Raw genomic sequence first — 113,424 nt, forward strand, 5'->3', positions numbered from 1 at the left:
GCCAGCAATGGTGGCTTTAGCCCGGGTGTTCACCTCTTCCCATTCCGAACAGAGTCGTTAAGCCCCGGTGCGCCTATGGTACTGCCTTCACCGGTGGGAGAGTCGGTCGCCGCCAACCTTATTTGAGTAACCCCCTGTGCCGCTTTTACCAGCCGCACAGGGGGTTTTGCTTTGTAATTAGTGCTAGACAGTTCAACGTCGCAGTTTTGCTACAGTGGCTTGATAAGTAGGTGCTAACTGGTTATAATTTTGTCTATAGGTTTGTAGTATCATTAGCTGTGCAAGTTTCACCGGCACGTTATAGTCGTAGTATTGATTGGCTGACGGTTCTACTTTATGTGGTGCTGGTTGGCATAGGCTGGGTTTGCATTTATGCATCGAGCTATTCGCCTGATGCACCGGCGAATCCACTGGGAAGCTTGAGTTTTGATAAGCTTATGGCTTTCAACTGGTTTAAGCAGCTTTTGTGGATTGCGACAGCGGTTGTACTGGTTGTTGTGTTGCTTGTGGTTGACTATAAGGCTTACGATACCTTGGCTTATGCTTTATATGGTGGGATGATTTTGTTGCTGGTAGTGACAATGTTTGTTGCCCGGCCAATTGCGGGCTCAAGGTCGTGGTTGGAAATCGGACCGGTACGCTTGCAACCGGCTGAATTTGCGAAGTTTACGACGGCATTAGCGGCCTCGCGGTTTATGGCGAGCATTAACCTGCGCTATCAGGACTGGCGGGACCAACTGGTGCTGGCAGGGATTACATTGTTGCCACCATTGTTGATTGTGGCTTCAAATGAGTCGGGACAGGCGTTGGTGTTTGGAGCATTACTGCTGGCATATTTCCGCGAGGGTATGTCGCCTCTGATACTGCTGTTGCTGGCAGCATCGGGAGTGATATTATTGCTGGCGCTATTGGTGCCGAAACTGTGGCTGGTAGCGGCTTTTACAGGAATATTACTGGCGGTATTGGGGCTGAACAGGCGGGTGTTGCGGCATCATTTGCCGTTGGCACTGGGGGTATGGCTGGCTGTTATTGGGATGGTGGTAGGGGTTGATTTTTTTTATAATAAAGTTCTGCAACCGCACCAGCGCCAACGCATTGAAGTACTGATAAATCCTTCGGCGGACCCCCTAGGCAAGGGCTGGAACGTAACGCAGAGTAAAATTGCGATTGGGTCGGGGGGATTGCTGGGTAAAGGTTTTTTGCAGGGTACTCAGACGAAGTTTGATTTCGTGCCGGAGCAGAGCACTGATTTTATTTTTTGTACGGTAGGAGAGGAGTTTGGGTGGATGGGTAGCCTGGTAGTAATTGGGCTGTACCTGACCCTATTGTGGCGTATTATTTATGTGGCGGAACGGCAGAAGTCAGTGTTCGGACGCACTTATGGTTATTGCGTGGCAAGTGTGCTGTTTTTTCACATTACGGTGAATATGGGAATGACTATCGGCCTGGCTCCGGTGGTGGGCATTCCGCTGCCGTTTTTTAGTTATGGGGGGTCGTCGTTGTGGTCATTCACCATTTTACTGTTTAGCCTGTTGGCATTAGATGCCTACCGCAAACAGGATTTGCTGCGCTGATGGAGAGGCCACGGGTGCCGGGGTGGGTGTGGGCAGTGCTGGTGGCAGGGCACCTACTAACCCTTTGCTGGGTACTGCGCACCGCTAATTGGAGCTTTCCTGATTCGGACCGGTACCTGCAAGCGGCGGAAAATATCCGGCTGCACGGCCAGCTATATGCGCGGCCCTGGATGGGAGTATTGCCCCAGGGGCAGGCTATGCAGGAGTTTACAATCCGGACGTTGGGCTATCCGGTGGTGGTGATGAGCCTGGCGTGGGCAAAAGGTGTGAGCGCATTGCTGGTGTTTCAGAGCCTGTTGAGCCTGCTCAATATCGGTTTGGTGTTGGCATGGTGGGCTCGCCGGGCGCGGCCAACAAATGGGCAGTGGCTGCTAGCCTTACTGGGTATTGTGACTTTCCCAGCGCAGTTCATCTATGCTCATGCGGTGATGAGCGAGATATTGTTACAGACAGCAGTTCTGTTGATGACCTGGGCGGCTTTGGCGTTTATTAAAACGCGGGAGTTGCGCTATTTTACCGCGGGTATTGGGGCTGTGGTGGCAGCTTTGTTGATAAAGCCGGTTTTTTACCCCTTAGCGGTAGTACCGGCGGTGTTAGGAGTGGTGCTGGCGTGGCAGCGGACTACAAAAGGCTTAGCACTGCTGGGCCTGGTGCCGGTAGTAGTGGTGGCGCTGTATATGGGTTGGAATAAGCAGCGGACTGGTTATCTGCATTTCTCAAGCATTGCCGAAATTAACCTCCTGCATTACAATGCCGCAGGCGTAGTACGCCAGATAGAGGGGCCAGCGGTGGAAGAGGAATGGGTGGCTAATGTTCTGCACGAGGCCGCAGCTCAGCCTGATTTCGCGGCCCGGCAGCAGCTTATTCAGCAGCGGGCGGGGGCGATACTTTGGGCGCATCCAATAGTGTATGCGCGGCAGCACGCGCAGGGTATGCTGACTTTGTTTCTGGACCCTGGCCGTTTTGACGTGAGCCACCTGGCGGGCCTGGCTGAGCCCAAGGGTGGCGGCTTACTGGCGCAGGCGCGCGCGGGTGGCCTCTGGCGGGCGGTGAGCCGCTTGCCACTGGGCCTGCTGGCCGTGCTGGGCATGGTGATGCTGGCTAATGGAATGCGCCTGGTGTTGGCGGTGCGGGGTTTCTGGCGGCTACGCAGTGAGGGCCGGGTGCTGCGCCAGGGCCGCTGGGTAGCGGTGGGCTTGCTGCTGTACGTGGCCGTGCTGACCGGGCCTTTGGGGGCGGCGCGGTTTCTGGTGCCGGTGTGGCCGCTGTTGCTGGCTTTGGCACTGGTGGGCCTGCGCTGGCCTGCCGGAGCGGTGTCAGGTACGGGCGAAGCGGCGCCAATGCGTGAAGACCAACGCCAGCGCTGAGCAGAATGCGGGGGCCGCGAGGTAGCCCATTCGCCCCAAATCGCCGGACAAGAGCATGTGGATGGCTACAACCACAAGTAAGCCACCCTCAGCCCAGCCTAGGGAGGCGTAGAAAGTGGCGGATTCGCTCGTGCGTTGGCGTTTCTCCAGCCAAAAAGCTACGGGAACGAGTAGTGTGAACAGGCCAAATATGCTGAGCAGCTCGCCTAAGCCTTTGGGTGAAACCGCTCGTTGCAGCGAATAGAGGATATTCGTGAAATGCTCGAGGGCATTGGAAACGGACTGCGTGGCTGGTGCTCCAAGGTGAGTGTCGATGGCATAATGAACCGCCACCAGGGCCCCGACACCGCCCGCCAGTGCCAGCAGCTGGCGGGGCCAGGCAAGCGTGCGGCGACCAAACCAGAGTAGCCAGGGCACCAGAAACAGAAACGATTCCTTCGATAATGGGCCCAACACAAGCGCTAGTAGTAAGGCCCAGCTACCGCGGGGGCCACGCCGAACGGCGTAGTAACCGAGACCAAAAACCAGTAAGTAGAGGCTATCGGTGAGGGGAAGCCCGGCCGCGTATTCTGCCCAGCGACTGGTCAGGACGGCCAGCATAGCCAAAATGGCGGCTTCCGGCGCAGCTCCAGCCTGGCGGGCGGCATTGTACCAACAGGCTCCGGCCGCCGCCAGCACCAGGCAGTTGACTAGGTAAAACGCGAACCGCAGCGGCCACTGCCCCGCCGGGCGCTGGGGCCACACGCGCCCGTAGAGCTGCGCCACCGGAGCCGCTACCACGGCGGCGGCGGCCGGCACCAGCACGCGGTAGCGGTGGGTGACCCGAATGCTGTCGAAGCGGCCGGCAGCCATGCTTAGGTAGCTGCGGGTATCAGGCGAGTGCGAAAAATCGAAATGCACGTACATCGGATAGGCCAGGTTGGCCAAAGCCGCCACAGCTAGCAGCCACGGCAGCAGCCAGCGCCGGGCCCGATGCTTCCGGTCGGGTAGAGACGCAGAGGGCGCGGGGCTAGGCAAACTTGCGCTCGATGAGTTTCAGGAGCTTATTGACATGCTCTTCCTTGCGGCTCCAATCGTAGCGTGGCGACAGCGCTTCGGTAACGTGGGCCCGCGCCTGCTCGGCCGTGGGGAGCGAGTCGAGGTGCTGAATGGCGGCGTGGTAATCCATGTTTTCGCCCCCAAACAGCTCATTGATAAAGCTAAAGCGCTGGTTGATGGAAATGGCCTCGCGTAGGGTTTCGACTTTGGTGCCCGCCCGCTCGGCCAGCGACACGGGGACGGTTGTCGCCCGTAGCGTGTCTGCCAGGGCGGGGGCAGCGGGTTGGCCAGCTTTCAGCTTCTCGTGGAGGGGCAGGCTGGCGGTTTCCAGGTCGGGCAGTGGGCGAGCCGGGGCCGGACTAGCGGGGGTAAATGGTGCAGGCGCGGACTCGGCGACGGTAGCAGCGGGCGTTGCAGTGGTCGCAACTGGCTCGGGAACAGCAGCAATAGGAACTGGCGGAGCTACGAAGGTGGGCGGTACCACCGGTTCCGGTTTGGGTTCGGGCGCAACGGCCGGGAGCGGCGGTTCGGGGGCGGGGGCGGGTGAAATGGCCGATACCGGGCCGTCCTCGAGCAAATCGGCGGTGGTGAGGGGCAACAAGGTGCTCAACTCTTCAACCAGACGCTGCAAAGGCTGGTGAGCCTTGTAGTTGGCCGCATGATAAAGCCCGAAACGGTGAGTGAGGAAGTCGCGGCTAAGCTCGGTGCCCACAGGCAGACTATCAACGAAGCCCTGAAAGAAGGCTTTATCGACATCGAGGTAGCGCAGATTGTCGCGCAGGCTCTCCAGGGTAGGCTTTTCCAGCTGGCCGAGGAGCAGGCGCTGGAAACTGCCGGCCGGGTCGGCCACAATGTTCAGCGTGTCGGCGGCGGCCTGGGCGAGCAGCGGCTCGTAGGCGGCGCGGCCCAGGCGAATGTGACGCGACAGCACGTTCATGAACTGCGTGAGGGCCGCCTGCACGGGCGCGGCCTCGAAGTCGAAATAAGGGCTGCGAAGCTTAGCCGTTTCGGCCTGCCACTGGCCCAGCAGCTGCCGGACTACCAACAGGTTGAGCTGGCGAATGGGCGTGAATTTGAGCACCGCCGGACCATCGAGGGTGGCGGTGGGCTGGGGGCCGAAGTGCTGGTCGCAGAGCCGGGCGGCCAAGCGGCGGCCGTATTGCGCGCACTTGGTGGGGCTATATTTGTCGTTCATAAAAAGGCCGGGTTTCGGTGGCCGAAGTTAGGCACAAATGGCCCTGTTGACGATTGAAAACTTGCCCGGCGCTACCATAGAAGTGCCCGCCGGCACCACGCTGCTGGCCGCGCTGCAAGCAGCCGGCCACGACTGGATGCACGCCTGCGGAGCCAAAGGCCGCTGCACCACCTGCCGCCTGGAAGTGGTGGCCGGGCTGGAAAACCTGACCCCACCCACCGAGGCCGAGCTGCGCTACCGCGCCGCCGGCCGGCTGCTGCCCCACGAGCGCCTCACCTGCCAGGCGCGGCTGCCCGCGGGGCCGGTGGTGGGCCGGGTGCCTGCCGCCACCCAACTGCCCCATCAGCAGTACGGCGAAACGCCCTAGCGCTACCCCGCTCATTTTATTGGGTCGGAGGCCTGGCGAGCCGACTTGCAGGTGGTCAGGCAATTTGCTGGTTTGCCCGGACCATGCGTGCGCCGCGCTTGGCGGTTCGTTCCTAACTTTAGATTTCCAAACCCATCCAAGCCCGCCAGTACCTTGTTTATTGAACCCCGCGTCGGCAACCGCCACAATGCCCCCCGCCGGGGCTGGATTGAAGTGGTGTGCGGCTCCATGTTTTCGGGCAAAACCGAAGAACTGATTCGTCGCCTCACCCGCGCCCGCATTGCGCGGCAGCGGGTCGAAATTTTCAAACCCGCCCTCGACACCCGTTACCACGCCGAGGACGTGGTGAGCCATAATGCGGCTCGCATTCGCTCGACGCCGGTAGCCGTGGCCTCCGAAATGCTACTGCTGGCCGCCGGTTCCGATGTAGTAGGTATTGATGAAGGCCAGTTTTTTGACAGCTCGCTGGTGGAAGTGTGCCAGCAGTTGGCCAATAACGGCGTTCGTGTCATCGTGGCCGGGCTGGATATGGATTACCTGGGCCGCCCCTTTGGCCCCATGCCCGCTTTGCTGGCCACGGCCGAGTTCGTGACCAAGGTGCATGCCGTGTGCGTGTGCTGCGGCGAAATTGCCTCGTACTCGTATCGCATGGTTGCCAACGAAAGCCAGGTAATGCTCGGCGAAACCGATTTGTATGAGGCGCGGTGTCGGCCCTGTTTCCTGGAGGGAATGCAAGCCAAAGCCCCGGCCCCGGAAGCGCATTCCACCGCCACGCACTAAACTGCCGGGCCAGGCGTTGGCAGAGGCGGCCCCGTGGCTTCTATCCCTTACTTCAGTCTTTGCAGCGCGTATGTCCTACCTTTTCCGTTGTTTGCTCGGGGTTGCCGGGCTGTTATTTATTGCCGGGACCGCGCGTGCGCAGGGTCCGGTTGGCTACGGCGACTGGCAGTTGCACTTGCCCACCAACCGCCCCCTGCGCCTGGCCGATGCCGGCGACCGGTTGTACGTAGCCACCGAAAACGCTTTTTATTTTCTGGATAAGAAGCAGAGCACGACGCAGGTGCTTTCGCGCCGTGATGGCCTGAATGATGTTAAAGTCGCGGCCCTGGCCCACGATTCGGTGAGCAAGCAAACGGTAGTGGTCTACGCCAATACCAACATTGATGTGCTGCGGCCCAACGGCAGCGTGCGCAACCTGAACGACGTGTTGCGCAAGTCGATTCAGGGTAAAAAGGAAGTGTATCGGGTATCCATCAGCGGTACTAAAGCCTATATTTCGACCAGCTTCGGCATTGTGGTGCTGAACCTGACGAAGCTGGAAATCAGCGATACGTACAGCAATATCGGCCCAGGGGGCACCGTAGCGGCAGTGTATGATGTGACCGTGGCCGGCAATACAATTGTGGCCGCTACGTCGGCCGGGCTGCTTCGGGCTTCGTTAACCGCCAATCTGCTCGACTACCGCAGCTGGGTTCTGGACCAGCAGCCGCTGCCCCCTGGCCCGGCTACGCCCAACGTGTACCGGGTGCTGGCTACGTTTGCCGGGCAGATTTATGCCGGCGTGGACAATCCGGGGCTGTCGCTCTACAAGTTCATCCCGGGCGCCGCGGGGGCCCTTGGCAGGTGGCAGCAGGTGCCGGATACGTATACGTTGCAGTTTCGTACGCTACGCGCCAATGTTGCCGGCCTCTACATCACCGACGATAATTATGGAGTGCGCCGCCTCGACCGGAATGGGGTGGTGACAACGATTGTGCCGCCCCGGCCGGGCACTTTCACGACCGATGCCGTGCGTTCCCGCGATGGCAGTCATTACGTGGCAAACTACGCAGTGGGGTTGCAGTGGGTGCGAGCCGGCCAGCCTACGGAAGTATTTGAGGCGAATGGGCCGGAAAGCAGCAATTCGTTTGGCCTGTTGGCCGATGCGCGGTCTAATAAGGTTAATGTATTTACCGGCGGCTATTCGGAGCGGTACCTGCCGTTTGGCCGGCGGGCTGGGTTTTATGAATACGAGGGCGGCCAATGGACCAACGTAACCAGCCTCAAATTGCCAGCTACCGATTTTCCGAACCCAATCAATGTGTCGCGGGGCACCCGCACGCCCGATGGCACGCTCTACGTGGGCAGTTTTGGAGGTGGCCTGCTGGAGTGGAAGGGCCCGGGGCAATTCCGGCAGTTCACCTCGACCGCGGCCAGTGCGCCGGGCAGCCCTATTCTGCCCTATGCCAGCGCGGGTAATGACCGGGTTTCCGATGTCACTTCCGATGCCGAGGGTAACGTTTATGTGGTGAACCCGCACGGTGCGCCCAATACTTCGGGGCTGTACGCTTTCACGCCCAGCGCCAATACCTGGCGTACTATTCCCTGGGTTCCTAATTTCGAGAATCTCGACCGCATTACCCTCGATGACCAGGGAATTGTGTGGGCAACAGTGGCCCGCAAACCCAATAATCCCAGCATTTCGACCCAAACCGAAGGCGGACTTTTTGCCATCGACCCCAAGCCCACGGCCACGGAGCGGCCCCGGTTTTTCAGTACCGCATCGGGCTTGCCGGATAATCAGCTTTACGAGGTGGTGAAAGACCGGCGCGGCGCTATCTGGGTGGCGACTATCAAAGGCGTGGCCGTATTTAATGACCCCAGCGGAGCGTTTGGGGCCAACGCGGCTTTCACCCTGCCCTACGTGCGGCGCGGCGAAGGCAAGGACTTCCCGGTGCTCTTCACGGAGGCCGTGCGCACCATGGCCGTCGATGGGGCCGACCGCAAGTGGTTCGGCACCGACAACGGCCTGTGGCTGTTCAGTCCCGATGCCGATGAGGCCCTGCTACACTTCACCAAGGAAAACAGCCCGCTACCATCCAACCGCATCGTGGACGTGAAGGTGAACGACAAAACCGGCGAAGTGTGGGTGGCCACCGATGCCGGCGTAGTGGCCTACCGCGGCTCGGCCACCATCACCGAAGGCGACCCGAAGTGCACGGCCGTATTTCCGAACCCCGTGCGCCCCGATTTTGCGGGTACGGTAGGCATCACCGGTTTGGCCAACAACGGATTGGTGAAAATTACCGACGTAGCCGGCCATCTGGTGTACGCGACCAAGGCCAATGGCGGGGCCGTAACCTGGGACCTGACCACCCCCGACGGCCAGCGTGTGCGCTCCGGCGTGTACCTCGTGCTCTCGTCGGATGCCGACGGTAAAAACGGCTGCATCAGCAAAATAGCCGTACTCAGCAAGTGATTGGGGAGGGGCTGCTGAGCTCAGTCAGGCACCTCAGCGCATTCAAAAACCAATACGTAACCTAATGCTGCTTAAGACCCGGGGCATCGTTCTCAGCTACCTCAAGTACCGCGAAACCAGCATTATTGCCCGCGTGTATACCGAACGGCTGGGCGTGCAGACTTATATCGTGAACGGGGTGCGTAAGGCCAAGCCGCCGGGGCGCATTGCCCTGTTTCAGCCCTTCACCTTGCTCGAACTGGTAGCCTACGTGGCCCGGGGCAGCGGCGGCCTCACCCGGCTGGCCGAGTTCCGCTGCGCCGAGCCCTTCCAGACGCTGCCCTACGATGTGGCGAAAAGCAGCGTCGTACTTTTTCTGTCGGATGTGGTGGGCCGGGCCGTGCGCGAGGAAGAGCAAAATGAGCCCCTGTTCGCCTTCCTGCACGATTCCATGCTGGCCTTTGACCAGCAGACGACGGGCAGCGAGCGTTTCGCCCTCACCTTTCTGCTGCGCCTCGCCACGTATCTGGGGTTCGGGATAAGCTCGGGCGCGGAGCTCACCGACCAGGTGATAATGGCCGGCCACGCGGCCACGGCGCGGGGCGCAACCAGTCCGGCCACGCTCCGACTGCGCGAGTTTGATGGCTACCTCGATGAGCTGCTACACGACCCCGCCACCAGTACCATTCCCAACGGACGGGTGCGGAATGAGCTGCTGCACGTCCTCATTCGCTACTACCAGCTGCACGTCGAGCAGATGGGCGAAATCCGCTCCCTGGACATTCTGTCGCAGGTTTTGGCGGAGTAGAGAATCGTAGAACAGGAACAGGAAAGCCCGTCAGGCCCAGCGTACTCGTCCTTACCCAAATATGGGGCCGTTGCTCCGGTCAGACCGCCCGAGGCGGTCTGACCAGTTGTCGGGAGGGCAAAATCGGTGGTTCTTCAACCGGTCAGACCGCCCAGGGCGGTCTGACCGGACTGTTCAACCTGCGCCTGGCGGCAGCCGGATAAATTTGGGTAAGGATAAGCATGCTCAGCCTGACGGGCTTTCCTGTTGTCAGGTCCGACGACGACTTACTTAAAGTCGACCAGCTCCACGTCGAAGCGGAGCACGGCGTTGGCCGGAATGTCGGCCCCGGCTCCGCGGGTGCCATAGCCCAGCACCGAGGGAATCAGCAGAATGGCTTTGCTGCCTTTGGGCAGCATGGCAATGCCCTGGTCCCAGCCGGCAATAACCTGGCCCACGCCCAGGGGAAAGGCAATAGGCTCGTTGCCGTGCTTCGCCGAAGAGTCAAACTCCTTGCCGGTAGTCATCACGGTGCCCTTGTACAATACGCGCACGGTCTGGCCCTTTTTGGGCGGCAGGCCCTTCCCAAGGCGGGTGATGACGTAGTAGGTGCCGCCCGCCGTTTTCTTAGCCACCAGCTTGTTCTTTTTCAGGTAAGCCTGAATGAGGGCCACGTCTTTGGTCGTTTGCGCAATAGCCGACCGTTGTGCCTGCTCCGAGTACTGGGCCTTCAGTTTTTCCTGGCGGGCAGTCATCTCAGCCATGCTGAGCAGCTCGCGCGCACTGGCCAGCACGACCAGGGTATTGCCGTTTTTGCGGATGAATGGCGGCACGGGCTGCCGAAACGTTTTGGCAAATACCGTATCGGCCGGGAAGCGGAACACGGCGCTGTCGCCGGGCAGCAACAGGCCCAGGGCTTCTTCCAGGCTGCCGCGCACGGGCTCGGCAGGTAGGGCCACGGGTTGCGGTGTGGGCTGCATCCGGCGCGAGTTCATCAGCACCGAATCGCGGCCCGTACGGAACTCCATGTACACCGTAAGAATCATGCCCGCGCGGCTGGCGTAGGGCGCATCGGTAGGCGCGAGGGCCCGGGATTGGTATTGCCCACCGGCGTCTTTGCGGAAAAGGCGGTACGCAGTGCCGCTGGCCAGGCGGGCAAACTCCGTACCCGGCGTTTGGGCTTGGGCAGACTGCCCCAGGGCCAGCAGCGCACTCATGGCGCTGATAAGAAAGATTCGCATCATGGAAAAATTGGTGGCTTAGCCTGCCCGGGCATCTGAAAAAAAAGGCTTGGAGCCATACGTAAACGCGTCAGCGCACGCTCACAACTTGCAGCTCGAATACCAGCTCGGTGTTGGGCGGAATCAGGTAGCGGGTATCGTCGTCGGGGTCGCGCACGCCGGTAGCTCCGTAGGCCAGCGCTGCGGGTATCCAGGCGCGGACCCGGGAGCCGGCCGGCAGCAACGGCAGCAGCTCGTCCCAGCCCGCAATTACCTCCTGGCGCCCCACCCGAAACCGTAATGGGCCACCCGAGGCGGCGGTGGCATCAAAAATATGCCCATCGGGCAGGAAGCCGGTGTAGCGCACCGCCACGCGGCTGCCCGGCCGGGCCTGGGCCCCCACGCCGCGCTCGTGAAACACGAAGCGCACCCCGCCCCGCGTCGTTTGCGTGGTGAGGTGCGCCGAATCGGGAAACGCAGTAGTTGTGGCGGGGGCGCTGGGCGTAGTAGGCACGGTGGGCTTGATGCCCGTCTGGGCGTGGGCTGCCGTCACGGCCAAACCCAATAGTAGCCCCAGCGGGCCAGCCTTCCGGCTTGTGCCAACAGCGCCTGCCATGGTCGACTGCTTAAAAAACCTCCAGTACTTCGACATCGAACATCAGAGCCGAATCGGGCGGAATACCCGTCGTTCCGGCCGAGCCATACATTAGTCGCGACGGAATGAGCAGCAGCTTGCGGTCGCCCTTCCGAAGCAGCTGCAAGCCTTCATCGAAACCCGGTTTGGTGCTGCCGTTGCCGGCCGTGAACACGGCACAGCCGCAGGCCGTGCGGTTGTCAGCCGAATTGTCGAAAATGCTGCCCTGCGGGAAGCTGGGATTGCCGAACGAAGCCGGGTAGCCCGATGAGCCGGGTTGTGCCCCATTGCTTAGGAAACGACCCACGTACTTCACGCGCACCTGTTTGCCAGCCGTTACCGGCGTCCCATTACCCGCAACGATAGTGGATACGTACACCCCGGAATTGGTGCGGGTAGCCGTAGCTATCAGGTTGTTACGGGTCAGATAGTTGCGAATTGTGTCCTCGTCGATACGAGCCATCTGTTCTTCGTGTTCGCGCAGCACCTTGGTCGAAGCCGTTTCGGTGTTGCAGCTCCACAGGGCCGGGGCGGCCAATAGCAGGCCAGCCAGCAGCACCAACAGGCGTGAGTGCAGCAAAATATTTTTCATGGCAAGGGAGGGACTAAAAAGATTCCGGCCAACGGGGCCTGGGCAGCTGCGCCGCGCCGCCCGTTGGCCGGAATCAGGAAATACGTTAAGGATTATTGAACGTCAACTAGTTCCACCTCAAAACGCAGGGGCGCATCGGCCGGAATGTCGGCTCCGGCACCGCGCGTGCCATAGGCCAGCGTGGAAGGAATCAGCAGAATGGCTTTGCTGCCCTTGTTGAGCAGCGCAATGCCCTCGTCCCAGCCCGGAATAACCTGGCCCTGGCCGATGGGGAATTCGATGGGCTTGCCCGCCTTGTCCGACGAGTCGAAGAGCTTGCCGCTGAGCAGCGTGCCATTGTAGTTCACACTCACCGTCTGGCCGGGCGTGGGCTTGGCACCAGTGCCGGGCTTCAGCACCTGGTAGTAGATGCCCGAAGGCGTTTTCTGCACCGTGAGGTTGTTTTTCTTCACGTAGTCCTGCAGCACGGCGTCGTCCTTTTTCAGCTGCGCCTGCACGGCCGGGGTGGCCATCATTTTGGCCTGAGCATCTTTCTGCTCCTGCATCTGCTTGGCGTACTCGGGCGAGGCCATGCGCTGCTTCATTTGAGCAGCCTGGGCGCGCTTTTGCAGCTCGGGCTGGAGGGCCTCGGCTTCGGCCTTGGTGATAAGTTTATCGGTGGTCGCCACGCGCAGCACCACCACGTTGCCGCCATTGCGCAGGAAATTCGGCACTTTCTGGCCCGAGCTGGCCTTGATGAGCGAATCGACCTGGAAGCGGAATACGCCGCTGTCGCCGGGCTGCAGCATGGACAGCGCCTCGTCGGGCATGCCTTTCTGCTTCAGCTCCTGCAGGGGCAGGGGCACGGGTAGGCCCACGTCGCGGCGGGTGTTCTGCAGCACCGAGTCTTTGCCGGTCAGGTATTGCATGTTGCCCAGCAGGAACTTGCCCACCCGGTCTTTGTAGGTTGGGTCGCCATCGGGGCCGATTTCGCGGCGCTCGTAGCTGTTGCCAACTTTCTTGAAAATCTTGTATTCGATGCCGGACTTGGTCTTGGCAAATTCACCACCGCCTTTGTTACAGGCCGTGAGGGAAGCGAAGCTCAGCACGCCGGCCGCCAGGGCCAGCTGCCGCGCAGAGCGGGAGGAAAAACGCATGAAATTAAAAGAAGTGAAGAATCAGGTACGGTTCAAAGTTACGCTACTGGCGGCGCTACAGCGACAGATACTCCCGTAAGTTGCTCCTTATACTCGGGCAGGATGCTGAGGAAGCGCTCCACGGTTGCATCGAGGGGCAGGTAGCTGATGCCGCCGGCGGCGTTGTGGTGCCCGCCGCCCTCGAAATGCCGCCGCGAAAAGTCGCTCACCGAGAAGCTGCCCACCGAGCGGAAGGAAATCTTAACGGCCACGCCCCGGTCGATAAACACGGCCGCGAACTTGATGCCCTCGATGCTAAGGGCATAGTTTACCAGGCCTTCGGTATCGCCGGTTTTGCTCTGGTACTGGCGCAGCTCGTCCTGCGTGATGGCGATATAGGCGGTATTGAACTCGCGGTTCACCATCAGCTTATCCTTCAGCACGAAGCCCAGGAAACGCAGGCGGATTTCGGAATGCGAGTCGTAGATGCGGCGATGCACCGACGATAAGTCGATATTGACCTTGAGCAGCTCGGCGATAATCAAATGCACGTTGCGCGAGGTGCTGGGGTGGCGAAACGAGCCCGTATCGGTCATTATGCCCGCGTAGAGGGCCTCGCCAATGCCTTTGGTGATGAGGTCCTGGTGGCCCAGGTCGCGGATGATTTCAAAAATCAGCTCGGCCGTAGCCGCCGCCGTGGGCACCGAAAACGTGATATCGGCAAAATCCTCGGGCTCCTGGTGGTGGTCGACGAGAACTTTGGTACCACCGGCCTGGCGGATGTACTCGCCCAGCTCGTTGATGCGGCCTAGGCAGCTGAAATCGAGGCAACAAATGACCTCGGCGCGGGCAATGAGGTCGCGCACCTGCCGGTCATTCTGGCGCTTGTCATACACCACTACTTCGTCGTTGCCCTCCATCCAGTTCAGGAACGCCGGGTAGTCGGAAGGCGTGACCACCGTTACGTGGTGGCCCTTTTGCTTGAGGTAGCCCGCCCAGGCCAGCGAGGAGCCCAGCGCGTCGGCGTCGGGCTTGTGGTGGGTCGTGATAACAATCTGCTTGGGCTGCGCCAGCAAGGCTTGCAGGGCGGAAATGGAACTAGACATCGACAACGAGAATGGCCCTACGACGGAACTGAGGGCCGGTGGCTTACGAATAATTGGGGCGGCAAAAGTCGGAAGAAATCCGTTCCCAACAATACACTGCCCCCGGAAGGTTCGCCCAAAGTCGGCGAACGACCCGCCCAACCAAGCTACTGCAACCCTTGGGCTTTATGGCTACTTTTGTGATTCAATAACTTTTTTAACCACCACTTCCCCGCCCAGTTTATGGCCACCAACCGCACATTCACGATGATTAAGCCCGATGCCGTTCAGGAAAACCACATTGGTGGTATCCTGGGCATGATTGAGGCCGGCGGCTTCCGCATCGTGGAACTCCAAAAAATCAACCTCACCGCTGAGCGCGCGGGCCAGTTTTATGCCGTGCACGCCGAGCGTCCTTTCTACAACGACCTGGTGAAATATATGTCGAGCGGTGCCATCGTGGCCGCCGTACTCGAGAAGGATAACGCCGTAGCCGACTTCCGTACCCTCATCGGAGCCACCAACCCGGCCAATGCCGAGGACGGCACCATCCGGAAGAAGTATGCCAAGAGCATCGAGGCGAACGCTGTGCACGGCTCCGACTCGGACGAGAACGCGCAAATCGAAGCTGACTTTTTCTTCGGCTCGAAGTAATACGAAGCGAAAAGCTGCAAAAAGCCCGCTCTGCAATGCGCAGAGCGGGCTTTTTCTTTGTGCCAAATACAGACTATTTTTATACTAATCTTGTATTGTCGAGCTTATTTAGGGTTGCTCGATGGAGAGCAGCGGTTCGGAGTGCAGGGTTTCCTCGGCTGGTTGGGTGGTGTGCTTGTGCTTGAAAATAAGGACGAACAGCACCGCAATGGCCAGCGAATAGCCGGCGAACGTGAGCCAGATGCTGGGCCAGTCTTTCACGCCGTTGGCATCAGTGAAGTAGTTCTGGATGATGATGCCGCTGAGCGAGCTGCCCAGCACGGCCCCAAAGCCGTTGGTCATCATCATAAATAAGCCCTGCGCGCTGGCCCGAATGCTGGGCTGGGTCTGGGTTTCGACAAACAGGGAGCCGGAAATATTGAAGAAATCGAAGGCCATGCCGTACACGATGCACGAGAGGATAATCATCCACAGGCCCGAGCCGGGGTTGCCGTAGGCGAACAGCCCGAAGCGCAGCACCCAGGCAATCATGCTGAACAGCATCACCTGCTTGATGCCGAAGCGCCGCAAAAAGAAGGGAATGGCCAGAATAAACAGCGTTTCGGAAATCTGCGAGATGGACATGATAATGGCCGGATACTTCACCGTGAGGGTGTCCTGGTAGGCCGGGGTCTTGTCGAAATCGTGCAGGAAGGTGTCGCCGTACGCGTTGGTGAGCTGCAGGGCCGCGCCCAGCAGCAAGGCGAAGATGAAAAAGGTGGCCATCTTGCGGTCGCGCAGCAGGGCAAACGACTTGAGACCCAGAATTTCAACAAGGCTCTGATTGGAAGAATTGGCAGACTGGGGCGGGCACTTGGGCAGCGTGAACGAGTAGAGCCCCAGCAGAATGGCCGCGCCGGCGGCAATGTAAAACTGGCTGGCCGATTTCTCGAAGCCCAGCAGGCTTACCGTCCACATGGCCACAATAAAGCCCACGGTGCCCCACACGCGGATGGGCGGGTAGTCCTTGACTACGTCGAGGCCTTCGGTTTTCAATATGGAAAACGACACGGCGATGGACAGCGACAGCGTGGGCATGTAGAAAATCATGTTCAGCAATATCACCCAGAAGAACGTGCCGGGGTCCGTGACCAAAGGAATGGTGCAAAGGGTGAGGCCGCCCAGAATGTGCAGGATGCCGTAGAGCTTTTCCGCGTTCACGTACTTATCGGCCACGATGCCCATGAGCGAGGGCATGAAGATGGAAGCAATGCCCATGGTCGAGAAAATGGCGCCAAACTGCGCGCCAGACCATTGCTTCGTTTGAAACCAATAAGCCCCAATCGTTATCAGCCACGAGCCCCAGATGAAAAACTGGAGGAAACTCAGGATAGTAAGGCGCAGCTTCGTATTCATGCGGGAACAGGGCAAGAGGCGTAAAAAAGACAAAAGCAATGTCGGCGCACTGGCCGAGACTGTCAAAGATAAATAAAAAAGCCCCTGCGAAGCGCCCGGCGGGGGGCAGGCTTCACAGGGGCTTAAGTACTAATCTAAGGCAGGTTTACGCCTCGTAGCTCGGCGAGAAGGTACCGGCGGGCTGGCCGTCGGCCGTGGGGTAGTCGGTGTAGCCGTCGGTGAAGCCGCCGGGGCCGGGGGCATAGTACGTGGCCTCGTCGGCATCGGCCAGGGGCTGGCCGGCTTTGAGGCGCTCCACGAGGTCGGGGTTGGCGATGTAAGCCGTACCGAAGGAGATGAAATCGGCGCGGCCGGCCAGGTCGGCTTCGGCGCGGGCCAGGTCGAGGTAGCCGCCGTTGTAGATAATGGGGCCAGTGTAGGCGGTTTCGAGGGCCGTGCGGGCTTCGGCGTGCAGGGAAGCCGTCCCGACGAGGTGGATGTACACCACGCCGGTTTTTTGCAGCTCCTGGGCCAGGTGAGCGTAGGTTTCGGCCACTTCGGGGTAGGCGGCCATGTCGTTGAAGGTGCTGCCCGGCGAGAGGCGGATGCCGGTGCGGTCGGCCCCGATTTCGGCGGCCACTGCGCGGGTGACGTCGAGTAAAAACCGGGTGCGGTTTTCCACGCTGCCGCCATATTCGTCGGTGCGCTGGTTGCTGTGGGGGTTGAGGAACTGCTCGGGCAGGTAGCCGTTAGCGGCGTGGATTTCAACGCCGTCGAAGCCGGCATCCATCGCCAGCCGGGCGCTGTGGGCAAATTCTTTCACTACCGCGGCCACTTCCTCCGTAGTGAGGGCGCGGGGGGCGGGGTGGTCCTGCATCTGCTGCTGGTCGGTCCACATCTGGCCGGCGGCAGCCACGGCCGACGGGCCCACGCCCTCGGCCCCGGCGGGCAGGTTGAGGGGATGAAAGATGCGCCCGGAATGCATCAGCTGAATGAAAATGTGGCCGCCGTGGTGATGCACGGTTTCGGTGATGCGCTGCCAGTTGGTGGTCTGCTCCTGGTTGAAGAGGCCGGGAATGCGGGCGTAGCCCAGGCCATCGGCCGAGGGGGAAGTGCCTTCGGTGATGATAAGGCCGGCCGTGGCGCGCTGGCGGTAGTACTCGGCCATCAGCTCGTTGGGCACGTTGCCCAGGGCGCGGCTGCGCGTCATGGGGGCCATTACGAGGTGGTTGGTCAGGGTGAGGGGGCCCAGGTGGGCGGGCTCGAAGGCTTTCTGTGACATAGGATGAGAAGGCTGCGGTGCGTGGGCCGCAACGACGGATTGATGAAACGCGATTTAAAAGCAGGTACGTACACGAATTGTTTCCGTTGCCTGTGTTGTCTTTGGGTGAGCTGGGTCGAAACATGCTTTCGGGAACGCAAAAAGCCCGCCCCACGAGGTGGAGCGGGCTTTTACGTTTCAATAATCACCGCCAAATAGCGGCCGTAAAAAAATTAGCTGGCGTAAGCGGCAGCAAAGCGCTTGTTCACTTCGTCCCAGTTGACGAGGTTGAAGAAAGCGGCGACGTAGTCGGGGCGGCGGTTCTGGTATTTCAGGTAGTAGGCGTGCTCCCATACGTCGAGGCCGAGCACGGGTATTCCCTTGCAGCCCGACTCGGGCATCAGCGGGTTGTCCTGGTTGGGCGTGGAGCAGATTTGCACCGAGCCATCTGGCTGCTTGCACAGCCAGGCCCAGCCCGAGCCAAAGCGCGTGGTAGCAGCTTTGGTGAAATCTTCCTTGAATTTGTCGTAGCTGCCGAAGTTCTTGGTGATGGCTTCGCCTACTTCGCCGGTGGGCTGCCCGCCGCCGGTCGGCGCGAGGATGGTCCAGAACAGGGAGTGGTTGTAGTGGCCACCGCCGTTGTTGCGCACGGCCACGGGAGCCTTGGCAATGTTGTGCATAATTTCCTCAATGGTCTGATTCTCCATCTCGGTGCCCGCGATGGCCGCGTTCAGATTGGTCACATAAGCCTGGTGGTGCTTGCTGTGGTGGATTTCCATGGTCTGCGCGTCAAACGTGGGTTCGAGGGCATCGTAGGCGTACGGAAGTTTTGGAAGTTCGAAAGCCATAATAAAAAAGGGGTTGGGTGGTGAAGAGTGTATAAAATACCCGGCCTTGGAACAACCAATAGCAGGCATGGTTGCGCCGGTGGGGCGTTGAATACCAAAAGTAGATTATTTCCGCTTCAAACTGAAAAAATCGCGCATGAGTGCCGCGCATTCCTCGGCCAGCACCCCGCCGCGCACCTGCGTGCGCGGGTGCAATAGCTGCCCATGCCGCCGAAAGCCCACTTTAAGCTCATCGGCCCCGAAAACGACAGCTTTGAGCTGAGCCCAGTAGCTGGCCCCGGCGCACATCACGCACGGCTCAATGGTCACATAAAGGGTGCAGTCGGCCAGGTATTTATTGCCGAGGTGGTTGGCGGCAGCAGTCAGGGCCAGCATTTCGGCGTGGGCCGTCACGTCGCGGAGCTGCTCGGTCTGATTATAGCCGCGGCCGATTATCTTTTTTTCGAACACCACCACGGCTCCGATGGGTATTTCATCGACCGCCAGCGCCTTGCGGGCTTCGGCCAGCGCCTGCTGCATGAAATAGTCGTCGGTCATGGCGCGGGCGCGGCTTATTTCAGCGCAATAGCCCCCATCACGGCCTGGGCCGTGGGCTGCCATTGGGCCTGCTCATCGGCGGGGGCCACGAAGGTGAAAACGTACATCTGGTCTTTCACAATGGCGTACTGCACCGTCTGGTAGCGCTTGATGGGCGCCAGCTGATTGCCAGTGCGCCGGGTGTCTGAGACGGTTGAAACAAACTCGAAATAAATAAAGTCGCGCCCATTCACGGTGCGGATGTCCTCCTTCAGAAAATCAACCTTGGTGTAAAGTCGCTGAATGCTGGACTTGTAAATCTTAAGCAGCACAGCATAATCCATGCTCTCGAAGGTGGTGGGCCGCACGGCCACGCTATAATCGATACGGCCGCTGGGGTCGGAATACACGGCCAGCGGCTTGCGCGGCGAAGGATATTTTACGGCGATGCCGTCATCGGGCATGGGGGCAAAGGTGGCGGGCACGCCCACCGAAAGGCCGGAGCCCAGCTTCACGGTGGTGAGCTTGGGCTTGGGGCCGAAAGCCGTGAGGGCCAGAAACAGCAGCAGCAGCGAGGTGATTTTCATAGTAAACAGGAATTGGAAACGATACAAAAGAACGTCATGCTGAGCTTGTCGAAGCATCTCTACTGCGTAAGTATATAGTTACTATTGCGGTAGAGATGCTTCGGCAAGCTCAGCATGACGTTCTTTATAGGGGCTTGTATCACCCAGGCTTACCGTCGCGCAGCGGGGTACTTGATGCGCACCTTTTTCCAGTAGACGTAGTTGCCGGTTTTGGCCTCTACCAGGTAGGTACCGGCCGGAATCCGGCCCAAATCCACCGGGGCGCCGGTGTTGTTCACCGGGTCCAACTCGGTCTGGTAGATGACTTTGTTCTTATAATCGGTCATCACCAGCGTGCCGGGCTTGGTGAACTGCTGCGTGAAGCTGAGCAGGATGCTGGTCGAGTTCGGCTTGGGGAAAACATCGATGCCCGAGAGCGTTTCGATGCGCTTAATCGGCCCATCGAGCGTGACTGCGCCGGCCGAGCCTTTGGCTTTTACCGTAGTTCCCGACTCGTCGGACTTGCTCTTGGTCTTGATTTTGGTTTGAGCCTGCGCGGTGCCGGCAACTAACAGGGCCGCCGCGAGTGCGAAAGAGGGGAGGAATTTCATGAGGTATTGAAGGGGATTGAGAAGACAAAGGAACGCAGTTGCCAGCGGCCTTTGCATACTCCGTACCAAAGTTTGGGTTTTGCCCCGGCGGCCTAGTGGCTACCTTCGCAGCAGATTCATTTAACATTTATCAATTAACATTTAACAGGTGCTCCCCAGGCAAACGGCTCGTGTTCGTGCGCCGGAAGCCACAATCCGTTAAGTGAAAGCTGCTAATTGTTAAATGTCAATTGTTAAATGTTAATTGAGAAGATGCTACGTACCCACACCTGCGGCGAACTTCGCCCCGAACACATCGGCCAAACCGTCACCCTTTGCGGCTGGGTGCAGCGCACCCGCGACAAGGGTGCCATCCTTTGGATTGACCTGCGCGACCGGTATGGCCTCACCCAAATCACCCTCGAAGAAGGCGTGGAAGCCGAAGCCGTGCGCGAAACCGCCCGCCACCTCGGCCGCGAGTTTGTGCTGAGTGTGACCGGCAAAGTAGCCGAGCGCTACTCCAAAAACGATAAAATCCCGACCGGCGGCATCGAAATTCGTCCCGAGAAAGTCGAGATTCTGAACCCCGCCAAGTTGCCGCCCTTCCTCATCGAAGACGACACCGACGGCGGCGACGACCTGCGGATGAAATACCGCTACCTCGACCTGCGCCGCACCCCGGTGCGCAACAACCTCATGCTGCGCCACAAAATGGCCCAGGCCGTGCGCCGCTACCTCGATGGCCAGGAGTTCATCGAAGTCGAAACGCCGGTCCTCATTAAGTCCACGCCCGAAGGCGCGCGCGATTTCGTGGTGCCCTCCCGCATGAACCCCGGCGAGTTCTACGCCCTGCCGCAGTCGCCCCAGACGTTTAAACAGTTGCTCATGGTGTCGGGCTTCGACCGCTACTTCCAGATTGTGAAGTGCTTCCGCGACGAGGACCTGCGGGCCGACCGCCAGCCCGAATTCACGCAGATTGACTGCGAAATGGCCTTCGTGACCCAGGAAGACATCCTCGACATGTTCGAAGGCCTGGTGCGCTACCTATTCAAGGAAATCAAAAACCTCGATTTCCCCACCGTGCCCCGCATGACCTACGCCGACGCCATGCGCGACTACGGCAATGACAAGCCTGACACGCGCTTCGCCATGAAGTTGACGGACCTCACCGCCACGGTAAAGGGCCAGGGCTTCCCGGTTTTCGACAGCGCCGAACTCATCCTCGGCATCAATGCCGCCACCTGCGCCCATTTCACCCGCAAACAGCTCGACGAGCTGACTGAGTGGGTGAAGCGGCCCCAAATTGGGGCCACCGGCCTCATCTACGCCCGCGTGGAGGCCGACGGCCAGGTGAAATCCTCGGTTGACAAGTTCTATTCCCAGGAGGAATTGCAGAAGTGGAGCGCCTCCCTCAACGCTAACCCCGGCGACTTGCTCTTGCTGCTGGCTGGCTCCGAAGCCAAAACCCGCAAAGCCATGAGCGAGCTGCGCCTCGAAGTGGGCCAGCGTCTCGGCCTGCGCAACAAAGAGGAGTTCTCGCCCCTGTGGGTGGTCGATTTCCCGCTGCTCGAATACAGCGAGGAGGAAAACCGCCACTTCGCCATGCACCACCCCTTCACCTCGCCCAAGCCGGAGGATTTGGCCCTGCTCGATAACCCGGCCACCATCGGCCAGACCCGCGCCAATGCCTACGACCTCGTGATAAACGGCGTGGAAGTGGGCGGTGGCTCCATCCGCATTCACGACCGCGCCGTGCAGGCCCGCATGTTCTCGCTGCTCGGTTTCACCCCCGAAGAAGCCCAAGCCCAGTTCGGCTTCCTGCTGGACGCCTTCGAGTACGGCGCGCCGCCCCACGGCGGCCTCGCCTTCGGCTTCGACCGCCTGTGCAGCCTCTTCGGCGGCTCTGATTCTATCCGCGACTTCATCGCCTTCCCGAAGAATAATTCGGGGCGCGACGTGATGATTGACTCGCCCTCGCCGATTTCGGATGTGCAGTTGAAGGAGCTAAGCATTAAGACGGCCGTGGTGGCGAAGTAGTGAGATGAAAAAGCCCAAATTGGGTAAGAAGCAAATTAACTTCGACCATGAAATCAGGTTTTCTCAAAGCGTAATTTTGTTTGACATTCTGATTGGATTGGTATTTCTGTTCGGTGGCGCTGCTTTCACTTATTGGCTCGAATGGTGGGGAGCCTTGTTTATTCCTCTGTTTGGTCTGTTTGTAATATGGCAAGCAATCAAGCGGGGATTTGACCAGGGGCCTCAGCTAAAAATCGGAAACAGTGGAATATGGACTGCTAAAACCGGCTTCTTACCTTGGGGAAGAGCTTTGCCAATTATTAAAACAGAAGTAGGCTACCGCTCTGTTTCAACTTATTTAGTCCTCACAAATAGGGTTTACCCAGAGAGGAAAACAGAAATAGCGAGTGTATCAATGCGTGAATTAGACATTGATGCACGCACATTACAGGTCTATCTGAATAAGTATTCACCGAACCAGATGTGATACTTACGAACCAAAAAAGCGGCGACTGATACTTCAGTCGCCGCTTTTTTGGTTTTTCAGGCATCCACCTCTCTAACTGTTCCATTCACCGAGTGATTCCGGGCATTGAGCGAAGGCCAAAATCCGACTGTGCCCCGGTCTAGTAGGTTTGTATCAGTTGACTACCTCACCACTCGCCTACATGTCTAAGCTGTCCATCTTCGCCGCCGTTTTCCTGTTCTGGGCTACGCTGAGCGCCTCCCTGATGCGTGTGCAGCTGGTTGCTTCGCCGGTGTACAAAATGCGGGTGCCGACCCACCGTTCCGCGCCCATTCGCTCTACGGTTGTCGCGCGGGTGGAAGGCGTTGCTATCGCTGGTTCCTATAATTAATCACCGCTTCACCATACGTGGGGTGAGGCTGTTTATTTGTGTGTGTTAGATAGATAAGTCGTTATCATTTAGGCTAAAGTGAGAGAGCCGTGCCCAGTAGGCGCGGCTCTTTTTTGCGTGGCGGAAAAACGAGGGGCGGCCCGTAGTTTTGTGGCTATGCACAAGAGCTACTCGCCATGTTCACCAAAAAAGAGTTAGCAGCGCTGGTACCCCGCACCATTTTTGAGCGGGGCCGGGCTTATTACGAGGACGATGAGGCAGTTGGAAGCATCCGGCAGCAGGGAGACGTATTCACGGCCAAGGTGCGGGGCACCGCCACGTACCGGGTCAGCCTGCAAATCCGCGCTACCGGTCCACCCGAAATACAGTGTAATTGCCCGTATGACTACGGTCCGGTGTGCAAGCACGGCATCGCGCTGGGCCTGGCGGTGCTCGGCCTGGTAGCTGATGCCGGAATAATAGCCCAGCCCGCTCCCCCGGAAAAACGCAGCAAAGCCGAAAAGTCGGCGCACATTCTGAAGGGGGCTTGGGCTCGCACCAGCGATAAGCAAAAGCTGGCTTTTCTGCGGCAGCTGCTCGCGCAAAAGCCCAAGCAGCTGCGCCGGTTTCTGGCGGCGTTCGAGTTCGATGAAAAGGCACTGGCCAAGCTGCCGGCGCAGCCCCACTATGTGGCCCGGCCTACTACCGCGCCCACTCAGCGGCCCGCGCCGCGCCGGCCGCTCAGCCTCGCCGAGCAGGCGCAGCAGCTGCTGGAGCAACAGCGCGGCCCCGAACTATTGCCCCTGGTGCTGGCCCTGAACTGGCTCCAAAACCCGCCCGCGCACGACTCGTACACGCTGCCCTACTTGCTGGGCGAAGCCGCCCGCTTCCAGCCCGAAGCCACCCTCGATGCCGTAATGGAGCGTTTTGAGGGGTTTTTGGAAGACAAGTCGCTGCGGAACTACTTGCTGTATAGCCGGTTGGTGGCCTGCCTCAAAGCGTTAGCTTTGCTGCCGGCCCTCACCCAACAGGTGCAATTGTTTGCCTCCGAGCTCATGCAGCAGTACCGGCCGCTCCGCACCTTGCAGACCAGCCTGGGCCGGGCCGGCTTCGTCATCATCGCCCCCGAAGAAGCCACCGGCCTGCCGCTCAAGCCCCTCAAGCGCCCTCCCGGTTCTGATGTCAAAGCCGGGCTGCCCAAGCGCCGACCCAAGCCCGAAACAGCCGCCCTACCACCCAAGCGGCGCGGCCGACCAAGAAAGGATGCCTGAATCCACAAAAAAGCGCCGCACCCATTGGGCGCGGCGCTTTGCTTTATTGGCAGAAGTGTTTAGAAATTCCGCTCGCCCGTCTCTCGCTTGCCCAGCATCACCGAGCCCACCATGGCGGCCAGCAGCAGCACCGAGGCCAACTCAAACGGCAGCGCGTATTCTCTGAAGAGCACCAAGCCCAGCTTGTCCACCATGCCAATCTGGGAGTCGAAGCTGGCCGGGTCGTAGCCAGCGGGGCTCACGTTGCGCATAGCAGCCACCAGTATCAGCAGCAGTGAGCCACCGGCGATAGCGGCCGCGAATTTGGCCAGGGCCGGTTTGTGCGGCTCGGTGTCCTCATTCAGGTTCAGGAACATAATCACGAACAGGAACAGCACCATAATGGCCCCGGCGTACACGATGATGTTCACCGCCGCCAGAAACTGCGCGTTGAGCAGCAGGTAGTGGCCCGAGAGCGTGAAGAACGTGAGAATGAGGAAGAGCACGCTATGCACCGGGTTTTTGGCCAGTACCACGCCCAATGCACTCAGCAGGGCCACAAAGGAAAGAAAAAGGAAGAGGGACATGAGCAGTAGCGCGGACTTTGTAGTCCGCGAGTGGGACGGTAATGAAAGAATTCTTGCCAAACGCGGACTACAGAGTCCGCGCTACTTATGCAATTTGAGTTCGCAGCTTATCAGCTTGCTCAGAGGTGAGCTGGATACCGCGCTTCGAGCGGTTGTCCGGCGTGACGGGCTCTACCAGCCGGTCTTTGCCATAAATGAATTCGTCACGCTCGAAGCGCGGCGGGGCCATTTTATCGGCTTGCAGGTACACGGCGGCTTTCGGGCAGGCTTCTTCGCACAGGCCGCAAAAGATGCAGCGCAACATGTTGATTTCGTAGCTGACGGCGTATTTCTCTTCGCGGTAGAGACCTTCTTCGCCCTTTTTGCGCTCACCGGCCACCATCGTAATGGCTTCGGCGGGGCAGGCCACGGCGCAGAGTCCGCAGGCTGTGCAGCGCTCGCGGCCGGCTTCGTCGCGCTTGAGCACGTGCAGGCCGCGAAACACGGGCGAGAAGGGACGCGTCTCCTCCGGGTAGCGGATGGTGATTTGCTTCTTGGTCGCAGCCCGGAAAAAGTGCTGCATCGTTATGCTCAAGCCCTGGAAAATAGCCGGCAGGTAGGCCCGCTCGGCTAGGGTCATGGGCTTCTTTTCGAGAACTTTGGCGCGTTTGCTTAAGGATTCCATAGTCGTTATTTAATTACGCCGAACGTAATCAGGCCGCCTGTCAACATAATGTTGAAGATGGCCAGGGGGATGAGGATGGTCCAGCCCAGGCGCATCAGCTGGTCGTAGCGGAAGCGCGGCAAGGTCCAGCGCACCCACATGAAGAAGAAGATAAAGCCAAAGATTTTGCCGAACAGGCCCACCAAACCGAGGATAGTGATGATGTTTTGCGCCGTCACCAGTTCCAGCCCCTGCGACGATACCAGCCAGTCGCGCAGCTCGTACTGAAAGGGGAAATTAAAACCACCGAAGTAAATGACGCTCATCACGGCCGAAGCCACGAACACGTTGATGTACTCCGCAAACAGGTACAGGCCCATTTTCATGGAGCTGTACTCGGTGTGGTAACCACCAATCAGCTCGGTCTCGCACTCGGGCAAGTCAAATGGCGTCCGGTTAGTTTCCGCAAAAGCGCACACAATGAAGATGATAAAGCCCAGCGGCTGCTTCATCACGTTCCAGTTGAAGATGTCCTGCCACACAAACGGTGCGTCCGAAGCCTGCTGAAACGTGATTTCGCGCAGCGAGAGCGTACCCGAAATCATCAGTACCGCAATCAGGGCCAGGCCCATAGCTAGCTCGTAGCTAATGTTTTGCGAAGCGGCGCGGATGGCCCCGAGCAGCGAAAACTTGTTGTTCGACGCCCAGCCGCCAATCATGATACCGTACACGCCCAGCGACACCATACCGAACACGTACAGCATCCCGACATTGATTTCAATGCCTTGCAGGTGAATGGCGGTTTCGCCAAACTGCAGCACGTTGCCGAACGGAATCACGGCCGACGACATCAGTGCCGTGGTCATGGCCAGGCAGGGCCCGAACACGAACAGCGCCCGGTTGGCCCCGGCCGGAAAGAATTCTTCCTTGGTGAAGAGTTTTACGGCATCGGCCAGCGGCTGAAGCAGGCCGAACGGACCGGCGCGGTCCGGCCCAACCCGGTCCTGCAAAAACGCGGCGATAACGCGCTCGGCGTAGGTGGAATAGGTGGCAATCAGCAGCGAAACGCCGAATACCACCAGAACGACGAGGCCTTGCCAGCCCAGAGCGGGGAGAGTCATGTTTTTTGAGCTTTTAACTTTTTGAACGTCATGCTGAGCTTGCCGAAGCATCTCTACCGCAACACTAATTAATTACTTGCGCGGTAGAGATGCTTCGGCAAGCTCAGCATGACGTGCTGTTATTATTGTTCTGCTTAATTATTCAAGCCACCCAATCGCAACGGCGGATTACGTTCCAGTTCTCGGGTGGTGCTTTCCGGTAAATCGGCCAGCACCTGCGGGTTTATCACCGGCAGCTCGTAGTGGTTTTGGGCAATAACCGAGGAACGGTTGATATGCGCCGGGCCTTCCAGCGTCCAATCTGAGGTTTCTTTTTTGTCGAAGCGGCAAGTGTTGCAAATCCACTCTTTCACTTCGCCGTACTCGTCCTTGCGGGCGGTTACGCGCAGCACGTCCTTGCCTTTGTACCAAAGGGTTACGTGGCCGTTGCACTTGTCGGTAGCGCAGTCGCGGTGGGCATTCACCGGCTTCGTGAACCACACGCGCTGCTTGAAGCGGAAAGTTTTGTCGGTCAGCGCGCCCACCGGGCACACGTCGATAACGTTGCCGCTGAAGTCGTTGTCGATGATATTCTCGATGTAAGTACCGATTTCCGAGGCATCGCCGCGGCCCAGCACACCGTGCACGCGCTCGGGCGTGAGCTGGTCGGCCACGTACACGCAGCGGTAGCACAGGATGCAGCGCGTCATGTGCAACTGAATGAGCGGGCCGATATCAATTTTCTCGAACGTGCGGCGCTCTTCCTCGTAGCGGGTGGTGCTCAGGCCGTGCTCAAAAGCGAAATCCTGCAGGTCGCACTCGCCGGCCTGGTCGCACACCGGGCAGTCGAGCGGGTGGTTGATGAGCAGCATTTCCACGATGCCCTTGCGCACGTCCATCACCTGCTGGTTGATGGTGTTTTCGACCACCATACCGTCCTGCACCGCCGTGATGCATGAGGCCACGAGCTTGGGCATGGGGCGCGGGTCTTTGGCCGAGCCAGCCGATACCTTCACTAGGCAGGCGCGGCACTTGCCGCCCGAGCCCTTCAGCGGCGTGTAGTAGCACATGGCGGGCGGCACGATGCCGCCGCCAATCTGGCGGGCCGCGTTCAGGATGGTCGTTCCGTCGGGAACTTCCACCTCAATGCCGTCGAAGGTTATTTTAGCCATTGGGATAATTAATCAAAATTACGTCTGTCATGCTGAGCAGAGAAGAACGTCATGCTGAGCGAAGCGCAGCGGAGTCGAAGCATCTCTATCTCAGTACTATTTCAGTCTACTCAACGAAGCAGTAGAGATGCTTCAACTGCGCTGCGCTGCGCTCAGCATGACGTTCTTTTTTATCGTTCTGGTTTACGCCAGTACGGCCGCGCCGCGATACACCGCGCCGGGGGCCGTAGCTTCTTTGGGATGCTTCACATGCCATTCAAATTCGTCGCGGAAGTGACGTACAGCGGCAGCCACTGGCCACGCCGCAGCTTCGCCCAGCGGGCAGATGGTGTTGCCTTCAATCTGCTTGGCCACGCTCACGACCAGGTCAATATCGTGCATCGAGCCGTGGCCGTGCTCCAGGCGGTGCAGCACTTTTTCGAGCCAGCCGGTGCCTTCGCGGCAGGGCGAGCACTGCCCGCACGACTCGTGGTGGTAAAAGCGGCTGTAGTTCCAGGTGTTCTTCACGATGCACGTCGTTTCGTCCATCGCAATGAAGCCGCCCGAACCCAGCATGGTGCCCGTGATGAAGCCGCCGTCGCTCAGCGACTCGTAGGTCATCAGGCGGGGCTCGCCGGCGGCGGTTTTCAGAATCAGCTCCTTGGGCAGAATTGGCACCGACGAGCCCCCGGCCACAACTGCTTTCAGGTCGCGCCCTTTCCAGATACCGCCGCAGTATTCATCGGAGTAGATGAATTCCTCCACCGGCAGGCCCAGCTCAATTTCGTAGATGCCGGGCTTGTTCAGGTGGCCGCAGGCGGAAATGAGCTTGGTGCCCGTGCTTTTGCCGATGCCGATTTTGGCGTATTCGTCGCCGCCCTCGTTCACGATAATCGGCACGGCCGCGATGGTTTCCACGTTGTTTACCACCGTGGGGCGGGCGTAGAGCCCCTGCACGGCGGGGAACGGCGGCTTGTTGCGCGGGTTGCCGCGCTTGCCTTCCAACGATTCCAGCAGCGCGGTTTCCTCACCGCAGATGTAGGCACCGGCGCCGGGGTGCACGTGCAAGTCGAGCGAGTAGCCCGAGCCGAGAATGTTCTCGCCCAGGAAACCCGCCGCGTAGGCCTCTGCAATAGCCTTTTCCAGAATGCGCAGCACGTACAAGAGCTCGCCGCGAATGTAGATGTAGCTGGTGCGCGCCCCCAGGGCGTAGCTGCCCGTAATCATGCCCTCGATGAGCAGGTGGGGCAGTTTCGACATCAGCTGCCGGTCCTTAAAGGTGCCTGGCTCTGATTCGTCGGCATTGCAGACTAGGTAGCGCGGCACGCCCTCCGGCTTGGCCAGAAAGCCCCACTTCATGCCAGCCGGGAAGCCCGCGCCGCCGCGCCCGCGCAGGCCCGACTTCTTGACTTCCTCCGTCACCTCGTCGGGCGTCATCGTTTTGAGCGCCTTCTCTACGGAGCGGTAGCCGCCGTGCTTGCGGTACACCTCGAAAGTATTGATGCCTTCGACGTTGATATGTTCGGTTAATAGCTTGCGTCCCATAGCGGTAACTGCTTATTTGTTAGGCTGATTGTCTTCCAGTCGCGTAATGCGGGCATCGTGCTGTTGCAACAGTTGACGCACGTACAGGCCTTCTTCTCTAAAGGCCGCAATCATCATTTCAGTATTACTGCGGCTTTCCTCAGTCAGGGCTTTAATAGAAGCCGAAAGCGAGGTGCCGAGTTGATTAATAGCGCCTTTGACCTCCCGCATTTCCCCCTCAAGTTTTCCCACACTTTGGTTAAGATGCACCGTGACCTTCTGCAATTGCTTGATGTCATCGCGCAATTCGTGCATCTCAATTAAAATTTCCGACACGACGAGCGGTAAGTCCTGATTCTGTTCGGCCATGATTTCAGTTAGTTGTGTTGAACTGAATTCGGCAGGCTGTTTTCTTCCCACGACAAAATAGGGCGGTGCACCAGGCTGCGCAGCTCGTTGAGCATGGCATCCACCGCTTCCGGTGTGTGCAGCTCCTCGTAATACTGCTCGCGCACCTGCACCACGGGGGCGAAGCCGCAGGCGGCCAGGCACTCCACTTCCTTCAGCGTGAACAGGCCATCGGGCGAGGTTTCGCCCACTTTGGCGCCGGTGATGCGCTCCAGGTGCTCGGTCAATTCGTCGGAGCCACGCAGCATGCAAGGGCCCGTGCGGCAGATTTCCAGCACATGCTTGCCCACCGGCTTGAGGTTGTACATGGTGTAGAACGAGGCCACTTCGTACACTTCAATTGGCTTGATATTCAGCGTTTCGGCCACCAGGTCCTGCACCTCTGGGCTCACCCAGCCGCCGAACTCGGCCTGCGCGATGTGCAGAATCGGCAACATCGCCGATTTGCTCCGGTCGGCCGGGTAGTGCGTGAGCAGGCGCTTGATTTCCGCCTGGCCAGCGGGCGAGAATTGCAGTTTCGTGGGCAAGGTCGTCGGCTCCATATCAATCGATTTCAACAAAAACTAGGCGTCCAGCTCGCCGGCGATGACGTTCATGGACGAGAGAATAACAATGGCGTCCGAGAGCGTCGTGCCCACGGCCATTTCCGGGTAGGCCTGGTAATAAATGAAGCACGGCCGGCGGAAGTGCAGGCGGTAGGGCGTGCGGCCCCCGTCCGAAACCAGGTAGAAACCCAGCTCGCCGTTGCCACCTTCCACCGCGTGGTACACCTCGCCGACGGGCGCGTCAATCTCGCCCATCACGATTTTGAAGTGGTAAATCAGCGCCTCCATGCTCTTGTACACGTCCGGCTTATCGGGCAGGTAGTAGTGCGGCGCATCAGCGTGGTAGGGGCCTTCGGGCAGATTATCAAGCGCCTGATTGATAATGCGCAGGCTCTGCCAGATTTCCTCGTTGCGCACGATGAACCGGTCGTAGGTATCGCCGTTGGTGCCCACCGGAATATCAAACTCGAAGTCCTCGTACGACGAGTACGGGTTCATGGCGCGCACGTCGTAGTCGACGCCCGCCGCCCGCAGGTTGGGGCCGGTGAAACCGTAGTTCAGCGCTTTTTCCGCCGAAATCGGGCCCACGTTCACCACGCGGTCCATGAAAATGCGGTTGCGGTTGAACATCGATTCGAACTCCTTCATCACCACCGGGAAGCTCTTCAGCCAGGAGCGGAGCTTGGCGATGGCGGCCGGCGAGAGGTCGCGCTCCATGCCGCCCACGCGGCCCATGTTGGTGGTAAGGCGGGCACCGCACACCTCCTCGTAGATTTCGTAGACTTTCTCCCGTTCCTGAAACAAGTACAGGAAGCCGGTGAACGCGCCCGTGTCCACACCCAGAATGGAGTTGCAGATAAGGTGGTCGGTAATGCGGGCCAGCTCCATCATAATCACCCGAATGTACTGCGCCCGCTTGGGCACGGTCACGCCGAGCAGCTTCTCCACCGTCATGTGCCAGCCCAGGTTGTTGATGGGCGACGAACAGTAGTTCATCCGGTCGGTCAGCGTCGTAATCTGGTAGAAGGGCCGGCGCTCGGCAATCTTCTCAAACGCGCGGTGGATGTAGCCGATGGTAGGCACGCCGGATACAATCCGCTCGCCGTCCATCTGCAGGATGTTCTGGAAAATGCCGTGCGTGGCCGGGTGCGTAGGGCCCAGGTTCAGCGTCGTCAGCTCCTGGCTGAAGTCGTTGAGCAGGGGCATGAGCTGGCCGTGGCGCTGGGCGGCGGCCTCTTCGGTGATTTTGTGGGTGCCTGCCAGGGCGTCGTTTACTGCCATATTCAGGATAGAGCTTAGAGATTTAGAACGTAGAGCTTAGAAAGGCGTAAGAAAAGGCTTTGCAGCTAGATAGAGTCTCAGTTCTAAGCGCTAGTTTCTAGGTTCTAAAAAGGTATTATCGGCCAAAAAACAAGTCGGTTTTGTCTTCGCGGGTACCGTCTTCGAGCGGATATTCTTTCCGCATTGGGTGGTAGTCCATGTCCTCCACGTTGAGGATGCGAACGAGATTGGGGTGGCCGGTGAAGATGACGCCGTAGAAGTCGAACGTCTCGCGCTCCAGCCAGTTGGCGGCGGAGTAGAGGTTCGAAATCGTTGGCACGGTGGGGTCGGCGAGGGGGAAGAAGATTTTTAGGCGCAGCCGGATATTCCGGGTCAGGCTGTGCAGGTGATAGATAACACCCAGCTCCCGGCCCTCGTTCTCCGGGTAGTTGATGCCACACAGCGTGGTCATAAAGTGAAACTTCAACTCCTGGTCCTGCTGCAGGCCGGCGATGATATCGTGGATGCGCTCCCGCGTGGTAGTCACCGTCAGCAGGCCGTAAGGCTCCTCCACATCGGTAAAGGTGGCCTCGCCAAACAGCTGGTGCAGTAAAGCCAGCACCTGCGCGTTCTGAGCCTTTATCGGGTCTTCGGCAACGGCAACTTCGGGGGCGGGGGCAGATTCCTGAGGAGTCATTATTTAGAACTGAGAGCTTAGAACTGAGAGCTTAGAAAGGGCAAGTCAGAAAGCATACTGTCGCTATCTAAGCTCTTGGTTCTAAATTCTCAGCTCTTAAAAAAAGCTACTTGATGTTGTAAGATTCGAGCAGGGCCTGATACTCCGGCGCGTTGCGGCGGCGCATTGATTCGTTGCGGGCCAGGTCCTGCACCCGCATCAGGCCGTCGATAACCTGCTCGGGGCGGGGCGGGCAGCCGGGCACGTACACGTCGACCGGGATGATGCGGTCGATGCCTTGCAGCACGGAATACGAGTCGAAAATGCCGCCCGAGCAGGCGCAGGCACCCATGGCCAGCACCCAGCGGGGCTCGGCCATCTGCTCGTACACCTGTTTCACGATGGGGGCCATTTTCTTGGCAATGGTGCCCATCACCATGAGCAGGTCGGCCTGGCGGGGCGAGAAGCTGGGCCGCTCGGAGCCGAAGCGCGAGATATCGTAGTGCGAGCCCATGGTGGCCATGAACTCGATGCCGCAGCAGGAGGTAGCGAAAGGCAAGGGCCAGAGCGAGTTGGCGCGGGCCATGCCCACCACTTTCTCCAGCGAAGTGGCGAAGAAGCCGGCGCCTTCGACGCCTTCGGGGGCTTCCACGGTTTTGATTTCCGGAACGCGGGTATCCATCATATAAAAGTCAGATTTGGAGGCCTATCGGCTCGGTAACCAACACCAGCCAAGCGGCAAAAGTTTGGCGGAATTACGCCTCGTTCCAGCGCAGAATGCCTTTTTTGATGATATAGGTGAAGCCCGCCAGCAGGAAGAACATAAACAGCAGCATGGCAATGAACCCGTCGTTGCCCAGGGCGCGGAAGTTCACCGCCCAGGGGTACATAAAGATGACTTCCACGTCGAACAGCACGAACACGATGGCCGTAAGGAAGTATTTTACCGAAATCGGCGTCCGGGCATTGCCCACCGATTCGATGCCGCACTCGAAGGAGGCGTCCTTTACCGTGCTGCTGCGCTTGGGGCCCACGAGGTGCGAAACAATCATGGCGAAGGCCACGAAAGCCAGCGCCAGGCCGAATTGAATGAGTATCGGGAGGTAATCGGAAGGCTGATAATTGGCAGCCGGCAGGGCTAGATACATAGCAGTCAGATATATAGAAGGCAGGCCTCACGGGCGCTGAAGGGCAAAGGTAGCGCCCACGGGGTTGGGGCGCAATGATGAGGTGAAACCAGGCCTGACGGGCGTATATTTGGAAAGCAATCGATAACCCATGGGACAAGCAGAACAACAGCCACGCCGGTATATAGTAGCGGAATATTTCGCCTTTGAGGAGCAAAGCGAAGTCAAGCACGAATTTTTCGATGGCGAAGTGTTTTCCATGGCTGGTGCCGACGTTTCGCACAACATGCTGGGTGGGAATTTCTATGTGAATTTCCGGCAGGCTTTGCGCGGTCGGCCGTGCAAGGTGGTGATGGAAGGTGTGCAATTGGCCGTGCAGGAAGGCCACCACTACACGTACCCCGACGTGATGATAACCTGCGACCCCGACGACCAGCAAGCCAAACGGATAATAAAGGCACCGGTGTTGCTCGTCGAAGTGCTATCGCCTTCGACCGCCGAATACGACCGGGGCCGGAAATTCAACCAGTACAAGCAGCTGCCTTCGCTTCAGCACTACTTGCTGGTGTCGCAGACTTCGTGGCTGGTGGAGTGGTACCGGCGCGAGCCCGGCAACATCTGGAGCTTCACGCCGCTGGTGGAAGCGGATGACACGTTGGTTATTCCAGACTTAAATATCAACCTGACGGTGGCCGAGATTTATGAAGGGACGGACATCGCGCCGCTGAAACTTGTGGCCGAAGAGCCTGCGGTTGCTTACGGAGGCCAGCGGTTCTGAATAGACTTGGTATGAGTCAACAAAAAACCCCGCACGGCTAACCGTGCGGGGTTTTTTGTTGACTCGATAAGACGCTTACAACCCTTTGTCGCGGTTCAAATCCTCGGCCGGCTCCGAGCCCAGGAAGGGGTAGCGGTAGTCGGTGACGGGTACGAAGGTTTCTTTGATGGCGCGGGGCGATACCCAACGGAGCAGGTTTAGCAGGGAGCCGGCTTTGTCGTTGGTGCCGGAGGCGCGGGCGCCGCCGAAGGGCTGCTGGCCCACCACCGCGCCGGTGGGCTTGTCGTTGATGTAAAAGTTACCGGCCGCGTGCACCAGCTTCTTCGAGGCCTGGTCGATGGCGTACCGGTCCTGCGAGAACACCGCGCCGGTGAGGGCGTAGGGCGAAGTGGTATCGACCAGCTCCAGGGCTTCCTCAAACTTGTCGGCATCGTAGACGTGCACCGTGAGCACGGGGCCGAACAGCTCCTCGCACATCGTCACGTATTTCGGGTCTTTGGTCACGATGACCGTGGGCTCGATGAAGTAGCCTTTCGACTTGTCGTAGCCCCCGCCGGCGATGATTTCGGCGTTCGGGTCGGCCTTCGCGCCGTCGATGTATTTGGCCAGCTTATCGAACGACTTCTCGTCGATTACGGCATTCACGAAGTTGGAGAAGTCTTCCACGTCGCCCATTTTGAAGGAGGCGAGGTCTTCCTTCACGTAGTCGAGGATTTCATCGGCGAGGTTGGAAGGCAGGTAGACCCGCGAGGCGGCCGAGCATTTCTGGCCCTGATACTCGAACGCGCCCCGGCTGATGCCGACGGCCACGGCTTTGGCGTGGGCTGTGCGGTGGGCGAGGATGAAGTCCTTGCCGCCGGTTTCGCCCACGATGCGCGGGTAGGACTTGTAGCTGGCAATGTTCTGGCCGATGGTTTTCCAGATGTTCTGGAACACGCCGGTGGAGCCGGTGAAGTGGATGCCGGCAAAGTCGCGGTGGGCGAAAATGACGTCGCCGGCCGTGGGGCCGTCCACGTACACGAGGTTAATCACGCCATCGGGCACGCCGGCTTCCTTGAACAGCTCCATCAGCACCTGGGCCGAATAGATTTGAGTGTTGGCGGGCTTCCACACCACCACGTTGCCCATCATGGCCGCCGAGCTGGGCAGGTTGCCAGCGATGGACGTGAAGTTGAACGGCGTGAGGGCGAACACGAAGCCCTCCAGCGGGCGGTGTTCCAGGCGGTTCCACATACCGGGCAGGCTCTCGGGCTGCTGCTGGTAAATCTGCTGCATGAAATGCACGTTGAACCGGAAGAAGTCAATCAGCTCGCAGGCGGCATCGATTTCGGCCTGGAAGGCATTCTTGCTCTGTCCCAGCATGGTGGCCGCGTTGATGCGGGCGCGGTAGGGGCCGGCCAGCAAATCGGCGGCTTTGAGGAAAATGGCGGCGCGGTGCTCCCAGGGCATCTCGGCCCAGGCCGGGCGGGCGGCCAGCGCGGCCTCAATGGCCTGAGCAACGTGGGTTTTGTCGCCGGCGTGGAAGTGGCCGATGGTGCGCTGGTGGTCGTGCGGCGGGCTGATGCGCTGGGTTTTGCCGGTGCGTACTTCCTGGCCGTTGATGTACATCGGAATGTCCAGCTCCAGATTACGCAGGCTCTTAAGCTGCTGCTGCAACTCGAGTTTCTCTTTGGAGCCGGGCGCGTAGCCTTTCACGGGCTCGTTGATGGGGACTGGGACGTTGAAAAAGCCGTTGGCCATAGTGGGTGGGTTTCTGGTTGCTAGTTTCTGGTTGGCAAAGGTAGTTGAGTAGCTTTCACGCAGTGTCGTGGGGTGTTAAGCCGCAGGGTTTTTCGTTAAACGGCACTGCGGAACCCTGCGGTTTTAACACCCCGCAACACTGCATGAAATTGCAAAAACAATATCATAACAACCCCAGCAGCTCCCGCACCTGCCGGGTGAGGTCGTCGCGGGAGCCATTATTATGCAGGGTGGCGGCGAAGTGCGGGTAGTCGTCCATGGCCGTTTCGCTGGGGTGGTTATCGTCGCGGGTGCCGTCGCCGCGCTGGTGCAGCGGGTCGCCTTCCACGCGCAACATGAGGCCGCCGCGGGCCCGGATGGGGTCGGCTTCGTTGGCGAAGCGCACGTCGGGCACCAGCACAAAGGCATCGGGCGGGAGCGCGGCGAAGAAGGCATCGACCCATACCAGGGGCTCCCACACGCGCAGGGCGCTGCCCACCTGCTGAAGCATTTCGCCCCGCGTGCGCTTGAAAGTGGGTACCAGACCGGCCTTGCCTTTTTGCGAATAGTAGGGAGCTACGTCTTCGCCCGTGAGGGCGGCGCAGACGGACTTAATAGAGTCGCCAAACGAGCGAATCTGCCAGATGCGCTGGGGCTGTAGCTGCTGAATGAGCCGGGCCACGGTGTCTTTGCCGCTGCCCCGGCGGCCGGATAGGCCAATGAGGTGTACCATGGTTTGGGAAGGGAAGTTAGAACGTCATGCTGAGCGCAGCCGAAGCATCTCGCGTGTAGTAGTGACTCAATCGATTGGATTACTATACCGAGCGTCATGCTTCGGCTGCGCTCAGCATGACGTTCTTTTATATAACCAAAGCTTATAAAATATCCTTTAACTCACTCAGGCAGCTGATTTCGTGCGTTATCGTGTTGAAGTGGCGGCGCTTGTCGGGGTTGAAATACACCTGGTCGATGCCGGCATTGTAGGCTCCCAGAACGTCGCATTCCAGGTTGTCGCCAATCATCAGGCTTTCGGCGGCGGTGGCGCCGGTGCGCTCCAGCGCGTGCCGGAACATGCGCGGGTCGGGCTTGAGGTGGCCGCTGTGGTCGGAGGTGATGATTTCCTCGAAGTAGTGCGTGAGGTTCGACGAGGCCAGCTTGATGCTTTGAATATCGTTGAAGCCGTTGGTTATCAGGTGCAGGCGATAACTCAGCTTCAGGTAGTCCAGCACCTCGTGGGTGTAGGGAAACACCGCCGATTTCTGCGGCAGCAGGTCCGTGAATTCGGCCGAGATAGTGGCTGGCACCTGGTCTTCCGGTACGCCCAGCTTGGCGAGCGTCCGCACAAAGCGCACTTCGCGCAATTGCTGCTGCGTGATTTTATTGCTCTGATACATGCGCCAGAGAGCGTGGTTGATGTCGCTGTAAATACTGATAAACTGCTCGACGGTGAAGGTGCCGAAGCGCGCGAAATCATGCCGCTCAAACAGCGTATGCAGCGTTTCGTTGGCGTTTTTCTCAAAGTCCCACAGCGTGTGGTCGAGGTCGAAGAAGAGGTGACGATATTTCATAATAGGGGTTAGTGATGAGTGGTTAATGGTTAATGATGAGTGGTTGATGATGAGTGGTTGATGATGGTTTACGCATGCCCAATCCATCATTTATCACTAACCACTAACCATTAATTAATGCTGCCGGCCAGGGCCATGCTGAGTACGCCGGCCAGCATAATGCCCTTGCACCAAGCGCTGAGGTGGCGAAAGTGCCGCCGCCGGTCGGCCCGGATGAGCAGGCGCGTCAGCTGGGCCAGGGGCAGCAGCACCAGCAGCGCCAGCCAAGTGCCCAGCGGCCAGTGTCCGCTCACGAAAACCCGGCCCGTGGCCCCCAGCGTGAGCAGGGCCAGGCAAGCCAGAAAAAAGCCCGCCACCCATTTGGTGCGCGCCACGCCCCAAATCAGCGGCAGCGTGCGGCAACCGTGCTGGGCATCGCCGCGCATGTCTTCCACATCCTTCACGATTTCGCGCACCATCGTGAGCAGCAAGGCGGCCAGCGCGTAGGGCCACACCACGCTGTGGCTGTCGTGGCGCTGCAGCTGCAGTTGCAGCTCCGGGAGCAGCACCAAGGCGGCCGTTAGGGTCGCAATGCTGAGGTTGCCGACCAAGGCAACCCGCTTGAAGCGAGCCGAGTAACCCCACAGCAGGGCGGCCGCGCCCAGCGTGACCAGGCCCAGCACCGGGTGCAGCCAGCCGGCCAGCAGCACACCCGCGCCGCTCAGCACCATGTGGGCCAGCATGGCCTTGCGCCGGTTCACCACGCGGCCAATCACCAGCCGGTCGGGTCGGTTGATGGCGTCGATTTTGACGTCGTAATAGTCGTTGATGATGTAGCCGGCCGCCGCTACCAGCAGCGCCGCCAGCACCAGCAGCCCAAAGCGCGGGGCCAGCAGCGACTGCCGCCACGGCAGTCCGGGCAGCAGCAGGCCGGCCCGCACCAGCGCCAGGCACAGCAGCATAATCAGCAGGTTGGGCCAGCGCACCAGCGTGGGCAGGGCCGTGCGCAGACGCTCGGCCGGGAGCGAGGCAGGGACGGGCGGCTTGGGTGGGGGCGGGGGCATCGGCGACACGGTTCGGGGGCAAAGGTCGGCGAAAGGGCCGGACCGGGCATGGCCGGCGACCAGGGCGGGCAACAAAAAAGCTTCTCCGGGTTCGGAGAAGCTTTCTGACGGGAAATCCCGCGAATGTCAGTGGTAGCGCCAGTAACTTAAATTTTGCGGATGTTGACGGCGTTGATGCCTTTGCGGCCTTCCTGGGTTTCGAATTCGACCTGGTCGTTTTGCTGCACTGTGGCACCGTTGAGGCCAGTTACGTGGACGAAAAAGTCTTCTTTCGTTTCGTCGTCGGTTACGAAGCCATAGCCCTTGGCTTCGTTGAAGAATTTAATGATGCCGGTTTTCATGCAAAAAAACAAAAGTGGAAAAGTGGGAAACGGCCCGGGTAAAGGCTGCCGCAATGCCTGAAATGGCATTCTACATGTCCACTTCAGGCCACCTTACGCGGAAAAGCAGCGTGGGGTTGGCTGCCGGCCCGGTAAGCTCGTCCATTATTGGTTATCGCGCCATTCGTACACCCATTTGGCCTGAATCTGCTCGAGGTGGCCCTCGGTGGCCTGCTCACGCGTACCGTCGAAGTTGTTCAGGCTCAATACCCAATCAATCAAATCGGTGAAGCGGATGCGGTAGATTTTGGCCTCGGTGAAGTCCTTGCCGAACTTCTCGTAGAGGGCCATGGCTACGTCCTCGTGGTCGGCCCAATGAATGGGGGGCTCAAAGTGGTTCATTGTTTTGAATTAAAAATTATGAGTTAAGAATTAAAAATTATGAAGTCGAAAAGCGCAAGCAGTTGTCGCACTCATTTTTAATTCTTAATTCATAATTTTTAATTCAAGTTTAGTGTCCCAAAAAGTGCTGGGGTGGTACGGTCACGACCAGCTGCATATCGGCCTCGACTACGCACTGGCAGGCCAGGCGGGAGTTGATGCGCGGGTTCTCGGCGCGGTCGATGAAGTCTTCTTCCTTGTCCGAAATCTCGGGTAGGTCATCGCCGCCCGCGTTGATGTAGACGTGGCAGGTGCTGCATCCGCATACCCCGCCGCAGTTGTGCTGCAGCTGAATGCCGTTGTTGAGGGCCACGTCGAGCACCGATTCGCCGGAAGCCGCCACGTGGGTCTGGGCCGGCTGGCCGTCGTTGAACTGGAAGGTGATGGTGGTGGCGGGAACAGACAAAACAAGGAGCGGATAAGTCGAAAAAAACACGGCGTTTGCTGCCGCAAAGGTACTCTCCCCGGTCCCGGCATCAAAGCTGCGCCTGGATGCTGGCCGTGAGCTGCGCGTAGAGCGCCTGCCACGCCGGGTGGGCCGCCAGGGCCGCTTCGTGCGCGGCCAGGGTGGGCAAGTCCTGCCGCACGGCGGGCCCGGTCTGCACGCTGAACGGGGCGTTAGCCAGGGCTTTGTCTACGGTTTCGCACACCAGCGGGGCCAGCAGCGCGGGCGGCAAACCCGCTTCCGTCAGCAGCGCATCAGCAATTCCTAACACGTGGTTGGTGAAATTGTTGGCAAATACGGCGGCCACATGCAGCTTCAGCCGCTGGGCCGAATCGAGGCGGAGGACGTGCTGGCTGAGGCTGCCGGCCAGGGCCAGCAGGGTAGCTTCGGCGGCCGCGTCGCGGGCTTCGATGCACAGCGGCACGGCGGGCCAATTGATTTCGCGGCCGGGACTGAAGGTTTGCAAGGGATAAAACACCCCGCCGCGCACCGTCGGCTGATTGTCAAATACCGAGAGCGGCAACGCGCCGGCCAAATGCGCTACTAGTGCCCCGTTGGGCCAGGTAGTGCCAGCCAGCAGCGGGGCCACGGCCGCATCGGGCACGGCCAGCAGGTACACATCGGCAGGAGGCAGCGGAGCGGCCAGATTTGCCAGCACCTGCGTGCCTGGCAGCCGTGCCGCCAAGGCCGTCGCCGCTGGCGCGGAGCGGTTCCAAACGAAAACGACCTGATGGCCCGCCGACACCAGCGCCGGGCCCAGCTGGCTGGCTACGCGGCCCGCCCCAAACAGGACAATGCGTAAGGAATGGGGTGAGGGGGAAGGCAACATCGCGCAGCTAAAGAGGTGGTTTTGGGAACCTGGTTCCCAAGGCTCGTTCCGGCCAGGTAATTTGTTGGGCAGCAAAAAGGCCAGTCCAGCGGTTGGAATGGCCTTTTTGGTCTTATGGGGAAACCCCGGTTAGCTTACCGGCTGGGGCCGGGCGGCCCGGCTGCCGGCCTCGGCCGAGGCTTCAGCTTCGGGAGTAGCCTCGGTGGCTAATACGCCTTTGCCGCCGCGCTGGCGCACGCTCAGGCCAAAGCCGATGGCCATGAGCAGGGTGCCGCTCCAGAGCAGGTTGATGAAGGGCTTTTCCATGGCCTTGAGGATGACGTAATCTTTCTGGCTGGTACTTACGGCGAAGGTGAACTTGCCCTTCACCGGGTCGATGGCATTGAGGCTCAGGCGCACGCCGAGGTCTTCCACTTCGTCGGGCACGCGGCCCACCAGGCGGTTGCGAACTACGAACACGGGGTGGGCGTGGTACTGGCGCTGCTCACCCGACACAATCATGTCGGCCTGCAGGGCGAGGTCGCCCTTTTGCATATTGAGGCCGGCGGTTTCGTGGGCCGGCTCAATGGCCCGAAACACGGCGAAATAGTCATTGAGGAAAATGGTGTCGCCTATGCTCAGGATGTGTTCCTTCGCCTCGCTCCAGGGCTTTTCCTTGCGCGGGTCGAGCACGGAGCTGATGTGCGAGTAGATGTCGTGGCCCCAGAATTTCTTCACGGCGGGCGAGGCCAGCAGGCCACCCATCTCCTCGTTCACCTGCGCCCGGGGGTAGAGCACGAACTGCTCGCCGGACTTCTGGTTTTTGTAGGCCACGCGGTAATAGGTGTTCTCGGGCAGGATTTCGAGGGTGTCACCCGTCTTGTAGTAGGTCTTGCCTTCGCTGGCGATGGGGGCCCGGGCCACGGCCTTGTACTCGTCATCGGTACGGAACAGGAACTGCTTATCGACGTAGCCGGGCACGCCGGGTACTTCCAGAAACTGGCCGGTGTAGGTGAGCTGATAGCCGTGCATGGGCGTGGTTTCGTTGCGCCACAGCAGCACGTTGTCGCGGTTCAGGTCCTCGGTGAATTCGCGCGAGTAGAGCAGGCCCGACACGTTGCGCGAAATGATATTGGAGTAGCCCGACGAAGCCAGAATGCCCAGCAGCATCAGGGCAATGCCCAGGTGGGCCACCGCGCCGCCCGAGAGCCGCACCCCGCGCCGCAGCAGCGTGAAGATGGTGCCGAAGTTGGCCAGCACGCCAAACAGGCCCGCCAGCGTGAGCGCCACGTAGGCCGGCGAAATGGTGAGGTTGTTGTAGCGCACCAGCAGCACCGTGAGGGCCGTGCCCAGCAGCGCCAGCAGCGTGGGGGCGCTCAGGGAGTTCACCAGTGTCGTTTTATCATTCCGCTGCCACCACATGATTTGGGCCACGCCCGAAAGCAGGGCCACGCCCACGCCCATCCAGAGCTGCAGCTTGGAGTAGTGGGCAATCTGGTCGGCGGGCAGCGCAATGTTAGTCTTGATGCCCAGCAGGCCCATGAAGGAGTTATAAACCGGAATACTGGTCGTGAACAGTACCTGGAACGCGCCCAGGCACAGCACCGTAGCGCCCACAAACACCCACAGCTCAGGGTTGTAGGCGGTCAGCTCTTTCTCCGAAATCGGAATTTCCTTCCAGCGCCACACCAGCAGCGCCACGGAAAGGACCATGAAGGCCGCCAGGTAGATAAACAGCTGGCCGGACAGCCCCAAATCGGTGAACGAGTGGACCGAGGCATTGCCCAGCACGCCGCTCCGGGTGAGGAACGTGGCGTAGAGAATGAGAATAAACGTGGCGATAACCAGCGCAAACGCGGTGCGCAGGCCGGTACGCCGCTTCTGCCACAGCACCATGCCGTGCAGCGAAGCTACCAGCACCAGCCAGGGGATGTACACGGCGTTTTCGACCGGGTCCCAGTTCCAGTAGCCGCCGAAGTTCAGCGTTTCGTAGGCCCAGTAGGCCCCCATTACCACGCCCACGCCCAGCACCCCGCCGCCGATAAGCGTCCAGGGCAAAGCGGGCTTCACCCAGGCCGTCAGCTCTTTTTTCCACAGCGCGGCAATGGCGAAGGCAAATGGGACGAGCGTGAGCGCGAAGCCCAGGAACAGCGTGGGGGGGTGAATCACCATCCAATAGTTCTGGAGCAGGGCGTTGAGGCCGGTGCCGTCTTTGGGTACGAAGTTGGGGTTCATCTTGAACACCGGCAGGTCGGTGAGGAAGTCGCGCAGCAGAATAAAGGGCGACGAGCCCACTTTCACTCCACCCAGCACCACGCCCAGAATCATGCTCACCAAAAACAGCTGCACGCCGCTGAAAATGGCCATCACGGGCGCTTCCCACTTGCGGTTGAAGCGCATGATGCAGAAGCCCAGCACGACGTGCCAGAAAATCCAGAGCAGAAACGAGCCTTCCTGACCTTCCCAGAAGCAGGAAATCATGTACTGCACCGGCAGGTGGTTCGAGCTGTGGCTCCAAGCGTAGTAGTACTCGTAGCGGTGCGCGTGGATGATGTTGAACAGGCAAACAATCACCGATAATACGGCCGCGCCGTGCACGAAAAACGCGCCGCGCGCAATGCGCAGCCAACTCGCATCCTCCTCGCCCAGGGCCCGGCCCCGTGAGGCCTGGAAATAGCTATACGCCGCCACCAGCGCCGCCGCAAAGGCGACGATGACGCTCAGATGGCCGATTTGTCCTACTAATAAGTTCATAAGCAACAAGTAAAATCAGGCGGGTACCGCCAGCGCGGGCACGCCGGGGCGCACCACTTCGTAACGGGCAAGAATGCGCGGATGAAACGACTCGGGCAGCAAAGCCCAGTCGTGCGTATCCACAAAAATCGGGAGGTTGCTGTCGGTCAGCGCTTCGCGAAAGCGGCTCAGCCGGCCGGCCGGCAGGGCTGCCAGGTCGGGCGTACGCAGCACCAGGTCGAGGTCGCTGCCTTCGTAGGCGTTGCCGTTCACGCGGCTGCCGTAGGCCCACACGGCTACCTCGGCGGGCAGGTGCCGAGCCATCAGGTCGTGGAGTAGGGTCAGGTCTTTGGGGCGCAGGTCGAGCATGGGTCAGGCTTGTTGGCGCAGCGTGGCGAGCACCGCTTTGGTGTCGCTGATGAAAGTGGGCAGGAAGCTGACGATTTTTTCGGCAAACTGCATTCCGTATTCGTGGGCTGAGGTATTGCGATTATCTTGGTGCAGCAGCCAGCGGTCCACTTCATCGAGGCTAAGCAGGCCGTACTGAGCGGCCAGCCGCAGAATATGTTTGAATGGCAACTCGTTCAACTCCCGGGTTGATGTCACGTATTCACGCAGTACTTTGCGCAGCAGCTTCACTACGATTTCCAGTATCAATTCAAACTCCTTCACACAGGCTGCCCGAAACAAGTCGTGGTCATCGTCGGTCGGGCTGGTAACAACCAGCCGGGAGTACGCGCGCTCCAGCGTAGCCAGGCAGCGTTCCAGAGCGGCGAAGTCGAGCGTATTCATGAAGCAGAATGCGGGAAAAACAATTGAGAAAGCATCGGGCCGACCAAAGCGAAGGGCAAATTTACGGCCGCGCCGCCGGAGCCGGCAGACTTAATAACAATCGGTCGGTGAAAAAGTCGCCGCGCGGGGGGTGACAAATAATTTCAACCGCTATTTTTTCCAGTCCGGCCGCCTGCCACTTGCGAACTGACAGCTCGCCCTGGCGGCGGTTGGCGGGTTGGTTGATGAGCTGCCGGGCCAGCAGCACCCGTCCACTGGCCGGGTCCGTAACGACCACGGACAGCCGGGCCTTGGCGGGATATTTCCGGAGCGGCAGCGCCACCACATCGCGGGCCACCACCGTGCCGGGCAGGGGCACCGTGGCGGCCGTGCCATAGGCGTACCACCACTGGCGCAGGCGGGTGGGCGCGGGGCCATTTTCGGCGCGGGTCGTTACTATCTGGTAGTCATAGATGCCGGGTCCGGGAAGGGTATCAGCCACCGTGTAGCTAGTTTCAGCGCGGCCGTAGGTGTCGCGGCGCACGGGCACGCGGCGCACTTCGGTGCTGCGGTACTGGTGAATCTCGCGCCGCATGACGCGGCAGGCGGGCGCGCTGGCCAGCGAATCGGGCAGCGTCCATTGCAGCTCTACCACGCGGCTGGCCGTGGGCAGCAGCCGGCTGGGGCTGGGCGGGAAGTAGCTGACGGGCATGCCCGCCGCCGTACGACTTACCTGAAGCGAGAACTGGCAAAAGTCCTTCAGGTAGCCGTCCACGTCCAGCAAGTAGGGCTGGCCGGCCCGCAGCGAATCCAGCGTCACAAACACGTCGTCCTGCGTGCCGAGCGAGGTGCAGCTCAGCACCCGGTAGGTAGCCGGCTGGCACGGCTGGCCCGTGAGCACCACCAGCTGCACGCCGCGCACATCGCGGCATTTCTGGCCCCCGATATTGATAAAGTAGCGGCCCGACGTGGCCGGCGTAAACTCAAACCACTGGTCGTTGTGGTACTCGATGCACTTGCCGGTCAGGCGCTCGTCCACGCAGGTGCGCTGCACGGTGCAGCCGGTGGTGCTGGAAGAAACGGTTTCCTCGGCCCGCAGTACGCGGCGGTTTTCGATGTTGTCGTTGGCCACCTGGGCACTGGCGCTGGAAATGATTCCTACGGCCAGCGCCAATAAAAACAGCACCCGGTTTCCGAAGCGAAGTATCGTTTCAGAAACCGGGTGCTGAGGTGCTTGAAGGCTTGCCAACTACTAGTTGGTCGAAGCTGTGGCTCCATCCAAATCCTTTTTCACGTACTTGCTGGGGCACTTCAGCAGGATGTTGTCGGCCATAAAAATCTGGCCCTTCATGCAGCCGGTAATAACGACTTGCTCGGAAGCGTCGAAATCCTGGGGCTTGGGGTTGCTGTAAATCACGCGCTGGGCCACGCGGTTGGTGTCTACCAGCGTGAAGGCAAAATAGTTGGGGTCCGTCAACGGGTCGTATTCCAAGCCCACGGGGCGCTTTTGCGCATCGCGCGGCAGCTTGCCTACTACGTGTACTTTGGTGGTGTTGCCCTCGGCGGCGCGCTGCCGGGCCTCGCCAAAACCCACGTACACGCTGGCATCGGCGGTGGTGCTGAAGACGATGGCGGCGGCCACGGCGATGATGGCCAGAACAAAAATGTGCGACTTCTTCATATCACGGATTTTTCGGATTTATGCGGACTTCACGGATTTTGTAGTTGGCGTGATTGCCACTAGCACTTTGTAACAGATTTGGGGGCGGGTTGGGTGCCCGGTTATTTTTTTATTTCCTGTTCGAGACGGCCCACCTTGCGGTCGAGCGAGATGAGGTAAGCCAGCAGGCCGGCAATGATGACGACTACCACGGCTACCACCACGTAGATTTTGCCGCTGGCCCGCAGGCTGTCGGCCATCTCGGGAGCGGCATCAGGAGCCTGGGCAAAGGCGAGGGAAGCTGCGAACAGCAGCGGCAGCAACAACAGGAAACGGCCCGGCAGGCGCGGGAAGAACTTAGTTTTCATCGTGTTTCAGTTTCAAAAGAACAAAGCGGCTGCTGACCTGCGTAACCCAGAAGGCAAACAGAATCCAGCCGATTACGGCGGGGTAAAACACCTGCCGCATGGTGTTGTCGAGGTCGTATTGGCTGAAGCCGGGGTTGCCGGTCTGGCCCGGGTGCAGCGATGGCCCACTCAGGCGCGGCAGCACAAACAGCAGCGGAATGACCGCCGCAAACGCGAAAATGTTATAGATAGCCGACACCCGCGCCCGCTGCTGCTCATCGCGGAACGAGCCGCGCAGCACCAGGTAAGCCCCGTAGATGAGCATGGCCACGGCCGCACCATTCAGGCGCGGGTCGGGCGTCCACCACGCGCCCCAGGTGAAGCGGGCCCACAGGCTGCCGGTGGCCAGGCCCAGCAGGCCCAGCACGATGCCGGTTTTGGCCGATTCGTGGGCCAGCACATCGAGCCGGGCCGAGGGCTCGCGCAGGTAGCGGATGGAATACCATACCGATACCAGCAGCACCATAATCATCGAAAACCACATCGGCACGTGAAAAAACAGGTTGCGGATGCTCTCGTTCACGATGGGCAGCGGCGGCACTGGTATCAACAGGCCCACCGCCGATGCGCCGATAAGCAGCAGCACCGTGATGCCCTTCCAGATTTGGCCGGCGCTGCGCTGCTCGATGAGCCGCTGGCCGCCCCACACGCCCGCCACCGTAAGGGCCAGGCCCGATACACTGCCAATAATTGCTGCTGTACTCATAATGAATTCGGTAAAAAGCGAATCAGCCGCGCCACAAAAAAGGGAACAACAGGTAGGAGGTGGCCCCCACAATCACGTTCAGGGCCAGCAGCGTGAGTATGGATTGCTGGCTCAGACCCCGGTCCAGGCCATCCAGCGCATTCTTGCTCACCTTGATGAGCAGCAGCAGCATGGGCACCATCAGCGGGAAGCCGAGAATGGCCATGAGCGTGGCCCCGTTGCCGCCGGCCTTGGCCGCAATGCCCGACACCAGCGTGAGCGTAGTGGCGAAGCCCACGGCCCCCAGCAGCAGGTTGGCCACAAACAGTGGCAGGTCCTGAATGGGGTTGCCGAGAAAAACCGTGTAGAGGAACAGGCCCAGCAGCGCCACCACCGTCAATAACAACGTATTGTAGAGCATCTTGGCCAGAATCACGGCCTGGGGCCGCACCAGCGTATAGTAGTAGAGGCGTTGGCCGGGGCTTTCCTGCATAAATCCTTTCGCTACGGCATTCAGGGCCGCGAAAAGCAGAATAATCCATAAGAGCGCGTTCCAGGCCGGGGGCGGGGGCGTGCCGCCGCGCAGGCTGAAGCTCAGAAAGCACACGAATACCGTGCTGCCCACGTAGAGCAGCAGCCCGCCCAGCGCCGCGCGCTGCCGCCATTCCAGGCGGAAGTCTTTGGCTAGCAGGGTGGAGATTTCGCGGAGCAGCAGCACGGGCGGGGGTGGCTTTCGGGCCGCAAAGATACGACCGGACTGCGCCGCGAGGGTACAAAAAAGAACGTCATGCTTCGGCTTCGTGCAGCATGACGTTCGGATAATACGCGGTTAAAAGTCGTAGCCCAGGGTGAAGTAGAATTTCGGACCGTTGGTTACATAGTCTTCCTGGCCCCAGGCCACGTCTACTTTGCCGTAGAAGCCCAGCAGCGTGGTGCGGGCCCCCACGCCGTAGCCGATGAGGAAGGGATTGCTGAAGTTGATAACCGTAGCCGAAAAGTAGTTGCCACTGCCGCCCTTAATCTCCGTATTGGCCGAATTGTCGGTGCTGAAGGGGTTGGTGCCCGAGTAGGCGGTGCCCGCATCGGCAAAGCCGGTTAGCTGCAGGTTGCGGAAGAAACCGGAATAAATGGGGCGACGAGCAAAATACTGCACAATAGGAATGCGCAATTCGCTGTTGAACAACACGTAGCGCGGACCGTTGCGCGCCCCGTAATCGAACCCGCGCAGGTTGGTTACAAACTCCTGATTGAATATTTGGTCGGCGGAGGTGTAGCCCGATAAGAAGCGGGAGCCCGCGTAGCCGGCATTCAGCCAATCGTCCATGCCGCCAATGCGGAAGGTTTGGCTGCGGGGGCCGAAAAACTGTCCGTAGCTGGCCCGGTTGGCCCAGATGATAGAACGGCTAACTTTCTGGTAGTGACGCAGGTCAACCACCAGTTTGCCGAAGCTGCCGTTCTTGTTGCCAAGGTTATTAGAGTTCGTAACACTGATTTTCATGCGCGTGCCAGTCACCATATTAACGCCGGTAGCCACGCTGTTGTCAAATACCAGCTCGCCATTGTAGCCAATATAGTTGTAGCTGCTGTCGCTTTCCGTGGCCACGTTGCCCAGCAGCGTGCGCGAGATGGTGACGAAGCGCGGGCCACCGCGCACACTCAGGTTGTGGGTGAGAGGATAGGCAATGGTGGGGGCTACCTCGTGGCGGCCAAACCGGTAGCTCTCAAAAAAGTAGGCTTGCTTCTGATAGGCAATGCCCCAGTCGTAGCGTTTGGTGAGGTTGGTGTACGACGCCCGGATATTGCTGGTACGCAGGTCGAACAATCCGAAAATACTGGCATCGATGCGCTGATTTTCCAGTACATCCGTCAGCGCCGCCCTGAATTGCAGGCCCAGGCCCAGCAGCGGGTCCATGTAGAGCGCCGACGACACATTATCGGCCATGAAGCGGGTGTCGTACCGGAACGGACCCGTCAGGGCCGGGCCGTCGATTTTGGCCTGCGCCGCCTGCGAAGCCGCCGTGGGCGTGAGGCGGCGGCGCTTGGATGCGGCGGCCTGCACCGGCTCATCTTCCTCAAACTGGTAGTCGCTGGTATTCACCGTTTCGCCGGCTTTGCGGCGGACCGGCGCCGTGGCCGAGTCGGCCGGGGGCGCTGTCTCGGGAGCCGCTGCCGGCGCGGGCACCGGCTTGGGTGCCACCGCCCGCGGGGCCGCCGACCGGTCTTCCAGCACCTGCTGGCGGGTGGTTTTGGTGAGGGCCAGGGTGGTAGACAGCGGGAAAGTAGGGTACGCGTACAGCAAATCGCGGGCCTGCGCCGGAGCCACAAACACCAGGGCCGACGTCAACGCGCTGTAGTCGAAGTCCTGGGTGTTGGGCAGCCAGTTGGTGAGCAGCGTGCGCTGCTTGTTTCTGATGGAGTACCGATACAGCGCCCGCACGCCGCTTTCCTCGCCCAGGTACAGGATTTCATCGTCGCTGATGGCTCGGGGCCGCGTTTCGTTCGAAATCGTGCTCACCAGCGTTTCCACGGGGGTGGCGCGGCCATCGAGGTGGTAGGTGAACAGGTCGTAGTTGTTCACCACGTTCTGAAACGTGGCCGGCCGGGCCTGTCCCGCCGAGTCGAGGTAGCGGTTCGAGCTGAATACGAGGCCCTGCCCGCCGGGCAGAAACACCGGCTGCACGTCGTCAAACAGGTCGTTGGTGAGCTGCTCGGGCTGGCGGGAGCCGGCGCGCAGCAGGTAAATGTCGTTCTGCCCATTGCGCACGGCGCTAAATGCCAGGGCCTTGCCATCGGGCGAGTAGCTCATGCTCAGCACCTGGTCGTAGGCCGCGAACAGCGACGTGGGCCGGCTGAGCTTGATGGCTTCGCGCACGCGCCGCACCAGGCCGCGGCCGTCGGCATCGCGCAGGCGCAGCGTCATTTCGCCGCGGCTCATCTCGGCCACGGCTACCTGGGTGTTGCCGCGCCAGGCCAGCACGGGCAGGCGGGCTTCAATCTGCTGGTCGGGCGTTTTGTGGCCGCCCCGGCTCAGAATGCGGCGGCGCGCGCCGTTGCGGTTCACCACCATCACGCGGTAGCGGCCGCCCTCGTTCTGGGCGTAGGCCACCAGCTGCCCGTTGGGGCTGATGACGGGCTGCGAAAACACGTCGGCGTGGCGGTTGCGGCCGCCCAGCCGGAACTTCTTGTCCGGCTCCACCAGCGAGGCCACGGGCTGGCCGTTCTGCTCGCGGTAATACGTCAGCCAATCTTTCAGAAACACTTTAAACGGCACGTTCAGCGACGAGCTGATGCCCACTTCCACGTCGCGGGTGATGCGCGTGAGGTTGAGAATGTTCTGAATAGTGGTGTAGCCGTAGCGCTCGGCCACGAAGTTCCAGATGCTCTGGCCGGCCAGCGTGGAGTTGCGCAGGAAGAACGGAGCCGTGCGGTTGCCGGTGGGGTACTGCTTGCTCATGTCGCGCATGAAGCCGTCCATGTCCACGCTCCAGCCCTCGGCCGCGTAGGCCGAGGCCCCGCCGATAAACCAGTCGGGTAGCTGGAGCAGGTAGCTGCTTTGCAGCACTTCCTTCAGCGAGCCGCCATACATCATGTCGTTGAGCAGCACTTCCGTTATCTGGGTGCTCAGCTCGCGCTTAAACTCGGTTTCCTGGCCGCTGAAGGCAATCTGCACCTTACTCATGCGGGCCAGCTGGGTTTCGCCCCCGTTTATCTGCTGCTGGGTGGCCGTTAGGCCAATGTTGCTCTGGCGCAGGTCGCCCACCGAGTTGTAAAACAGCAGGGTGGTTTTGGAATATGGGTAGTAGCCAATCAGGGCCGTGATGCGCTGCAGCTCCTTCTCGGCGTACTCGGCGGCCCGGCGGGCACTGGCCTCGCCCCCGGCGTAGTACATCACGTTGAAGTTCTGGGTGCTCAGCTGCTGCCAGTTGAAATCCTTGTACTGAATGCGCACCCGGCCGAAGGGTTCCTGGGCCGTCTGCGCCTGAGCCGGGCAACTCAGCAGCACCGGCAGTAGCAGCGCCAGGGCCCCCAGTGTGCGCTTCGCGAATAGTGGAATGGTCATAGCAGAAGGAACGCGCAAAAACAGAAATTAGTCCGTCGCGGGAGTGAAAATAATGGAGGCTTGTTTAGGGCCGACAGCTGCCGCTCGCAGCTCAATGATACTCAAGTTACACCGGCCGCAGCGCCGCGTAGCGCTGCAGGCTGACATCGGGCCAGATATCGGCCTGGCCCGCCAGCCAGTCGGCCAGCAGCACCGCCAGCCGGGGCGCCATCATCACGCCTTTGGAGCCGTAGCCGCCGCAAAAGCTTAACGCCGGCACCGTGGGGTGGGGCCCCAGCAGCGGCTTGCGGTCGCGCACGGCGGGCCGCACGCCGGCCCGCTGCTGCCTCACGGCAAACGGCAGGTCGGTGATAACCGCCAGCCGGGCGGCTAGTTCTTCGCGCCCGGCAGCCGTGGGGCCATCGGCAAAAGGCGGCCATTTATACGTAGCGCCCACCCGAAACTGCCCCGCGCCCAGCGGCACCACGTAGGCTCCCCGATTGAGAACCTGGCTGGCACTCAGGCCCGCGCATTCAACGTCCAACACCTCGCCCTGGTTGGGGGTGAGGGGCAGCCAGCTGAAATATGGGTTATTGACGGCGGCCGCGCCCTCGCAGCAGATGACGTGCCGGGCCCGCACCTGCGCCGCGTACGTCGCGCCGTCGGGGCTGGTAACGAGGCGGGTCCAGTCAAAAGTTTCGCGCCGCAGCCAGCCGTCGCGGGTGCCTTCGGCTTCCAGCGCGGCCAGCAGCTCGCGCACCGCTACGTGCCCGCCGTGCCGCAGCCACGCGCCCCCAAACGGCCCGTTCACGCCCGGCAACTGCGGGTTGGCGGTGGCCAGCTCGGCCAGGAAATCGCCCCAGGGGTGGTCGGCGCTGCGGGCCAGCACGGCATTCTGCTCTTCCAGCGAAGCAAACAGCTTCAGAATAAGCGCTTCGGTGAAGAACGGCTGCTGGTAGCGCTGCTCCAGCCCCCGGTAGAACGTGGCCGCGAAGGGCAGCAGCTCGGCCGCCCGCCACGTCAGGGCAAAGCGTTTGCCGGCCACGGGGTTCATCAGCCCCGCCGCCACATTAGAGGCCGAGTTGGCCTGGCCGGGGTCGTACACCAGCACACGGTGGCCGCGCTCGCGCAGCACGTAGGCCAAAGCAGCGCCCGCAATGCCGTGGCCCACCACGATAAAATCACAATCTGTCATGGCCGGCAAGGTAGGAACGCTGCGCTTAATGAGGAATTAAGAATGAAGAATTAAGAATGAAGAATTGGGGAGAATGAGAACATTCCTCCTCTTCTATTTCTCATTCTCAATTCCTCATTAAGCGCAGCGTCGTACCTTTCCGCATTGCTCAGATTCCCTGTTTTGCCATGACCGTCGCCGGATTTACTTTTAACGCTTTCTCCGAAAATACCTACCTGCTTATTGATGAGGCCACCCGGCAGTGCGCCATCGTGGACCCCGGCTGCTACGCGTCCGCCGAGCAGCAGGCCCTGCGCGAGCACATCAGTGCCAACAACTTGCAGGTGGCGCTGCTGCTCAATACCCACGCCCACATCGACCACGTGCTGGGCAACCAGTTTGTGCTGAACACCTGGCCCGGCACGCCGTTTCTGCTGCACCGCCTCGACCTGGCTACGCTGCGCGCCGTGCCCACTTACGCGGCCAGCTACGGCTTTCCGCAGTACCAGCCCGCCGAGCCAACCGGCGAGCTGGTGGCCGGCCAGCCCGTGCACATCGGCGAAACTGAGCTGGAAGTGCGCTTCACGCCGGGCCACGCGCCCGGCCACGTCGTGTTCTACCACGCGCCCACGGCCACCGTCATTGGCGGCGATGTGCTGTTTCAGCGCAGTATCGGCCGCACCGACCTGCCCGGTGGCGACCACGCCACCCTGCTGCACAGCATCGAAACGGAATTGATGACCCTGCCCGACGATACCGTCGTATATCCCGGCCACGGCCCCGCCACCACCATCGGGGAGGAGCGCCGCAGCAACCCGTTTCTAGCTTCAATTAACAATTAACATTTATCATTTAACAGCTGGTTGGTTGGCGCTATTTGCGCGGCTGGGCCGGCTTGGAATGCGTTGCGTGAGGTAGTTAAAATGTTAAATGTTAATTGATAACTGTTAAATGAAAAAACACCTGCCCAATGCCGTTACCTGCCTGAACCTGTTATGCGGCTGCCTGGCGCTGACCAATATTTTTGCGGGCCGTCTGGAGGTCGGGGCTTGGTTTGTGGCTGCCGCCGCCGCCGCCGATTTTGCCGATGGCCTGCTGGCGCGGGCGCTACGGGTTTCTTCCGCCATTGGTAAAGATTTGGACTCACTGGCTGATATGGTGTCGTTTGGCGTGGTGCCGGGCGCTATTTTCTTTCAGCTGCTGACGCGTGGTGTGAGCCCCGGCGGCCTGCCCGAGTGGGTTCCCTACATCGGGTTTCTGGTCAGCATCTTCTCGGCGCTGCGGCTTGCCAAATTCAACAACGACACCCGCCAGACAACCTCCTTCATCGGCCTGCCCACGCCGGCCTGCACGCTGGTGGTGGCCTCGCTGCCCCTCATTCTGGCCTACGACCAGTTCGGGATTGCCTCGATTATTCTGAGTCCCTGGCTGCTGCTGGGCCTCACGGTGCTGCTCTCGGGCCTGCTGGTGGCCGAACTGCCGCTTTTCGCCCTCAAGTTTAAGAACCTGCGCTGGGCCGATAACCGCCGCCGGTTTTTGTTCCTGCTGCTCGCGGCAGGATTATTGCTGGTCCTGAAAGCCGCGGCCGTACCGCTTGTGGTGTTGCTGTACGTGCTGCTATCGGTGCCCAAAACGGCGGCCCGCTGATTTATTTGGCATTCGGCCCACAATAATTAGTATGTCTGATTGTTAAGAAGCTGCTACCGGGTGAACCTGCTGCCTGGTAGTGCTGTTGCGGGCCAACAATAGGGCAGGAATCCGGGGTGTCAAAAACATAGAATCGTATGCGTCCTATTTTTCTCTTCATTGTATTTGCGGGGTTGATATTGGGTGGAAAGGCCCCGGCGCATGCCCAATCGGGCGGCTCGGCCACGGCCCACGGCGCGATAAAATGGGGTGGCTACGCGCAGGTGCCCACCCTGGGCGGGCGCAAGCAGAAGGTGCCCACTTTCAGCGAGGCGCATCAGGCCCTCGATGACCAGGTGGGCTGGTTCAGCCTGCGGCTGAACGGGACCGTGACCGGTGGCCAGCTCGCCAATATGGTGTACGAGCCCTTTCCGGCCGCCGATGCCAAGCTCTTCGACCTAAGCAAGCTGCCCGCCGGCCCCGAGCCCGAGCTCACCATCGGCACCGAGATGAAGCAGCCGGTGACCCACCTGAGCCTGCGCCCCGCACGCCGCAACCCGCAGACCGGCCAGCCCGAGCGCCTGGTTTCTTTCGACTATACCTACGCGGCAGACCCGAGCGGTACCGCCGCCCGCACCACGGCCACTACCCGCACCCACGCCCCCAACTCGGTGCTGAGAACCGGCGACTGGTACAAGATGGGCGTAGCCGAAAGCGGCATCTATAAGCTCGACAAAAATACCCTCAGCAAAATGGGTGTCAACACGGGGAGCGTCGACCCGCGCAACATCCACCTCTATGGCAATGCCATGGGCCTGCTGCCCCAGGCCAACGCCGCCCCGCGCCCCGACGACCTGGTCGAAAACAACGTGCTATTCGTGGGCAACACTGATAATGTGTTCAACGACGGCGAATATTTCCTGTTTTACTCGCCCGGTGCCCACACCTGGGAAGCCAATGCGGGCGCATTCCGCCACCGCAACAACATCTACACCGACACGGCTTTCTACTTTGTGACGGCCAATGGTACCCCCGGCCTGCGCGTGCCCACCGCTGCTGCCCCCACGCCCACGGCCGGTACGCCCACCATCACCACCTTCACCTATCGCGACTTTCACGAGCACGACCTGGCCAACCTGCTGCGTTCCGGCCGCTACTGGGTGGGCGAGGGCTTTGTGAATGGGGGGAAAAAGGATTTTGCCTTTAGCAACATCCCCGACCTGGTGCCCAACACTCAGGTGCGGGTAGTGGCTTCGCTGGTGGCCAACTCGGCCACGGCCAGCTCGTTCCAGCTCACGCTCAATTCCACGCCGTTTGGCAATCCGGCGCTGGATGCCCGGCCCAACTACGACTACGGAGCCATCGCCACGGTGAGCCTCACCACCCACCAGGGATTTCTGGCCAATCCTGGCACCGAGCTAAAAGTGGGCCTGACCTACAACAGCAGCGACCCCAACGCCGGTGGCTACCTCGACTACCTGGAAATCAACGCCCAGCGTCAGCTCAGGCTGAGCGGGGCGCAGCTCGAGTTCCGCTCCCTGTCCAATATCCTGCCCGGGGCCCTGAACCGGTACGAAGTGGCCAATGCCGCCGGAGCCACCGTGTGGGACGTGACCAATCCGCGCCGGCCCCTGGCCCGGCCGCTCAACGCGGGCAGCTTCGTGGCCCCCGCCGACACGCTGCGCGAGTACGTGGCCTTTCTGCCCGGCGCGGCCTTTGCCACGCCCCGCCTCTTTGGCCGGGTCGAAAACCAGAACCTGCACGCCCTCAACTTTACCGGGCCCGCGCTCGATTTGGTTATCGTGACGCACCCCACCTTCAAAGCCCAGGCCCTGCGGCTGGCCAACCACCGCACCAGCCACGACAACCTGCGCACGGCCGTGGTCACTACTTCGGAGATTTACAACGAGTTCGGTTCGGGTGGGCAGGACGTGACGGCCATCCGCGACTTTATGAAGCAGCTGTATGACCGGGCACCGGCCCGTAAAAGCATGCAGCTGCTGCTGTTTGGCGATGCGTCGTTCGACTACAAGTCGGACCCCTACAACAGCAAAGACCCCCAGAACCGGCCCGCGTGGTGGAAAGACCGGGTGCCGTTCAAAAACGACGCGGACTTCGACGCCTTCAACCAGAACTACGTGCCGACGTACCAGTCGCGCGAGTCGCTGGCTCCGTTCTACGGCGGGGCATTCGGCCAGGCCAGCTATTCTTCGGATGACTATTTTGGCCTCCTCGATGACGACGAGGGCGAATGGGATGAGCTGCGGCCGGGCACCGAGCTGCTCGACGTGGGCATTGGCCGCCTGCCCGTGCGCCAGCCCAAAGGCCAGCTAACCAACACCGAGCAGGCCAAGCGGATGGTTGATAAGCTCATCAGCTACGACTCGCCGGCGGCTTACGGTAAATGGCGCAACCGCATTACGCTGGTGTCGGACGATGGCAACGGCGACCTGTTCGTGGGCTTCGGCTCGGAGACGATATCGGCCCCCATGCAGGCTAGTTCGCCGGTCTACAACATCCACAAAGTGTACCTCGACCTGTACCCGCAGGTGGCCGTATCGGCCGGGCAGCGCTCGCCCGAGGCCAACCGCGCCATCGACCAGTCGGTGGAGCAGGGCTCGCTGATTGTGAACTACCTGGGCCATGGCGGCCCCAAGGGCTGGACCGATGAGCAGATTTTGACCAACGCCTCGGTGCTGGCCCTGCGCAACCCCAATAACCTCACGTTCTTCACCACCGGCACCTGCGACTTCAGCACTTACGATAATCCCGACTTTACTTCAGCCGGCGAGGAGTCGCTGACCGATAATCCCACCGGCGGCGCGGTGGGCCTCTTCACCACCACCCGCGTGGTAGATGCTGCCCTGAACGCCGGCCTGAACCAGGCATATTTCAACCGCGTGCTAAAGCCCGTCAACGGCCAGATGCCCAGCATCGGCACGGTGGTGCGGCTGAGCAAGAACGACTTTCCCGGTCCCGGCCGGTCGGGCATCATCAACAACCGCAACTACACCCTGCTGGCCGACCCCAGCATGACCCTGGCCTACCCGCGCCAGACGGTCGTGCTCGACAGCATCAACCGGCGCAACAGCCTGGGTACCTGGGTGCCAGCCGATACGCTCCAGGCCCTGGCCCGCATTCGCCTGCACGGCCGCCTGCTGAACGGCGGCAGCGCTAATACCGGTTTCACCGGCCGGGCGCAGGTCACGATTTACGACAAGCCCACCACCGTGATGACTCTCGGTGACGAAGCCGGCGGAGACCCCACCTCGGCCGACCGGCCGCGCCCGGTAGAAGTGCAGGAAAATGTGGTGTACAGCGGCCAGGCCGATGTGAAGAATGGCCAGTTCAGCCTCTCGTTCATCGTGCCCAAGGACATCAACTACAACCACGGGCTGGGCAAAATCAGTCTCTATGCCTTCGATGGTACAAACCGTGTTGATGCCAACGGCTACCAGATGAAACTGATTGGTGGTGCCGCCCGTGGCGTGCCGAAGGACACCATTCCGCCGGCCATCAACCTGTTTATGGACAACTTGTCGTTTGCTTTCGGCGGTCTCACCGCGCAGAATACCACGCTGCTGGCCAGGCTCAGCGATGAAAGCGGCATCAATACCACGGGGGCCGGCATTGGGCACGATATTACGGCCGTGCTCGATAATGACCCAGCCAAAGTGCTGGTGCTAAACGAAAAATACGTGGCCGAAGTAGGCGACCAGTCTGGCCAGGTCAACAACCTCTTTAAGGACCTGCCCACCGGGCCGCACTCGCTGCGCCTCAAGGCCTGGGACACGTACAACAACTCGGCGGAGCGGGAAATTGAGTTCATGGTGGCCCGCGACGAAAAGCTGGCCCTCGACCACGTCCTGAACTACCCCAATCCGTTCGCCGGCTCTACTACGTTCTTCTTCGACCACAACCAGGCGGGCGGCATCGCCGGCACGCTTGATGTGCAGGTGCAGATATTTACGGTGGCTGGCCGCCTGGTGCGCACCCTTACCGCCGTGGTGCCCAGCACCGAAGCCCACCAGAAGAGCATCACCTGGAATGGCCGCGACGAATTCGACGACCAGCTGGCGCGCGGTGTATACGTATATCGTGTGAGCGTGCGTTCACAGGCCAACAATTCCACGGCATCGAAATTCGAAAAACTCGTTATCCTCAATTAATCCGCGTTTATTTGCGCCCGGGCCGCGTATGGCCTTCTTTTTCTCCTCTATGCAGTCTTCCTTTTCCCGTTCACGCTTGGCGCTGCTCGCCGGCTCGCTGGCTGTAGCCGCCACGGCTCAGGCCCAGAACACCCAGAATCAGGGGGTTATTACCACGGCGGTGCCCATTCTCACGCTTAGTCCCGACGCCCGGGCCTCGGCCCTGGGAGAGGCCGGCGTGGCTACCTCGCCCGATGCCAACTCCGGGTATTTCAACCCCGGTAAGCTCGGTTTCGTGCAGTACAAGTATGCCGCCTCGGTGTCGTACTCGCCCTGGCTGCGCAACATTACCGACGATATGAGCCTGTCGTACCTCTCGGGGTACGGCAAAATCGGCCAACGCTCGGCCATCGGCGCTTCGCTGATGTACTTCGACCTGGGCACCATTGATTACCGTAATGGTCAGAATATCCCCCAAGGCACGTTCAGCCCCAGGGAGTATGCCGTGTCCGTGTCCTACGGCCAGCAGCTGACCGACAACTTCGGCGTGGGTATCTCGGCCCGCTACATTCGCTCCAACCTGGTGGGCACGGTGAACGGCAACGATGCCCGCCCCGGCAACGCCGCGGCCGTCGACCTGGGCGCGTACTACTCCAAGGATGCCACTATCGGCACCGGCCTGTACAACCTGGCTTTCGGGGCCTCGATTCTGAATATCGGCAATAAGATTACTTATAACGATGTGGAGAACCCGAGCTTCCTGCCCACCACGCTGAAGCTGGGCACGGCCATCACCCGCGAGATTGACCAGTACAATAAAATCACGCTGGTGTTCGACGCCAATAAGCTGCTGGTGCCCTCGCCCTTCTACGAGGCGCCGCTGGTGGGCGCTTCGCAAGCCGAAATCAACGCGCAGCTGGCGCGCGTCAGGGCCGAAAACGACTCGCGCGCGAACAAATCCATCGTCAGTGGCATCCTGGGTTCCTTCGGTGACGCACCGGGCGGCTTCAGTGAGGAGCTGAAAGAAATTAACCTCTCGACGGGCCTCGAGTACAACTACAACGACCTGCTGTATGCGCGGGGCGGCTACTTCTACGAGAATAAAGACAAGGGCGACCGCCAGTATGTGAGCCTGGGCCTGGGCCTGCGCTACCAGGTGTTTGGCGTGGATGGAACGTACCTGGTGCCCACCGGCAGCAACTCGCAGAACAACCCACTGGCCCAGACCATCCGGGTATCCCTGCACTTCAACCTCAACAAGCTGGCCGATGCCTTCGATGAGAACGGAGCCGGCGGCACCAGCGGCGAAACTCCTCCGAACTAAGTTTGTTGGTCGGTATGGCCCGACGGAAATAGAAAGAACGTCATGCTGAGCGAAGCCGAAGCATCTCTATTGCGTAACTAATCCAATCGATTCAGTTATTTGCACGGTAGAGATGCTTCGGCTTCGCTCGGCATGACGTTCGTGTTTCAGTTTGTCTTCCCGTTACTTCTTTACCCATTACCCCACTTCCCCACCTTTTCATGCTCGACCGCACCATTGCCCCACCCGTTCAGCCGCTCGCCCGCGTAACCCTGCCTGCCGCCGACGTGCTACCCCTGCCCAGCGGTGCCCGCCTGCATGTGCTGGCCAACGATGCCCAACCCGTAGTACGCCTGCAAGCAGTATTCCGGGCCGGTAAGCTAGCTGAAAACCGGCCCGGCCTGGCTTCCCTCACGGCCCGCATGCTGCTGGAAGGCACCACCACCCGCACCGCCCGCCAGATTGCCGATGAAGTCGCCTTCTACGGCGCTTCGTTGGAATGCGACGCGGGTTTCGACCGCTCCACGCTCACGCTCTACTGCCTCACCCGGCACCTGCCCACGCTGCTGCCTTTGGTGATTGACGTGCTGACCAACCCCGCTTTCCCCACGGCCGAGCTGGAGCAGCTGAAAACCCGCACCATTCAGAACGTGCGCGTTGAGCGCCAGAAAACCAGCTACCTGGCTTCGGAGCGGTTCAATGAGCTGATGTTTGGCGCGGAAACCCCATATGGCCGGCCCTTCGACAGCGACGCCTACCAGGCCCTGACGGCCGCCGAAGCCCAGGCCTTTCACCGGGCGGCTTATGCTTTCAATAATGCGGAGCTATTCCTGTGTGGCGACGTGGCGGCCGAGCAAGCCGTGGTGGCTGCCGCTTTCAGTGCCGCGCCGGCGGCTGCCCCCGTAGCGGCTACCGGCGCAAGCGCGCAAGCGCACCACTTTGCCGTGGCTGGCCCCGACCGCGTGGCCGTGCCCGGCAGCCTGCAGGCCTCCCTGCGCATGGGCCGCCTGTGGCCCGCGCCCGCCCACCCCGATACCCACCGCCTCAAGCTGCTGGTGAATGTTTTTGGCGGCTATTTCGGTTCGCGCCTGATGCGCAACATCCGCGAAGACAAGGGCCTGACCTACGGCATCTACGCCAGCGTGGCCCCGCGCGAGTTTGGCACTTCGCTGGTTATCGGCACCGATGTGAAGGGCGAAAGCGCCGACTTCGCCGTGAGCGAGATTGAGATGGAAATGTGCCGCCTGCAGGAAGAATTGATTCCGGCCGATGAGCTGGAAACGGTGAAGAACTACATTCTGGGCAAATTCGCCAACGAATTATCGACGGTATTTGAGCAGTGCGACAAATACAAGAGCCTGATTTTTCTGAGCCTGCCCGCCGATTACTACACCGAATTCGTGCAGCAAACCGAAAGCGCCGATGCGGAGACGCTTCGCACACTGGCGCGGGAATACCTGTCGCCGGCCGCGCTGCAAACGGTAATTGCCGGGTTTTAATTGAGTTAGGAGTTAGGAGTTAAAAGTTAGGAGTTGAGAAACAGACTGTCTGCGGGCTTAACTCCCAACTCTTAACTCCTAACTCAGCTAAGCCGGTGCCTGAATTGCTGGCGGCGTGGCTGTGTACTCGGGGGTGGCGGTGCGGTGCTCGGCGCTGGCTTTGCCGGGGTCGTCCTTCATGTCTTTGCGGTTGAAGGGCCGGATGATGAGGCGCAGCGCCTGGTCGGAGCTGAAGTAGCTGAAGGCCCAGTCGACCAGCGCCACCACCTTGTTGCGGAACCCCACCAGGGTCATCAGGTGCACGAACAGCCAGGTGAGCCAACCGAAGAAGCCGTTGAAATGGACGTTTTTAGGCAGGTCCACCACGGCCTTATTGCGGCTCACGATGGCCATCGAGCCTTTGTTGTTGTACACAAAATCCCGGGGTGTTTCGCCGCGCATCAGCCGCTGGAGGTTGGCAGCCAGGTGTTCGGCTTGCTGCTGGGCCACGGGCGCGAGCATGGGCAGGCCACGGGGCATGTCGGCGGTCACCATATTGGCCACGTCGCCGATGGCGAAGATGTTGGGCTGGCCCTGCACCTGATTCCAGGGGTTCACGACAATGCGTTTGTTGCGGGCCACTACCTCGGCGGGCAGGCCGGGTACTTCGGCCCCGTTCACGCCGGCGGCCCACACCAGATTCTCGGTTGGGATAAATTCCGTGTCGGAGTAGTAGGCCTTGCCGTCTTCGTACTTGTTAATCGGGGTATTGAGGCGAACCGCCACGCCTAATTCTTCCATGTAGCGCTTGGCGTCGGCTTGCGAGGCCGGCGACATCGACCCGAGCAATTCGGGTCCGGCTTCCACCAGAAAAATCTGCATCGCGCTCAGGTCCAGCTCCGGGTAGTCTTTGGGTAGCACGTGCTTGCGCATTTCGGCCAGCGAGCCGCTGATTTCGACCCCCGTGGGCCCGCCGCCCACCACCACGATGTTGAGCAGCGCCTGCTTGGCGGCCGGGTCGTCGGTGAGCAGGGCTTTCTCGAAGTTCTGGAAAATGTAGCTCCGCAGGTTCAGCGCATTCGGGATGCTCTTAATCTGCATGGCATTGCGCTCGATGCTTTCCAGCCCAAAAAAATTGGTGAGCGAGCCCGTGGCCAGCACCAGGTAGTCGTAGCGGATATCGCCGACGTTGGTGGTCAGGGTATTGCGGGCCGGGTCGACGCGCTGCACGTCGGCCATCCGATAGAAAAAGTTGGCCTGGCCCGAAAAAATCTTGCGAATGGGGTAGGCAATGCTGTCGGCCTCCAGCGCCCCGGTAGCCACCTGGTAGAGCAGGGGCTGAAAATTATGGTAGTTGTTGCGGTCGATGACCACGACTTGTACGGGGGCTTTGCGCAAGGCCTTGGCCAGCCGCAGCCCGCCAAAGCCGCAGCCGATGATAACTACGCGCGGGTGCGCCGAAATGGGAAGGTTAGTATCCATGGGGGACCTCAGATTAAACAGATTTCAATGGATTAAACAGATTTTTTGTGGTTCCGGCTTTTATGGCTCGTAGCGCTGAGGGTTTGTCAGGGGCTATTTGAGGCGCTTCAAAAGTCTTTTGACTTCCAGGCTGCCCGAACCAAAGTGTAGAAGCAGGCCCACCGGAATCTGGAAGGCTTCGAGGTAATTGAGTAGTTGCGCATGGTGCGCTTGTTCCAGACAACCAAGCGCCTTCAACTCTATCAGTACGCGACGCTCAATGAAAAAGTCGGCTCTTCGGAAGCCGACTTTTTCGTTTTCCTAAAATAGGGGGAGCTCAATTTCTCGTTCCGCAGTTAGTCCTTGCTTAAACAGCTCAATGGCTAATGCGCGTTGATAAACCACCTCCGGAAATCCCAGTCCCAACTTCCGGTGTACCGTCATGGCGCGGCCAATGATGCGATGAGTCAATTCATTGTACTCATCAACTACCACAAAACTGCCCATTATTCAAGCTGAAAAATGAATTGGAAACAGCAGAACCACAAGCAGCAGAACCACAAGCCGGAACCACAAAAAATCTGTTCAATCCGTTGAAATCCGTTTAATCCGAGGTTAGTAGTCGTCGGTATCCTTCTTCTTGAATTCCCCTTTTTTCACTTGCTGAATCAGCTGCAGCCAGCTGAAGGGGTTAAGCAGCGGGTTGTTGGAATACTGGCTGGGGCCCATGCCCTGGCGACGGTCGTATTCAAACTGCTGCTGCTGCATGGTTTGGCGAAAGTTGGCCACCGCGCCCATGGGCTGGGTCCGAAAAATACGGTTCATCAGCTCCTCGTTGAGGTTGGCGGCGGCGGCGCTGCCGCGCTCGGTGGGCAGGCGCAGGGCCAGAAACGCCTTTTTGAAGTCGCGCTCGGTGGTGTAGGGAAACACGCGCACCTCGCCCAGCATGGTGGCATCTTCCTGCAATTGCACCACTATCGAGTAGCTCTGCCGCTGGTAATCGGGGGGAATGACGATGAGATAGTTGGCGTAGCCGAGCGAACGGATGATGATGCTGTCGCCGGCCAGCACGGCCAGCGAAAAATAGCCGTAGGCGTTGGACGCCGTGCCGCGCCCGGCCTTGGGCACGTACACCGTGGCCCCCGGCACGCCCAGCAGGCTGTCGCCGCTGGCCACAATACCCGTGAACTGGATGACCCGGCGCTTGCCCTGGGCGTGCGTTTCGGGCGCGGCCAGCAGCAGCCCGCCCAGCAAAACGAGGGCGAAAAAGAAAGAGAATCGGCGAAGGCGCAAGAAATCAGGCATATTCGGGACAGGGAAGGGCAAATATACGGCTCCGGATTCGGGGCCGATGGTAACTTTGAGCGGAAAGAACGAAGGATGTCCGTCCCTTCCCAGACAGTAGATGCGCTTGAAACATTTCACAGTTGCTTTTGGGCAGCAACTTTTTAAATCTTTGGGCGACGAAAGCCGGGTGCGCATCCTGCATTTGCTCTGGCGCAACCACGAAATGGTGGTGGCCGACCTGGAGCAGGTGCTCGATTTCACCCAGACGAAAACCAGCAGGCAATTAGCATACTTAAAGAATGCAGGTTTGGTGAACGTGCGGCGACTGGATAACTGGATGTACTATTTTCTGAAGGAAGAGGCGGCCGAGCTGGTGCAGCAGTTGCTTGCCTTCATGGAAAAAGACCCCCAGCTGCTGCACGACCAGCAAGTGTACCAAACCCTGTGGTCGAACCGGGAGCTGGCCGCGTATAAGCTGCAAAACCGGCACTGGCACGGTCCGGCGTAAGCGCCCGCGGGCGATGCGGGCGGTATAGCTGTCTATCCTAAAATGTATCGTCCCGCATGAGCCACACCCGTCACCTGTTTGTGTGCACCAAACAAAAATCCGAAATCGGGGCTGAGGTTGCCCGTGCCCTCAAAAAAGAGCTGAAGCGCCAAGGCCTCGGCAAGCAGGTGGTCGACGGTGAAAAGCTGCGCACTCAGGTGCAGACCTGCGACTGCCTCGACCTGTGCAAGCATTGCAAAAAAGGGCCCGGTGCGGCCCTCATCGTCTATCCCGAAGGCACCGTGTATGGCGATGTACGCCCCGAAGATGTCGCCGAGCTGGTAGCCCAGCACCTGGGCCTGGGCAAAATAGTAAAGCGCTTACGCATTGATAAATAAATGAACCCGGCGGCTGAGCCGGCGGGCACGTAACGCGGAATGCTCACGGGATGCCAACCGTAGGCGGGCCTTATCCGTTGATAAGGCAATTTAACAGTATTTACCCACCGCTCCCATGCGATTTTCTCTCGCAGCCCTGCTACTGACCGGGCTGGCTTTTCGTGCCGCTGCTCAGCCGGCTGCCCCACCCGATTCCGTTTACACTGCGCCCGCGACAGCTCCGGGCTTGGCTCCTTTGGCCACGCAGGCAATGGCTCCAAAGTCTTTCGGGCAGCTAGGTAAGAACAAGACCCTCACGCTACTACCCATTCCCGTGATTTTTTACCAGGCCGAAACCGGTTTCGGCTACGGTCTGGGCGGGCTGCTGAGCGGCCGCTTCTCGACTGACACCCTGACGCGGCCTTCCAATGCTCGGGTACAGTACTGGACCACTCAAAAGGGCCAGTCGCTGCTACAACTGGTGCATGCTATCTACACGCCGGGCGAGAAATTTTACCTCAACGGCGAAATCAGCGCCTACGATATTCTGCTGTACTACTACGGAAAAGGGCCAAATACTGTCAGTGCTGACGAGTCGGAAACATCCTACAAGCTATTCATCATCAACCAGCGCCTGCAAAAGCAGATTGCTCCCAAGCTGTTCTTCGGCGCCCAGTACCGCCTCACCGACATCTCAAAAGTTGATGCCCCCGCCCGGAATGTGGACGAAAACCGCACCAACGTATTCAATAGCGACCCGCGCGTGACGGAGCGAGAGCGTCAGAAAACCCGCATATCGGGCCTCGGTCCGGTTATTACCTATGACACCCGCGATGTGCCGTTGGCCGCCTTCCACGGCAGTCTGCTTGACTTTGGGGCGACCTTCAACGGTACTGGTCTGGGTTCCGACTACCGCTTTGTGCGCTACCAGCTCGACGCCCGCCACTTCCAGCCGATTCGCTCGACCAAGACGATTCTGGCCATGCAGTTTCTGGGTCAGTTTCATACCGGCGATGTGCCTTTCCGTGAATTGGCGGGCATCGGGGCCAACCTGGGCGGCACGCTCTACAACAACGCCAACCTGTTGCGCGGCATCTACGAGCAGCGCTTCCGCGACCGTCAGATGGTGATGTTCCAGGCGGAACTCCGCCAGAAACTGTTCTGGCGCATCGACGCGGCCGTTTTCGGTGGCGTGGGCAACGTGAGTCAGTACGTCGACAAGTTCTCCCTCAACAACACCAAGTACGCCGGTGGAGCAGGCATCCGCTTCAACTTCCTGCAGCGCGACCGGGTAAATCTGCGCCTCGACTACGCTGGCGGTACCGGCAGCGCACCAGGCATTCTTTTCGCCATCGGCGAAGCATTCTAACCGCTATGCTTTAATCCGATAAAAGCCTCTCCTGCTTGCGGGAGAGGCTTTTTTGCTTTCCTTGAGTCTGCGCTGACTAGTGGATAATCGGCGCTTTCGATAGGGTAGCAATTAAATTTCGTGCCCAGGACGCTTTGCTGCTCTGCAACTTTGGCTAAAAATAATGTACTGATATTTAAATGATTGTGGGGTTGATGCCGGCTGGCAGGTAAGTCACGCATCCGGTGGCGGGTGAGGTGTAAGTAAGCTCGTCTTTATCCTTCGTCCTTAAGCTGGCGTAAGCCTAGCCAATGGACCACGCTACGCCCGCCCGCTTCCTTGCTGCCCACGAGGCCACTGCCACTGCCCCAATCCCTGCGCTTGCATTTACATTGTTGCCCACCGCGCGGTTGCTGCACCAGCAGTTGCCACCGCCTCGCGCCAATCTGCAAGTCAGCATCATTATCCCCGCCAAAGACGAAGCGGCGGGACTGCCCGCCACTCTGGCGGCGCTGGCTACTCAAACAGACCTGGCCGGCCGCCCACTGCCAGCTGGCTGCTTCGAAGTGCTGGTGCTGGCCAACAATTGCGCCGATGCCACCGCCGAAATCGCGCGCCGGCAAGCCCACCGCTGGCCGCATCTGGCGCTGGGGGTAGCCGAAATCAACCTGCCCAAAGCTCAGGCGCACGTGGGCCGCGCCCGCCGCCTGCTCATGGACGAGGCCTGCGCCCGGCTGGAGCTGGTGCGCGGCACCGGCATCATCGCCAGCACCGATGCCGATACCCGGGTAGCGCCCACCTGGGTAGCCGCCATCATGGCCGAAATAGCGGCCGGCGCCGATGCCGTGGGCGGGCGCATCAGCACGGAATTCTACCAGGACGACCAGCCCGAGCTACGGTCGCTGCGCCGTATTCAGACGCGTGACGCGGCTTACCGCCTGCTCTGCACCCGTCTTGAGCACGCCATCGACCCCGCGCCCGCCGACCCCTGGCCCCGCCACCACCAGCATTTTGGGGCCAGCCTGGCCATCACTACCCGCGCCTACCGCCGGGTGGGGGGCTTGCCCGAAGTTCGTTTTCTGGAAGATGAGGCCCTGTGCCAGCGCCTGCGCCAGCACGATTTAGCGTTGCGCCACAGCCCGCGGGTGCAGGTGCTCACCTCGGCCCGGCGCGAAGGCCGGGTGGAAGTAGGCTTGTCGTGGCAGCTGCGCGAGTGGCTGCGCATGAGCCAGCAGCAGCGCGAGCCCCACGTCGAAAACCCCAACCAACTGGCCCGCCAGTGGCGGCTGCGGCGTCGGCTGCGCGCCCACTGGGCCAGTGGCACCCGGCGGCCGCCCGAAACCCTGGCGGCGTGCCTGGCCGTGCCCGTAGCCGTGCTGCAGGAGCAGGTGCGGCAGGCTCCCACCTTCGGCATGCTGTGGGAATGGGCCCTGGCCAACGCGCCCGGCCTGCGGATAGACCTGCTGCCGCTCTCATGGGCACTACGGGTGCTGCCGCCGCTTATCCTGGCCCATGAGCCCGCGCCGGTGGTCGCGGAAGCGGTGGTTGAGCTCAGCGCTTTTCCAGCAAGTCGAGCCGGTACGTTTCGTGCCGCTGCCCGCTGAGGTGCTGCAGGGGGCCGCTGTCGGTAGCCTGGGCCAGGAAATAATTGTGTACATCATCGCCCGTCAAAGGGTAGTCGTGCACGGGCGGCGTCCAGTGCACCAGCAGGAGCTGCCCGCCCGTCTTCAGTCCCGTTACGCACTGCTGGGCCGCGCGGGCCAGGTCGGCATCATTCCAGTAATACCCCACTTCCGAAAGCAGAATGAGGTCAAATTGCCGGGGTGGGAATTCCTCCGGCACCCGCATTAGCCGCAAGTCAACCTGAGGCAAGTCCACGCAGCGGTCGCGAGCCTGCGCCAGAGCGGCCTCGCTCACATCCACGGCCAGCAGGTGGGCGCACCGCGGGGCCAGCTGCGCGGTAAGCACGCCCAGCGAGCAGCCAATCTCAAAAGCTTCGGCGTAGCGCGGGCGCGGCAGCGCCGCTACCGTGGCTGCGTATTTAGCCCGCTCGTAAGGGCTGGTTTCAAAATCCCACGGGTCGCGGTTGGCCTGGTATACCTGGTCAAAATACGCCGGCGGCAAGGTGTTGGGTTGATTAAGATTCATCGCTCAATAGCTGCAAAAAATACCTCATACGGCTCCGCGAAACGCGCCAGCATGTCGGCCGATAGTAAAAATCCATTCGGGTCGTCGGTAAAAACGCCGGGGGCCATCTGCGAGCGGTGTGCCGCGATGGCCCGCTGCTTTTTGGCCGCTACCGCACCAATAGCTACCCGAAAGCCCGCCACGGCATCGGCCGCCGTGGGCAGGTCTTCGGGCGCGGCCCGCTCCCAGGCCCACACCACATATTCGAGGCGGTGCGGCGGGCGAGCCATGCCGGCCAGCGCCGCCTGCACCAGCTGGGCGGTGGCGCGGTGGTCGGGGTGCGGGTCGCGCCGCCAGGGTACCAGCACGGTAGCCGCTTGCCGCTGCTCCAGAAATACCCGCAGCTGGTTGGCGGCATCCATAAATCCGGGCGCGTCAGCCGATGCGGGAACCTGGCCATCCGGCAGGTCGAGCAGTAGCGGCGCTACTTCATCGGCTCCCAGGATGGTTAAGGAATGCCGAAATTCGGTAACCCGGACCGCCCGGCGGGCCGGGGCCGAAAACACCGTAGAGTCCGGATGCGACATCGTCCCATCGCTCACCAGCACCGCCGCTACCGGCTGGCCAGCCTGTCGTAGCAGCGCCAGCAGCCCCCCGCAGCCCAGCGCCTCATCATCGGGGTGCGGGACAACTACTACCGTCGAGCCCAGCTTGGAAACAAAGCTGTCGCCACGCACCGGATACGTTGAAAAAGGGAGAATTGCCGCTGACAAGACTGAAATGGCTGATTTGAGTTTTAACTGAAGCTTTTCCCATCCAGCACAAACCGGCCTACGTCGGCCAACGCGGCGTCGGGGGCGGGCTGGCGCAGGTAGTGCGTGAGGTCGCGGTGCAGGCGCTCAAAGGGGAGGGGCCGCAACATGCCCCGCGCGCCCACGCTCCGCTCGGCCAGCTGTAGCATGTCGAGGCAGATTTTTTCGATGACCGTGCGCATCATATTGGCGTAGGCCACGGTGGCTTCCGCGCCTTCGGAGGTGGCCGCAGTAAGCCGGGCGGCGTTGTCGGCGGCCCCGCGCAGCCAGTGCAGGCCGCTTTCGAGGGCAATGGCCATTTCGCCCAGCCGCTGGCGCTGGTAGGGGTCGTCGGTGCGGTTCAGGCCGCGCAGGAAGCCGTGGGTTTCCTCAAACACGGCTTCGGCCCCACCCAGTTGCACGGCCGCAAACCGGATGGCCCCGCCGCTGAACGCCGGCTGCTGATAATACGCGTTAGATGGGCCGATAAGGTCTTCGGGCCCGATTTCCAGGCCCGTCAGGTCGGCGCGGAAACTGGCCGTAGCCCGCATGCCCAGCGGTTGCCAGAAGGAGCGGTCCAGCGCCGGCGGCTGGGCATCGGCGGGCAGCACAAATAGCTGCCAGCCCTGCCCCTCGGGCAACGCCCCGGTAATGAGCGGGCGCGCCAGCTGGCCGGCTCCCGAGGCAAAGGTTTTGGCCCCGCGCAGCCGGTAGCGGCCATTCGGCAAGGCATCGAGGTGCACGCCTTCGGCCGGATTTTCGGTATTCCACATGCCAAATAATAGGCCGGCGCGGGCATCGGCGGCGTAGCGCTCCACCTGCGCCGCGTTGCCCAGCTGCTGGATGAGCAGCAGCGCGTTCAGGTGGCCTTCGTAAACCCGCCCGACCGCCAGATTTCCCCGGCCCACGTGCCGCAGCACCTGCAACAGCGGCAGCGTGGCCGCCGCCGTGTGCAAGTCCGCGCCGCCCATGGCCGCGGGCAGCACCACCGTAAGCAGGCCCGCCGCCCGCAGCCAGCCAAATTCCTGGGTTGGGAAACCGCCTTCCACGTCGGTCGCCGCGGCTTGGGCAAATAGCCGCGGGGCGATTTTGGCAGCGGCACCTTCGGCCTGAGCTGGAGTACCGAGCTGCGATTCGGACAAAACAGGATGGTTTGCTTTTGGCGCTGTCAGTTGTGCGTCAGCAGCAAGCATGGGCAAATGGTCAACTGGCATACCTGAGAAACAGAAAGGCGGAAAGTTTCTATACTTCAGAACCCAGCCGAGTGTTCGGGTGAATTTTGATGGCGGCATAGGCTACTGGAGGGTGTTGAGCACTTGTGCATAAGTAACCGTGGCAAAAAAGGCGGTCATGCTGAGCGTAGCGAAGTCAAAGCGTCTCGCGTGCTTAGGTAATCCATTCGATTGAGTTACTACCACACGCGAGATGCTTCGACTTCGCTCCGCTCCGCTCAGCATGACGTTCTTTTTGTTCGCTTACCTATGCGCGCCTACTTAACAATTCGGTAACCTGTTTCGGCAGCGCCCGCCGGACCTGCACCTTACCTTCGTGGCGGCAATTGTGCCCAGCTTTTACCTCCGTTTTATGTCGTCCCGCCCCATTCGTGCCGCCTTGCTCTCCGTGTATCATAAAGACCGGCTGGCCCCGCTGGTGCAGGTGCTGCGGCAGCACGGCGTGACGCTTTATTCTACGGGCGGTACTCAGCAGTTTCTGGAAGAGCAGGGCGCTGAGGTAACCGCCGTGGAGGACCTGACCGGCTTTCCGGAAGTATTCGGTGGCCGGGTAAAAACGCTGCATCCCAAGGTGTTCGGCGGTATTCTGCACCGCCGCCACGAGGCCGGCGACCTGGCCCAGGCTGAGCAGCACGGCATTCCACCCATCGACCTGGTCGTGGTCGACTTGTACCCCTTCGAGGAAACCGTAGCCAGCGGAGCGGCCGAGCAGGACGTTATCGAGAAAATTGACATCGGTGGCATTTCGCTGCTGCGCGCCGCCGCCAAAAACTACCGCGACGTGCTCGTGGTCAGCAGCCGCGACCAGTACGCGGCCGTGACCGAGCTGCTGACCGCCAAAAACGGCGCTACCGACCTCGACGACCGCCGCCAGTACGCCGCCGCCGCCTTCGCCGCCACCTCGCACTACGACACCGAAATCGCAAAATATTTCGCTAAAAATGGGGAATCAGGAATCAGGAATGAAGAATTAACAGCGAATAATTCCTCATTCCTGATTCCTGATTCCTCACTAAGCGGAGCGTCAACCCCGCTGCGCTACGGCGAAAACCCCCACCAGGCCGGCACGTTCTACGGCGACCTCACGGCGCTGTTCGACCAGCTGCACGGCAAGCAGCTCAGCTACAACAACCTGGTGGACGTGGATGCCGCCGTGGCCCTGATGGCCGAATTCACCGACGGCGAGCCCGCCTGCGCCATCCTCAAGCACACCAATGCCTGCGGCGTAGCCCAGGCCGCCACACTCCACGATGCTTATGTGAATGCGCTCAGCTGCGACCCGACCTCGGCCTTCGGCGGGGTTATCATCGTGAACAAAGAAGTGGACGCGGCCACTGCTGCCGAGTTGAACCAGCTGTTCTTCGAAGTGCTGATTGCGCCCAGCTTCGCCGCCGAAGCCTTGCCCGTGCTCCAAAGCAAGAAAAACCGCATTCTGCTGCTCCAAAAGCCGGTGGAGTTTCCAAAGAAGCAAATCAAAACCCTGCTCAACGGCATCATCGAGCAGGATGCCGACCGCCAGACCGAAACCGCCGCCGATTTCCGCACCGTCACCCAATCGGCTCCCACCGACGAGGAAACCGCGGCCCTGGTGTTCGCCGGCAAAATCTGCAAGCACACCAAGAGCAATACCATCGTGCTGGCCCGCGCCGGTCAGCTGCTGGCCTCCGGCGTGGGCCAGACCAGCCGCGTCGATGCCCTGCGCCAGGCCATCGAGAAAGCCCACACCTTCGGCTTCGACCTGCACGGTGCCGTGATGGCCTCCGACGCCTTCTTCCCCTTCCCCGACTGCGTGGAAATTGCCGGCGCGGCCGGCATTCGGGCCGTGGTGCAGCCCGGTGGCTCCATTAAGGATGCCGACAGCACCCGCGCCGCCGACGAGCTGGGCATGGCTATGGTATTGACCGGCGTGCGGCATTTCAAGCACTAACTGTCATTGCGAGCGCAGCGCAGCAAACGAAGTTCAGCGCAGCTAATCCTTCCTCCCCGAGCGACCAACCTGATATCTGCTGTTACGCGGCAGGATGTAGCGCGGACTTTGTTGTCCGCGAGTCTGCGCCGTGTAGTGGTTGTAGCGGCGCAGACTCGCGGACTACAAAGTCCGCGCTACATCCCCCGAGGCGCTTTAACAAGGAGAGCGCGTAACAGCAGCTAATATCATGACCAAGCCCCGGCTCTGCACAAGAGTCGGGGTCTTTGTTTTAAAAAGGAACTTCATCACCATTCAGGGCTGGTCGCAATAAGAGGACGGATTGCCACGTTGCGCTGCGCTTCACTCGCAATGACAGACGGTTGGCGGGTTCAATGCCATAACTCCGTTCATCATGCCCGCCCAAACCTTCCGTACCTTTGCCCATTATTCTGCCCAGCTTACACGCTGGGCTCCGCCTTATTGCAGCTAACGCTATGGGTTTCTTTAATTTCTGGACCAGCGACATCGCCATCGACCTGGGTACGGCTAATACGCTCATCATCCACAACGATAAAATCGTGGTGGATGAGCCGAGCATCATCGCCAAAGACCGAACTACGAATAAAGTCATCGCCGTGGGCCGCCAGGCTCAGCAGATGCATGAGAAAACCCACGATAACATCCGCACCATTCGCCCGCTGAAAGACGGGGTTATTGCCGATTTCCACGCCGCCGAGGAAATGATTAAGGGCATGATTAAGATGATTGACACGCGCAACCGGCTGTTTCAGCCCTCGCACCGCATGGTCATCTGCATCCCGTCGGGCATTACCGAAGTGGAGAAACGTGCCGTGCGTGACTCCGCCGAGCACGCCGGGGCCAAGGAAGTCTGGATGATTCAGGAGCCCATGGCCGCCGCCATCGGCATCGGCATCGACGTGCAGCAGCCCGTGGGCTCGATGATTATCGATATCGGAGGCGGCACGACGGAAATCGCGGTAATCGCGCTGTCGGGCATCGTGTGCGACCAGTCCATCAAAACCGCTGGCGACGTTTTCAACCAGGACATCCTCGACTACATGCGCCGGCAGCATAACCTGCTCATCGGTGAGCGTTCGGCCGAGCGCATCAAGATTGAAGTAGGGGCGGCCCTCACCGAACTCGACGTGCCGCCGCCCGACCACGAAGTGCGTGGCCGCGACCTGATGACGGGCATTCCGAAAGTTATTAAAGTAACCTTCTCGGAAATTGCCATCGCCCTCGATAAATCGGTGGCAAAAATTGAGGAAGCCGTATTGAAAGCCCTCGAAATTTCGCCGCCCGAATTGTCGGCCGATATTTACGAGAACGGTATTCACCTCACCGGTGGCGGTGCATTGCTGCGCGGTTTGGACAAGCGCCTGGCCGCCAAAACCAAGCTGCCAATTCATATTGCTGAAGACCCGCTGCGCGCCGTGGTGCGCGGCACCGGCAAGGCAATTAAGGACATTCAGGCCTTTAAAGGTGTACTTCTCACTTAAGAATTGGAAATTAAAAATTAAGGATTAAGAATTAAAAATTGACTATTGTTCAATTAGCCAGGTGGCACCATTTGAGCGGTTGTTAACTTTTAATTCTTAATTCTTGATTTTTAATTCTTAATTGACCTTCCCGTGCGGAATTTATTTATTTTCCTATTTCGCTTTCGCGGGGCGCTGGTATTTGGCTTATTAGAAATAATCAGCCTGTATTTATTTGTCACTAATAATTCGTATCAGCGGGCCGCTTTTTTTAATTCGGCTAATAAATATGCCGGCGTGGTGCTGGAACGGCGCGCGCAGGTAGTCGACTATTTCCACCTGGCCGAAACGAACCAGCAGCTGGCGGCCGAGAATGCCGCGCTCCGCCAGCAGCTTTATCCGGCCGACTCGGTGCGGCGTGAGGCCGACTCAGTAGCATTGCCGCCGGCCCGTACCGATTCGCTGCGGCGCGTGCGCTACCAGCGGCCGGCCGCCCGGCCCGATACCCTGCTGCTGGCCCAGCAGCGCCTACCGGCCCGTGACCCGAGTTATCCACTAACGCCGGCCCGGGTTATCAACAATATGCTGCATAATGTGGATAACTACCTTACCCTGAACGTGGGCAGCGCTAATGGCGTACGCCCCGGCCTGGGCGTGGTGGCCGCCGGTGGGGTAGTGGGCCGCGTGAAAGTGGTGAGCGAACACTACGCCACCGTCACGAGCCTGCTGCATTCCAAAACCAGCATCGCCTCTAAAATCAAGCGCGACGGCACGTTTGGCACCATTCGCTGGCTGGGCGACGACCCGACGCACGCCCTGCTCGACAACGTGCTGCGCGAAACCAAGCTGCTGAAAGGCGACACGGTAGTGACGTCGAGCTACAACTCGGTGTTCCCGGAAGGCTTGTTTATTGGCACCATCGAGTCGTTTGTGAAGGAACCCGACAAGAACTTCTGGACGATACGCGTGCGGCTGGGCGTCAATTTTGCCAACCTCACTTACGTCTACGTGGTGACCAACCGGGCCAAGGCCGAGCGCGACACCGTGGAAGTACACACCGGCATACTGCCAAAAGGAGGAGCCCGCCCATGAGTGCCGTACGGTTTATTCTGATTCAATTGCTGCGCTTCGGGCTCTACGCGGGCGTGCATGTGCTGCTGATTAGCCGCTTGGTGCTGTTTGAGTTGGGCTGGTGTTTTTTGTATCTGGGCTTTTTGCTGTTTTTGCCGCTGGCCACGCCCATTGTGGTGCAGCTGCTGCTGGCCTTTGCGATGGGCCTCACGATGGATATTTTCTACGATACCGGCGGGCTGCACGCGGCGGCGGCGGTGCTGCTGGGCTTCCTGCGGCCGTGGGTGCTGCGCCTGCTCACCCCGCGCGACGGCTACGACAGCGGCGACGCGGTGAACGTGCATCAAATGGGCTGGCAGTGGTTTGGGGTCTACCTCACGCTATTGGTGCTCATTCATCACACGGCTTTTTTCCTGCTGGAGCTGGGCAGCTTTCTGCATTTTGGCATCACGCTGGGGAAAATACTGGTGAGCGCACTATTCACCGGGCTGGCGTTGTTGATTATTCAACTGCTGTTTTATCCGGTGCGGCGGGGGCGGAATTAACGATTAGTGGTTAACGGTTAGTGATTAATGGTTAATTATGGAGCGCAATATATTGAAAGCAAAATCATTCGTATTTGCAGTGCGAATTGTGCGCCTGTTTCAGTTTTTGCAAACAGCTAAAAAAGAATATGTAATAGCAAAACAGTTGCTGCGATGTGGTACTTCCGTGGGCAGTATGGTTCGGGAAGCGGAACATGCTGAAAGCAAAGCTGATTTTATTCATAAAATGGCAGTTGCTCAAAAAGAAATTAATGAGACTATTTATTGGCTGGAGTTACTGGCCGCTACTGACTATCTCACGCCCGAACAAGCTGCCAGCCTATGTATCGATGCCACAGAATTGCTGAAGCTGCTAACCAGTTCCATTAAAACGGCAAAGAATAATTTGAAGACTATTGGTAGTTAATCAGTCGTTTTTTTCGGTGAAAATTAAATCCTATACATCTTCCTCATAAGAAATAATTAATCATTAACCACTAATCATTAACCACTATAAGAATGCAATACCTGGAAGGCCGTAAATACGTGGTGAAAGGCATCTTCTTGGCGGTGGCCCTCATTTTCCTGACGCGGCTGTTTGTCATGCAGGTGCTGGATGGTACCTACAAGCTGGCGGCCGATAGAAACACGCTGCAGCGCCTGGTCCAGATTCCCTACCGGGGCCTGATATACGACCGCAAGAACCAGCTGCTGGTGCAGAATACACCCGTGTACGACCTGATGGTGGTGCCCCGCGAAGTGAAGCAGCTGGACTCGGCCCGCTTCTGCGCCCTGCTCCAGATTCCGCTGGAGGACCTGCGCGCCAGCCTACTGGCAGCCAAGAAATACTCGCGCAATAAGCCCTCGCCTGTGGTTCAGAACCTGACCACGCCCGACCTGGCCGCGATTCAGGACAACCTGATGGATTTCCCGGGCTTCCGTATTCAGGCGCGCATGGCCCGGGCCTACCGCATGGATAACCTGGCTCACGCCCTGGGCTACGTGGGGGCCATCACACCGGCATTTATGGAAAAGCCGAAGTATGCCAAGTACCACTCCGGCGAAAACATCGGTATTTCGGGTCTGGAGTCGTTCTACGAGGAAACGCTGATGGGCCGGCGCGGCGTGCAGTACAAGATGGTGAACGTGCGCGGCATTGAGAAAGGCAAGTTTCGGGACGGGGAGTTTGATACGCTGTCGGTGGCCGGGCAGGATTTGCACCTGAGCATTGATGCTGAACTACAGGCTTATGGGGAAAAACTGCTGGCCGGCCGGCGGGGCTCCATTGTGGCCATCGACCCCAAAACGGGCGAGATACTGGCCTTCGTGTCGGCTCCGCACTACAAGCCGCAGCTGCTCACGGGCAAGGGCTCGGGCAACCGCTACATGGATTTGCTCAACAACCCCGACCGCCCGCTCTTCGACCGCCCGCTGATGGCCACGTACCCGCCCGGCTCGGTGTTTAAGCTGGTGAATGAGCTGGTGGCGCTGCAGTTGGGCGTAGTTAAGCCCGGTACGTCCTTCGAGTGCAACCAGAAACTGGTGCGCTGCACCCACCGCCACGAGCCGCCGCGCAACGTAAGTATTGCTATCAAGCAAAGCTGCAATCCCTATTTCTACCAGGTGCTGCGGGCGGCGGTGGTGCGTGGACAGGCTCCCAATAAGTACGACGATGCCCACATCGGCCTGGGGCAGTGGCAGAAAATGGTGAAATCATTCGGCCTCGGCGAAAAGCTGGGCGTGGATATGTCGCAGGAGAAGCGCGGCCTTATTCCTTCGCCGGAATTCTACGACAAGAAGTTTTTCAATAAAAAGGAAAACCGTCAGCATCGCTGGAGCTTCCGCAACGTGTATTCGCTCAGCATCGGGCAGGGTGAAATCGGTATTACGGGCCTGCAAATGGCCAATGTGCTGGCTACTATTGCTAACCGGGGCTGGTACTACACGCCGCATTTCGTGCGCGGCATTGGCAACGGCGGCCCACTGTCGCAGTACCAGCAAAAGCATTTCACGGCCGTCGATACGGCCCTGTTCAAGCACATTATTCCCGGCATGCAGCAGGTAGTGGACGGCAACGGGGGCACCGGCGAGCTGGCTTCGCTGGCGCAGTTCGGGATTTCGGTGGCCGGCAAAACCGGCACCGTGCAAAACGCTCACGGCTTCGACCACGCCACCTTCGCCGCCTTCGCCCCGGCCAATGACCCCAAAATTGCCATTGCCGTTTTCATCGAAAACAGTGGCTTTGGAGGCACCAGCGCCGCCCCCGCCGCGGGCCTGATGATTGAAAAATACCTGCGTGGCAAAGTAGCACCCCACCGCAAACGCTGGGAGGATTGGGTGATGTACGGCGACTTCACCAAGCATTTGCACGGGATGTAATGGTGGCGCAAGACGCGGTAGAGACGCAAGATTTTGCGTCTCGTCGTCCGCGCCGTTCAAGTAGTGCGGGCGTTATCGTTCAACGACGAGACGCAAAATCTTGCGTCTCTACCTCGTTCTAGTCAAGTTTGCTCCCAACCTTTCGCTTCCAAACTCAGTTCTACCTCCTCACAATCCTCGGAAAAAACATGGAATCCTTAACCGGAAAAGTCGCCCTCGTAACCGGCGCGGGCAAAGGCATCGGCCGCGCCGTAGCCCTGGCCCTGGCTGCTGAAGGCGTGCACGTAGGCCTGCTGGCCCGCACCGAAAGTGACCTGCGCGAAGTAGCGGCCGAAATTATTGCTGCCGGTGGCACCGTGATTACCACCGTGGCCGACGTGGCCGACCGCACCGCCGTGAACCTCGCCGTGGCCAAAATCCACGACGAGCTCGGCCCGATTGACATCCTCATCAACAACGCCGGCATCGGCAGCTTCGCCAAGTTTCTGGAGATGGAGCCCGAGCAGTGGGAGCACATCATTCAGGTGAACCTGATGGGCACTTACTACGTGACCCGCGCCGTGCTGCCCGTGATGATTGCGCGCCAGACCGGCGATATTATCAACATCTCCTCCACCTCCGGCCTGCGGGCCGCCGCCGGCAGCAGCGCCTACAGCGCCTCCAAATTCGCCGTCATGGGTCTCACCGAGGCCCTGATGCAGGAAGTGCGCAAGCACAACATCCGGGTATCAGTCCTCACGCCCAGCACCGTGGCTACGCCGCTGGCCTTGGAAAACAAGCTCACCGATGGCAACCCCGAGAAAGTGATGCAGCCCGAGGATTTGGCCGAGTTCATGGTGTCGCAGCTGAAGCTGAACCGCCGCATTTTTATCAAAGAGGCAGGCATGTGGTCGACTAATCCGTAGCGCCGCAGGATTTCCCGCTTACCGAAGCGCCCCCGTAACTTATGTTGCGGGGGCGCTTCGGTTTCGATAGCTACAGCTTCTCAAACGGCACGTTCTGAATCGGGTATGACTTCCAGTCTTTGTAGTCGTAGTGCCACCACTCGGCGGGCAGCACGGTGAAGCCGTGGGTTTCCATGAGGCGGCGCAGCAGGTCGCGGGCTTCGCGCTGGGCGGCGGTGCCGCCCGCGTAGGCGATGTAGGAGCGGGGACTCATCTCATCGTACGTACCGGGCATCTCGATTTCGCGGCCGGTGGCAAGGTCGCACAAGGTAAGGTCGACGGCGCAGCCGCGGTTGTGGCGCGAGCCTTTGCGCGGGTCGGCTACGAACTCCCGTTTCTCGGGTGGGGTGCTGTCCCACATCATTTTGGTGATGCGCCAGGGCCGGTAGCCATCGAAAACCAGCAGGCGGTAGCCCAGCGGTTTTAAGTCGGCGTTGACCTGTGCCAGTGCCTCGGCGGCGGGGCGCTGCAAAAATGCCCGCGCCTGCGGATAGAGGGGCCGCCCCATAAAGTTGTGCGGCGTAGCGTAGCGGATATCCAATTGGATGGTTGGGTCGAGCCGCTGCAATTCCACCAATTCGGACGGGGTGAAAGTGCCGGTTTCGAGGGGCGGCTTTGTGGCGCAGCTGCTAATTATTGCTATTGCGCAAAAGGCCCACGATTTCCGCAATGCCAGGTATTTGCTTTCAGAATTAGGCATGTAATAAGGCTTGAATTCCAATGAAATGCAGCGGTGAATTTCGAAAATATATCCGGGTTTATCGCACCAAAAGCGGACCAACTGGTCAACAAAAAAGCCTCCATCAAGGAGGCTTTTTTTATTCAGCAACAGACCTTACAAAATCCCGCTCAAAAAGCCCGGCGCGATGCCCAGCAGAATCGTCAGCAGCACCAGCACTACCAGCGTCACTGTCTGGATACCATCGACCGGTACGGGAGTTGTATCTTCGGGCGCGGGCTGCATGTACATGGCGATGATGGGGCGCAGGTAGTAGTACAGGCCCACCATGCTCATGACGACGGCGAACACCACGAGGCCGATATAGCCCTGGCCCACGGCGGCGGCCAGCAGGAAAAACTTGCCAAAAAAGCCACCCGTGAGCGGAATGCCCGCCAGCGAGAGCATGGCCACCGTCATGGTGAAAGCCAGCAGCGGGTTGGTTTTGCCCAGGCCGTTGAGGCCGGCGTAGGAGTCGTTCTGGCGGTGTTCGGCCACTAGTTTCAGCACGCCGAAAGCGGCTACCGTGGCAATGGAATAGGCCAGGGAGTAGAAGAAGATACCGCTGGCGGCATCGCCGATGAGCACACCTTTGCTGGCTACTAGGCCGATGAGCAGGTAGCCGGCGTGGCTCACGCTGGAGTAGGCCAGCATGCGCTTGGTGTTGGTTTGGGCGGCGGCACCCACGTTGCCGAGCAGCAGCGTGAGGGCGCACATGGCCTGGATAGTGGGCATCCAGAAGCCCTGGGCGGCGGGCAGGGCCACGGCCAGCAGCTTGAGGAAAGCGGCAAAACCGGCCGTTTTCACCACGGTGCTCATGAAAGCGGTGAAGAAGGTGGGCGTGCCCTCGTACACGTCGGGCGTCCAGAAGTGGAAGGGCGCGGCCGATACCTTGAAGCCGATGCCGATAATCATCATCAGGATGCCGATGTAGAGCATGGGCTGCAGGCTGGCATTGGCGGGGTTGGCCACGGCGGCGGCCAGCTGCGAGAGGGCGAACGTGCCGGTAGCACCATACAGCAGCGCCACGCCGAAGAGCAGGATGCCGGTGGCAAACGCGCCCATCAGGAAGTACTTGAGGGCGGCCTCGTTCGAGCGTGAGTCGCGCTTGTTGCTGCCGGCCAGCACGTACATGCAGATGCTCAGGATTTCGATGCCCACGAAAAGCATCAGCAGGTGGTCGTAGCCGACCATCATGATTGCGCCTACCAGCGAGAACAGCAGCAGCGCGTAGTATTCGGCCAGATTGGTTTCGCCCGATACTACGTAGCTGCGCGAGAAAGGCAGCAGTAAAATGGTGGTCAGCAACACGATACCGGTGAAGGCTACCGTGTAGTTATCCACCACCAGCATGTTGTTGAAATACGGCGCGTGGACGACGTTCCAGTCGGCGTAGTTGGCCCCGAACACGGCCAGCAGCAGCAGCATGGCACCGGGCAGCAACACCTTATTCGAGCGCAGGAAGCCCAGGAACAGGTTGAGGATGCCGAAGATGGAGAGGAGAATGATGGAGGTCATGTAGTAACTTCAAATAGGAACGCCGGGGATGCCCAACGGAACGTCATGCTGAGCTTGTCGAAGCATCTCTACCGCGCAAGTAATTAGTTAGTATCGAGGTAGAGATGCTTCGACAAGCTCAGCATGACGTTCTTTTTTGATTTAGCGCCCGACCAGCCCCAGGATATTCGAAACGGCGGGCTCTGACAAGCCCAGGAACGAGCCTGGGAACAGCCCCAGCCAGAACACCAGTACCATGAGCGGGGCCAGAATCAGCAGCTCGCCGCCGGTGAGGTCGGTGATGGTTTCGGAGAAAGAGGAATCGGGGCCGAGCATGACGCGCTGGAACATGCGCAGCAGGTACACGGCCGAGAAAATGATGGTGAGGCCGGCAATGGCACCAACCCAGGCATTGTACTGATACACGCCGGCCAGCAGTAGGAATTCGCCCACGAAGCCGCCCGTGAGGGGCAGGGCTACGGTGCTGAGCAGCATCACCAGAAAGCACACCGAAAGGATGGGCGTGCGGCGGGTGAGGCCGCCCAAATCGGGGATGAAACGGGTGCCGGTGCGGCGCTCAATAGCGTCGGCGATGAAGAACATGCCGACCACGTTCACGCCATGGGCCAGCATCTGAATGACGGCGCCCTGCAGGCCGATTTGGGTGAGTGAGAACACGCCGGCCGCCATCAGCCCGACGTGGGAGAGGGACGAGTAGGCGATGAGGCGCTTGACATCGCGCTGCCGAATGGCGATGATGGCCCCGTAGAGGATGCCGATGACGGAGAGGATGATAACCGGCTTCTGCCACTGGCTCACGCCGAGCGGCACCACCGGCAGCAGCCAGCGTAGGGTGCCATAGATGCCCATTTTCAGCATGATGCCCGAGAGCAGCATGGTGGCGGGGGCGGGGGCTTCGGTGTAGGTATCGGGCTGCCAGGTGTGGAAGGGGAAGATGGGCATCTTCACGGCGAAGGCGGCGAAAATCAGCCAGAACAGCCACGACTGCTCCGAGGCGCTCAGCTTCAGATTATAGAAGGCCGAAAGCTCTGAGGAATGCTGGGCCAGCGAGCCAGCGGCAGGGCCGGTTTGCAGATACAAATACACGAAGCCGGCCAACATCAGCAGCGAGCCCACTACGGTGTAGAGGAAAAACTTGAGCGTGACGGCCACGCGGCGCTCGCCGCCCCAGGCCCCGGCCAGGAAGTAAATCGGAATCAGGGCCACTTCCCAGAAGAAGTAGAACAGGAAGGCATCGAGCGACACGAACACGCCCAGCAGGCCCGTTTGCATGAACAGCACGAGGGCGTAGAAGGTCGAGGGGTTGTCGTAGTTATGCTTGAACGCGCTGAGCAGAATCAGCGGTACCAGAAAGGTGGTGAGCAGCACCAGCAGCAGGCTGAGGCCGTCGAGCCCGATGTGGAAGTTGATGCCCGCCGAGGGAATCCAGTGGTAATTGAGGTTGAAGCTGGCCGAGCCGGTGGTTTTGAAGGCGAAGGCGGCGTACACCGCAAGGCCAAATTCGAGGAGTGAGGCACCCAGCGCGAGGGCACGGGCGGTGGCTCCCTTGGTTAACAGCAGCAGCAGGGCGGCGGCCAAAGGGAGGAAAAGCAGTACAGCAGTCAGCATCGGCAAATAGCAGGAGGGCAGCAGCGGCACCGGGAAACCGGCCCGCAAATTGACCGCAAACTTACGCACGGACCAGCAAGGCACCACCGTTTTGGTGCAACTTCTACTCCCGGGCCACCTTGCGGCTCATCAGCACGCGCCCGGCGGCATCCAGCCATTGCGCGGTGTAGAGGCCCGGAGGCAGGGTTGCGGTGGCGACTGAAGTTTCGGGCCCGGCCGTGAATTGCCGCACGACTTCGCGGCCCAGCGCATCGAGCAGGCGCACGCTGGCGGCGGTGCGGGCGGGCTGGCGCAGGGTCAGGGTTTCGGTGGCGGGGTTGGGGAAGGCCAGGAAACCGGCGGCTTCGGCAGCGGCGGCCGTGGCGGTGGGGCGGCAGAACATGGCCATGATTTTTGTCCACAACTCGGTGTCAAACGAGGAAGCGGCCAGGCGGCTGGCCCCGGCCGAATTGCCCTGGCGCACCACCACCAGGCCCAGGCTGGGCACCACGTAAATCTTCTGGTCGTTTTTGCCGAGCGCGGCGATGAGGTCGGCCGGGGCGGCGGGGATGAGCGGGCCGGGCAGCGTGGCCTGGGAGCCGGGCAGCTTATAGCTGGCCTGGCCGTTGAGCCACCAGAGGTAGCCGTAGCTGCGGTTCAGGGCCTGGCTGGGGGTGGTCATGCGGCGGAAATAGGCCGTGTCGGTCATGATTTGGGTGCCGTTCCAGGCGCCGCGCGCCAGGATGAACAGGCCGAAGCGGGCCATGCTGCGGGCTTTGCTGTAGTACACATCATTGGCCCACAGGCCCGCCATGCCGATGCGGAGGCCGAGGCGCTGGTTGGTGTATTGGGTGATGCTGGCCGCGCCGCTGGCCTGCACCAGCATATCCTGCAGGGTACGGTAGGCCCCGGTGTGGTAGGCCCAGCGCGTGGCAGGCGTAGTAAGGTAGCGCAGGCAGCCGGGCGTGGTGATTTCGTTGTTGCAGGGTGCGGGCGGGCTGTCGTCAAGCCCGGTGGTCATGGTAAGCTGATGGCTGATAAGAATCTGGCGCTGCTGCGGGCGGGGGGCGCTGGTCCAGCGGCCGAGGTATTTGGAGGTGCTGTCGGTCAGGCTCAGCATACCATCCTGCCGGGCCAGGCCCACGAGCGTGGCCGTGAGCGACTTGCCCGCCGAGGCCCAGTACCAGGCCGAGTCGGCGGCGTAGGTGCCATAGTACTGCTCCACTACCATGCGCCCATCCTTCAAAATGAGCAGCGATTTGCTGCCCTTACGGCCGGCAAAGGCAATAAGAGAGTCCAGCTGCGGCTGGCACCAGCCCAGGCTGGCGGGCGCGGTGGTAGCCCAGGTAGTGCCCGTGATGGGTGGGAAGTAGAGGGCGGGCGTCTGGGCTTTGGCGGGGCCAATGGGCAGGAGCAGCACTACTATCAGTCCGGCCAGGCGTAAAAGGTGTTTCATCAGCACAATGGTTTTGAGCATTGAATAGGCAACTTGACCGGAATCATTAGGCCTGGTTTAATGCGTAGTGGGCTATTGGTCTACATTTGCCGCTTTCACATTTGCCATGAATGTACCCGTTGTTTCGCGCCTCGCGCCCACGCCCAGCGGCTACCTGCATATTGGCAATGCCGTGAACTTCGTGCTTACCTGGCTGCTCACGCGCCGCGCCGGTGGCGTGCTGCACCTGCGCATCGACGACCTGGACCGCGCCCGCCTGCGCCCGGCCTACCTGGATAATATCTTCCGCGTTATTGATTGGCTGGGGCTCGATTATGACCACGGCCCCAGCGGGCCCGACGATTTCCTGCGCCACCACTCGCAGCTGCTGCACCTGCCCGAATACAATGCCGTACTGCGCCGGCTGGCCCAACGGCCGGGCCTGGTGCGGGCCAGCACCCGCTCGCGCACCAACGGCGCGGAGGCTTACGTCTCGCTCGAAACGCCGGGCGTGGCGTGGCGGGCGCACGTCCCGGCTGATACTGCAATCAGCTTCTTTGATGGCTGTCAGGGCGAAACTAACGTCCCGCTCGGTGCGCTGATGCCCGACTTTGTTATTCGCAAAAAAGATGGCGTGGCGGCTTACCAGGTGGCCTCGGTGGTCGATGACTTGCGCCTCGGAACCACGCTGGTAGTGCGCGGGCTGGACTTGCAGCCCAGCACCGCCGCCCAGCTCTGGCTGGCCGGGCAGCTCTCCGAAACGGCCGCGTTCAATGTCGCGCGGGTTCAGTTTTTCCATCACCCGCTGCTGATGGACGCGGCCGGCCAGAAGCTGTCCAAGTCGCAGCAGCGGCCGCTGGATGCGGGTGTAATGGCGCAAGCGCAAGGCAAGCAGACCGTGTTTCGAGCGGTGGCGAAGCTGCTACAGCTGCCCGACGCCGCTGCTGAAACCATTGAAACGCTGCGATTACAATTCCTTGCCGGGGACCCTCACTCCAAAGTTATTACCGCACCTCCTTTTTGAACTGCTCGGCCCAATAATCGGCCAGCCGTGTGGGCTCGGGCAGCTTGTAGCCGCGCAGGCAGGCCAGCGTGAGGCGCGTGGCCGTGGCCTGGTCGCAGCGGTGGCCGGGGCTCACGAACAGCGGCAGCACCTTGTCTTTGCTGCGAATAACCTCCCCAATCAGCTCACCGGTTTTGGCGTCGGTGAGGGGCGAAATATTCCCGCGCTCGATGCCGGGCTCCGCGAAAGTGCCAGTCAGCTTCTGCTTGGCTACGCCGAACGTGGGCATGTCGAGCAGCACGCCGAGGTGCGCGGCAATGCCCATGCGGCGCGGATGCGCAATGCCGTGGCCGTCGACCATGATGACATCAGGCTTATGCGTCAGCTTGGCGAAGGCGTGAATCACGTTCGGCGCTTCGCGGAAGGAGAGGAAGCCCGGCACGTAGGGCATGTCCACCGGGCCGTAGTTGTATACCTTCTTCACCAGCTCCAGCGATGGGAATTTTAGCACCACGAATACCGATAAAATCGTGTCGGGGGTGGGAAACGACGAGTCGCAGCCGGCGATGAGGCGCGGCTCCTGCGCCAGGGGTTCGGCGCGTACCCGCAGGCGCATGTCGTGCTGCTGCTGGGTGAGGCTGCGGACGAGGGCGGGGTCGGGGGGCGGGCCGGGCGGGCGGTAGTAGGCCATTTTTTAAATTAAAAATTATGAATTAAAAGTTAAAAAAATTGGGGGGTTCTGGAACCGAGCAGTGTGCCTGTTTTGGCATGTACCATTGGGCTCAATCTGAACAGCTTCCGAGCCAGGGATTTCAGGGACAGAATGCCAGCAAGTACCCTTATCTGAGCTTGTGGCGTATACGAGATAGGGTATTTCAGCCACCCAATTTTTAATTCATAATTTTTAATTCCCTAATCTGTGGCAACCGACACCCACCCCGAGCAACCCGTAGCTACCGGCTCCGGCCCGCTGCTGGAGCGCCGCTATTTTATTGATGTGGCCCGTGCCCGCCTTTCGCCGGCCCAGCTAATAAGCGCCATAAAAGCCGACCTGCCCAGCTTTTCGCCCGGGCTCCTGGCCGATTTTGAGCGCAAAGCCGGGCAGGAAGGCTCTATCGAAGTGGGCGACGAATTTCACGTCACCATCCTCGGGCCCTGGAATGGCAGCGTGCGCGTGACCGAAGTGGGCACCACCTTTTTCGAATTTGTCACCCTCGAAGGCCACCCCGAGGCCGGCCGCATCCGCTTCGAGGCGCATTATTTGAATGAAAACCCCGGCGTGCTGCGCTTCGAAATCCGGTCCTGGGCGCGCTCGCGTGATGGGCTCGTGGCCTTCGCCTACGACACCATAGGCGGCGGCAAGCTGATGCAGGAGGCCACCTGGACGGAGTTTTGCCACCGGGCGGCGCAGGCCAGCGGGGGCCAGGCCCTGGCCAATGTCGTCGTAGAAACCACCCGGCACGATGAGTCCGGCCACACCCAGCAATCCCGTTGTGAATAACCCCCCGGTCTTACCTGCCCCGGCTTCCTCAAACGCGAAGCCGCCGCTCTGGGAGCAGTACCGCGCCCGCCTCGATGCCTATAATGACGTCGAAGTCAACTACGATTTCAGCCGTCAGAAAGAGTACACCAGCGCCACCGGCTGGCGTCTCGACGACTACGAAACCGACCTGCCCGCCGAAGCCCCCGGCCCACCCGAAGCCGCCGGCTCCTTCGCCGCGGCGCAGGATGTGCTACGCCGCTACGCTTTCCCGCCGCCCGACCTCATTACCGGCATTTTCAAGCCCGATGGACCGCTCGAAAACCGCGTTATGCTGCTGCGGGCGCAGTTTCTGTTCTTCAAGTTCTACTTCGGCGTGCGGGTGAGCGAGGTGACCGATGAGGCCGCCCGCGCCACGCCCGCCGGCCCTGCCGGGTCGGACCCCGAGCGGGTGTGGGGCTACGGCTACCGCACCCTCGAAGGCCACTTCGAGCGCGGTCAGATTGATTTCACTATTCACAAAAACCTGACGACCGGCGCGGTGCAGTTCCGCATCCACGCCGTATCGCAGCCCGGGCAGATTCGTAATCCGTTCTACTGGGTGGGCTTCAAGCTGTTTGGGCGAGCGCTGCAACGAAAGTTTGCCCGCGAGTCGTTGCGGCGCATGCGGGAAATGGTTTCGGCGGCGCTGGTCGGCACGGCCACGGCGCAACCTTTGCTGACTGCGTCAAGTTAGCTACCCGAACGTCATGCTGAGCTTGTCGAAGCATCTCCACCGCAGCAGTAACTATTTACTTGCGCGATAGAGATGCTTCGACAAGCTCAGCATGACGTTCTGATTTTGCACTCAACCCTTAAATTTCAACCCTTAAAACTCCTCACAATGCTTCCAACTAAAGCTTACGCGGCCCCGGCCGTGAGCGTGCCCCTGGCCCCGTTCAATTTCGAGCGCCGCGAAGTCGGTCCGCACGACGTTCTTATTGATATTCAGTTCTGTGGCGTGTGCCACTCCGACCTGCACCAGATACGCGACGAGTGGGGCGGCTCCGTCTTCCCGATGGTGCCCGGCCACGAAATCGTGGGCCGCATCACCCAGGTGGGCGACCATGTGAAGAACTTCAAAGTGGGCGACCTGGCCGGCGTGGGCTGCATGGTCGACTCCTGCCGCACCTGTCCCAGCTGCCTCGATGGCCTGGAGCAATACTGCGAAACTACCGGCATGGTGGGCACCTACGGCGGTACCGAAAAAGAAACCGGCCGGCCTACCTATGGTGGCTACTCCAGCCAGATTGTGGTGGACGAAAAGTACACCCTGAAGGTGTCGGAGAAGCTGGATTTGGCCCGCGTGGCCCCGCTGCTCTGCGCCGGCATCACTACGTATTCCCCGTTGAAACAGTGGCAAGTAGGCCCCGGCCACCGCGTAGCCGTGATGGGCCTCGGCGGCCTCGGTCACATGGCCGTGAAAATCGCCGCCGCGATGGGGGCCGAAGTAACCGTGCTCAGCACCTCGCCCAATAAAGAGGCGGATGCCAAGGAGCTGGGTGCCCACAAGTTCATCGTAACCAAGGAGAAGGAGCAGCTGAAGTCGGTGACCAACTACTTCGACTTCATTATTAACACCGTGTCGGCCCCGCTCGACCTGGCCGCCTACCTGAACCTGCTGCGCCGCGACGGCACCATGATTCTGCTGGGCGTGCCGCCCGAAGCGCCGCAGGTGCACGCGTTTGCCCTCATCGCCAAGCGTCGCCGCATTGCTGGCTCGCTCATCGGCGGCATTGCCGAAACCCAGGAAATGCTGGACTTCTGCGCTGAGCACAACATCATGTCCGACATCGAGCTCATCGACATCAAGGACATCAATGAAGCCTACGAGCGCATGCTGAAGGGCGACGTGAAGTACCGCTTCGTGATTGATTTGGCGACGCTGGAGAACTAGTAGCTAACTGGTTAGCCAGCTAAACAGCAGAACGTCATGCTGAGCTTGCCGAAGCATCTCTACCGCAGCACTAACCCTGATTAGTTGCACGGTAGAGATGCTTCGGCAAGCTCAGCATGACGTTCTCTTTTTGCCCAATTGAAGCCAGTGCCAACCGCTATACCACCCGGCGCATCACGGGCGCGGCCGCCTCGTCGGCATACACCACGTGCTCGTCGCGGAAGGGCTCTTCGCCCCGGAATTTCTGGAGGATGCGGGCCGTGGTGATGATGTCCTTCTGGCAGTATTTGGCAATGCGCGCCAGGTCGTTTTCTTCCCAGTACACCCGCGCCACATCGGCCCCGGTAATGTCGTCTTTGGGCGTGGGAACGCCAAAAATGGCGGCCAGCAGGTTGAGGGAAGTATAGGACTTGCGGTCGCCGAATTTCCACAGTTCCATGGTGTCATGGTGCGGGATTTCCCAGGGTTTTTTGCCGGCCATGTCGAGCTGCGGGGGGAGTTGCAGCCCGTTGATGAGCAGGCGGCGGCCGAGGTAGGGAAAGTCGAACTCCTTGCCGTTGTGGGCGCAGAGGGTAAACCTGGACTTGTGCGCGAGCAGGCCGGCGAAGTCGCGCAGCAGCTGCTTCTCGTCGTGGTCGGCGAAGCTCTTCACGCGGAAGCGGGTGATTTCCTCCTGCTTGTCGAGCACGAAGCAGCCCACCGAGATGCACACGATTTTGCCAAACTCGGCATAGATGCCGGCCTGCTCAAACAGACTGGCGGCGGTGAGGTGGTCGGGCAGGGGCTCGGCGGGCTGGGCCCGGCCCGTGTAGCCCTGCTGCCGGCGCAGGCTTTCGCTCTTGTGCTCCCAGAGGTGGCGCAGCATCTCATCGAGGTTATCGTGGCAGTCCACGCAGGGCACGGTTTCAATGTCGATAACGAAGAGTTGGTCGAGCGGCGTGCGGTGAAGGTGTTGCATGGCAGGAGTAAGCGAAAGTGGTTAGGTAGTCGAAGATACAGATATAGACCAGAGTTAAGTGGGTTTTACCAGGAAAAACAAAGTCCCTCTGTAACGAATCGACGGAACGGCGGTAGTTATAAAAAGCCCGCTCCACTGCTTTGAGGGACCAAATCATAAACCGGGACGCCCCACATCACGCATTGGAGCGCACCGCTTGGGCAGCCACGGCACCTTTGGGATAATTATTTCACGGTTTGAAAGTTCAGTGCCATGCCTCCCTGTTTCCTCCATATTAAGCTTCGGAAAATTTCACTGCCCAAGGCAACCAACCCGGCCCGCCCGGCATCATTCGGTCTCCATTCTACTCCTCCTTTCTTGATGCAACGCTACCTTTTCCTGGGATTATTGCTGGCCTGCTGCGCCGGAATCCAACCCGCGGCCCGGGCCCAGGCCCCGGCTGCTGCAGCCCCCGCCATTGCCGCCACCGGCTCGCTCACCGGCACCGTGCTCGACTCGCTCAAGCGCGAGCCCGTGCCCTACGCCACGGTGGTGCTGCTGCCGCCCGCGCCCGATGACAAGCCCATTACCGGCGTGGCGGCCGACGAGGCCGGCAAATTCAGCCTCACGAAACTCGCGCCCGGCCCTTTCCGGCTGCGGGTGAGCTACGTGGGCTACGGCACCCAGACCCGGGCCGTAACCATCACGGCCGGCGCTACGGATGCGGGTGCTTTCCGGCTGCCCGTGGCCGGTACGGCGCTGGCCGAGGCCATAATTATCGGCACGAAGCCGGTGGTGGAAATCCGCCCTGACCGCATGGTGTACAACGCCGACCAGGACGCGAACAACGCCGGCGGCACCGCCGCCGACGTGCTGCGCAAAGCCCCGCTGCTGGCCGTGGACGGCGACGGCAACGTGAAAATGCGCGGCTCCAGCAATTTCAAGGTACTGGTGAATAACAAGCCTTCGCCCACGCTGGCCAGTAACCTGGCCGAAGCCCTGAAAGGCATTCCGGCCGAGCAGATTAAGTCGGTCGAAATCATTACTACGCCGCCGGCCAAATACGACGGCGAGGGCACGGCCGGCATCATCAACATCGTGCTGAAAAAGGGCGTGGAGCAGGGCCTGAACGGCCGCGTGAGCGCCGCCGGCGGCAACCGCAACTCGAACGGCAACGCCTCCCTCAACTTCAAAACCAAGAAGCTGGGCTTCACCTCGTCGGGCGGTACGGGCGGCTGGTACGGGCCCAGCGAGTCGGGGCGGGTGCGCTTCAACAAGCAGGATGGCACTACCCTGCGCCAGAACGGCGCGGGTGACTACGGTGGCCGCTGGTACTATGGCAGCCTGGGCCTCGACTACGACCTGAGCGACAAGCAGAGCCTGTCGCTGGCCGCCTCGCTCAACACCTACAACGGCGACAACTACAACAGCCTGCTCAACTACGCCACCGCCGCCGACGGCCGCCTCAGCCAGCTCTTCACCCGCAACACCACCAGCCTGTTCAGCGGCTTCAACGGCGAGCTGACGGGCACCTACACCAAAACCTTCGCTCAGGCCCGCCGCGAGTGGAGCGTGCTGGGCCAGTACGCCAACAACAGCGGCACCTTCGGCTATAATTTCGACGAGTACCGCAATTCCTACGTGGCCCTGGAGCCCGGCCGGGCCAGCTACCGCGAGCGCGGCCGCGGCCGCAGCCCCGGCTCCGAAACCACCGTGCAAACCGATTTCGTGCAGCCCTTCGGCGAAAATCAGACCCTCGAAACCGGCCTGAAAAGCATCTGGCGGCGCACCGGCTCGGTGGCCGACGTCGACGGCCTGACCCTGGGCCAGAACGCTGACTTCGGGCGCCTGCCCGAGCGCGCCACCAATTTCAGCTACGACCAGAACGTGCAGGCCGCCTACGCCACCTACACCGCCAAGGCCGGCAAAAAGCTGACCCTGAGCGCCGGCACCCGCCTCGAACGCACGGCCCTCGCGGCCAGCTTCCGCACCACCAACTCGGAAATTCCGCTGCGCGATTACTACTCGTGGCTGCCCAACGGCAACGCGCAGTACGCTTTCAGCGACAACAATAGTCTGCGCCTGGCCTACAGCAAGCGTATCACCCGGCCCTACATCGACTACCTCAACCCCTTCGTCGACCGCTCCGACCCGCAGAACATCACCTTCGGCAACCCCGGCCTCGACCCCGAACTCACGGACTCCTACGAGCTGAGCTTTAATACCAACGGCAAGGCCGGCTCGCTCAACATCGCGGCCTCGGTGCGGCGCACCGACAACGCCATCGAAACCGTGCGGGGCCTGGCAAGTGACTTCAATATTCTGGATGCCGCCCCCGGCACTACCGCCCAGACGTTTGCCAACGTGGCGGCCAATTCGTTCTACCAACTCAATTTCTACGGCTCGGCCAAGCCGGCCAAGGGCTGGGACATCAGCGGTGGGCCCGACGTGCAGTACATCGTGCGCCGCAGCCCGGCGCTGGGCATCGAGCGGCGCGGCTTCACGGCCGGCCTCAACTTTAACACGTCCTACAAGCTGCCGAAAAACTACACGCTGCAAGGCTTCCTCTACAGCTCACTCCCCTCGCCCGACCTGCAGGGCCGGGGCGCGGCCAACTTCTATTACCAGATGGGGGCCAAGAAAACCTTCCTCAAGGACAAGGCCGACGTGGTGCTGAACATCGCCACGCCCTTCAATAACACCTGGCGCTACCGTAACACCCTTAACACGCTCAATTTCAGCGAAACCAGCGACAACATCTCCTTTCAGCGCTGCTTCCGGCTCAGCTTCAGCTACCGCTTCGGGCAGGAGCAGCAGGGCAAGCGCCGCAAGTCGGTGAGCAACGACGACGTGAAAGGCGGCGGCAGCAAGCAGGGCGGGCAGTAGGCCAGTTTGCGTTTGTTCGTCGTTATTTGGGCCATGATTCTTTCTGCAAAATCCATGCGGCAGCTTTTGCTTTGGCCGGCCCTGCTGCTGGCCGGGGCCAGCCACGCCCAGACTACCGGTGTGTTTACCGGCACGGTGGTCGACGCCCGTACCCAGGCGGTGGTGCCGTTTGCCTCGCTGGCCGTGCCGGGCCAGCCGGGCGGCACGGTGGCCAATACCGAAGGCTTGTTTCGGCTGGCGCTGCCGGCCGGGGCCGATAGTGTGCGGGTGCAGGCGCTGGGCTATCTACCGCTCATGGTAGGGGCAAAGAATGCCGGTTCGGCGCTGACTGTGCGCCTGCAGCCGCAGCCCTACACCTTGCAGGAAGTGACCGTGACGGCGCTGGCCCCCACCACGCTGCTCAAGCGGGCCGTACGCCAAACCACCGCCCGCATGGCCAGCCCCGTGGGCCTGGAGGTGTACTACCGCGAATTCACGAGCTACAACGGCCAGATTGCCAAGTTTGCCGATGCCCTGGTTGACTACTACCTGAAAGGCAATCCGCGCCGCCCGCGCAACCCCGAGGTGCAGGTGCGGGTGCGCGAGTCGCGCGCCGGCGAAGCCACCATGAGCAAGGACGATGCGCGCCGCGCCATTCCCAGTCCGCTGAGCGTGGAGCAGGCCGGCAACTACTATGATGTGACCGAAGGCAATCCCTACCTGGACAGCACCACCTTCAAGTTCTACAGCTACGTAGTGCTCGAAACCCCGGCCGGGGCCGCCGAAGCGCCCTACTACGAGGTGCGCTGCACGCCCACCACCCAGGACCCAACGCACCTGCGCCAGGCCACCATCCGCATCGACCGCCAGACCCTGGCCATTCAGCGCATCGAGAGCGAAATCCCGACCCGGCTGCAACCCTACCTGAAAAGCATCAACCTGCTCGTGATTAAAGCCCAGGCCACGCAGGCCCGCAAGCGCATCGAGTACCGCGAGGTGAATGGCCGCCTCCATCCCAGCTTCGTGCGCCTGCAGGCCGCCCTGAACATAACGCAAGGCAGCAACCCCACCACGCGCTATGAGTTTACGAGCGAAATGCTGGTACGCGACCTGGCCGCCAACCCCGCACCCTTCCCAAAAAGTGAGCAGCACAGCGGCTCGCTCTTCAAGCGCGGCACGCACTACACGCGGCCCTACTGGCGCGAAGGCAACGTACTAGCCGCCACCGCCGCCGAGGAAGCGGCCATTCAGGCCCTGGAAAAGGGGGCGGGGCAGTAGTAGCGTACAAATACCGCTTACTTTCAATTGACATGGGGCAACCCTGCTCACTTTTTCTGCATCCGTAGGCCAACGCCGGTAATGTTCCGGCCGCGCCGACGATTCAACCCGCAATACTTACTCACCTTTTTTCTGTAAAAATGGCCCTCACCATTACCAACCTATCGAAAACATACGCCAACGGCGTGCAGGCCCTGAAAAACGTCAGCCTCGACATCCCCACGGGCATGTTTGGCCTGCTGGGGCCCAACGGCGCCGGCAAGTCCAGCCTGATGCGCACCATCGCCACGCTGCAGGACGCCGACACCGGCTCCATCATGCTCGATGACCTGGACGTGCTGCAGGACAAGGACGCCGTGCGTCGCGTGCTGGGTTATTTGCCGCAGGAATTTGGCGTGTACCCGCGCGTGACGGCCGAGGAGCTGCTCGACCACCTGGCCGTACTCAAGGGCATTGCCAACAAGAAAGAGCGCAAGGAAATAGTGGAGGCCCTGCTGCAGCAAACCAACCTCTGGAACGCCCGCAAAAAGAACCTGGGCGGCTACTCCGGCGGCATGAAGCAGCGCTTCGGCATTGCCCAGGCTCTGCTCGGCAACCCCAAGCTCATCATCGTGGATGAGCCCACGGCCGGCCTCGACCCGGCCGAGCGCAACCGCTTCCACAACCTGCTGAGCGAGATTGGCGAGCACATCATCATCATCCTGAGCACGCATATCGTGAGCGACGTCACCGATTTGTGCCGCAATATGGCCATCATCAGCCAGGGCCAGGTGCGCCTGACGGGCGACCCGCTGTCGGTGATGGAGCAGCTGCGCGGGCAGGTGTGGCGCAAGCTGGTGAGCAAGGACGAAGTGGCCGAGATTCAGGCCCAGCACCACGTCATCAGCTCGCGCCTGTTCGCGGGCCAGACCATTGTGCACGTGCTGAGCGACGACCGGCCCGCCGCCGGCTTCGAGGAAGTGAATCCCGATTTGGAGGACGTGTACTTCGCGCAGATTTCCGAGCGCCGGGCCCCCGTAGTGGCTTAAACCGTCATGTCGAGCATTCTGCGCATTAAGCAGAGACCGACACATCTCGCGTGCTGGAGTAATCATCTACTACCCCACGCGAGATGTCTCGGTCTCTGCTTAATGCGCAGAATGCTCGACATGACGGCCTGATTTTCATGACGGCCTGATTTTATCATTCACTCGCTTCACCGCTCTGCAAAATGTTTCTTCCCATCTTTTTTTTTGAGCTTAAATACCGCCTGCGCCGCCCGGCCACGTGGATATACTTTTTCCTGCTGGCCCTTATGGCCGGCCTGTTCACGGCGGCGGCCGGAGGAGCCTTTGGCGCGGGCGTCAACGTGAGCCTGGGCGGCGACGGCGGCCGGGTGCACATCAACTCGCCGCAATCCATTGCCGGCTTGCTGGCCATTCTCAGTGCCTTTGGCCTGCTCATCACCTCGGCCATCATGGGCAACCCGGTGTACCGCGACTTCGAGCACCGCACCCACGCCCTGTTCTACACCACGCCCATCAGCAAGTGGGGCTACCTGGGCGGGCGGTTCTGGGGCTCGTTTGTGATTTGCCTGCTGGTGTTCAGCGGTTTGGTGCTGGGGGCCTGGCTGGGAGCACTGGCGCCGGGCGTGGAGGCCGACAAAGTGGGCGTCTTCCACACCAGCCACTACTTCTGGCCTTTTCTGGTGATGGTGGTACCCAACGTGCTGTTCACGGGCGCCATTTTCTTCACCCTGGCCACGCTCACGCGCAACGTGCTGAGCATCTACATCGGCTCGGTGCTGCTGCTGATGGTGTACCTGGTGGCGCAGGCCCTCATCGGCGACCTCGACAACAAGCTGCTGGCCTCGGGGCTCGACGCCTTTGGCATGTCGGCCATGCGCTTCACTACCCGCTACTGGACGCCCGCCGAGAAAAACACCCTCCTGCTGCCGCTGAGCGAATACATCGTGCTGAACCGGGCCGCGTGGCTGGCGCTCGGGCTCGGGCTGCTGGCCTTCTGCTACGCCCGGTTCCGGTTCTCGGCCTTTGCCTCGGACAAAGCCCCATCCAAAGCCAAAAAGGCCGAGGCCGCGCTGGACGTACCCACGGCTGCGGCCGGCATGGGCGGGCGGCTGGTGCTGCCCCGCGTGGCGCAGCTGTTCACCGGCGGCATGCACCTGAGCCAATGGTGGAGCCTCACCAAGCTGGAGTTTCGCAGCATCGTGCGCAGCATGTACTTCGCGGCTATTGTGGGCGCGGGCATCATCTTCGTGCTGGTGGTGGGCTGGCAGGCCGGCAAAACCTACGACACCGAAACCTACCCCGTCACCAACCTGATGGTGGGCGTCCTCAGCGGCAGCTTTGCCCTGTTCATGCTCATCATCATCACCTACTACTCCGGCGAGCTGGTGTGGCGGGAGCGCGACGCCGGCGTGGCCCAGATTACCGACTCGCTGCCCGTACCCAACTGGGTGCCGTTTCTCAGCAAAGTGGCGGCGCTGGGCCTGGTGCAGGTGGTGCTGCTGACCGTGGTGATGGCCTGCGGCATGCTACTCCAAACCCTGAAGGGCTACTTCAACTACGAGCCGGGGCTGTACCTCTCGAATTTGTTTGTGCTGCAGCTGCCCGACTACCTGCTGCTGTGCGTGCTGGCCATGCTGGTGCAGGTGCTGGTGAACAACAAGTACCTCGGCCATTTCGTGATGGTGGTGTACTACGTGAGCAATATTTTCAAGGGCCAGCTGGGCCTCAACCACAAGCTGCTCGACTACGCCGGCAACCCCGACGTGCCGTACTCGGACCTCAACAAGTACGGCCACTTCCTGGAGGGCTTCACCTGGTTTAAGCTGTACTGGGCTGCCGGCGCGGTGCTGCTGGCCCTGGTGGCCAACCTGCTGTGGGTGCGCGGCACCGAAGCCCGCCCCGCCCTGCGCCTGTCCGAAGGCCGCCGCCGCTGGGGCCGCCCCGCCTGGACCGCCCTGATTTTAGGCGTGCTGATAATGGGCGGCGCGGGCGGCTTCATCTTCTACAACACCAACGTGCAGAACCAGTACGTGACGCCCAAACAGCAGGAAAAGCAGGAGCTGGCCTACGAGCAAAAATACCGCCGCTACAAAAACCTGCTTCAGCCCCGCATCGTGGCCGTGAACCTGCGCACCGACATCTACCCCGCCACCCGCGCCGTGCACCTGGACGGCACCTACTGGCTGAAAAACAAGCACACCCGCGCCCTGGACACGGTCATCCTCATCCTGGCCAAAGCCCCACGGGTGCGCAAGCTGGAGCTGGGCAGGCCCGCCGCCACGCTCCTGCTCAACGACAGCACCGCCCGCCTGAGGATGTACCGCCTGGCCCGCCCCCTGGCTCCCGGCGACTCCCTTCAGCTAACCATGGCGCTGGACTACCGCGAGCTGGGCTTCCCCAACTCCGGCTCCAACACCGACATCGTGCAGAACGGCACGTTCATGAACTCGCAGTACCTGCCCATCATCGGCTACGAGGAACGCGGCGAGCTGAGCGACGACGACGTGCGCAAGCGCAACGGCCTCAAGCCCAAAGACCGGCAGCCCCCGGCCACCGACCTGCAGGCCCGGCAGAACCCCGGCCTCAGCCACGACGCCGACTGGATTCGCTTCGAGGCGGTGGTGAGCACCAGCGCCGACCAGCTGGCCGTGGCCCCCGGCCGCCTGCTGAAGGAGTGGAGTGCCAACGGCCGCCGCTACTTCCACTACAAGATGGAGCAGCCGATGCTCAACTTCTACACCTTCCTTTCAGGACGCTACGAGGTGTACCGGGACGCGTGGGCCGACACGGCGGGCCGCCGCTCGGTGCCCATCGAAATTTATTACCAGAAAGGCCACGAGTACAACCTCAAGCGCATGGTGGCGGCCGTAAAGGAGTCGCTCGGGTACTACACGGCCAATTTCAGCCCCTACCAGTACACGCAGGTGCGCATCGTTGAATTCCCCAAGTATGCGAGCTTCGCCCAAAGCTTCGCCGGCACCATTCCCTTCTCCGAAAGCATCGGCTTCATTGCCAAAGTAGACCCCGACGACCCCGAGGACGTGGACTACCCGTTCTACGTGACGGCCCACGAAATTGCCCACCAGTGGTGGGGCCATCAAGTGGTGGCGGCCGACGTGCAGGGCAACACGATGCTCGTAGAAACCATGGCCCAGTACTCGGCCCTGATGGTGATGAAGCAGCACTACGGCGCCAACAGCATGGGCAAGTTCCTCAAGTACGAGATGAACAGCTACCTGCAGGGCCGGGCCTTCGAGCGCAAAAAGGAAGTGCCGCTGGTGAAGGTCGAAAACCAGGGCTACATCCACTACCGCAAGGGCTCCGGCGTGATGTACGCCCTGCAGGACTACATTGGCGAAGCCAACGTGAACACCGCCCTGCGCCGCTTCATCGAGCAGCACGCCTACGAAACGGCCCCCTACAGCACGGCCCCCATGCTGGTGGCCGAGTTCCGCAAAGTCACGCCCGACTCGCTCCAGGGCCTGGTCACGGACCTGTTCGAACGCATTTCGCTCTACGAAAACCGCCTCACCGACGCCACCGCTACCAAGCTGCCCGACGGCCGCTACCGGGTGAACCTCACCATCGAAAGCAAGAAACTGGTGGCCGACAGCCTCGGCACCGAGTCGAACCGCGCCTTCAACGACTACCTGCCGGTGGCCGTGTTCCCGGCCCAGGGCAAGGCAATGAAGGCCGTGCAGCCCTTGTCGCTCAAAAAGTACCGCCTGCGCCCCGGCACCAATAAGCTCGAAATAATTGTGGCCCAGGCCCCCGCCAAAGCCGCCGTGGACCCCTACAACCAGTTCGTGGACCGCGTGCTGGATGACAACGCCCGGGATGTGAAGCTATAAAGCTGCAACCTAGGGCGCACAAAAAATCCCCGGCCAGAATGGTCGGGGATTTTTTCGTTGGTGAAAGACTGGGCCAGCGCTACCGGTAGCTTAGGATTTGTGTACTTGTTTCAGGCTGCTCTTCACTTCTTTACGGGCGGTTTTGAGGTAAAATTTGAGCTGCTGCTTGCGCGATACCACCACTACCTGCGCATTGGCCAGGTTAACCGTTGATTCGTCGGCCCTGCCGTCCTTCATTTGCTTGAAATGAAATGTTAGAGGCTAAAAAACCCTGGTCCGGGGGACCAGGGTTTTTTCAGTAGGAGTCAGTGGTTTTGCAGAAAAAAAGAGGAGGTATTTTGCAGAAAAAGAGTGTGTAAAAATTTGTAAGGCAATAAGTAAGGTTATTTTTTTGCCTCAATTATTTTAGTCTGAAGCAGGTAAATTGAGCCCAGAGACTGAACCGGGGCGAGGTTCACTATTTCTTCCTGCAGGCCGCCGTAGCCGCAGGTCAACTGCACCGTTTTGGTGTCGGTAGGAATGCGTAGCTCAAATTCGCCCTCGGCGTTGGTCACCACAATATTGCGGGTGCCATGCAGCCAGACGGTGGCCCCGGCCAGCACACCTCCAGTGCCCTGCACCACGCCATGCACCATTTTGTAGGCAACGGCTTTGGGGTCGCCCTCCGGGTCGGTACCTGTGGTTTCCCCGGTCGGCGTGGCAACATGCGTGTAAGCGAGCTGGGCACGGCCAGGCAATACGGCAAACATGAGTCCGAAGGCAATGATGGCGGAGGCGGGGCGGAGGGTCATGACAAGTTGCACTCAGGATATTTTTAATAGAACGATACAAACATAGTGTGCTGGAGAGCTATTTGCAAATTTATTTCATAATAAATCATCTTTTAATCGTATAAAAGGGTTGAAATAGTATGAATCAATTCAGACGTAAAAAAGGAAAAGGTCCAATGCATTCCGCATTGGACCTTTTGGAATCTGCAAAAATTTATACAAAAAAATCTAAAATAAATTTGATGAATGCTATTTTCGGAAATTGCTAACGACTTGCCGGGAAGTGGCTGCCGGCTGCCGCGTACCGGGTAAGAATAAAAGTCGGGAAACCCATGCGGCTCCTTCCGCACTTGCCGGCCATAATCAGACCGTTTTTCGCTGCTGCTGCTCTTGGCGAAAAGCAGCGTAGGAATACCCGTAGCTGAAAAGGGCAGTGCCAATTATCAGTGCCAGCATCATGCGGGGCGTCCAGGTGGGGGGTAATACCAGCGCCAGGCCCACTATCAGCAGGCCCGCTATGCAGAACAGGATGCCGCCGGCCCGGTGCGTGCGCGCCCACACACTGGGGCTTTCCAGCGTCCAGGGGGTGCGGATGCCAACGAAATAGTTGGGCTGTACGGTGGTAAGGTAGTTGCCCAGGAAGACGAAGAATACGCCGACAAGCACCGCGATGCCCGTCGCCGAGGCGGCGTTGGGGTGCAGCCCAAGGTATACTGAATAGCAGGCTATGCCGCTAAGCAGGCCCACCACGGCCAGGCGTAGCTTCTGGAAATTGACATTGCTGCCATCGAGCCGGCGCTTAGGGTCGAAGTGGGGCAGCAGCGTGAGCAGCAGGGCCGTGCCCAGCGGCAAAGCCAGGGTAAACAGCCACAGGTTCTGGCGGCTGGTGTAGCCATTCACCTGGCCATTGGTACCGAAATGGGAGGGAACCTGCGCGGGCAGTTCCGCCCACACATATCCGAGATAAACCGATGGAATTGCCAGGACCACGAGGGTTAGCACTTGCCAAATGAGGAGGTTCTTTTTCATGATTACAGAAAGCAAAAGATGAGGAAAGGGAAAAGCTTAGGATTTGAATTGGTAGAGCCAGCCCAGCAATTCGTCGAACACCGTCATGTTGAGGGTGTAGACCACAAATTGGCCCTGCTTCTGGCTGGTAACGAGGTCGGCCTGGCGTAGCAAATCGAGGTGGTGACTGATGGTGGGAGCCGAAAACTGGAACTGCTCGGCGATGGCCCCGGCGGTAGCCGGGCCGCCGCGCAGCCGCTCCAGGATGGCGCGTCGCGTGGGGTCGTTCAGGGCCTTGAAGAGAGCATTCATCTGGTTGTTTTAATGATTAGGCAAATATCTAAATAATATCTGAATAAAAAAAGGCGCGGCTCTTTTTTGGAGGGCTGCGCCTTTTTAGGTTGTCATAAGCGTTGGCAATTTGGGCCAGCAGGCGGCAGTGGTTAGGCGGGCTGCTGGGCCGCCGCTTCGGCCGCTTTTTCGGGGCGACTGCCCCAGCCCATGCCGCAGCGATTCTGCATTTGCTGGCGGAATTTTTCGCGGGCATCGGGGCTCAGGTGTTCCATGCGGCCGGCTATGCGCTGCTGCCATTCGCGGCGCTTGCGGGCCCATCCGCCGGGCCGCCCACCCCCCCGGAACCCGCCGAACAGAATCCGGCTCAGCACGAGCAGGCCCAGGGTTTGGGCCAGGCCGATGGTGGGGAGATGAAACAGGTCGGGCATCAGCCAGTTCCACAACGCCTGCGTGGCAAGCACGGCAACGGTGATGAACAGTGCCGCGAAGAAAAAGAAACGGAGGCCGCGAAGCAGCCAGAATTTACGGTCCATAATGAGGGTAGTAGTTAGTTGTCAGTTGTTGGTTGTCAGTTACCCGTTGTTATGTGTTTATTATTTAGGTATTTATGCTTGAATAATAACTGACAACGAGCACCTGGCAACTAAAAGCTAATCGGTAAACAGTTCGGTGTAGAGTTTTTGCAGCCGTTTGCGGAGGTGCAGCACGGCGTAGTGCTTGCGCGAAATCAGGGTTTTGAGCGGGACGCCGGTTTCGGCCTCCATCTCGCGGAAGGTCTTGTCTTCCAGCTCGTGCCACACAAATACCTGGCGCTGGGCGGCGGGCAGTTCAGCCAGGGCATCGCTGAGGGCTTCCATGAGGGTTTCGCGCAGCAGGCGGTTTTCGGGCGAGTCGTCGGGGGCGGGCAGCAGGTCGGCCAGCAGCAGGCCTTCGCCGTCGTCGGAGGCCTCGGCCGCGCCGAAGGCCGCTTCGAGGCTCACGGGGCGCTTGCGGCGGTAGAGGTCGGTGATGCGGTTGCGGGCCACCCGGAAAAGCCAGGCCGCCGCCTGCTCCACGGGTTTGAGCAGCCGGTAGCTTTCCACGAGCTCGGCAAAGACGTCCTGCAGGAGGTCTTCGGCCTCGGCTTCATCAGGAATGCGCCGGCGGATAAACTGCAGCAGCCGGGGCCGCTGCTGCCGCACGGCTTCGGCAATCTGGCGGTCTTGCTGCGAAGCCGACATGGGCAGGAGGGGAGAGGGAAGCGAAAGAGCCAGGGTTTCCATTGTGCCTAAGCAGACGCCGGCCCCCCGAAATTACTTTATTTATTGTAGCCTAAACTCACCGTAAACGTCATACTGAGCTTGTCGAAGCATCTTTACCTAATAGCTAACCCAATCGATTAGATTACCTGCACGGTAGAGATGCTCCGGCTGCGCGTACGCCAGATGAGCACGACGTTCATCCATTGTAACGCTCTGCCCTGAAATTCACCCCCTGATTTTTCGTTTTTCAGGGTACCTTTGCCGGCCGGCCGGCTGCACGTTGCTCATTCGCCGGCCCTTCTGCATGGACCAAACCGTTTCCCAAACCATTCCCGAAGTCATTCGGACCGTTCCGCTTCAGTACTACGTCTTTTTCGCCTCGGCCCTGTTTGCCATCGGGGTTACGGGGGTACTGGTGCGGCGCAATGCCATCATCATCTTCATGTGCGTCGAGCTGATGCTCAATGCGGTGAATATCCTGCTGACGGCCTTTTCGGCCTACCGGGCCGACCCCAACGGGCAGATTTTCGTGTTCTTCATCATGGCCGTGGCCGCTGCCGAAGTATCGGTGGGCCTGGGCATCATCGTCATGATTTACCGCAACTTCCAGACCACCGACGTTAATCTGCTCAGCCGGCTCAAATGGTGAATGAGCGAATGAGCGAATGAGTGAATGCGCCTTAGCCGTTCGCTCTGCCGCTCGTTCAACTCGCCTCATTCACTCATTCGCTCAGTCACTCCCTCATGCAAGAAACCGTTCTCCCCGGCGCCAACGCCCCGTATTCTACATTCATCTACGTCCTTATTCCGCTGTTGCCCTTCCTGGGCTTTTTGCTGAACGGGCTGCTGAACCGCAAGCTTTCCGGCACCCTAGCCGGCCTCATTGGTAGCGCTACCGTGCTGGGCTCGTTCCTGATTTCGGTGATGCTTTTTCTCAATTTTGAGTACCAGTACACCGTGCAGCTGTTCGACTGGATTTCCGTCGGCTCGCTTCAGATACCCTTCCAGTATCAGATTGACCAGCTTAGCCTGATTATGCTGCTGCTGGTAACGGGCGTGGGCTTTCTCATTCACGTCTACAGCATCGGCTACATGCACCACGACGAGAACGTGGGCAAGTTCTTCAGCTTCCTGAACCTGTTCATTTTCAGCATGCTGCTGCTGGTGATGGGCGCCAATTTCGTCATCCTCTTCATCGGTTGGGAAGGCGTGGGCTTGTGCTCCTACCTGCTCATCGGCTTCTGGAACAAGAACACCGCCTACAACAACGCCGCCAAGAAGGCCTTCATCATCAACCGCATCGGCGACCTGGGCTTCCTGCTCGGCATCTTCCTGATTTACCTCACCTTCAACTCGGTGCAGTACGCCGAGGTGTTCCAGAAGGCCAGCCTGGGCGAGTTTGGTACCTATGGCGTGGGCATCTGCACGGCCATCACGCTGCTGCTGTTTGTGGGCGCGATGGGCAAATCGGCCCAGCTGCCGCTCTACACCTGGCTGCCCGATGCCATGGCCGGCCCCACGCCGGTTTCGGCCCTCATCCACGCCGCTACCATGGTTACGGCGGGCATCTACATGGTGCTGCGGGCCAACGTTTTGTTCACGCTCGCGCCCGACACGCTGCAGGTGGTAGCCATCGTGGGCGCGGCCACGGCACTGTTTGCCGCTACCATCGGCCTGGCCCAAAACGATATCAAGAAGGTGCTGGCGTACTCCACGGTGTCGCAGCTGGGCTATATGTTCCTGGCGCTGGGCGTGATGGGCTACTCCACTGCGCTGTTTCACGTTCTCACCCACGCCTTCTTCAAGGCGCTGATGTTCCTCGGGGCCGGCTCGGTCATTCACGCCATGAGCAACGAGCAGGACCTGCGCCGCATGGGCGGCCTGCGCAAGGCGCTGCCCATCACGTTCGTCACTTTCCTCATCGGCTGCCTGGCCATTTCGGGCATTCCGCCGTTCTCGGGCTTCTTCTCGAAAGATGAAATCCTGGCGCACGCCTTTGAGCACAGCAAAGTGCTGTGGGCCATGGGCTTGCTCACGGCCTTCCTCACGGCGTTCTACATGTTCCGCCTGCTGTTCCTGGCTTTCTTTGGCGAGTTCCGCGGCACCGCCGAGCAGAAGCATCACCTGCACGAGTCGCCCGCTTCGATGACCTTTCCGCTCATTGTTCTGGCCATTCTGGCGGCCGTGGGCGGCTTTATGGGTGCGCCCATGTTCACGGGCGGGCATCACTACCTGGCCGAATACCTGGCCCCGATATTTACCTACTCGCAGCGCCTGATGCCGGAGGTTTTCTCGGCTGAGCCCGACCACAATACCGAGCTGATGCTGATGGGCCTGTCGGTAGCCGCCGGCTTGTTGGGCATCATCCTGGCCTACGTATTCTACGTGGCCCGCGCCCAGCGCCCGGCCGAGGACGAGGCGCACCGCTCGGCTCCCGAGAGCCTGGTGTACCACAAGTATTACATCGACGAGCTGTACAACAGCCTGTTCACGCGGCCCATTATGGCGCTGTCGTCGGGCCTCTATAAGTTTGTGGAAAACGGGGTAATCAACCCCGTAGTGGGTGTTTTTGGTCGCGCCGTGAATGGCGGCGGCCAGCTGCTCCGCTACGTGCAGACCGGGGCCGTGGAAACGTACCTGATTCTGATGGTCGTCGGTATCGTACTGATTCTGGGACTGAACTTCGCCCGCTTCTAGGCTGCTAAATGGCTATTCCTAATCAACTCGGCAACATGAAAGCATTTGCTGCGCGCGGCTTTGTTATACTGGCTTGCTGGGCTATGGTAGCCTGCGGAAAAGATGCCCGTGACCAGTTTGTGGGCGAGTGGAAAAGTGCCACCACTGATGCGGAAACGCATACCATCATCAGGCGTTCGGGCGATGACTTCTTCATTAGCGAAGGCAGGCAGGACCTGGTGGGCAAGTACGACGAGGCGACCAAAAGCCTGCTGATTGACAACGGCACCCGCAAAGTACCCGTGTTGTATATCCCCGAATCCGACCAGATTGTGGTATCCGCCGGTGGCAAAAGCGCCCGGTTTGCGCGGGTAAAATAAGCTGTTAATTCAGCGTATCGGGGGTAATGTGAGCCGGTGGGAGTATTGCGCCAATTATGTTGGGACGCCGCAAGCGCGACTATTTTATCGTAAATAATAGTCATTGTCAATTACTTTAATCAGGCCTTGTAAAGGCGGATTGGGCAGTAAGAGCAACTTTTTTGGATAGATAGGGTATAGCAGCCTATCCAATGCGGGCCGCAGGGCCGGCAGCGGATTTTGTTTCTATTCCTTCACCTCAAAAAATATGCATCCAACACCTAACTTCCTACGGGGTCTGGCACTTGGCGCAGTCATGCTGGGCATGGCAGCGCCATTGGCACAAGCCCAAACCGCTGACAGAAAGACGGCCCTCAGTGCCAATGTCGGACTGTTGCAGTACCGTGGCAACATGGGAACTGATTTCTGGGACCGTTCCGAACCCGACCTCGAAGTGGGCGGCGGTGGTACCATCAGTCGTTACCTGTCGCCTTCGTTCGATGTGGCCTTGCTTGGCTACTATCAGACGTATAAGTTCAGCAGCGAAGTACGAGCCGGCGACAACTTCGAGGCGCGCATCGGCATGGTGGACCTGGGCATTAAGCTCAAACTCAACAACGGTAAGATTCTCAAGGAAGATGCCCGCATTCAGCCCTACCTGATGGGTGGCGGCGGCATGTTTCTGACCAATAGCACAGGCCGCGCTAATGGCCAGAACTTTTTCAACCAGATTCGCCGGCCCGAGGTATTTGGCCTGGCTGGTATCCGGGTGCGCCTCAGCGATGCTGTGTCGCTGGACCTGACCACCAGCCAGCACTATCCCTTTACCGAACGGGTTGATAACCTCTACGGTAGCCCGGATGACAAGCTGTACGACCGGTTCCTGCTGCACCAGGCTGGTGTGACGGTAGCCTTCGGCAAGATGAAGGACGAGGATAAGGACGGCGTATCGGACAAAAAGGACAAGTGCCCCGGCACCCCCGCCGGTGTGGCCGTGGACCCCAACGGCTGCCCCCTGGACAAGGACGGCGACGGTGTGCCCGACTACCAGGATAAGTGCCCCGACGTGAAAGGCGTGGCTGCCCTGCAAGGCTGCCCCGACCGTGACGGCGACGGCGTGACTGATGCCGAAGACAAGTGCCCCGACGTGGCGGGCCTCGCTATCCTGCAAGGCTGCCCCGATGCCGATGGTGACGGCATAACAGATGCCGACGACAAGTGCCCCGGCACCCCGGCTGGTGTGAAAGTGGATGCCACCGGCTGCCCGCTTGACCGCGACGGCGACGGCGTGCCCGACTACCAGGACCGTTGCCCCGACCGTGCCGGCCCCGCCAGCAACAAGGGTTGCCCCGAGATTAAGGCTGAAACCAAGAAGCGCCTGAAAGAAGCCACGAAGTCCATCAACTTCGAATTCAACAAGGCCGTGTTGCTTCCTAGCTCGTACCCAACCTTGAAGGACCTGGCCGCCATCATGGCCGAGTACCCCGACTACACCATGAGCATTGCCGGCCATACCGATAGCAAAGGCGCCGACGATTACAACCTGCGTCTTTCCTATGACCGTGCTGCTTCGGCCCGCACCTACATGCTGAGCCAGACGGTACCCGCCGACCGTATCGAGTCGCGCGGCTACGGCGAGACCAAACCGGTTGCGGACAATGGTACGGCCGCTGGCCAGGCCCTGAACCGTCGCGTCGAATTCGACCTCTACCTCACCGGCGAGCCAAACTCGGCCGAAGTGAAGTACGGCCCGGCGCCCACCATCTCGGAACTGCAGAAAACTCCTGCAGGTCGGCCCACCGCCGGCAAGGCACCCGTGAAAAAAGCTCCCGCCAAAAAGGCTCCGGCCCGGAAGGCCCCTGTGAAGCGCAAGTAAGCCGCCCGCGCGGCAAGCGCTAAGTAAGAAAAACGGCCCGCTCGATGAGAGCGGGCCGTTTTTTTGTGGTCTAAGGAATGTGGTCAGTCTTACGGCAAGCCGTAAGTCACCGCTAGATAGTAGAGCCCGCCCACGCTCGGCCCGCCCAAATAAGACACGTAGTAGTCGTTCAGCACGTTGCTGGCCCCTAGCTTGATGCGCAGGTTGGGCTTGGGCACGGTGTAGCTGATTTGGGCATCGAGCGTGTGGTAAGCCGCCACGGTGCCATTCACCAGGAAGGTTTGGGAGTAATAGCCCTGCTGCCAGCGGTAGTTGAGGCCAAAGCCGAAGTTTTGGTAGGCGTTTTCGTTGCTCAGGCTCAGGTTGTAGGCCCAGCGCGGGGTGTTGAAGCCGTCTTCGAGACCGTCGCCCGATTCGGTGCGGGCGAGGCGAGTGTAGGTGGTGTTGGCCCCAACGAGGTAGCCGCCCGCCAGCTCATAGCGCAGGCCCAGCGAGCCGCCGTAATTGTACACTTTGCTTTGGGCGTTGGTCCAGAGGCGGTAGCGACTTTGGGTATTTTTGCTGGCCAGGTAAATGGCCGTGGAGTCTGGATTCAAGGTTTTGGGCACGTAGGCCTCGACCTGAGCAATGAAGTCGCGGTAGGTGTTGTAGTAAAAGTCGACATCAACCAGCAGGCGGCGGCCGGGCAGCAGGGCCGCCTTGTAGCCCAGCTCCAGCGAACGGATTTGCTCGGGCTTGAGGTAAGTGTACGGGTTTTTGACTAACAGGCGTTTATTCAAATTAATGGCCTGGCTATTAATCGCCTGCTTCTGGGCAACGGTAGCGTTGGCGGGCGTATTGGCGTTTACGTAGGCGGTATTAGCCGCTACGAAAGCGTCGATGCTGGTACGCAGGTAGCTGTTCTCAAACACGCCGTCCGACATCACGCGCAGCCCGCCGATGCGCTTCACCTGCCCGCTGTTCACGTTCGAGAAGCCTTCGAATAAGCTCGGGAAACGGTAGCCGCTCTGGTAGCTCAGCCGGAAATTGGCCTGCTGGCTGGGCAAGTACACGGCGGTGAAGCGCGGGTTGAAGCGGGTGCTGAAATAGTCATTTTTATCGGCCCGCAACGTGGCGGTGAGGCGAATTTTCTCGTTCATCAGCCGCGCACCGGCTTGCAGAAAGCCTCCCGTTTTGCCGTACGTAAGGTTGCTGAACGGGTCCTTTCCCTGCTCAGGATTGACGAAATAGTTGCCGTCGGGCACCACGATGTAGGTGCGGTGGTCGGCCCCGACCAGCAAATCCAGCGTGGTGGGCAGGCGGTGTCCGGCGCGGCGCAGGGCTTCGGCAATGTTCACCTGGCCCTCGGCGTGGAGCAGGTTGGCCCGCACGCGCAGGGCCGCGCCCACGTCCCAGTTATTGATATTCTGCACGTTGTCCAGGCTTTGCTGAAAGGCGGGCGTGCCGGGCTGGGGGCGGCCGGCATCGGCGGCGGCGCGGGCGGTGGCGTGGGCCTGGGCCACGGGCTGGCCGGCCTGGGTGGCGGCGTTCCAGGCGGTGGTGTAGTCGCGGTTCCAAATGGCGTCGGGCTTGAAGCCGCGGTCAATGTTTTCGGCGGCGGAGCGCAGGTTGTAGCTCTGGCCGGTGTTTTCCTGGGTGAAGTAGGCGCGGGCCTGCACCACCGGGCTGGTGAGCTGCAGGGCGTGCTGCTGCAGGCGGTAGCCCTGCAATTGAAAGCGGTTCGAGCGCTGGTACACGTTGTTGAACGCGGCCACGCGGTAGGTGTAGGCCAGCTCGGTGCCGGGGCGCAGCTTATAGTGCAGCGCGGCATCGGCCTTGATGATTTTCAGGTGGTAGTCCACCACGTCCTTTTCGGCGTAGCCGGTGCGGGCCACCTGGTAGTTTTTGCCACCCAGGCTCAGCGTGCTGCGGTCCGGCGACTCGTTGCCGTAGCCGTTCACGGGGTCGCGGGCGGGGTTTTCGGTGCCAAATAACCTCGTGTTGGCGTTGCCGTTGGGGTTGATGTCGGTCTGGTCGTGGGCCACCCAGTCGTAGCCGCGCAGGTAGCTGCCATTTACCTTAAAGGCCAGCTTCGGGCTCAGCGCCTTCGCGTAGCGCAGGCTGGTTTCGGAGAAGAGTCTGGCCCCGCTGTTCGGGTCGCCAAGGTGATTGAGTCCGGTTTTCTGCTGTACGCTCAGGCCTTCGTAATTGAAGGGGTTCCTGGTCTGGAAATTGGCGAGTCCGTTGATGGCATTCATGCCGTAGAGCGCGGCGGCCGTGCCGGGCACGATTTCCACCGACAGGATATCCAAATCATTCGGCCCCAGCACGTTCCCAACCGGCCCGCCAATGTGCGGGGCCTGATTATCGATGCCATCGACTAATTGGGCAAAGCGCACGTTGGTCGTGTTGGTGAAGCCCCGCGCATTAATCACCTTAAAGGCTAGGCTGGGCGTAATCACCTGCACGCCCTTGAGGTGCTCGATGGCGTCGAAAAACGAAGGCGCGGGCGTGAGCCGCAGGGCGCGGGCGTTGAGCTTTTCCACCGTTACCGGCGAGTGCAAGAAGCTTTCCTCGACTTTAGAAGCCGACACCACGACCTCCTCTAAATCTACTTTTTTGCGGGTTGTGTCGGCCGGAACAGGTCTTTGAGCATGAGCGGCCAGCGTGGAGAAAGCAGCCATTGCCAGCAGCCCGGCACGGAAGGACATGAGTAGGGATGGCATCATTGAAAACCCGTTATATTCACAAAGATATAACGCGTCCGACTATGCCTGCTATTCCTGCAGCCGCTGGGTTTCGAGGGTCATGAATGCCTGAAAACGCGTCTGCAACTCCTGAAACGCCGTGATGGCGACCTGGCCCGCTTCCGTGACCACCGCGCCACCGCCCCGGGCCCCGCCGGTTTGGGTGGCTACCAGCGGGGAAGTAGCCTGCGCATTCATTGAGCTGACCAAATCCCAGGCCCGCTTGTAGGACATACCCATGGCCTGCGCCGCTTTGGAGATGGAGCCCAGCGCCGCAATCTGCTCCAGCAGCTCGAGCCGGCCAATGCCGAGGAAGCGCCCGTCGTCGGTTTCGAGCCAGAGCCGGCCGTTCAGGCGGTAGGTTTTGGCGGGCAGGAACAGGGCTTTCATAAGACCGGAGCAAAGGGCGGCGGGAGCGGGCTCCGCACCTACGGCTTCACGAATTTCAGCTGCTGGGGCTGGCCGGTAGCGGTTTCCACGCGCAGGATGTAGGTGCCGGCGGGCCAGCCGCTGGTGCTTAGGCGCAGGCTGCCGTCGGCCTGGGGCAGGGCGCGGGCGGGCAGGCGGCGGCCCAGCGTGCTGAACACGGCCAGGCTGCCGGCCCGCAACGGCTGGCCGGCCCGAATGGTCAGCTCGTCGCCGGTGGGGTTGGGGTAGAGAGACAGGGCCGCCGCGGCCGGGCCGGCACCGCGGTTGGCCAGCGCGAGGCGGCTGAGGCGGTAAGGTCGCAGGAAGCGCCACACCTCCCGGCTGGCGCTGATGTCGCGGTTGGTAACGCCGGTAGTGAACGCCGAGCCCGGCCAGGTGTGGCCGCCGCCGATGATGCGATAGTGCTCCACCGCGCTGCCGTTGCGGCCGCCGGCCCACACCTGGCGCTCAGCCGTGCAGCCGTCGGTGGTGTTCGTGTTGGGCACTGCCGTGATGGTGGGCGTAGGGTTGCAGCCGTTCACCTGCACCCAGTGGGCCAGCAGGGTAGGGATGGGCACGAAGTTGAGCGCCGTGCCGCCGGTGTAGGGCACGGTGCCGTCGGCGGTGCCGTGGATTTCGATGATGGGTACCGGCCGGCCGGGCGCGCAGCTGCTCATCCGGCTGGCAATCATGCTGCCCGTGACGGAGCCGATGGCCGCGATGCGCCCGCTGAGCTGGCAGGCCAGCTCGTAGCTCATGAAGCCGCCGTTGCTCATGCCCGTGCTGTAAATGCGGTCGGGGTCGAGGCGGTAGCGGGTGGCCAGGGTATCAAGCAAGGCCGCGAGGAAGGCCACATCATCGACCCCCGTGCCGCGTGGGCCGAAGGTGTTCCAGTTGCGGTTATTGGCCGCGTCGAGGGTGCCGTTGGGGTGCACGATGAGGAAGTTGGCGGTGTCGGCGATGGGCCGGAAGTCGCCGTAGAATTCCTGTTGCTGGTTATTGGAGCCGTAGCCGTGCAGGTTGAACAGCAGCGGTACTGGGCCCGTGGTGCGCGTGTAGATGGCGGGCACGTAGAGGCGGTACTCGCGCACCAGCCCCCCGCTGCGGATGGTGCCGACTACGGTAGTCTGGGCGCGAAGACTGCCCGGGCAGAATGCTAATAGCGCGCTGAGCACCAGCAGGCCGACGGTGGAGAGAAAGGAGTTGCGCATTTTCAGTTCGGGAAAGCAGCGTTATAGCAGTTTCCGAGTCAGTGTACATTTTTGAAAACAGTTAAAAGTTGAGAGTTAAAAGTTAAAACCCAGTATGTCTGACTTTTGACTTTTAACTCTCAACTTTTAACGCTGTACATGGACTTGGAAACCGCTGTAGTTGATGCAGGCAAAGGTAACGGCCGGGACCGAGCCGGGACCGGGCGCGGAATCCAACTGCTTGCTACCTTTCGGCTCCGGGGCCTGGCCGCTTCGGCTTTCGTGTTCATTTCCCCCGCGCTCCATGAAAAAACTCGTTCTTTCCACCACGTTGCTACTGGCCTTCGCCGCGACCCGGGCGCAGGATTTCAAGTACCAAACGCCGCCCCAGGCCATTCAGGATTTGCTGCTGGCCCCGCCCACGCCCCGCGTCAGCCTGGCTTCCGATGGCCGCACGCTGGCCCTGCTGCAAGTGCAGGATTTTCCCACCGTGGCCGAGCTTTCGCAGCCCGAATTACGCCTGGCCGGCCTGCGTTTCAACCCGCGCACCAACGGCCCCAGCCGGGTGAGCTACGCCGTGGGAATCAAGCTGAAAAAGCTGCCCAACGGCCCCGAAACCGAGGTGAAAGGCCTGCCCGCTCAGGCCCGCATCAGCAGCGTGATTTGGTCGCCGGACGATAAAACCATGGCCTTCGCCCTCACCATGCCGGGGGCCGGCACCGATGGCCGCGTGGAACTGTGGGTGGCCGATGTGGCTACCGCCACCGCCCGCCGCCTGCTGGCCGCGCCGCTGAATGATGCCTTCGGCTCGTCGTTCGAGTGGGTATCGGACAGCCAGACCCTGCTGGCCCGCACCGTACTGGCCGGCCGTGGCCCCGCACCGGCCGCCGATGCCGCCCCCACCGGCCCCACCGTGCAGGAAAGCGGCGGTGGCAAGAAGTCCGGAGCCCGCACCTACCAGGATTTGCTGAAAAGCCCCGCCGACGAGCGGGTATTCGACTACTACGCCACCTCGCAGCTGGTGAAGGTGAAGCTGGCCGATGGCAGCGCCCAGCCCATGGGCCAGCCCGGCGTTATTCAAACCGCCAGTTCCTCGCCCGATGGCAAGTACGTGCTGCTGCGCACCCGTCACCGCCCGTACTCGTACCTGCTGCCGCTCAGCAGCTTCCCGCAGCGCCTCGATGTGCTCGACCTGGCTACCGGTGCGCTGGTTCAACCCATCGTCGACCTGCCGCTGGCCGATAACGTCCCCACCAATTTCGACGCCGTGGTGACCGGCCCCCGCGGCCACGCCTGGCGTGCCGATGCGCCCGCGACCATCTACTACGCCGAGGCGCAGGACGGGGGCGACCCCAAGACCAAGGCTGCTATTCGGGATAAGGTCTACACCCTGCCCGCGCCCTTCACCGGCCCGGCGCAGGAGCTGGCCGCGCTGCCGTTGCGCTTCGCGGGCCTGAACTGGGGCAACGACAAACTGGCCCTCGTGGAAGGCTACCGCTGGGCCGACCGCCACCAAACCACCTGGCAGCTGAACCCCGGCACGCCCGCCGCGCCGCTTACCGTGCTCTTCGAAGGCTCGTCGCAGGATACTTACAAGGACCCCGGCACACCTTACGAGCACCGCAACTCCCAGGGCAAGTACGTGCTGCTTACCGGGGGCCCTACCGGCCAGAGTATCTACCTGCTGGGGGCCGGCGCTTCGCCCGAGGGCGACCGGCCTTTCGTGGACGAGCTGGACCTGACGAGTAAGAAAACCACCCGCTGGTGGCGCTCCGAAGCCCCGGTTTACGAAACCCCGGTGGCTATTCTTGATGCCAGCGGCAAGCACCGTGAGCTGCTGACGCGCCGCGAGTCGCTGGCGCAAAACCCGAACTACTACCTGCGCGATGCCAGCAAAAAAGGCCAGCCCAAGGCTGTAACCAACTTCACCAACCCCTACGCAGCCTTCGGCGGCAGCTTCAAAAAGCAGGTGCTGCACTACAAGCGCGCCGATGGCGTGGACCTGACCGCTGACCTCTACCTGCCTCAGAACTACAAGAAAACCGATGGCCCGCTGCCCACGCTGATGGAAGCCTATCCGGTCGAGTTCAAGGATAAAAGCAACGCCGGGCAGGTGAGCGGCTCGCCCTACACGTTCACCCGCCTGAGCTGGGCCTCGCCGGTGTATTGGGTGACGCAGGGTTATGCCGTGCTGGCCAACTCCAGTATTCCGATTGTGGGTGAAGGCAGCAAGGAGCCCAACGACACCTACACCGAGCAGCTGGTGAGCAGCGCCAAAGCCGCCATCGACGAAGGAGCCCGCATGGGCGTGGTGGACCCTGCCCGCGTAGGCGTGATGGGCCACAGCTACGGAGCCTTTATGACGGCCAACCTGCTCTCGCACTCCAACTTGTTCAAGGCTGGCATCGCCCGCAGTGGGGCCTACAACCGCACCCTCACGCCGTTTGGCTTTCAGGGCGAGGAGCGCACGTTCTGGCAGGCCGCGGAGGTGTACAACGCCATGTCGCCGTTCAACTACGCCGATAAAATCAAGACGCCCATTCTGCTCATTCACGGCGAGGTCGACAACAATTCCGGCACTTTCCCCATCCAGACCGAGCGGTATTACGCCGCGCTGAAAGGCCAGGGGGCTACCGCCCGCTACGTGGTGCTGCCCGCCGAGGCCCACAGCTACGCCGCCCGCGAAAACCTGCTCCACATGCTCTGGGAGATGGATTCGTGGCTGAATAAATACGTGAAAGTACCCGCCACGCCAGCGGCTAATTAGGAAGGCAGGGCAGTTTAGGAAATCAGAATAATCTCAGAACGTCATGCTGAGCTTGTCGAAGCATCTCTACCTCAACACTAATTCCTACGAATGGATTAGCTGCGCGGTAACTGTACTTCGGCAAGCTCAGCATGACGTTCTTTTTTTAAACCCGAACATGGCATCAATCGACAAAATTGCCTGGCTGCACCTGCGCGACGGCCAACTCCTGAGTACCCGCAGCCACGGCAAAAACCGGTACTACATCCCCGGCGGCAAGCGCGAAGCCGGCGAAACCGACCACCAAACGCTGCTGCGCGAAATCAGCGAAGAGCTCACCGTGGCCCTCGACCCGGCCAGCCTGGAGCACGCGGGCACCTGGGAAGCGCCCGCCCACGGCCACCCGGCCGGCGTGCTCGTGCGCATGACCTGCTACCGGGCCACCTACACCGGCGAGCTGCAGCCGGCCGCCGAAATTGCGGAAGTGGTGTGGCTGACCTTCCGGCACCGGGAACAGGTCTCGGCCGTTGACCAACTGATTTTTGACTGGCTGCGGGAGCAAGGCTTGCTGGCCGATTAGCGCCGGCTGGGATGGTGAAATCACAACAAAATCCGGACGATGAAGTAAAGCTGAAGGCAAAAGCACCCGCGGCCAATCAGGCTCCGTTGGCGTGATATTTCAGCTACTTAACCCAAGTTGCGGAGTAGTTGGAGAGCACAAAAAAAGTCTGCTCGGCAGAGCAGAAGTAGGTTTGAGGTCTCTAACCGCCTCATTCCTACTTTCCCCATGCGCGAACAGACCGTTGCAAT

At 60.5% G+C, this 113,424-nt stretch carries 105 protein-coding genes, 1 rRNA gene and 1 pseudogene; 43 read left to right on the forward strand and 64 right to left on the reverse strand.

What is annotated here, in order from left to right; translation table 11 throughout:
- Window positions 1-6 precede the first annotated feature (6 nt).
- From rrf to ABD819_RS12175, 3 genes are all read left to right on the forward strand, one after another.
- A 5S ribosomal RNA gene (rrf, locus tag ABD819_RS12165) occupies window positions 7-118 on the forward strand.
- Between the two features lie 160 nt (window positions 119-278).
- On the forward strand, window positions 279-1,574 hold the full coding sequence (rodA, locus tag ABD819_RS12170) for a rod shape-determining protein RodA (RefSeq protein ID WP_345124681.1): 1,296 nt from the start codon (window positions 279-281) through the stop codon (window positions 1,572-1,574).
- Window positions 1,574-2,941, forward strand: a complete 1,368-nt coding sequence (locus ABD819_RS12175) for a hypothetical protein (protein WP_345124682.1) — start codon at window positions 1,574-1,576, stop codon at window positions 2,939-2,941. The genes rodA and ABD819_RS12175 overlap by 1 nt, the downstream gene beginning before the upstream one ends.
- Here ABD819_RS12175 and ABD819_RS12180 read toward each other — a convergent pair.
- Window positions 2,891-3,958 (reverse strand): hypothetical protein, encoded by a 1,068-nt coding sequence (locus tag ABD819_RS12180; RefSeq protein ID WP_345124683.1) that lies wholly within the window; start codon window positions 3,956-3,958, stop codon window positions 2,891-2,893. The genes ABD819_RS12175 and ABD819_RS12180 overlap by 51 nt on opposite strands.
- A complete protein-coding gene (locus ABD819_RS12185) occupies window positions 3,951-5,174 on the reverse strand; it encodes a hypothetical protein (RefSeq protein ID WP_345124686.1) in 1,224 nt (407 codons plus the stop codon). Before ABD819_RS12185 ends, ABD819_RS12180 begins: the two co-directional genes overlap by 8 nt.
- Before the next feature lie 37 nt (window positions 5,175-5,211).
- Between ABD819_RS12185 and ABD819_RS12190 the strand changes: the two genes are divergently transcribed.
- From ABD819_RS12190 to recO, 4 genes are all read left to right on the forward strand, one after another.
- On the forward strand, window positions 5,212-5,541 hold the full coding sequence (locus ABD819_RS12190; protein ID WP_345124689.1) for a 2Fe-2S iron-sulfur cluster-binding protein: 330 nt from the start codon (window positions 5,212-5,214) through the stop codon (window positions 5,539-5,541).
- A gap of 153 nt (window positions 5,542-5,694) precedes the next feature.
- Window positions 5,695-6,321: a thymidine kinase gene (locus ABD819_RS12195; protein WP_345124691.1), complete on the forward strand. Its 627-nt coding sequence runs from the start codon at window positions 5,695-5,697 to the stop codon at window positions 6,319-6,321.
- A 70-nt stretch (window positions 6,322-6,391) separates the two neighbouring features.
- The gene (porZ, locus tag ABD819_RS12200) at window positions 6,392-8,779 is read left to right on the forward strand and encodes a type IX secretion system anionic LPS delivery protein PorZ (RefSeq protein WP_345124693.1); all 2,388 of its coding nucleotides are present in this window, start codon (window positions 6,392-6,394) and stop codon (window positions 8,777-8,779) included.
- A gap of 64 nt (window positions 8,780-8,843) precedes the next feature.
- The gene (gene recO / locus ABD819_RS12205; RefSeq protein WP_345124695.1) at window positions 8,844-9,566 is read left to right on the forward strand and encodes a DNA repair protein RecO; all 723 of its coding nucleotides are present in this window, start codon (window positions 8,844-8,846) and stop codon (window positions 9,564-9,566) included.
- Between the two features lie 266 nt (window positions 9,567-9,832).
- On the opposite strand, the gene ABD819_RS12210 is transcribed toward recO, so the two are convergent.
- From ABD819_RS12210 to ABD819_RS12230, 5 genes are all read right to left on the reverse strand, one after another.
- Window positions 9,833-10,789 carry an FKBP-type peptidyl-prolyl cis-trans isomerase gene (locus ABD819_RS12210; RefSeq protein ID WP_345124697.1) on the reverse strand — a complete coding sequence of 319 codons (957 nt, stop codon included), beginning with the start codon at window positions 10,787-10,789 and terminating at the stop codon, window positions 9,833-9,835.
- A gap of 67 nt (window positions 10,790-10,856) precedes the next feature.
- Window positions 10,857-11,381: an FKBP-type peptidyl-prolyl cis-trans isomerase gene (locus ABD819_RS12215; RefSeq protein ID WP_345124699.1), complete on the reverse strand. Its 525-nt coding sequence runs from the start codon at window positions 11,379-11,381 to the stop codon at window positions 10,857-10,859.
- 10 nt (window positions 11,382-11,391) lie between these two features.
- Window positions 11,392-11,991, reverse strand: coding sequence for an FKBP-type peptidyl-prolyl cis-trans isomerase (locus ABD819_RS12220; RefSeq protein ID WP_345124702.1), 600 nt, complete (start codon window positions 11,989-11,991; stop codon window positions 11,392-11,394).
- A gap of 92 nt (window positions 11,992-12,083) precedes the next feature.
- Window positions 12,084-13,127 (reverse strand): FKBP-type peptidyl-prolyl cis-trans isomerase, encoded by a 1,044-nt coding sequence (locus ABD819_RS12225; RefSeq protein ID WP_345124704.1) that lies wholly within the window; start codon window positions 13,125-13,127, stop codon window positions 12,084-12,086.
- 38 nt (window positions 13,128-13,165) lie between these two features.
- On the reverse strand, window positions 13,166-14,212 hold the full coding sequence (locus tag ABD819_RS12230) for a DHH family phosphoesterase (RefSeq protein WP_345124707.1): 1,047 nt from the start codon (window positions 14,210-14,212) through the stop codon (window positions 13,166-13,168).
- 222 nt (window positions 14,213-14,434) lie between these two features.
- On the opposite strand from ABD819_RS12230, the gene ABD819_RS12235 reads away from it, so the two are divergent.
- Entirely contained in the window at window positions 14,435-14,845 is a 411-nt protein-coding gene (locus ABD819_RS12235; RefSeq protein ID WP_345124710.1) for a nucleoside-diphosphate kinase, read from the forward strand.
- Window positions 14,846-14,953: 108 nt separating this feature from the next.
- On the opposite strand, the gene ABD819_RS12240 is transcribed toward ABD819_RS12235, so the two are convergent.
- From ABD819_RS12240 to ABD819_RS12265, 6 genes are all read right to left on the reverse strand, one after another.
- Window positions 14,954-16,240, reverse strand: coding sequence for a nucleoside permease (locus ABD819_RS12240; protein ID WP_345124713.1), 1,287 nt, complete (start codon window positions 16,238-16,240; stop codon window positions 14,954-14,956).
- A 145-nt stretch (window positions 16,241-16,385) separates the two neighbouring features.
- Window positions 16,386-17,501, reverse strand: a complete 1,116-nt coding sequence (locus tag ABD819_RS12245) for an alkene reductase (RefSeq protein WP_345124716.1) — start codon at window positions 17,499-17,501, stop codon at window positions 16,386-16,388.
- 212 nt (window positions 17,502-17,713) lie between these two features.
- Window positions 17,714-18,328, reverse strand: a complete 615-nt coding sequence (locus ABD819_RS12250; RefSeq protein ID WP_345124718.1) for a superoxide dismutase — start codon at window positions 18,326-18,328, stop codon at window positions 17,714-17,716.
- A 105-nt stretch (window positions 18,329-18,433) separates the two neighbouring features.
- Entirely contained in the window at window positions 18,434-18,865 is a 432-nt protein-coding gene (locus ABD819_RS12255) for a nucleoside deaminase (RefSeq protein ID WP_345124720.1), read from the reverse strand.
- A gap of 14 nt (window positions 18,866-18,879) precedes the next feature.
- Complete coding sequence (locus ABD819_RS12260) at window positions 18,880-19,431, reverse strand: hypothetical protein (protein ID WP_345124722.1); 552 nt, start codon at window positions 19,429-19,431, stop codon at window positions 18,880-18,882.
- 149 nt (window positions 19,432-19,580) lie between these two features.
- Window positions 19,581-20,021: a T9SS type A sorting domain-containing protein gene (locus tag ABD819_RS12265; protein WP_345124724.1), complete on the reverse strand. Its 441-nt coding sequence runs from the start codon at window positions 20,019-20,021 to the stop codon at window positions 19,581-19,583.
- A 252-nt stretch (window positions 20,022-20,273) separates the two neighbouring features.
- Between ABD819_RS12265 and aspS the strand changes: the two genes are divergently transcribed.
- From aspS to ABD819_RS12285, 4 genes are all read left to right on the forward strand, one after another.
- Window positions 20,274-22,037, forward strand: a complete 1,764-nt coding sequence (gene aspS, locus ABD819_RS12270) for an aspartate--tRNA ligase (protein ID WP_345124727.1) — start codon at window positions 20,274-20,276, stop codon at window positions 22,035-22,037.
- A gap of 4 nt (window positions 22,038-22,041) precedes the next feature.
- Window positions 22,042-22,503: a hypothetical protein gene (locus tag ABD819_RS12275; RefSeq protein WP_345124729.1), complete on the forward strand. Its 462-nt coding sequence runs from the start codon at window positions 22,042-22,044 to the stop codon at window positions 22,501-22,503.
- A gap of 181 nt (window positions 22,504-22,684) precedes the next feature.
- Complete coding sequence (locus tag ABD819_RS12280; protein WP_345124731.1) at window positions 22,685-22,873, forward strand: hypothetical protein; 189 nt, start codon at window positions 22,685-22,687, stop codon at window positions 22,871-22,873.
- A gap of 176 nt (window positions 22,874-23,049) precedes the next feature.
- Window positions 23,050-24,123 carry an SWIM zinc finger family protein gene (locus ABD819_RS12285; RefSeq protein ID WP_345124733.1) on the forward strand — a complete coding sequence of 358 codons (1,074 nt, stop codon included), beginning with the start codon at window positions 23,050-23,052 and terminating at the stop codon, window positions 24,121-24,123.
- 59 nt (window positions 24,124-24,182) lie between these two features.
- On the opposite strand, the gene ABD819_RS12290 is transcribed toward ABD819_RS12285, so the two are convergent.
- The 11 genes from ABD819_RS12290 to ABD819_RS12340 form a co-directional block, all read right to left on the reverse strand.
- Window positions 24,183-24,689 (reverse strand): NADH-quinone oxidoreductase subunit J family protein, encoded by a 507-nt coding sequence (locus ABD819_RS12290; protein WP_345124735.1) that lies wholly within the window; start codon window positions 24,687-24,689, stop codon window positions 24,183-24,185.
- Between the two features lie 85 nt (window positions 24,690-24,774).
- Entirely contained in the window at window positions 24,775-25,353 is a 579-nt protein-coding gene (locus ABD819_RS12295) for a NuoI/complex I 23 kDa subunit family protein (protein ID WP_345124736.1), read from the reverse strand.
- A gap of 5 nt (window positions 25,354-25,358) precedes the next feature.
- Window positions 25,359-26,453 (reverse strand): NADH-quinone oxidoreductase subunit NuoH, encoded by a 1,095-nt coding sequence (gene nuoH / locus ABD819_RS12300; RefSeq protein WP_345124738.1) that lies wholly within the window; start codon window positions 26,451-26,453, stop codon window positions 25,359-25,361.
- 134 nt (window positions 26,454-26,587) lie between these two features.
- A complete protein-coding gene (locus ABD819_RS12305) occupies window positions 26,588-27,604 on the reverse strand; it encodes an NADH-quinone oxidoreductase subunit G (protein ID WP_345124740.1) in 1,017 nt (338 codons plus the stop codon).
- A gap of 183 nt (window positions 27,605-27,787) precedes the next feature.
- Window positions 27,788-29,128 carry an NADH-quinone oxidoreductase subunit NuoF gene (gene nuoF / locus ABD819_RS12310; protein ID WP_345124742.1) on the reverse strand — a complete coding sequence of 447 codons (1,341 nt, stop codon included), beginning with the start codon at window positions 29,126-29,128 and terminating at the stop codon, window positions 27,788-27,790.
- A gap of 12 nt (window positions 29,129-29,140) precedes the next feature.
- Window positions 29,141-29,476, reverse strand: coding sequence for a hypothetical protein (locus ABD819_RS12315; protein WP_345124744.1), 336 nt, complete (start codon window positions 29,474-29,476; stop codon window positions 29,141-29,143).
- 8 nt (window positions 29,477-29,484) lie between these two features.
- The gene (locus ABD819_RS12320; protein ID WP_345124746.1) at window positions 29,485-30,057 is read right to left on the reverse strand and encodes an NADH-quinone oxidoreductase subunit NuoE family protein; all 573 of its coding nucleotides are present in this window, start codon (window positions 30,055-30,057) and stop codon (window positions 29,485-29,487) included.
- A gap of 21 nt (window positions 30,058-30,078) precedes the next feature.
- Window positions 30,079-31,266, reverse strand: coding sequence for an NADH-quinone oxidoreductase subunit D (locus ABD819_RS12325; protein ID WP_345124902.1), 1,188 nt, complete (start codon window positions 31,264-31,266; stop codon window positions 30,079-30,081).
- Between the two features lie 190 nt (window positions 31,267-31,456).
- On the reverse strand, window positions 31,457-32,017 hold the full coding sequence (locus ABD819_RS12330) for an NADH-quinone oxidoreductase subunit C (RefSeq protein WP_345124748.1): 561 nt from the start codon (window positions 32,015-32,017) through the stop codon (window positions 31,457-31,459).
- A 106-nt stretch (window positions 32,018-32,123) separates the two neighbouring features.
- A complete protein-coding gene (locus tag ABD819_RS12335) occupies window positions 32,124-32,678 on the reverse strand; it encodes an NADH-quinone oxidoreductase subunit B (RefSeq protein ID WP_229748950.1) in 555 nt (184 codons plus the stop codon).
- Between the two features lie 73 nt (window positions 32,679-32,751).
- Window positions 32,752-33,144, reverse strand: a complete 393-nt coding sequence (locus ABD819_RS12340; protein ID WP_345124750.1) for an NADH-quinone oxidoreductase subunit A — start codon at window positions 33,142-33,144, stop codon at window positions 32,752-32,754.
- Window positions 33,145-33,274: 130 nt separating this feature from the next.
- Here ABD819_RS12340 and ABD819_RS12345 point away from each other — a divergent pair, with 130 nt between their 5' ends.
- Entirely contained in the window at window positions 33,275-33,901 is a 627-nt protein-coding gene (locus tag ABD819_RS12345; RefSeq protein WP_345124752.1) for a Uma2 family endonuclease, read from the forward strand.
- Window positions 33,902-33,976: 75 nt separating this feature from the next.
- Here ABD819_RS12345 and pruA read toward each other — a convergent pair whose 3' ends face one another.
- The 18 genes from pruA to ABD819_RS12435 all read right to left on the reverse strand — a co-directional run bounded on the left by pruA (window position 33,977) and on the right by ABD819_RS12435 (window position 51,735).
- The gene (gene pruA, locus ABD819_RS12350) at window positions 33,977-35,641 is read right to left on the reverse strand and encodes an L-glutamate gamma-semialdehyde dehydrogenase (protein ID WP_345124754.1); all 1,665 of its coding nucleotides are present in this window, start codon (window positions 35,639-35,641) and stop codon (window positions 33,977-33,979) included.
- Between the two features lie 163 nt (window positions 35,642-35,804).
- Complete coding sequence (locus ABD819_RS12355; protein WP_345124756.1) at window positions 35,805-36,353, reverse strand: nucleoside/nucleotide kinase family protein; 549 nt, start codon at window positions 36,351-36,353, stop codon at window positions 35,805-35,807.
- 142 nt (window positions 36,354-36,495) lie between these two features.
- On the reverse strand, window positions 36,496-37,188 hold the full coding sequence (locus tag ABD819_RS12360) for a YjjG family noncanonical pyrimidine nucleotidase (RefSeq protein ID WP_345124758.1): 693 nt from the start codon (window positions 37,186-37,188) through the stop codon (window positions 36,496-36,498).
- Window positions 37,189-37,298: 110 nt separating this feature from the next.
- Window positions 37,299-38,231: a geranylgeranylglycerol-phosphate geranylgeranyltransferase gene (locus ABD819_RS12365; protein ID WP_345124761.1), complete on the reverse strand. Its 933-nt coding sequence runs from the start codon at window positions 38,229-38,231 to the stop codon at window positions 37,299-37,301.
- 146 nt (window positions 38,232-38,377) lie between these two features.
- Window positions 38,378-38,572, reverse strand: coding sequence for a cold-shock protein (locus ABD819_RS12370; protein WP_345124763.1), 195 nt, complete (start codon window positions 38,570-38,572; stop codon window positions 38,378-38,380).
- Window positions 38,573-38,716: 144 nt separating this feature from the next.
- Window positions 38,717-38,953, reverse strand: a complete 237-nt coding sequence (gene iscX / locus ABD819_RS12375; RefSeq protein WP_345124765.1) for a Fe-S cluster assembly protein IscX — start codon at window positions 38,951-38,953, stop codon at window positions 38,717-38,719.
- 109 nt (window positions 38,954-39,062) lie between these two features.
- Window positions 39,063-39,398, reverse strand: coding sequence for a 2Fe-2S iron-sulfur cluster-binding protein (locus ABD819_RS12380; protein ID WP_345124767.1), 336 nt, complete (start codon window positions 39,396-39,398; stop codon window positions 39,063-39,065).
- Window positions 39,399-39,468: 70 nt separating this feature from the next.
- A complete protein-coding gene (locus ABD819_RS12385; protein WP_345124769.1) occupies window positions 39,469-40,266 on the reverse strand; it encodes a Rossmann-like and DUF2520 domain-containing protein in 798 nt (265 codons plus the stop codon).
- Window positions 40,267-40,395: 129 nt separating this feature from the next.
- Entirely contained in the window at window positions 40,396-42,999 is a 2,604-nt protein-coding gene (gene ccsA / locus ABD819_RS12390; RefSeq protein ID WP_345124771.1) for a cytochrome c biogenesis protein CcsA, read from the reverse strand.
- 15 nt (window positions 43,000-43,014) lie between these two features.
- Complete coding sequence (locus ABD819_RS12395; protein ID WP_345124773.1) at window positions 43,015-43,347, reverse strand: nucleotidyltransferase domain-containing protein; 333 nt, start codon at window positions 43,345-43,347, stop codon at window positions 43,015-43,017.
- Window positions 43,348-43,350: 3 nt separating this feature from the next.
- Complete coding sequence (locus ABD819_RS12400) at window positions 43,351-43,770, reverse strand: nucleotidyltransferase substrate binding protein (protein WP_345124775.1); 420 nt, start codon at window positions 43,768-43,770, stop codon at window positions 43,351-43,353.
- Window positions 43,771-43,831: 61 nt separating this feature from the next.
- A complete protein-coding gene (locus tag ABD819_RS12405; RefSeq protein ID WP_345124777.1) occupies window positions 43,832-44,935 on the reverse strand; it encodes a hypothetical protein in 1,104 nt (367 codons plus the stop codon).
- Window positions 44,936-45,001: 66 nt separating this feature from the next.
- Window positions 45,002-45,430 carry a cytochrome c maturation protein CcmE domain-containing protein gene (locus ABD819_RS12410; protein ID WP_345124779.1) on the reverse strand — a complete coding sequence of 143 codons (429 nt, stop codon included), beginning with the start codon at window positions 45,428-45,430 and terminating at the stop codon, window positions 45,002-45,004.
- Between the two features lie 101 nt (window positions 45,431-45,531).
- Window positions 45,532-45,777, reverse strand: coding sequence for a CcmD family protein (locus ABD819_RS12415; protein WP_345124781.1), 246 nt, complete (start codon window positions 45,775-45,777; stop codon window positions 45,532-45,534).
- Window positions 45,767-46,522, reverse strand: coding sequence for a cytochrome c biogenesis protein CcsA (gene ccsA, locus ABD819_RS12420; protein ID WP_345124783.1), 756 nt, complete (start codon window positions 46,520-46,522; stop codon window positions 45,767-45,769). The genes ABD819_RS12415 and ccsA (ABD819_RS12420) overlap by 11 nt, the downstream gene beginning before the upstream one ends.
- A 22-nt stretch (window positions 46,523-46,544) precedes the next feature.
- A complete protein-coding gene (locus tag ABD819_RS12425; RefSeq protein WP_345124905.1) occupies window positions 46,545-47,216 on the reverse strand; it encodes a heme exporter protein CcmB in 672 nt (223 codons plus the stop codon).
- A gap of 114 nt (window positions 47,217-47,330) precedes the next feature.
- Window positions 47,331-50,561, reverse strand: a complete 3,231-nt coding sequence (locus ABD819_RS12430) for a hypothetical protein (RefSeq protein WP_345124785.1) — start codon at window positions 50,559-50,561, stop codon at window positions 47,331-47,333.
- A 106-nt stretch (window positions 50,562-50,667) separates the two neighbouring features.
- Window positions 50,668-51,735 (reverse strand): NAD(P)/FAD-dependent oxidoreductase, encoded by a 1,068-nt coding sequence (locus ABD819_RS12435; protein ID WP_345124787.1) that lies wholly within the window; start codon window positions 51,733-51,735, stop codon window positions 50,668-50,670.
- 167 nt (window positions 51,736-51,902) lie between these two features.
- Between ABD819_RS12435 and ABD819_RS12440 the strand changes: the two genes are divergently transcribed.
- From ABD819_RS12440 to ABD819_RS12460, 5 genes are all read left to right on the forward strand, one after another.
- The gene (locus tag ABD819_RS12440; RefSeq protein WP_345124789.1) at window positions 51,903-52,556 is read left to right on the forward strand and encodes an MBL fold metallo-hydrolase; all 654 of its coding nucleotides are present in this window, start codon (window positions 51,903-51,905) and stop codon (window positions 52,554-52,556) included.
- A 109-nt stretch (window positions 52,557-52,665) separates the two neighbouring features.
- Window positions 52,666-53,361 carry a CDP-alcohol phosphatidyltransferase family protein gene (locus ABD819_RS12445; protein WP_345124791.1) on the forward strand — a complete coding sequence of 232 codons (696 nt, stop codon included), beginning with the start codon at window positions 52,666-52,668 and terminating at the stop codon, window positions 53,359-53,361.
- 137 nt (window positions 53,362-53,498) lie between these two features.
- Window positions 53,499-57,509: a type IX secretion system sortase PorU gene (porU, locus tag ABD819_RS12450; RefSeq protein WP_345124793.1), complete on the forward strand. Its 4,011-nt coding sequence runs from the start codon at window positions 53,499-53,501 to the stop codon at window positions 57,507-57,509.
- Window positions 57,510-57,558: 49 nt separating this feature from the next.
- The gene (porV, locus tag ABD819_RS12455) at window positions 57,559-58,812 is read left to right on the forward strand and encodes a type IX secretion system outer membrane channel protein PorV (protein ID WP_345124795.1); all 1,254 of its coding nucleotides are present in this window, start codon (window positions 57,559-57,561) and stop codon (window positions 58,810-58,812) included.
- 200 nt (window positions 58,813-59,012) lie between these two features.
- Window positions 59,013-60,290 (forward strand): M16 family metallopeptidase, encoded by a 1,278-nt coding sequence (locus tag ABD819_RS12460; protein ID WP_345124797.1) that lies wholly within the window; start codon window positions 59,013-59,015, stop codon window positions 60,288-60,290.
- A gap of 87 nt (window positions 60,291-60,377) precedes the next feature.
- Here ABD819_RS12460 and ABD819_RS12465 read toward each other — a convergent pair whose 3' ends face one another.
- From ABD819_RS12465 to ABD819_RS12475, 3 genes and pseudogenes are all read right to left on the reverse strand, one after another.
- Window positions 60,378-61,751, reverse strand: a complete 1,374-nt coding sequence (locus ABD819_RS12465; protein WP_345124800.1) for an NAD(P)/FAD-dependent oxidoreductase — start codon at window positions 61,749-61,751, stop codon at window positions 60,378-60,380.
- A 93-nt stretch (window positions 61,752-61,844) separates the two neighbouring features.
- Window positions 61,845-62,237 (reverse strand): annotated as a pseudogene (locus tag ABD819_RS12470) (GxxExxY protein).
- 108 nt (window positions 62,238-62,345) lie between these two features.
- Window positions 62,346-63,035, reverse strand: coding sequence for a carboxypeptidase-like regulatory domain-containing protein (locus tag ABD819_RS12475; RefSeq protein ID WP_345124802.1), 690 nt, complete (start codon window positions 63,033-63,035; stop codon window positions 62,346-62,348).
- Window positions 63,036-63,135: 100 nt separating this feature from the next.
- Between ABD819_RS12475 and ABD819_RS12480 the strand changes: the two genes are divergently transcribed.
- The 3 genes from ABD819_RS12480 (at window position 63,136) to ABD819_RS12490 (ending at window position 65,250) form a co-directional block, all read left to right on the forward strand.
- On the forward strand, window positions 63,136-63,525 hold the full coding sequence (locus ABD819_RS12480; RefSeq protein ID WP_345124804.1) for an ArsR/SmtB family transcription factor: 390 nt from the start codon (window positions 63,136-63,138) through the stop codon (window positions 63,523-63,525).
- Window positions 63,526-63,581: 56 nt separating this feature from the next.
- Window positions 63,582-63,902 carry a (2Fe-2S) ferredoxin domain-containing protein gene (locus tag ABD819_RS12485; protein ID WP_345124806.1) on the forward strand — a complete coding sequence of 107 codons (321 nt, stop codon included), beginning with the start codon at window positions 63,582-63,584 and terminating at the stop codon, window positions 63,900-63,902.
- A 115-nt stretch (window positions 63,903-64,017) separates the two neighbouring features.
- Window positions 64,018-65,250, forward strand: coding sequence for a BamA/TamA family outer membrane protein (locus tag ABD819_RS12490; RefSeq protein WP_345124809.1), 1,233 nt, complete (start codon window positions 64,018-64,020; stop codon window positions 65,248-65,250).
- On the opposite strand, the gene ABD819_RS12495 is transcribed toward ABD819_RS12490, so the two are convergent.
- Window positions 65,247-65,471, reverse strand: coding sequence for a hypothetical protein (locus ABD819_RS12495; RefSeq protein ID WP_345124811.1), 225 nt, complete (start codon window positions 65,469-65,471; stop codon window positions 65,247-65,249). The two genes, ABD819_RS12490 and ABD819_RS12495, sit on opposite strands and share 4 nt — an antisense overlap.
- Before the next feature lie 183 nt (window positions 65,472-65,654).
- On the opposite strand from ABD819_RS12495, the gene ABD819_RS12500 reads away from it, so the two are divergent.
- Window positions 65,655-66,833 (forward strand): glycosyltransferase, encoded by a 1,179-nt coding sequence (locus tag ABD819_RS12500; protein WP_345124813.1) that lies wholly within the window; start codon window positions 65,655-65,657, stop codon window positions 66,831-66,833.
- On the opposite strand, the gene ABD819_RS12505 is transcribed toward ABD819_RS12500, so the two are convergent.
- Genes ABD819_RS12505 through ABD819_RS12515 form a run of 3 tightly spaced genes read right to left on the reverse strand, consistent with a single transcriptional unit; the run spans window position 66,781 to window position 69,289 of the window.
- Window positions 66,781-67,377, reverse strand: a complete 597-nt coding sequence (locus ABD819_RS12505; protein WP_345124816.1) for a class I SAM-dependent DNA methyltransferase — start codon at window positions 67,375-67,377, stop codon at window positions 66,781-66,783. The two genes, ABD819_RS12500 and ABD819_RS12505, sit on opposite strands and share 53 nt — an antisense overlap.
- Entirely contained in the window at window positions 67,374-68,093 is a 720-nt protein-coding gene (locus ABD819_RS12510; protein ID WP_345124818.1) for a PIG-L deacetylase family protein, read from the reverse strand. Before ABD819_RS12510 ends, ABD819_RS12505 begins: the two co-directional genes overlap by 4 nt.
- 59 nt (window positions 68,094-68,152) lie before the next feature.
- Complete coding sequence (locus ABD819_RS12515; protein ID WP_345124820.1) at window positions 68,153-69,289, reverse strand: acyl-CoA dehydrogenase family protein; 1,137 nt, start codon at window positions 69,287-69,289, stop codon at window positions 68,153-68,155.
- Window positions 69,290-69,731: 442 nt separating this feature from the next.
- On the opposite strand from ABD819_RS12515, the gene purH reads away from it, so the two are divergent.
- From purH to ABD819_RS12550, 7 genes are all read left to right on the forward strand, one after another.
- Window positions 69,732-71,306 (forward strand): bifunctional phosphoribosylaminoimidazolecarboxamide formyltransferase/IMP cyclohydrolase, encoded by a 1,575-nt coding sequence (gene purH, locus ABD819_RS12520; RefSeq protein ID WP_345124822.1) that lies wholly within the window; start codon window positions 69,732-69,734, stop codon window positions 71,304-71,306.
- Window positions 71,307-71,782: 476 nt separating this feature from the next.
- A complete protein-coding gene (locus tag ABD819_RS12525; RefSeq protein ID WP_345124824.1) occupies window positions 71,783-72,808 on the forward strand; it encodes a rod shape-determining protein in 1,026 nt (341 codons plus the stop codon).
- A gap of 132 nt (window positions 72,809-72,940) precedes the next feature.
- Complete coding sequence (gene mreC, locus ABD819_RS12530) at window positions 72,941-73,879, forward strand: rod shape-determining protein MreC (protein ID WP_345124826.1); 939 nt, start codon at window positions 72,941-72,943, stop codon at window positions 73,877-73,879.
- Window positions 73,876-74,403, forward strand: a complete 528-nt coding sequence (locus ABD819_RS12535) for a hypothetical protein (protein ID WP_345124828.1) — start codon at window positions 73,876-73,878, stop codon at window positions 74,401-74,403. The genes mreC and ABD819_RS12535 overlap by 4 nt, the downstream gene beginning before the upstream one ends.
- A 37-nt stretch (window positions 74,404-74,440) precedes the next feature.
- Window positions 74,441-74,809: a four helix bundle protein gene (locus ABD819_RS12540; protein WP_345124830.1), complete on the forward strand. Its 369-nt coding sequence runs from the start codon at window positions 74,441-74,443 to the stop codon at window positions 74,807-74,809.
- 92 nt (window positions 74,810-74,901) lie between these two features.
- Window positions 74,902-76,761 carry a penicillin-binding protein 2 gene (mrdA, locus tag ABD819_RS12545; RefSeq protein ID WP_345124833.1) on the forward strand — a complete coding sequence of 620 codons (1,860 nt, stop codon included), beginning with the start codon at window positions 74,902-74,904 and terminating at the stop codon, window positions 76,759-76,761.
- Between the two features lie 188 nt (window positions 76,762-76,949).
- Entirely contained in the window at window positions 76,950-77,666 is a 717-nt protein-coding gene (locus tag ABD819_RS12550; RefSeq protein WP_345124835.1) for a 3-ketoacyl-ACP reductase, read from the forward strand.
- Between the two features lie 70 nt (window positions 77,667-77,736).
- Here the strand turns inward: ABD819_RS12550 and ABD819_RS12555 are convergent, their stop codons facing one another.
- The 4 genes from ABD819_RS12555 to ABD819_RS12570 form a co-directional block, all read right to left on the reverse strand.
- Window positions 77,737-78,405: a M15 family metallopeptidase gene (locus tag ABD819_RS12555; protein ID WP_345124837.1), complete on the reverse strand. Its 669-nt coding sequence runs from the start codon at window positions 78,403-78,405 to the stop codon at window positions 77,737-77,739.
- 135 nt (window positions 78,406-78,540) lie between these two features.
- The gene (locus tag ABD819_RS12560; protein WP_345124839.1) at window positions 78,541-79,941 is read right to left on the reverse strand and encodes an NADH-quinone oxidoreductase subunit N; all 1,401 of its coding nucleotides are present in this window, start codon (window positions 79,939-79,941) and stop codon (window positions 78,541-78,543) included.
- Between the two features lie 141 nt (window positions 79,942-80,082).
- Window positions 80,083-81,549 carry a complex I subunit 4 family protein gene (locus tag ABD819_RS12565; protein WP_345124841.1) on the reverse strand — a complete coding sequence of 489 codons (1,467 nt, stop codon included), beginning with the start codon at window positions 81,547-81,549 and terminating at the stop codon, window positions 80,083-80,085.
- Window positions 81,550-81,652: 103 nt separating this feature from the next.
- Window positions 81,653-82,984: a serine hydrolase domain-containing protein gene (locus ABD819_RS12570; RefSeq protein WP_345124843.1), complete on the reverse strand. Its 1,332-nt coding sequence runs from the start codon at window positions 82,982-82,984 to the stop codon at window positions 81,653-81,655.
- A 106-nt stretch (window positions 82,985-83,090) separates the two neighbouring features.
- On the opposite strand from ABD819_RS12570, the gene ABD819_RS12575 reads away from it, so the two are divergent.
- Complete coding sequence (locus tag ABD819_RS12575; protein ID WP_345124845.1) at window positions 83,091-83,987, forward strand: glutamate--tRNA ligase family protein; 897 nt, start codon at window positions 83,091-83,093, stop codon at window positions 83,985-83,987.
- Here the strand turns inward: ABD819_RS12575 and nfi are convergent.
- The gene (gene nfi / locus ABD819_RS12580) at window positions 83,968-84,657 is read right to left on the reverse strand and encodes a deoxyribonuclease V (protein WP_345124848.1); all 690 of its coding nucleotides are present in this window, start codon (window positions 84,655-84,657) and stop codon (window positions 83,968-83,970) included. The two genes, ABD819_RS12575 and nfi, sit on opposite strands and share 20 nt — an antisense overlap.
- Window positions 84,658-84,885: 228 nt before the next feature.
- On the opposite strand from nfi, the gene ABD819_RS12585 reads away from it, so the two are divergent.
- The 3 genes from ABD819_RS12585 to ABD819_RS12595 all read left to right on the forward strand — a co-directional run bounded on the left by ABD819_RS12585 (window position 84,886) and on the right by ABD819_RS12595 (window position 87,382).
- On the forward strand, window positions 84,886-85,467 hold the full coding sequence (locus ABD819_RS12585) for a DUF1990 family protein (RefSeq protein WP_345124850.1): 582 nt from the start codon (window positions 84,886-84,888) through the stop codon (window positions 85,465-85,467).
- A complete protein-coding gene (locus ABD819_RS12590; RefSeq protein ID WP_345124852.1) occupies window positions 85,460-86,182 on the forward strand; it encodes a DUF1990 domain-containing protein in 723 nt (240 codons plus the stop codon). Before ABD819_RS12585 ends, ABD819_RS12590 begins: the two co-directional genes overlap by 8 nt.
- Before the next feature lie 147 nt (window positions 86,183-86,329).
- Window positions 86,330-87,382: an NAD(P)-dependent alcohol dehydrogenase gene (locus ABD819_RS12595; RefSeq protein ID WP_345124854.1), complete on the forward strand. Its 1,053-nt coding sequence runs from the start codon at window positions 86,330-86,332 to the stop codon at window positions 87,380-87,382.
- A gap of 157 nt (window positions 87,383-87,539) precedes the next feature.
- On the opposite strand, the gene ABD819_RS12600 is transcribed toward ABD819_RS12595, so the two are convergent.
- Window positions 87,540-88,340 carry a 3'-5' exonuclease gene (locus tag ABD819_RS12600; protein ID WP_345124856.1) on the reverse strand — a complete coding sequence of 267 codons (801 nt, stop codon included), beginning with the start codon at window positions 88,338-88,340 and terminating at the stop codon, window positions 87,540-87,542.
- Between the two features lie 360 nt (window positions 88,341-88,700).
- Between ABD819_RS12600 and ABD819_RS12605 the strand changes: the two genes are divergently transcribed.
- The 4 genes from ABD819_RS12605 (at window position 88,701) to ABD819_RS12620 (ending at window position 97,320) form a co-directional block, all read left to right on the forward strand.
- A complete protein-coding gene (locus tag ABD819_RS12605; protein ID WP_345124858.1) occupies window positions 88,701-91,205 on the forward strand; it encodes a TonB-dependent receptor in 2,505 nt (834 codons plus the stop codon).
- 54 nt (window positions 91,206-91,259) lie between these two features.
- Window positions 91,260-92,462, forward strand: coding sequence for a carboxypeptidase-like regulatory domain-containing protein (locus ABD819_RS12610; RefSeq protein ID WP_345124860.1), 1,203 nt, complete (start codon window positions 91,260-91,262; stop codon window positions 92,460-92,462).
- Between the two features lie 140 nt (window positions 92,463-92,602).
- Complete coding sequence (locus ABD819_RS12615; protein WP_345124862.1) at window positions 92,603-93,490, forward strand: ABC transporter ATP-binding protein; 888 nt, start codon at window positions 92,603-92,605, stop codon at window positions 93,488-93,490.
- A 182-nt stretch (window positions 93,491-93,672) separates the two neighbouring features.
- Complete coding sequence (locus tag ABD819_RS12620; RefSeq protein ID WP_345124864.1) at window positions 93,673-97,320, forward strand: ABC transporter permease/M1 family aminopeptidase; 3,648 nt, start codon at window positions 93,673-93,675, stop codon at window positions 97,318-97,320.
- Window positions 97,321-97,410: 90 nt separating this feature from the next.
- Here the strand turns inward: ABD819_RS12620 and ABD819_RS12625 are convergent, their stop codons facing one another.
- The 6 genes from ABD819_RS12625 to ABD819_RS12650 all read right to left on the reverse strand — a co-directional run bounded on the left by ABD819_RS12625 (window position 97,411) and on the right by ABD819_RS12650 (window position 100,612).
- Window positions 97,411-97,557, reverse strand: coding sequence for a hypothetical protein (locus ABD819_RS12625; protein ID WP_345124866.1), 147 nt, complete (start codon window positions 97,555-97,557; stop codon window positions 97,411-97,413).
- A 146-nt stretch (window positions 97,558-97,703) separates the two neighbouring features.
- Window positions 97,704-98,111, reverse strand: coding sequence for a peptidase associated/transthyretin-like domain-containing protein (locus ABD819_RS12630; RefSeq protein WP_345124868.1), 408 nt, complete (start codon window positions 98,109-98,111; stop codon window positions 97,704-97,706).
- 342 nt (window positions 98,112-98,453) lie between these two features.
- Window positions 98,454-99,119 (reverse strand): SdpI family protein, encoded by a 666-nt coding sequence (locus ABD819_RS12635; protein WP_345124871.1) that lies wholly within the window; start codon window positions 99,117-99,119, stop codon window positions 98,454-98,456.
- Between the two features lie 36 nt (window positions 99,120-99,155).
- A complete protein-coding gene (locus ABD819_RS12640; protein ID WP_342295971.1) occupies window positions 99,156-99,410 on the reverse strand; it encodes an autorepressor SdpR family transcription factor in 255 nt (84 codons plus the stop codon).
- A 131-nt stretch (window positions 99,411-99,541) separates the two neighbouring features.
- Entirely contained in the window at window positions 99,542-99,925 is a 384-nt protein-coding gene (locus ABD819_RS12645) for a hypothetical protein (protein ID WP_345124879.1), read from the reverse strand.
- A gap of 117 nt (window positions 99,926-100,042) precedes the next feature.
- Window positions 100,043-100,612, reverse strand: coding sequence for an RNA polymerase sigma factor (locus ABD819_RS12650; protein WP_345124881.1), 570 nt, complete (start codon window positions 100,610-100,612; stop codon window positions 100,043-100,045).
- A gap of 325 nt (window positions 100,613-100,937) precedes the next feature.
- Here ABD819_RS12650 and nuoK point away from each other — a divergent pair, with 325 nt between their 5' ends.
- From nuoK to ABD819_RS12670, 4 genes are all read left to right on the forward strand, one after another.
- Window positions 100,938-101,282, forward strand: coding sequence for an NADH-quinone oxidoreductase subunit NuoK (nuoK, locus tag ABD819_RS12655; RefSeq protein ID WP_227784369.1), 345 nt, complete (start codon window positions 100,938-100,940; stop codon window positions 101,280-101,282).
- 95 nt (window positions 101,283-101,377) lie between these two features.
- The gene (nuoL, locus tag ABD819_RS12660) at window positions 101,378-103,330 is read left to right on the forward strand and encodes an NADH-quinone oxidoreductase subunit L (RefSeq protein WP_345124887.1); all 1,953 of its coding nucleotides are present in this window, start codon (window positions 101,378-101,380) and stop codon (window positions 103,328-103,330) included.
- 83 nt (window positions 103,331-103,413) lie between these two features.
- Complete coding sequence (locus ABD819_RS12665) at window positions 103,414-103,689, forward strand: hypothetical protein (protein ID WP_345124889.1); 276 nt, start codon at window positions 103,414-103,416, stop codon at window positions 103,687-103,689.
- A gap of 391 nt (window positions 103,690-104,080) precedes the next feature.
- The gene (locus ABD819_RS12670; RefSeq protein ID WP_345124891.1) at window positions 104,081-105,544 is read left to right on the forward strand and encodes an OmpA family protein; all 1,464 of its coding nucleotides are present in this window, start codon (window positions 104,081-104,083) and stop codon (window positions 105,542-105,544) included.
- Between the two features lie 89 nt (window positions 105,545-105,633).
- Here the strand turns inward: ABD819_RS12670 and ABD819_RS12675 are convergent, their stop codons facing one another.
- From ABD819_RS12675 to ABD819_RS12685, 3 genes are all read right to left on the reverse strand, one after another.
- On the reverse strand, window positions 105,634-108,234 hold the full coding sequence (locus ABD819_RS12675) for a TonB-dependent receptor (protein ID WP_345124893.1): 2,601 nt from the start codon (window positions 108,232-108,234) through the stop codon (window positions 105,634-105,636).
- A 66-nt stretch (window positions 108,235-108,300) separates the two neighbouring features.
- Entirely contained in the window at window positions 108,301-108,660 is a 360-nt protein-coding gene (locus ABD819_RS12680; RefSeq protein WP_345124895.1) for a winged helix-turn-helix domain-containing protein, read from the reverse strand.
- Between the two features lie 38 nt (window positions 108,661-108,698).
- Window positions 108,699-109,889 carry an extracellular catalytic domain type 1 short-chain-length polyhydroxyalkanoate depolymerase gene (locus ABD819_RS12685; protein WP_345124897.1) on the reverse strand — a complete coding sequence of 397 codons (1,191 nt, stop codon included), beginning with the start codon at window positions 109,887-109,889 and terminating at the stop codon, window positions 108,699-108,701.
- A gap of 283 nt (window positions 109,890-110,172) precedes the next feature.
- On the opposite strand from ABD819_RS12685, the gene ABD819_RS12690 reads away from it, so the two are divergent.
- Window positions 110,173-112,635, forward strand: a complete 2,463-nt coding sequence (locus ABD819_RS12690) for a prolyl oligopeptidase family serine peptidase (protein WP_345124899.1) — start codon at window positions 110,173-110,175, stop codon at window positions 112,633-112,635.
- Window positions 112,636-112,792: 157 nt separating this feature from the next.
- Complete coding sequence (locus ABD819_RS12695; protein WP_345124900.1) at window positions 112,793-113,194, forward strand: NUDIX hydrolase; 402 nt, start codon at window positions 112,793-112,795, stop codon at window positions 113,192-113,194.
- Window positions 113,195-113,424 lie beyond the last annotated feature (230 nt).

This window comes from Hymenobacter antarcticus, assembly GCF_039539545.1.
GTDB lineage: Bacteria > Bacteroidota > Bacteroidia > Cytophagales > Hymenobacteraceae > Hymenobacter > Hymenobacter antarcticus.

Coding starts and splice junctions, on each gene's coding strand:
- ABD819_RS12175 (WP_345124682.1), top strand. CDS start 1,574: ATGGAGAGGCCACGGGTGCCGGGGTGGGTGTGGGCAGTGCTGGTGGCA.
- ABD819_RS12185 (WP_345124686.1), bottom strand. CDS start 5,174: ATGAACGACAAATATAGCCCCACCAAGTGCGCGCAATACGGCCGCCGC.
- ABD819_RS12190 (WP_345124689.1), top strand. CDS start 5,212: ATGGCCCTGTTGACGATTGAAAACTTGCCCGGCGCTACCATAGAAGTG.
- porZ (WP_345124693.1), top strand. CDS start 6,392: ATGTCCTACCTTTTCCGTTGTTTGCTCGGGGTTGCCGGGCTGTTATTT.
- recO (WP_345124695.1), top strand. CDS start 8,844: ATGCTGCTTAAGACCCGGGGCATCGTTCTCAGCTACCTCAAGTACCGC.
- ABD819_RS12210 (WP_345124697.1), bottom strand. CDS start 10,789: ATGATGCGAATCTTTCTTATCAGCGCCATGAGTGCGCTGCTGGCCCTG.
- ABD819_RS12215 (WP_345124699.1), bottom strand. CDS start 11,381: ATGGCAGGCGCTGTTGGCACAAGCCGGAAGGCTGGCCCGCTGGGGCTA.
- ABD819_RS12220 (WP_345124702.1), bottom strand. CDS start 11,991: ATGAAAAATATTTTGCTGCACTCACGCCTGTTGGTGCTGCTGGCTGGC.
- ABD819_RS12225 (WP_345124704.1), bottom strand. CDS start 13,127: ATGCGTTTTTCCTCCCGCTCTGCGCGGCAGCTGGCCCTGGCGGCCGGC.
- ABD819_RS12230 (WP_345124707.1), bottom strand. CDS start 14,212: ATGTCTAGTTCCATTTCCGCCCTGCAAGCCTTGCTGGCGCAGCCCAAG.
- ABD819_RS12235 (WP_345124710.1), top strand. CDS start 14,435: ATGGCCACCAACCGCACATTCACGATGATTAAGCCCGATGCCGTTCAG.
- ABD819_RS12240 (WP_345124713.1), bottom strand. CDS start 16,240: ATGAATACGAAGCTGCGCCTTACTATCCTGAGTTTCCTCCAGTTTTTC.
- ABD819_RS12245 (WP_345124716.1), bottom strand. CDS start 17,501: ATGTCACAGAAAGCCTTCGAGCCCGCCCACCTGGGCCCCCTCACCCTG.
- ABD819_RS12250 (WP_345124718.1), bottom strand. CDS start 18,328: ATGGCTTTCGAACTTCCAAAACTTCCGTACGCCTACGATGCCCTCGAA.
- ABD819_RS12255 (WP_345124720.1), bottom strand. CDS start 18,865: ATGACCGACGACTATTTCATGCAGCAGGCGCTGGCCGAAGCCCGCAAG.
- ABD819_RS12260 (WP_345124722.1), bottom strand. CDS start 19,431: ATGAAAATCACCTCGCTGCTGCTGCTGTTTCTGGCCCTCACGGCTTTC.
- ABD819_RS12265 (WP_345124724.1), bottom strand. CDS start 20,021: ATGAAATTCCTCCCCTCTTTCGCACTCGCGGCGGCCCTGTTAGTTGCC.
- aspS (WP_345124727.1), top strand. CDS start 20,274: ATGCTACGTACCCACACCTGCGGCGAACTTCGCCCCGAACACATCGGC.
- ABD819_RS12275 (WP_345124729.1), top strand. CDS start 22,042: ATGAAAAAGCCCAAATTGGGTAAGAAGCAAATTAACTTCGACCATGAA.
- ABD819_RS12280 (WP_345124731.1), top strand. CDS start 22,685: ATGTCTAAGCTGTCCATCTTCGCCGCCGTTTTCCTGTTCTGGGCTACG.
- ABD819_RS12285 (WP_345124733.1), top strand. CDS start 23,050: ATGTTCACCAAAAAAGAGTTAGCAGCGCTGGTACCCCGCACCATTTTT.
- ABD819_RS12290 (WP_345124735.1), bottom strand. CDS start 24,689: ATGTCCCTCTTCCTTTTTCTTTCCTTTGTGGCCCTGCTGAGTGCATTG.
- ABD819_RS12295 (WP_345124736.1), bottom strand. CDS start 25,353: ATGGAATCCTTAAGCAAACGCGCCAAAGTTCTCGAAAAGAAGCCCATG.
- nuoH (WP_345124738.1), bottom strand. CDS start 26,453: ATGACTCTCCCCGCTCTGGGCTGGCAAGGCCTCGTCGTTCTGGTGGTA.
- ABD819_RS12305 (WP_345124740.1), bottom strand. CDS start 27,604: ATGGCTAAAATAACCTTCGACGGCATTGAGGTGGAAGTTCCCGACGGA.
- nuoF (WP_345124742.1), bottom strand. CDS start 29,128: ATGGGACGCAAGCTATTAACCGAACATATCAACGTCGAAGGCATCAAT.
- ABD819_RS12315 (WP_345124744.1), bottom strand. CDS start 29,476: ATGGCCGAACAGAATCAGGACTTACCGCTCGTCGTGTCGGAAATTTTA.
- ABD819_RS12320 (WP_345124746.1), bottom strand. CDS start 30,057: ATGGAGCCGACGACCTTGCCCACGAAACTGCAATTCTCGCCCGCTGGC.
- ABD819_RS12325 (WP_345124902.1), bottom strand. CDS start 31,266: ATGCCCCTGCTCAACGACTTCAGCCAGGAGCTGACGACGCTGAACCTG.
- ABD819_RS12330 (WP_345124748.1), bottom strand. CDS start 32,017: ATGACTCCTCAGGAATCTGCCCCCGCCCCCGAAGTTGCCGTTGCCGAA.
- ABD819_RS12335 (WP_229748950.1), bottom strand. CDS start 32,678: ATGGATACCCGCGTTCCGGAAATCAAAACCGTGGAAGCCCCCGAAGGC.
- ABD819_RS12340 (WP_345124750.1), bottom strand. CDS start 33,144: ATGTATCTAGCCCTGCCGGCTGCCAATTATCAGCCTTCCGATTACCTC.
- ABD819_RS12345 (WP_345124752.1), top strand. CDS start 33,275: ATGGGACAAGCAGAACAACAGCCACGCCGGTATATAGTAGCGGAATAT.
- pruA (WP_345124754.1), bottom strand. CDS start 35,641: ATGGCCAACGGCTTTTTCAACGTCCCAGTCCCCATCAACGAGCCCGTG.
- ABD819_RS12355 (WP_345124756.1), bottom strand. CDS start 36,353: ATGGTACACCTCATTGGCCTATCCGGCCGCCGGGGCAGCGGCAAAGAC.
- ABD819_RS12360 (WP_345124758.1), bottom strand. CDS start 37,188: ATGAAATATCGTCACCTCTTCTTCGACCTCGACCACACGCTGTGGGAC.
- ABD819_RS12365 (WP_345124761.1), bottom strand. CDS start 38,231: ATGCCCCCGCCCCCACCCAAGCCGCCCGTCCCTGCCTCGCTCCCGGCC.
- ABD819_RS12370 (WP_345124763.1), bottom strand. CDS start 38,572: ATGAAAACCGGCATCATTAAATTCTTCAACGAAGCCAAGGGCTATGGC.
- iscX (WP_345124765.1), bottom strand. CDS start 38,953: ATGAACCACTTTGAGCCCCCCATTCATTGGGCCGACCACGAGGACGTA.
- ABD819_RS12385 (WP_345124769.1), bottom strand. CDS start 40,266: ATGTTGCCTTCCCCCTCACCCCATTCCTTACGCATTGTCCTGTTTGGG.
- ccsA (WP_345124771.1), bottom strand. CDS start 42,999: ATGAACTTATTAGTAGGACAAATCGGCCATCTGAGCGTCATCGTCGCC.
- ABD819_RS12395 (WP_345124773.1), bottom strand. CDS start 43,347: ATGCTCGACCTGCGCCCCAAAGACCTGACCCTACTCCACGACCTGATG.
- ABD819_RS12400 (WP_345124775.1), bottom strand. CDS start 43,770: ATGAATACGCTCGACTTCGCCGCTCTGGAACGCTGCCTGGCTACGCTG.
- ABD819_RS12410 (WP_345124779.1), bottom strand. CDS start 45,430: ATGAAGAAGTCGCACATTTTTGTTCTGGCCATCATCGCCGTGGCCGCC.
- ABD819_RS12415 (WP_345124781.1), bottom strand. CDS start 45,777: ATGAAAACTAAGTTCTTCCCGCGCCTGCCGGGCCGTTTCCTGTTGTTG.
- ccsA (WP_345124783.1), bottom strand. CDS start 46,522: ATGAGTACAGCAGCAATTATTGGCAGTGTATCGGGCCTGGCCCTTACG.
- ABD819_RS12430 (WP_345124785.1), bottom strand. CDS start 50,561: ATGACCATTCCACTATTCGCGAAGCGCACACTGGGGGCCCTGGCGCTG.
- ABD819_RS12435 (WP_345124787.1), bottom strand. CDS start 51,735: ATGACAGATTGTGATTTTATCGTGGTGGGCCACGGCATTGCGGGCGCT.
- ABD819_RS12440 (WP_345124789.1), top strand. CDS start 51,903: ATGACCGTCGCCGGATTTACTTTTAACGCTTTCTCCGAAAATACCTAC.
- ABD819_RS12445 (WP_345124791.1), top strand. CDS start 52,666: ATGAAAAAACACCTGCCCAATGCCGTTACCTGCCTGAACCTGTTATGC.
- porU (WP_345124793.1), top strand. CDS start 53,499: ATGCGTCCTATTTTTCTCTTCATTGTATTTGCGGGGTTGATATTGGGT.
- porV (WP_345124795.1), top strand. CDS start 57,559: ATGCAGTCTTCCTTTTCCCGTTCACGCTTGGCGCTGCTCGCCGGCTCG.
- ABD819_RS12460 (WP_345124797.1), top strand. CDS start 59,013: ATGCTCGACCGCACCATTGCCCCACCCGTTCAGCCGCTCGCCCGCGTA.
- ABD819_RS12465 (WP_345124800.1), bottom strand. CDS start 61,751: ATGGATACTAACCTTCCCATTTCGGCGCACCCGCGCGTAGTTATCATC.
- ABD819_RS12475 (WP_345124802.1), bottom strand. CDS start 63,035: ATGCCTGATTTCTTGCGCCTTCGCCGATTCTCTTTCTTTTTCGCCCTC.
- ABD819_RS12480 (WP_345124804.1), top strand. CDS start 63,136: ATGCGCTTGAAACATTTCACAGTTGCTTTTGGGCAGCAACTTTTTAAA.
- ABD819_RS12485 (WP_345124806.1), top strand. CDS start 63,582: ATGAGCCACACCCGTCACCTGTTTGTGTGCACCAAACAAAAATCCGAA.
- ABD819_RS12490 (WP_345124809.1), top strand. CDS start 64,018: ATGCGATTTTCTCTCGCAGCCCTGCTACTGACCGGGCTGGCTTTTCGT.
- ABD819_RS12495 (WP_345124811.1), bottom strand. CDS start 65,471: ATGCGTGACTTACCTGCCAGCCGGCATCAACCCCACAATCATTTAAAT.
- ABD819_RS12505 (WP_345124816.1), bottom strand. CDS start 67,377: ATGAATCTTAATCAACCCAACACCTTGCCGCCGGCGTATTTTGACCAG.
- purH (WP_345124822.1), top strand. CDS start 69,732: ATGTCGTCCCGCCCCATTCGTGCCGCCTTGCTCTCCGTGTATCATAAA.
- ABD819_RS12525 (WP_345124824.1), top strand. CDS start 71,783: ATGGGTTTCTTTAATTTCTGGACCAGCGACATCGCCATCGACCTGGGT.
- ABD819_RS12535 (WP_345124828.1), top strand. CDS start 73,876: ATGAGTGCCGTACGGTTTATTCTGATTCAATTGCTGCGCTTCGGGCTC.
- ABD819_RS12540 (WP_345124830.1), top strand. CDS start 74,441: ATGGAGCGCAATATATTGAAAGCAAAATCATTCGTATTTGCAGTGCGA.
- mrdA (WP_345124833.1), top strand. CDS start 74,902: ATGCAATACCTGGAAGGCCGTAAATACGTGGTGAAAGGCATCTTCTTG.
- ABD819_RS12550 (WP_345124835.1), top strand. CDS start 76,950: ATGGAATCCTTAACCGGAAAAGTCGCCCTCGTAACCGGCGCGGGCAAA.
- ABD819_RS12555 (WP_345124837.1), bottom strand. CDS start 78,405: ATGCCTAATTCTGAAAGCAAATACCTGGCATTGCGGAAATCGTGGGCC.
- ABD819_RS12560 (WP_345124839.1), bottom strand. CDS start 79,941: ATGACCTCCATCATTCTCCTCTCCATCTTCGGCATCCTCAACCTGTTC.
- ABD819_RS12565 (WP_345124841.1), bottom strand. CDS start 81,549: ATGCTGACTGCTGTACTGCTTTTCCTCCCTTTGGCCGCCGCCCTGCTG.
- ABD819_RS12570 (WP_345124843.1), bottom strand. CDS start 82,984: ATGAAACACCTTTTACGCCTGGCCGGACTGATAGTAGTGCTGCTCCTG.
- ABD819_RS12575 (WP_345124845.1), top strand. CDS start 83,091: ATGAATGTACCCGTTGTTTCGCGCCTCGCGCCCACGCCCAGCGGCTAC.
- nfi (WP_345124848.1), bottom strand. CDS start 84,657: ATGGCCTACTACCGCCCGCCCGGCCCGCCCCCCGACCCCGCCCTCGTC.
- ABD819_RS12595 (WP_345124854.1), top strand. CDS start 86,330: ATGCTTCCAACTAAAGCTTACGCGGCCCCGGCCGTGAGCGTGCCCCTG.
- ABD819_RS12600 (WP_345124856.1), bottom strand. CDS start 88,340: ATGCAACACCTTCACCGCACGCCGCTCGACCAACTCTTCGTTATCGAC.
- ABD819_RS12605 (WP_345124858.1), top strand. CDS start 88,701: ATGCAACGCTACCTTTTCCTGGGATTATTGCTGGCCTGCTGCGCCGGA.
- ABD819_RS12610 (WP_345124860.1), top strand. CDS start 91,260: ATGCGGCAGCTTTTGCTTTGGCCGGCCCTGCTGCTGGCCGGGGCCAGC.
- ABD819_RS12615 (WP_345124862.1), top strand. CDS start 92,603: ATGGCCCTCACCATTACCAACCTATCGAAAACATACGCCAACGGCGTG.
- ABD819_RS12620 (WP_345124864.1), top strand. CDS start 93,673: ATGTTTCTTCCCATCTTTTTTTTTGAGCTTAAATACCGCCTGCGCCGC.
- ABD819_RS12625 (WP_345124866.1), bottom strand. CDS start 97,557: ATGAAGGACGGCAGGGCCGACGAATCAACGGTTAACCTGGCCAATGCG.
- ABD819_RS12630 (WP_345124868.1), bottom strand. CDS start 98,111: ATGACCCTCCGCCCCGCCTCCGCCATCATTGCCTTCGGACTCATGTTT.
- ABD819_RS12635 (WP_345124871.1), bottom strand. CDS start 99,119: ATGAAAAAGAACCTCCTCATTTGGCAAGTGCTAACCCTCGTGGTCCTG.
- ABD819_RS12640 (WP_342295971.1), bottom strand. CDS start 99,410: ATGAATGCTCTCTTCAAGGCCCTGAACGACCCCACGCGACGCGCCATC.
- ABD819_RS12645 (WP_345124879.1), bottom strand. CDS start 99,925: ATGGACCGTAAATTCTGGCTGCTTCGCGGCCTCCGTTTCTTTTTCTTC.
- ABD819_RS12650 (WP_345124881.1), bottom strand. CDS start 100,612: ATGTCGGCTTCGCAGCAAGACCGCCAGATTGCCGAAGCCGTGCGGCAG.
- nuoK (WP_227784369.1), top strand. CDS start 100,938: ATGGACCAAACCGTTTCCCAAACCATTCCCGAAGTCATTCGGACCGTT.
- nuoL (WP_345124887.1), top strand. CDS start 101,378: ATGCAAGAAACCGTTCTCCCCGGCGCCAACGCCCCGTATTCTACATTC.
- ABD819_RS12665 (WP_345124889.1), top strand. CDS start 103,414: ATGGTAGCCTGCGGAAAAGATGCCCGTGACCAGTTTGTGGGCGAGTGG.
- ABD819_RS12670 (WP_345124891.1), top strand. CDS start 104,081: ATGGGAACTGATTTCTGGGACCGTTCCGAACCCGACCTCGAAGTGGGC.
- ABD819_RS12675 (WP_345124893.1), bottom strand. CDS start 108,234: ATGTCCTTCCGTGCCGGGCTGCTGGCAATGGCTGCTTTCTCCACGCTG.
- ABD819_RS12680 (WP_345124895.1), bottom strand. CDS start 108,660: ATGAAAGCCCTGTTCCTGCCCGCCAAAACCTACCGCCTGAACGGCCGG.
- ABD819_RS12685 (WP_345124897.1), bottom strand. CDS start 109,889: ATGCGCAACTCCTTTCTCTCCACCGTCGGCCTGCTGGTGCTCAGCGCG.
- ABD819_RS12690 (WP_345124899.1), top strand. CDS start 110,173: ATGAAAAAACTCGTTCTTTCCACCACGTTGCTACTGGCCTTCGCCGCG.
- ABD819_RS12695 (WP_345124900.1), top strand. CDS start 112,793: ATGGCATCAATCGACAAAATTGCCTGGCTGCACCTGCGCGACGGCCAA.